Source organism: Klebsiella indica (assembly GCF_005860775.1).
GTDB lineage: Bacteria > Pseudomonadota > Gammaproteobacteria > Enterobacterales > Enterobacteriaceae > Klebsiella > Klebsiella indica.
This window is the reverse complement of sequence record NZ_VCHQ01000009.1, coordinates 57,672-173,014: the sequence shown is the minus strand read 5'-3', so window position 1 is coordinate 173,014 and position 115,343 is coordinate 57,672. Positions and strand designations below refer to the sequence as shown.

The window sequence follows — 115,343 nt, the reverse complement described above, 5'->3', positions numbered from 1 at the left end:
GGCGCACTGTCTTGGCGATCTGCTGATGAAAGCCAACTATGGCGGACTGGATGTAGAAATTGCTGCCGTTATCGGCAACCATGACACATTACGTCCGCTGGTGGAACGGTTTGATATCCCTTTCCAGTTGGTAAGCCATGAGGGATTAACCCGTGAAGAACACGATATGCAGATGGGTGACGCCATTGCCGCGTTTGAGCCGGATTATGTTGTGCTGGCGAAATATATGCGCGTCCTGACGCCGGAATTCGTTTCCCGCTTCCCGAATAAGATTATCAATATTCACCATTCGTTCCTGCCAGCATTTATCGGCGCGCGTCCTTACCATCAGGCTTATGAGCGCGGCGTGAAAATTATCGGTGCGACCGCGCACTACGTGAACGATAATCTGGACGAAGGCCCAATCATTATGCAGGACGTGATTCATGTTGATCACACCTACACGGCTGAGGATATGATGCGTGCAGGCCGTGATGTTGAAAAAAATGTGTTAAGCCGGGCATTGTATAAAGTACTGGCCCAGCGCGTATTTGTTTATGGGAATCGCACTATCATTCTGTAAGCATCAACGATATGAATTGATTAGCTTTACTTCGTTACGGATGAAAAGTACGCAAACGGTTCATTTTAAGTAAAGGAATACTTTACAGGGGCGCATCATTTGGTATGATGCGCCCCGCTTCCCAACAGGAAGCAGGCCAGTACAAAGCATTACCCCGTGGTGGGGTTCCCGAGCGGCCAAAGGGAGCAGACTGTAAATCTGCCGTCATCGACTTCGAAGGTTCGAATCCTTCCCCCACCACCATTTTTCACCACAGTGATGTGGTCACACCGATGAGCGTTAGCAAAGTTTGCACTCGTCGGGAAGGGTGAGAACCTTCGACCAGGGTTCGAGTCGAGCGCAAGCGAGACAACGTTGCCACAGGCAACGGCCCGAAGGGTGAGGAGCTTTAGCTCCGAATAATCCTTCCCTGCTATTGAATACTTGCAGCATATTGAATTACCCCTGGTGGGGTTCCCGAGCGGCCAAAGGGAGCAGACTGTAAATCTGCCGTCATCGACTTCGAAGGTTCGAATCCTTCCCCCACCACCATTATTTCCTGAAAGCACACAAACTACTTTTAATAACCTTGCCCCATATTCTGCCCTCACGGGGAAGGATGAGAAGCTTCGACTAAGGTTCGATTCGAGCGCAAGCGAGAAAGCGTTGCCGCAGGCAACGACCCGAAGGGCGAGGCGCAACGCGCTGAGTCATCCTTCCCCCACCACCATTACTTGTCTGTTGCACCCCAGCCAAATTAAATTCCTCTACTCCCATATTCTGCCCTCACGGGGAAGGATGAGAAACTTCGACTAAGGTTCGATTCGAGCGCAAGCGAGAAAGCGTTGCCGAAGGCAACGACCCGAGGGCGAGGCGCAACGCGCCGAGTCATCCTTCCCCCACCACCATTACTTGTCTGTTGCACCCCAGCCAAATTAAATTCCTCTACTCCCATATTCCGCCCTCACGGGGAAGGATGAGAAGCTTCGACTAAGGTTCGATTCGAGCGCAAGCGAGAAAGCGTTGCCGCAGGCAACGACCCGAAGGGCGAGGCGCAACGCGCTGAGTCGTCCTTCCCCCACCACCATTACTTGTCTGTTGCACCCCAGCCAAATTAAATTCCTGTGCTCTATGTTTTGCCCGGTGGCACTCGGTTTACCTGGCCTGGATGATCGCATAACCGCATGATGACGTCCGATCGTAGGCCGGATAAGGCGCAGCCGCCATCCGGCAGACAGGCATAAAAAAACCCTGCCGAAGCAGGGTTTAGCCGCACGCAAAGCCGTATCAGCGACGGGCGCGCACGACCTGGTATTTACGCGTCAGGTACTCGACCGGCGCGCTCCAGATGTGAACCAGGCGCGAGAACGGGAACAGCAGGAACAACGTCATCCCCAGCACCAGGTGCAGGCGGAAAATGAACGCTACGCCCTCTAAATGCTCAGACGCGCCGCCGTGGAAGGTCACTACTGACTGCGCCCATCCCACCAGTTTCATCATTTCGCTACCGTCCATATGTTGCGCAGAGAACGGAATAGTCAGCAGTCCCAGCGCGCACTGAATCACCAGCAGAGAAAGGATCAAAATATCCGCTCCCGTGGTCGTTGCGCGCACGCGTGGGCTGAACAGACGGCGTTTGAGCAGCAGTACGCCGCCGACCAGCGTCATCACGCCACAGGCGCCGCCTGCAATCATCGCCAATTTTTGCTTTACTTCAATCGGCAGAAACGCTTCGTACATCCAATGCGGTGTCAGCATCCCCAGGAAGTGACCCGCGAAGATCCCCAGAATACCTATGTGGAACAGGTTCGAAGCCAGGTTCATCCCTTTGCGATCCAGCATCTGGCTGGAAGCCGCACGCCAGGTGTACTGACCGTAGTCATAGCGCAGCCAGCTGCCAATCAGGAACACTGATCCGGCAATGTACGGGTAGATATCAAAGAAGAACATATTCAGGAAGTGCATTATTGCTGTCCTCCGGTGGTGATATTCAAATATTGCGGAGCGACAGCCCCGGCAAAACGACGCTGGTGAGCGGAAATCTCCGACTCGCCGCAACCCTGCTCAGCAAAGAATTTCACCTGTTCTTCTTCCCAGACGGCATCCAGTGCTTGCGGGGTATCGTCACGGACTTCATCCGCAATTTTCTCTGCCACTTTGTCGCTGTCGATAACGGTATTAGCCAGCTTCAGCAGCAGATCGAACAGCACCGCATAGCGACTTTCCCGCTGTTGCAGACGTGCGCCCAGCAACGCCAGAATCGGCGCGATGTCCTGCAAGCCGCCAAGCGCGTCGTTTTTCGGCAACTGCGCCAGATACTCCAGATACAGCGGCAGATGGTCAGGCAACTCACGACTGTCGAGTTGCAGGCCGTGCTGATCGTACTGCGCCATCAAATCGACCATTGCCTGGCCGCGATCGCGGGATTCGCCATGAACATGCTCAAACAGCAACAGCGACGTGGCGCGACCGCGATCAAACAGTTCGCTGTAGCTTGCCTGTACATCCAGCATCTCCTGCGCAGTGAGATCGCGCAGGAAAACCGCCAGACTCTGGGCATCTTCTTTATCCAGGTTTTCAGATGACGCGAGTGCATCGAAAAGTTCCTGTTGATGCTGCCATAAGGCAGCATCCGGGTACTCGAGCAGACGCGAAACAATGACGAGTTCAATCATTGGTGCGGCTCCGTTTTGCTGCTCACATCGATGGCATCAATGCGGCGGCTGTTGAACAGGTTGAATTTGGTATCTGAACCGTGGCAACCATCGCCGAACGTGAAACCGCAACCGCTTTTCTCCGGGAACGCCTCACGCGCCAGCTCACGATGGCTGCTCGGGATAACGAAACGATCTTCATAGTTCGCAATTGCCAGGTAACGGTACATTTCCTGCGCCTGCGCTTCGCTCAGACCCACCTCTTCCAGCGCGCGGGTATCCAGTTTACCGTCAACGGTTTCCGCACGTTTGTAGTGACGCATCGCTAGCATACGTTTCAGCGCCAGCAGTACCGGCTGGGTATCGCCTGCAGTCAGCAGGTTCGCCAGGTACTGAACCGGGATACGCAGGCTTTCCACGTCCGGCAGGATGCCATTGCTGCCCAGTTCGCCAGCGTCCGCCGCAGACTGAATCGGCGACAGCGGCGGCACGTACCAGACCATCGGCAGCGTACGGTATTCCGGGTGCAGCGGCAGCGCCAGCTTCCAGTCCATCGCCATTTTGTAAACCGGGGACTGCTGCGCCGCATCGATAACGCTTTGCGGAACGCCGTCTTTCAGCGCTTGTTCAATGACCGCCGGATCGTTCGGGTCGAGGAACACATCCAGTTGGCGCTGATACAGATCTTTCTCGTTCTCCGTGCTGGCTGCGCTTTCAATCGCATCGGCGTCATACAGCAGCACGCCAAGGTAACGGATACGACCCACGCAGGTTTCGGAGCATACGGTCGGTTGACCCGCTTCAATACGCGGATAACAGAAAATACACTTCTCGGACTTCCCACTCTTCCAGTTGAAGTAGATCTTCTTGTACGGACAACCGGTGATGCACATACGCCAGCCGCGGCATTTGTCCTGATCAATCAGGACGATGCCGTCCTCTTCACGCTTATAAATCGCGCCGCTCGGGCAGGTCGCCACGCACGCCGGGTTGAGGCAGTGCTCGCACAGGCGCGGCAGATACATCATGAAGGTGTTTTCGAACTGCCCGTACATCGCCTTCTGCATGTTTTCGAAGTTCTGGTCTTTGGCGCGTTTTTCAAATTCGCCGCCCAGAATTTCTTCCCAGTTCGGACCGCTGGTAATTTTGTTCATCCGCTGACCGGTGATCAGCGAGCGCGGGCGCGCAATCGGCTGATGCTTGCTTTCCGGCGCGGTATGCAGGTTCTGGTAGTCGTAATCAAACGGCTCGTAGTAATCATCAATGCCCGGCAGATGCGGGTTAGCGAAGATTTTACCCAGCAGCATCGCGCGGTTGCCCATGCGAGGTTGCAGTTTGCCGTTAATTTTACGGACCCAGCCGCCTTTCCATTTTTCCTGATTTTCCCAGTCGTTCGGGAAACCGACGCCTGGCTTACTTTCCACGTTATTGAACCAGGCGTATTCCATACCTTCACGGCTGGTCCAGACGTTTTTACAGGTCACTGAACAGGTGTGGCAGCCGATGCATTTATCGAGATTCAGCACCATGCCGACTTGTGAACGAATTTTCATTTTACGCTCTCCTGTACCTGGTCATTGCCTTCGCCATCCAACCAGTTAATGTTCTTCATCTTACGCACCACAACAAACTCATCGCGGTTTGAACCGACCGTACCGTAGTAGTTAAAGCCGTAGGCCAGCTGCGCATAGCCGCCGATCATGTGGGTCGGCTTCGGCGTGATACGGGTTACCGAGTTGTGAATACCGCCGCGCTGCTGGGTAATTTCTGAACCCGGCAGGTTAACGATACGTTCCTGCGCGTGGTACATCATGGTCATCCCGGCCGGAACACGCTGGCTTACCACCGCGCGTGCCGTCAGCGCACCGTTGCTGTTAAAGACCTCGATCCAGTCGTTATCTTCAATACCCAGATCTTTAGCATCGGTTTCGCTCATCCAGACAATCGGCCCACCGCGCGACAGCGTCAGCATCAGCAGGTTGTCGCTGTAGGTGGAGTGGATACCCCACTTCTGGTGCGGCGTCAGGAAGTTGAGCGCTTTTTCCGGGTTGCCGTTAGATTTCTCACCCATCACCGCTTTCACTGAACGCGTGTCGATTGGCGGACGGTAAACCAGCAGGCTTTCGCCAAAGTCACGCATCCATTGATGATCCTGATACAGAGACTGGCGACCAGACAGCGTACGCCACGGAATCAGCTCGTGAACGTTGGTATAACCGGCGTTGTAAGAGACGTGTTCATCTTCCAGGCCAGACCAGGTCGGGCTGGAGATAATCTTACGCGGCTGCGCCTGAATATCGCGGAAGCGAATTTTTTCTTCTTCTTTATTGGTCGCCAGATGCGTATGGTCGCGACCGGTGAACTCACTCAGCGCCGCCCAGGCTTTCACCGCTACGTGGCCGTTAGTTTCCGGCGCCAGCGTGAGGATCATCTCGGCGGCATCAATCGCGGTATTCAGCATCGGCTGGCCTTTTGCCGGGCCTTCAGCTTTGGTGTAATTGAGCTTGCGCAGCAAATCCATTTCGCTCTGAGTGTTCCAGGCGATGCCTTTGCCACCGTTGCCGATTTTCTCCATCAGCGGGCCGATAGAGGTAAAGCGCTCATACGTCGCCGGGTAGTCGCGTTCCACCGGAATGATGTGCGGCGCGGTTTTACCTGGGATCAGGTCGCATTCGCCTTTTTTCCAGTCTTTCACGTCCAGCGGCTGCGCCAGTTCGGCAGCGGAGTCGTGCTGAATCGGCAGCGTCACCACATCGGTTTCTTTGCCAAGGTGTCCCACGCAGACTTCAGAGAATTTCTTCGCGATGCCTTTATAGATTTCCCAGTCGCTTTTCGATTCCCAGGCCGGGTCAACGGCGGCAGACAACGGGTGAATAAACGGATGCATATCCGAAGTATTCATGTCGTCTTTTTCATACCAGGTGGCGGTCGGCAGTACGATGTCGGAGTACAGGCAGGTGCTCGACAGACGGAAATCCAGCGTCACCACCAGGTCCAGCTTGCCGTCAAGACCGTTATCCTGCCATTCCACTTCTTCCGGCTTCACGCCGCCCTGCATACCCAGATCTTTGCCCTGAATACCGTTTTCCGTACCCAGCAGGTACTTCAGCATGTACTCATGCCCTTTACCGGATGAACCCAGCAGGTTCGAGCGCCAGATAAACAGGTTACGCGGGTGGTTTTTCCCGTTTTCCGGCTGTTCCGCCGCAAAACGAATCGAGCCTTCTTTCAGCGATTTCACGGTGTAATCCACCGCCGTCATCCCGGCTTTTTCCGCTTCACGCGCGATGTACAGCGGGTTGGTGCCCAACTGCGGCGCAGACGGCAGCCAGCCCATGCGTTCAGCACGCACGTTGAAGTCGATAAGACTGCCGCTGTAGCGGGATTTATCCGCCATTGGCGACAGCAGTTCCTGCGCGGTAACCGTCTCGTAGCGCCACTGGCTGGAGTGGTTATAGAACCAGGAGGTGCTGTTCATGTGACGCGCCGGACGCTGCCAGTCAAGAGCAAACGCCAGTGGCTGCCAGCCGGTCTGCGGACGCAGTTTTTCCTGGCCGACATAGTGCGCCCAGCCGCCGCCGCTCTGACCGATACAGCCGCAGAACACCAGCATGTTGATAAGCCCGCGATAGTTCATATCGAGGTGATACCAGTGGTTCAGACCGGCGCCAACAATGATCATTGAACGGCCATGCGTCTTATCGGCGTTATCCGCAAATTCACGGGCGATACGGGTGATTTGCGCACGCGGTACGCCGGTTATCTGCTCTGCCCACGCCGGAGTATAGGCTTTAATGTCGTCGTAGCTGGTTGCGCAGTTTTCGTCGTTCAGACCGCGTTCCAGGCCATAGTTCGCCATCGTCAGATCGTAAACGGTAGTCACCAGTGCGGTGGTTCCGTCCGCCAGTTGCAGGCGTTTCACTGGCAGCTTGTGCAGCAGAACGTTTTGCAGCTCGACTTTGTTGAAGTGTTCAGTGCCTTCACCGCCAAAGTACGGGAAGCCCACTTCTGCGATATCGTCCAGGCTACCCAGCAGGCTGAGTTGCAGTTCGGTTTCCTCGCCTGACGTACCGTCACGCTGTTCGAGGTTCCATTTGCCTTTCTCGCCCCAGCGGAAGCCGATAGAACCGTTCGGCGCAACCATATCGCCGCGGGTGTTGATGGCAACGGTTTTCCATTCCGGGTTGTTTTCCTGACCCAGCGCGTCAATAAGATCGGCGGCACGCAGCATACGGCCAGCGGCATAGTAACCGTCGCGTTCTTCAAGCATCACCAGCATCGGCATGTCGGTATAGCGACGGACGTAATCGGTGAAATACTGGCTCGGGTTATCAAGGTGGAATTCACGCAGCATGACGTGGCCCATCGCCAGCGCCATCGCGGCGTCAGTCCCCTGCTTCGGCGCCAGCCACAGGTCGCACAGTTTGGCGATTTCAGCGTAGTCAGGCGTAACGGCAACCGTTTTGGTGCCTTTGTAACGCACTTCAGTAAAGAAGTGGGCATCCGGGGTACGGGTCTGCGGAACGTTAGAGCCCCAGGCGATGATGTAGCTGGAATTGTACCAGTCAGCGGATTCCGGTACGTCCGTCTGCTCGCCCCAGGTCTGCGGAGACGCAGGCGGCAGGTCGCAGTACCAGTCGTAGAAGCTCAGGCAAGTCCCGCCGATCAGAGACAGGTAACGCGCGCCGGATGCGTAAGAGACCATCGACATCGCCGGAATCGGCGAGAAGCCCGCTACGCGATCGGGACCGTAATTTTTGATGGTATAAACGTTGGATGCCGCAATCAGTTCGTTCACTTCCTGCCAGGAAGAACGAACGAAGCCACCACGACCACGCGCTTGTTTGAAGCTTTTTGCTTTATCGGCGTCTTCGATGATGGAAGCCCAGGCGTCTACCGGATCGCTGTGCAGTTTTTTCGCATCACGCCACATTTTCATCAGGCGCTTACGCATCAGCGGATATTTCAGGCGGTTTGCGCTGTAGAGATACCAGGAGTAGCTCGCGCCGCGCGGGCAGCCGCGAGGTTCATGGTTCGGCATATCCGGGCGGGTGCGCGGGTAGTCTGTCTGCTGGGTTTCCCAGGTGACCAGACCGTTTTTCACATAAATTTTCCAGCTGCAAGAGCCGGTACAGTTTACCCCGTGGGTTGAACGCACGACTTTGTCATGCTGCCAACGCTGGCGGTATCCATCCTCCCAGTCCCGGTTTGTTTCGAGAAGCTGGCCGTGCCCATTGGCAAAGGTTTCGCCCTTCTGTTTGAAGTAGCGAAACCGGTCCAGGAATTTACTCATCGGGTTTCTCCTGTGTGGAGCCTGATGGCTCTCTGATAAATCGACATTGCTGAATTAGCTGCGACGGTAACGCTATGAAGGCGGTTGGGAATTGATAACGATCAAGGCGGAATAGCTTATAAAGATGGTCAAAAATAACCATTACCACCAAAGTAGTATCTATTTATATTTTTTATCTATATGATTAATATAGCTTTTTATTTAAAAACATTGCTATCAATAGAGGTTTATTATTCCTCTGGGTATTAAGTGGTAGATGTCATAGTGGGTAATTTCTTTGTGATTTAAGTACGGTATAAAATAATTCAAAACAAATAGTATGTTGTAACTAATTAATACCTCAAAAAAAGAGCGCAAATATTTCTGCGCTCTTGAATGAACATAGGCAAAAAATTATTTCTGCTTCCGCCCATAAGCGGCCCAGGTAATCACCACGCAGGCAATATAGAACACCAGGAAGACTTTCATCGCTCCGGCCGGAGAACCGGTGAGATCCAGTGAAATACCAAACGCTTTCGGGATAAAGAAGCCGCCGATAGCGCCAATCGCCGAGATAAAGCCTAACGCTGCCGCCGTGTCGGTGGCCGCTTCACGCATCGCCTGCGCGTCGCTGCCGCCCTGCTCTTTCACGCGATCCATGGTCATTTTACGGAAGATAACCGAGATCATCTGGAAGGTAGAGGCGCTTCCCAGCCCGGCGGTCAGGAACAGCACCATAAATACCGCGAAGAAGGCAATAAAATTACCGCCCTCGCCGTGAGATGGCAGCGTCAGGAATAACAGGCCGCAGAAGATTGCCATCAACACAAAGTTCACCAGCGTCACGCGGGTTCCACCCAGACGGTCGGAGATCGCGCCGCCGCAGGAACGCGCCAGCGCACCAATAAACGGCCCAAAGAAGGCGTAATGAAGGATCTGAACATCAGGAAACTGGGTCTTCGACAACATCGCGAAGCCTGCGGAGAAGCCGATAAATGAACCGAAGGTCGCCAGATAGAGCAGTGCCATAATCCACAGATGCGCACGCTTCAGCACCGGGAGCTGTTCGCGAAGAGAAGCCTTCGACGCCGACAGATCGTTCATAAAGAACCATGCCGCGAGGGTGAAGATAATCAGAAACGGTACCCAAATCCACGCCGCGTTTTCCAGATACAGCGTTGATCCATCCGGTAATTCGCTGCCCCTCCCGCCAAAGATGGCGAAAATCGACAGAGATACCACCAGAGGAGCGACCAGTTGCATCACGCTGACCCCCATATTGCCGAGGCCGCCGTTGATACCCAACGCGCCGCCCTGCTTCTGTTTCGGAAAAAAGAAGCTGATATTGGCCATACTGGAAGCAAAGTTCGCCCCCGCAAAGCCACACAACAGGGAGATAATCACAAATACGCTAAAGGGTGTCGCGGTATCCTGTACCGCGAAGCCCAGCCATACGCAGGGGACGATCATGATCCCGGTACTAAATGCAGTCCAGCGACGGCCGCCGAACAGCGGGACCATAAAAGCATAGGGCACGCGCAGAAGCGCGCCGGACAACGCGGGTAGCGCGGTCAGCATAAATAACTGATCGGTTGAAAACTGAAAACCGACTTTATTCAGATTGACGGCGACGGCGCTGAACAACATCCAGACGCAGAATGCCAGTAAAAGACAGGGAACGGAGATCCACAGATTGCGGCTGGCGACACGATGACCACGCTGCTGCCAGAACTCAGGATCTTCAGGACGCCAGTCGCTAATGACTGGGCTGTTAGTCTTCTCCGGGATTGAAGAGTGACTCATAGACACCTCTGATGATTCATATTAACCCTGGCTACCTTATGGGTTACCGGCGGCGGTAAGTTGATATAAATCAAAGCAAAAGCGGGCGAGAAATTCGCTAAAAAAAGCACATCCTCCCTAATGAGTAGCTATTTCTGCGCAAAAAAGTGTGTTTTATCACACGGCTGCTGTCATTCCACAAATGCGTGCCACCAGGCTATCGAAGACTGACAATTAAGGAGTAATCCTTTTGGGGTATGGGTATACTCCAGAGGATGTCCGAGAATAAGCCACACGCCCGGATGACTGGCCGATCAGGAGCCATTTAGCCATGTTGAAACGTCTTTTTACGCCGCTAACGCTGGTGAATCAGCTCGCGTTGATCGTTTTATTGGTTGCGGTGATAGGTGTTGCCGGAATGGCGATTTCCTCTCGCCTGGTGCACGGCGTTCAGGGCAGCGCGCACGCCATTAATAAAGCCGGTTCGCTACGTATGCAGAGCTATCGCCTGCTGGCGGCGGTACCGTTGCACGCCGATGACCAAAAACTGCTGGATGAAATGACGGCGACGGTCTTCAGTCCGGAACTGCAGTACGCCGCGCGCCATGACGATCAGCAGCAACAGCTTCAGGCTTTACAGCGCTACTGGCAACTGGAGCTGGCGCCGGAAATGCGCCGTGCGCAGCATCAGGCGACGGTAGCGGCGAACGTTGCCGGTTTTGTCAACCGCATAGATCAGTTGGTCACCGCTTTCGATCACACCACCGAAGAGCGGATAAAGCAGGTTGTCTGGACCCAGCGTTTGATGGCTGTCGGCATGGCGCTGCTGCTGGCGTTCACTATCGTCTGGCTACGCGCCCGGTTGTTACGCCCCTGGAAACAGCTGCTGGCGATGGCCCGCGCGGTGAGCCAGCGCGATTTTACCCAGCGTGCGCAAATTGGCGGACGCAACGAAATGGCGACGCTGGGTATGGCGCTGAATAATATGTCGGAAGAACTGGCCGAGAGCTATTCGGTGCTTGAACGGCGGGTACAGGAAAAAACCGCCGGACTTGAACAAAAAAATGAGATCCTCGCATTCCTGTGGCAAGCCAACCGCCGTCTGCATTCGAACGCCCCACTCTGCGAACGTATCTCGCCCGTGCTTAACGGTTTGCAAGGGTTAACCCCGCTGCGCGATATTGAAGTCCGGGTTTACGATCTCGAAGATGAAGATAACCATCAGGAGTTTTCCTGCCACTCCGACATTCAGTGCGATGACCGAGGCTGCTATCTCTGCCCGCGCGACCTGCCGGCGTTGCCCAATGTCGGCACCACATTAAAATGGCGACTGTCGGATGCCCATAATCAATATGGTATTCTGCTGTCTACCCTCCCTACCGGTCTTCACCTGAGCCACGATCAGCAGCAACTGGTCGATACGTTAGTTGAGCAGATCGCCGGGACCCTGGCCCTCGATCGGCATCAGGAGCGCCAGCAGCAGCTTATCGTAATGGAGGAACGTGCGACTATCGCCCGCGAACTGCATGACTCCATCGCCCAATCGCTCTCCTGTATGAAAATGCAGGTCAGTTGCCTGCAGATGCAGGGTGACAGGCTACCGGAAGAGAGTCGCCAGCTTTTGGGGCAAATCCGTAATGAACTGAATACCTCATGGGCACAGCTGCGGGAACTGCTGACAACCTTCCGTCTGCAGTTAACCGACACCGGTCTGCGCCCGGCGCTGGAAGCCAGTTGTCAGGAGTACAGCGCCCATTTCGGCTTTACAGTGCGACTGGATTATCAACTACCGCCGCGTTTTGTGCCCTCGCACCAGGCTATCCACCTGCTGCAAATCGCCCGCGAGGCGCTAAGCAATGCCCTCAAGCATGCCAATGCCACAGAAGTCAGCGTTACGGTAACGCTAAAGGATAATCAGGTCCGACTGGTGGTGGCCGATAACGGCCGCGGGGTACCGGAGAATGCGGAACGCAGCAACCATTACGGCTTAATCATTATGCGCGATCGCGCTCAGAGCCTACGCGGAGACTGTCAGGTGCAGCGTCGGAAAACCGGCGGCACGGAAGTGGTGGTCACCTTTATCCCTGAAAAATCGTTTTCAATCCAATAAGGAGAACGCTATGAGTCAACAGGAACGAGCAACCATCCTTCTCATTGACGATCACCCGATGCTGCGTACCGGCGTCAAACAGCTTATCAGTATGGCACCGGATATTCAGGTGATTGGTGAAGCCAGTAACGGCGAACAGGGTATCGCGATGGCGGAGTCCCTGGACCCGGATTTGATTCTGCTGGATCTCAATATGCCGGGGATGAACGGCCTCGAAACTCTGGACAAGCTGCGCGAAAAAGCGCTTTCCGGTCGCGTGGTGGTATTTAGCGTTTCCAACCATGAAGAAGATGTCGTGACCGCGTTGAAACGCGGCGCCGACGGCTACCTGTTGAAAGATATGGAGCCGGAAGATCTGCTGAAAGCACTGCAACAGGCGGCGGCGGGCGAAATGGTGCTCAGCGAAGCATTAACGCCGGTGCTGGCAGCCAGCCTACGGGCTAATCGCGCCACCTCCGAGCGCGACATTAGCCAGTTAACACCGCGCGAGCGCGACATTCTTAAGCTGATTGCTCAGGGTCTGCCGAACAAAATGATCGCCCGCCGCCTGGATATCACCGAAAGCACCGTCAAGGTGCACGTCAAACATATGCTGAAGAAAATGAAATTAAAATCGCGGGTAGAAGCGGCGGTTTGGGTCCATCAGGAACGCGTGCTCTAGGGCGTCTGCTGCCACGAAACGCCATCTGCAGGTAAGCTCTCCAGTGGCTCCGTCAGCGCCAGGGTGATCTCATTGGATGAGACGCGCTGACCTTTTTTATCCTCTACCACCACGGAAAGATGCCAGAGATTGCCCGCGCCAGCGTCGCTGTTCCAGCGTGGCATAATCACGCTCCAGCCATCCGGACTACTGGCCTCTATCGGCGAAGTCAGACTTAACGCCTGGGTATCTCCCTGCCAGCTCAGAGACTTAATACCGTGCAGGCTACGAATTTGTAGCTTCAGTTGTACCGTCTCTCCCGGCCGAAGATCCCAGGGAGGCGTGGCCAGATAAACCGCCAGGGTTTTGCGCTGACGATACTCCATCACCGGCAGGTTATCCCGTTCCGGAGGATCGTAGCGGCTTCCGCGCAGCGCGCGTCTGACGGCGACTTCATCAGCCGCCAGTTGCTGTTTTAACGGGACGCCAAAGCGATAATTGAGTTTCAACCCCACATCGTTTTGACTGATACCGCTCTCACCTTGCTTATGTTTGGCGGTGACCGTGACCAGCGGAAAAGGCGTGTAATTCAGGCCGACCGACAACGCTATCGGATTATGATATCCGGTTCCCGAATCGAACAGATCGACGTTGTCGCCAAAATATTGTTCCACGCTAACGCTGGTATTAACGTACTGATAAAATGGCAGCCGCGCCTGAGCCGTCACATCGTAGCCACTCGCCATACGCTGCAGTTGAGTCAGGCGACTTCCCTGCTGCCAGCCACCAATCGGATGATAGTAATTAGCGGACAAACGCATCGACTCGCCCCAGGCTTCCGCGCCAATACTGCCGCGCGCCAGGTGGTCATCCAGCGCCTGATCGTAGAACGTGTTATAGCCCAACAGCCAGTTGCCCATTCTCCAGCGCTGACCGAGGCCAATATTCCCCACCAGTCCGCTGTCACGCTGTGTGACCGAGTATTGATTCCAGGTGAGAAAGTCACCGTTATCCTGTAAGGGGACAAACCAGCTTCCCTTGCTGCCGGTAAAATGCCCCTCTTTATCAATCAACAGATCGACACTGGTGTTGCCCCATGGCGAGAGCCAGTCCTCCAGTTGCTGACTGACCTCATCCCCCAGTTTGTCGATGGCGAATACCCGCGCCTGCTCGCCAGCGGTCATCTCTTTATCACTCATACTGGCTTCGCCAAATTTTTTTACCATCTCGGCAAAGTGCTTTGCGTCATCATCCACCTGCGGCGCCAGACCAAGGTCCGGCAACGTATCCGCTGCACTGACGTCCGGCTGGTTATTCTGCTGCGCGCGCGCGACGGTACCTGTCAGCAGCAGGAGAAATGACAAATATGGGGTTATGCGGAACAACAAAGCGATCAAATCGGTTACATCTACTCACGAAGGGTGACAACAAACCGGCAGTCTATCGTCTTTTGTCACCCTACGCAGCTTTCAGGATGATTTCAGGAATATGCTGAATCGCTGATTGCGGGCAGCCTGCGCATGCCGGTAGCCGCCCGACGGAACCGCGCCTCCCCCCAGAGGCTGGAGAGTCATCACGCTCATCTCACGTTCGCGCCAGATTTTCCGCCAGCAACGTCTTCAGCTCCGGAATACAGGAACCGCAATTGGTGCCACATTTCAGTTTGGCGCCCAGTCCGTTAAGCGTATGACAGCCGTCGGCGATAGCTTCATTTATCGTCCGTTCCCCGACGCTAAAACAGCTACAAATAATACGCCCGCGAGGCACGCTATCCCCGCCCTTTCTACCGCTCAATAACGCATGACGCTGGGCGGCATCTTGCGGCGGCGTGCGAAACGCGGCGCTAATCCATTCGGCGTCGATGGACGGTTCATGCCCATCGCTCCACCAGCCGAGCATCAGCTCGCCCTCTTGCCATGCCAGCAGATTCCAGACCTTGCCGCCTTCGGCGACCTGCATCTGCCATCCCTGCTGCCTGCACCAGGCGACAAGCCATTCACGGGCGTGGATATCCCCCGCCAGAGACAGATGCGTAATACCCGCTAAGGCACGTCGTCGCCAGTGTATTGATGCGGGCAGAGGAACCGGCTGGCGAGAAAAAAGCTCCCCTTTCCAGGCCGGGAGCCAGGGGGCTATCGCGACCGCGACCTGTTTGCTCTCCGGTTGGCCGGAATGCGGGTCGATAACCGCAAACTGCAGGTTATTCACCCGTCCCTGGCGAGCAAATTGATTATTCCAGTGCATCGGGACAAACAACGATCCGGGACGCTGCCCGTCGCTGATAATCACTTTGGCCACCATCACCCCATGCGGTGACCAGATCCGCGCCAGCTCGCCCTCCAGCAGGTGATAGCGCTGCGTATCCGGCGGCGCGACCTCCACCACCGGTTCAGCAATATGCTGCATCAGTCGCGGCACCGCGCCGGTACGGGTCATGGTGTGCCACTGGTCGCGTATCCGCCCGCTATTGAGGATCAGCGGATAAAATGCGTCGAGCGCCGCCCGGGTTGGCTGCGGGGCGACCGGCACCATCCGCAGTTTACCGTCGCGATGCCAGCCCGAATGCAGGCTCCACTGCGCCGGACTGCGGCTTACCGGCCAGCGCACCGGTGCCAGATCGTCCCACGCCTCGCGGCTCAAATCCGCCAGCCCGCCAATATCAAATGCCCGCTGGCCGTTATTTTCGAAACCTGAGAGCGCCGCATGTTCGCGGAACACCTCGTGAGGATGCCGCCAGGCAAAGGCTGCGCCAAAGCCCAACGCCTGCGCCACGCGGGCAATGATCCACCAGTCGGCTCTTGCCTCTCCCGGCGGTGACAGGAACGCGCGCTGGCGAGAGATCCGCCGCTCCGAGTTGGTCACCGTGCCGTTTTTCTCCCCCCACGCCAGCGCCGGAAAACGGATATGGGCAAACCGTCCGGTATCGGTACCGGCGACCACATCGGAGACGATCACCAGCGGACAGGCCGCCAGCGCTTCGCTGACCGCATGGCTGTCCGGCAGAGAGACCACCGGATTGGTGCCCATGATCCACACGGCTTTCACCTCGCCGCGGCCAATAGCGCTGAACAGCTCCACCGCCGTCAGCCCCGGCGTTTGCGCCAGCCTTTCGCTGCCCCAGAACCGTGCCAGACGCTGTAAATCGTCGGCTGTAAAATTCATATGCGCCGCCAGCATCGTCGCCATCCCGCCCACCTCACGTCCCCCCATCGCATTGGGTTGACCGGTCAGCGAAAATGGTCCGCAGCCCGGACGGCCATATTTCCCGCTTGCCAGGTGAACATTGATAATGGCATTGCATTTATCGCTGCCGCTGGCGGATTGATTAATGCCCATGGTGTAGAGCGTGATGGCGCGCGGCGCGGCGATAAATTCGCGATAAAAAGCGTCAATCTGCTGTCGCGGCAGACCGCAGAACTGCGCCACTTTTTCGCTATCCCACGCCTGCGCAATTTTCAGCGCCTGCCGCGCATCGCTGAAATCGCCGGCAATATCACCGCTGGCGGCAATGGCGTTAAGCAGGCCGACAAACAGCCCCCCGTCGCTGCCGGGCGCCAGCGCCAGATGAATATCAGCGATATCGCAGGTGGCGGTGCGCCGGGGGTCAATCACTACTACCCGCATCTGCGGATTATCGCGTTTAGCCTGTACCAGCCGCTGATAAAGTACCGGATGGGCCCAGGCCGCGTTCGAGCCCACCAGCACCACCAGATCGCTGTTTTCCACATCTTCATAACTGCACGGCACCACATCAGCGCCCAGCGCACGCTTATAACCGGTGACCGCCGAAGACATACACAGCCGCGAATTGGTATCGATGTTCGCCGCGCCGATGAATCCCTTCATCAGCTTATTCGCGGCGTAGTAGTCCTCGGTCAGTAGCTGACCGGAGGCATAGAACGCCACCGCCTGCGGGCCATACTGGTCGATTATCTCCCGCAGGCGCGAACCGGCCGCCGCCAGCGCCTGCGGCCAGGACACCCGTTCGCCGTCCACTTCAGGAGCCAGCAGCCTCCCCGCCAGGCCCACGGTTTCCCCCAGCGCTGCGCCCTTCACGCACAACCGGCCCAGGTTCGCCGGGTGCAGCTCATCGCCGCGCACGGTCACCTTGCCATCCTCATTCAGACTGGCGATAACCCCGCAGCCCACGCCACAGTAGGGGCACGTCGTCCGGGTTTCTGTCATCAGGACGCCTCCGCGCGAACCAGCAACTGCTGGTTGCCAACCCACACCTTACCGTTCTCCACTTTCACCGGCCAGGCGCGGACCGTCTGCTCGCTGCCGTCGCACTGGCGGCCATCGCGCAGACGAATACGCTGTTTATACAGCGGCGAAATGACAATCGGTTCACCGCCCGCATCGCCGAGAAGGCCGCGCGACAGCACGTTGGCCTGGCTACCAGGCTCCCGGTTATCAAGGGCGTAAACCTGATCGCCAAAACGGAACAGCGCAATCTGTCGCTCACCCAGCCGCGCGCCAATCCCCGCCTGCGGCGGAATGGCGTCAAGATCGCAAATGGCCTGCCAGGGACGAGACGGCAACGCCAGTTCGCCTTGTCCGGTCACAGGGGCTAACTGCGGCTGACCGCGCAGAGTTTGCCGCTGCACCGCTTCATCCGGCTCATCGCTATTGACGTAAGAACGGAACAGCGCCAGCCGTTGCGGGTCGTTAAGGGTGGTTTGCCATTCGCACTGGTAGCTCTCCACAACCCGCGCCATCTCCTGCTCCAGCTCTTCGCCGATACCGAGGCTGTCGTCGAGGATAACCTCGCGCAGATAGTCAACTCCGCCTTCAAGATTATCCATCCAGGTACTGGTGCGCTGTAAACGATCGGCAGTGCGAATATAAAACATCAGCAGGCGATCAATACTGCGGATAAGCGTCTGTTCATCAAGGTCGCTGGCGAACAGGTCGGCATGGCGCGGCTTCATCCCGCCATTACCGCAAACGTACAGGTTCCAGCCCTTTTCAGTGGCGATAACGCCGATGTCTTTCCCCTGGGCTTCCGCGCATTCTCGGGTGCAGCCGGAGACCGCCATTTTAATTTTGTGCGGCGCGCGCAGGCCCTTGTAGCGATGCTCAAGGGTTACCGCCAGACCGGTTGAATCCTGTACGCCATAGCGACACCAGGTCGAGCCGACGCAGGATTTCACCGTCCGCAGGGATTTACCATACGCGTGGCCGGTTTCAAAGCCCGCTTCCATCAGTTCACGCCAGATTGCCGGGAGTTGTTCCAGACGCGCGCCGAACAGATCGATACGCTGACCGCCGGTCACTTTACTGTAGAGCTGGTAGCGTTTGGCGATCTGCCCGATCGCAATCAACCCATCCGGCGTGACTTCCCCTGCCGCCATGCGCGGCACTACCGAATAGGTGCCATCTTTCTGGATATTGGCGAAGTAGCGATCGTTCGTATCCTGAAGCGGCAGATGCGCCGGTTTCAGCAGATATTCGTTCCAGCAGGAGGCCAGCACCGAGGCCACCAGCGGTTTACAAATTTCACAGCCGTACCCCTGACCATAGCGGGCAATCAGTTGGTCGAAAGTCCGGATATGGTTGACGCGCACCAGGTGGTAGATTTCCTGGCGTGACCATGGGAAGTGCTCGCAGATATCTTTTTTGACTTCCACACCCTGCTCCGCAAGCTGATACTCCATCACTTGTTTAACCAGCGCGCTACAGCCGCCGCAGCCGGTCGCCGCTTTGGTGCAGCGCTTTATCGCCGCCATATCGCCCGCGCCGTTGCTCACCGCCTGGCAGATATCGCCTTTGCTGACGTTGTGACAGGAACAAATCTGCGCGCTGTCCGGTAGCGCCGCCACGCCGAGCGCTTTTGCCGCGCTGCCCTCCAGCGCCGGAAGGATTAAGCTTTCCGGGCGTGCGGGCAATGCCATACCGTTAAGCATCATCTGTAGCAGCGTGGAATAGTCGCTGGCATCGCCGACCAGCACGCCGCCAAGCAGCGTTTTCCCCTCCTGGCTGACAACAATTTTTTTGTAGATCTGCTCCGGTCCGTGGGACCACTGGTAGCTCTGGCAGCCCGGTGTGCGCCCGTGGGCATCGCCAAAAGAAGCGACATCGACGCCCAGCAGCTTCAGTTTAGTGCTCATGTCAGCCCCGGTGAAGCTGGCCTCTTCACCTGCCAGCACTGCCGCCGCGGTACGTGCCATCTGATAGCCGGGGGCCACCAGGCCATAGATTTTGTTCTCCCACAGGGCACATTCGCCAATCGCCAGCACAGCCGGGTCGGAGGTGCGACACTGATTGTCGATGCAAATCCCGCCGCGCTCGCCCGTCTTCAGATCGCTGTTGCGGGCCAGCGCATCCTGCGGGCGAATACCGGCAGAGAACACCACCATATCGGTCACTAACGAGCCGCCATCGGCAAAGTTCAACTGCAACCCATGCTCATTCTCGACAATTTCCGTCGTCGCCTTGCTGGTATGTACCCCAACGCCCAGATCGCCAATCTTCTCGCGTAGCATCGCCGCGCCGCCGTTATCCAGTTGTACCGCCATCAGATTCGGGGCAAACTCGACAACATGGGTTTCCAGCCCCAGTTGCTTCAGCGCGTTGGCCGCTTCCAGCCCAAGCAGCCCCCCGCCGATGACCACCCCGCGGCGAGAATGCGCGGCGCGAGCGGCGATCTGGTCGAGATCGTCAAGCGTGCGGTAGACAAAGCAGCCAGCAAGATTATTACCCGGCACCGGCGGAACAAACGGATAAGAACCCGTCGCCAGCACCAGCTTATCCCAGTGCGTTTCGTGGCCAGACACATCGCGCACAACGTGCGCCTCGCGGTCAATACTGGCGACCGCCTCGCCCAGACGCAGCTCAATGCCGTGCCGGGTAAAAAAATCGCCTTCGACCAGCGACAGTGATTCCGCGCTGCGTCCGCAAAAGTATTCCGAGAGATGGACCCGGTCATAAGCGGCATAGCGCTCTTCGCAGAACACCACAATCCGGTATTGTTGATGAAGGTTACGGCTGACGCATTGCTCAAGAAAGTGGTGGCCGACCATGCCGTGTCCGACCAGCGCTAAAACAGGTTTTGTCATTGTCGTTTGTCCCGCAGCACTCGGCTGCATCGTTGAAGATGGATTAAATAGCCACTCTGCCGGCGCGGAAGAGTATTCCCCCAGCAGAGAGGTGAGCGGCGCGGCGCTGGCGCAATCGCCCAGCAACAGGACGCCGCGCAGCTTGCCGTCACGCAGCAACAGGCGACGGTAGTGGCGATCCAGCGGGTCCCAGCTGGTGCAAATTTCATCCTGTTCATCCGCCCGCAGATCGCCGGCGCTGAACAGCTCAATACCGGTGACTTTCAGCCGCGTGCCGCTATCCTGCCAGCTGAAATCCTCGCCGGGAGCGCCGCATAAACGTTCGGCGAGCACCTCGGCCTGACGCAGGCACGGCGCCACCAGTCCCCAGGTCTGACCGTCAATTTCGCAGCATTCGCCAATGGCGCTGATCCCCGGCAGGGCGGTAGCCAACTGACGGTTGACGATAATGCCGCGGCCACAGGCCAGGCCGCTGCGTTCGGCCAGTTGCTTATTCGGCTGGACGCCGGTTGCCAGCACCACCCGCGCAGCAGCAAACGCCCGGCCATCCTCCAGCAACACCTGATGTGCATTAATCGCCGCAATACGGCTTTCCATCACGCAGTGAATTCCGCGCTCCGCGAGCTGTATCTGCAATTGCTCACCGGCAAACGCATCCGTTTGCTGTTCCATCAGCCAGCGTCCGCGATGGAGTAAAGTGACATTGTCACCATGACGTCTCAGCGCCGCAGCGGCCTCCACGCCAAGCACGCCGCCGCCAATCACTACCGCCGGGCCATCGATAGCCAGAATGCCCTCGACGTCCGCCAGGGTACGGAAAGCAAAGACATGCGGGAGCTCAACACCCGGCAAGGGCGGAGTAAACGGCAGCGATCCCGTCGCGAACACCAGTTCATCCCAGAAAAGTTCACCACCGGTGGTTTGTAGCGAGCGGGCGTGAATATCGACCGCGATTACCGATTCGCCGTTACGTACCGTTACGCCATGCTGCCGATACCACTCATCAGGCAGCAGCCGAGTCTGGATAGCCATTTTCTCGCCGCCAAGCACCGGCGACAGCTGAATGCGGTTATAGGCCTGGCACGGCTCATCGCCAATAATGGTGATGCTAAACCGCTGCGCATCGCGCTCCGCCAGCGCCTGCGCCAGTCGGGTCGCCGCCATGCCGTTGCCGATAATCACCAGTCGCCGCGTCATTACCGTCCCCTTATGCCGCTTTCGGCTGTTTTTCATAGAGGAAATGCAGGATCTGCTGGCGCAGGTGGTGATAGCGGCTATCATCCGCCAGCTGAACACGATTACGCGGGCGCGGTAAATTGACGTCCAGGATCTCGCCCACCGTCGCCGCCGGACCATTAGTCATCATCAGCACCCGATCGGAAAGCAGCACCGCTTCGTCAACATCATGAGTAATCATCACGATGGTGGTATTGAGCGACTGTTGAATCTGCATGACCGCATCCTGCAAATGCGCCCGCGTCAGGGCATCGAGCGCGCCAAAGGGTTCATCCAGCAGCAATACCTTCGGTTTCATCGCCAGCGCGCGGGCGATGCCGACGCGCTGCTTCATCCCACCGGAGACTTCACCCGGCCGTTTGTGCAGCGCATGTCCCATCTGCACACGCTCAAGGTTGTGCGCAATCCACTCCCTGCGCTCGGCTTTGTTCATGCTGTGACGGAATACCTGGTCTACCGCCAGCGCGACATTGTCGAAACAGGTCAGCCACGGCAGCAACGAGTGGTTCTGGAACACCACCGCGCGTTCCGGCCCCGGTCCGGCAATTTCGCGGTTATCACATAACAAGCCGCCCTCCGTCGGGTGGGTAATACCGGCAATCAGATTCAGCAGGGTTGATTTACCGCAGCCGGAATGACCTATCAGGCTGATGGTCTCCCCTTCATAGATATCGAAAGAGACGTTTTGCAACGCCAGAAATTCGCCACTGGCGGTATTGAAACGCTGGCTGACGGCCTGGACCTGAATTAATGGTTTCATCTGCGACTCCTTATTTTTCCTGCCAGCTGAAACGCCGGGCGAGCAACATCAGCCCCTGCTCCAGCAGTAATCCGACCACGCCGATAATGATGATGGCGATGATGATGTTTTCTACGTTGAGGTTGTTCCATTCGTTCCAGATCCAGAAGCCGATTCCTAAGCCTCCGGTGAGCATTTCGGCGGCGACAATCACCAGCCAGGCGATCCCGATAGAGAGGCGAACGCCGGTCAGCACCGCGGGCAAAACCGCCGGAAAGAGGATCTTGCGCATCACCGTCCATTCGGAAAGCTGCAGTACTCTGGCCACGTTGAGATAATCCTCGGGAATACGCCGCACGCCCTCGGCGGTGTTAATCACCATCGGCCAGATGGAGCAGATAAAAATGGTCCAGCTGGAAGCCGGTTCCGCTTTCTGGAATAACAGCAGACCGATAGGCAGCCAGGCCAGCGGACTCACCGGACGCAACAGCGCAATCAACGGGTTAAACATGCGGGCGAAGAATAGTGAGCGACCAATCAGGAAGCCCAGCGGAATACCGGCCAGCGCGGCGAGACCAAATCCGACCGCCACGCGCTGCAGCGATGCCAGGACGTTCCAGCCGATGCCCATATCGTTCGGTCCGTCCCGATAAAAGGGGTCGGCGAAAATGGTCATCGCGGAATCGAGAGTGCTGAGCGGCGTGGGAAAACCTTTGCTGTTCATCGCCGCCAGTTGCCATCCCAACAGCAGTAATCCTAGCCCCAGCAGCGGCGGCAGCAGACGCTGGAAGATATCGCTCAGCCAGCGGCTCACCGGCGGCGTGGTTTTGCGAACCTGTACCGGCGGCATGGCGATCACTTCACCGGACGCTTTTTCAGCGCTGGCCTGCGGTTGCGTTTTGTATGCGTGTTTCATCTCATGCCCCCTTATATTGAATCGCGAAACTGCGGGCGTAGCCCTCAGGGTCAATCCCGTTCCAGACCTTACCGTCCAGTAACGTACTGCTACGCAGCAACTGCGTCGGCGTGCTAATACCGCCTACCGCCTGTGCCGCCTCTTTCCAGACGTCAATTCGGTTAATGCGCCGGGCCACCGCCTGATAATCCGGCGCTGATTTCAGCATTCCCCACCGGCGGAACTGGGTTAAAAACCACATACCGTCCGAGAGCCACGGGAAGCTCACCTCTCCCCCGGCGTAGAAGCGCATCGGGTGCGCATCCTGCCAGTGACGGCCAAGTCCGTTGTCGTATTCGCCGAGCATTCGTCCGGTGAGATACTGTTCTTTGGTATTCAGCCATGCGCGCCTGGCAAGAATGCGCGCCGTTTCACGGGTGTTATCCGCAGAGGCCGCGATCCAGCGCTGCGCCTCCATAAGTGCGGCCACCAGCGCGCGGGCACTATTCGGGTTACGTTCAACCCATTCGCTGCGGGTACCGAGAACTTTTTCCGGATGTTCAGGCCAGATATCCTGGGATGTGGCGGCGGTGAAACCGATGCGGTCATTAATGGCGCGCGCGTTCCACGGCTCGCCAACGCAGAAGCCGCTCATATTGCCGATGCGCATGTTCATCACCATTTGCGGCGGTGGCACCACAACGGTGCGTACATCTTCAAACGGATTAATTCCGCCGCTCGCCAGCCAGTAGTAGAGCCACATCGCGTGGGTGCCGGTGGGAAAGGTATGGGCAAAGGTGTAGGTGCCCGGCGCGCTCTGGCCGATCATTTTTTTCAGCCCGCTAAGGTCGGTTATTCCTTTCTCCTGTAACTCGCTGGAGAGGCTAATCCCCTGGCCGTTGCGGTTAAGGGTCATCAGATTCGCCATCGACTGCGGTTTACTGGCGATCCCCAGTTCAAGGCCGTAAAGCATGCCGTAGAGAATGTGCGCCGCATCAAGCTCGCCGGCGATCAGCTTGTCGCGCACCGCCGCCCAACTGGCCTCTTTACTCGGCACGAGCGTAATACCGTACTTTTTATCGAACCCTTTCAGGGAGGCAATGGCTATGGGGGCACAGTCGGTCAACGGAATAAACCCCACCCGCACGGTGGTCTGTTCCGGCTTATCCGAGCCTGCCGCCCATGCCGTCTGCATCATGCCGGGCAGCAGCATCGCACCGCCCAGCGCGGCACCAGCCTGTAATAAACGCCGCCGTGAAATCGTAAATTTTTCGCCCATACCTGCTCCAGAAACGCAAAAAAAAAGCGTCCGGCAGTGCTTACGCACTGCAGGACGCCTTTATCCATGGACATACGAACCGCCATTGGCTCGTTGCCCAAAACCTTTATTCACTCGTTTTGTATAATGCAAACCTGATGCCAGATCCGCACCGCGCTATTTTCCGCGGTTTTCACCGCCGCAATGGTCCGGCGGTCGCTAAAATTGCACCGTTGACTGGCAGCAAATGCCCACGGATTGTGCATCTACTCCTTTTGGGGTAACTGCCATAATGATTTCACCGTCAGCAGCGCGCGGGCGATCTCAACCATGCGTTGGTTCTTATCCATCGCCATTTTACGCAGTGCCTGCCAGGCCTGCTCTTCCTGCATCCCCTGGTGGGCCATCAGTACGCTTTTGGCTTTTTCAATCAGCTTGCGCTCTTCAAGCGCATCTTTCAGAGAGGCAAGCTGGGCGGAGAGCTGTTGCAGCTCATGGGCCTGCTGGCGCACCAGGGGTAAAAGCTGTTTATCCAGTCGATGAGCGTCGCCGATCTCACTATCCAGCCAGTCAGCGGGCGGGATCTGAATATCCTGTTCTTCGCCATTGAGCAGAGCATCGGTGGCGTTAAGCAAATCGACAATCAGCAGTTCTTCCACTCCACGCAACAGTTCCAGGCGCTGCGTCTGGGCGCTAAACCAGCGCAGCGCTGTTTCACCGTCATCCGCCGGAGGCTGACGGGTGCAGGCAATACGCCGTAGCTGCTCAATTTCCAGACTGGCCTGACACTGTTCAATAAACAGGGTGGTTTGCGGCGGATTGGCTAAAACCTGAAAACTGTCGAAACAGGGCTGCTGACCATCAATGCGATCCACCAGTTGCTGACGTAGATCATCGCTAAACTCTCCGCGAGCAAAGCCCAGCGCGCCCAGCGCGCGCTCCTGTCCGGTCAGTTCTTTGCCCTGCATAAAGCTGTAGAGCGCCACCATTCGCCCGGCAATTTGCGGATCGTCAATGCTCTCATTAAGCTGCGGGACGATATTCAGCAAATGGCGAATAATACGGCTGAACTGCTCTGTCGCCTCCTCGGCGGTCATCCCCCGCTCGCGCACGCGTTCGCGCAACGCCGTCAGCCGCGCGAGATGCCACACCGCGCCGGCGATACGCCAGCATAACGCGCTGCTGGCTGAGCGACGGGCCGGCGCCAGCGCCGCATAAAAGAGTATAAGTTGTTCATCAACCAGGGCGGCGCCCGCCCGGCATTCTGCGGCATAAAGTCGGCCATCGGAGCACAACCAGATATTTGACGCGCCGCGCTCGCACTGTAACATATGCACCAGAGCGCTTATCTGACTTGCCAGTGCCCCCTGTTCCGCCAACTGATGCAGTTGCTGTTTCTGTAGTCGACGCGCACGCACACACCAGTCGATCGCCTCCGGCGCATCACCAGCCGTATTATTCATACCCCCTCCCGGGTTAACGCTTTATACTTCAACCTAGCAATAACCGTGCCTTATAGAAGGAGTCCTTATGCAACGCATTGTGATTATCGCTAACGGTGCCGCCTACGGCAGCGAATCCCTGTTTAATAGCCTGCGCCTGGCCATTGCCCTGCGCGAACAGCAGTCCGACCTGGAGCTCAAGCTGTTTTTAATGTCAGATGCGGTCACGGCCGGGCTACGCGGTCAGAAGCCGACGGAAGGCTATAACATCCAGCAGATGCTGGAGATCCTTACCGCGCAAAACGTACCGGTGAAGCTATGCAAAACCTGCGCCGATGGCCGGGGAGTCAGCGCGCTACCGCTGATTGAGGGGGTGGAGATTGGTACGCTTGTGGAACTGGCGCAGTGGACGCTGGCGGCGGATAACGTCCTGACTTTCTAAAAAGTGGCCTTTAAACGGGATTTAATATCAGGCTGGCGGCGTTTATTAATCGAAAACAATGCCAGCTGAAAGCTTTCAGGCACAATGTCATTTTTGTTTAATCGTTACTCCATTTTTTGATCAAAATCAGCATCAGCCCGCCTTCCCTTTGGTGTTATGCATAGAACAAAGTGTGAACAATATCACGCGGGTTAATGGGCTGGCAGGACGCTGTAGACAGAAATGGGGTTGAGAGTAAATGGCAATGGTAAAAGCAAGTTTAACGTTGTTTGGCGGTGATACTTTGGTAGTGCGTTGCTCCGAGCGCTGCCATATTCATCTGATGAGCGCCAAAGTGCCTGGCGACAGTCATGCGGATATTCTGAGTGTGCAGGACAGAGATAGCGCGTATCTGACCGTGCCGTACAGCGGCACCTGGAACGTTCTCATCGACAGCCACAGCCAGTCGCTGGAGCACTCAATCAGCTACGTTCCCGCCTGATAACCTTCGCCCGGGGCAAACCGGGCGATTTATCCTCAAGCCAGCCCAGGCTGGCTGTTTTCCCCCAGCAAATGACGCACCTTCCCGACCAGATCGTCGAGGCACGCATCGTACATGCCGAGTTTACGCAGCTCCTGATCGAGCGCAAACAGATACTGCGCATTGGTGCCAAGCGGACCGCTGGCGCGCGCGATCAGCGGAGCGATCACCTGCGCGCTGGTATCCGCTTCAAACAGCGGGTGGCGCGGATCCATAATAAAGACTAATGCATTAACCTGGCGGCCATCATCAAGATCCAGTTTACACCAGGTCGGCAGATAGCAGCCGGTGATCATCTCTCGCTTCCACAGGAGCGTCAGTTCTTCTTCGAGGGTTTCATCGGGCAGGCGGTAAGCGACGCCGGTGGTGCGTCCGCCCTCTTTCAGCGCCAGCATGCGCCCCGGCTGATTCACGCTACCGCGTCCGGCGGTGAGCCGCAGACAAAACGCACGATGCCAGCCCGGCAATGTACCGGTACAGGATTCACGGTACTCCAGCGCCGGATTCCACATCAGCGAGCCATAGCCAAAGATCCACACCGAGCCATCATCTGGACGACAGGCCAGCGTTGCTGCCAAAGACGCAGCTCGTTGCTCTGCTGACCAGAGAAGCGATTCCTCAATAGCGCCAAACGCTGTTTTACAATCCGCATTGATCAAGAAATCACGAGTTAACACTTTCTACTACCTCCGCCACTGCCCGCTTCCCCGCGATTCTCCGATCCATCCGTGAAGTATTGCCGAATTATTATCCGGCTTTATTTGACAATAAGCAATGGAGGACCCGCGGGCAAGGGCCGGGACAGCAGATAACGTAGCCAAAGCGATTATTTTTTCTTATGCCACTTATCATCATCATCGCCTTTTTGATAAGCATTTTTAACCGCTGCCCAGGCGACTTTGTGCGCCGTTTCTTCACGACTGGCGTTATCTCGTCGCTCTTCTTTATGCTTATACTGTTCCCAGGCGCTGTTAAAAGCCTCTTTATACATCTCCTGGGCATGCGCAGGCAGGACGTGCCGGACGCTATCGGGTAATTCACGCTTGCTGCTATAGGGCATATTGACCTCCAGAATACGGCTGAACATACAGTCTGGAACAGGGTTTTATGTCTGGCAAGCGGATGGATAAATGCGAAAAACATTTTAGTAATTATCTGAATAATAAATATAAAAAATTACTAACCCCATTTTATGGCGATTTACGCTACTTATTGGGCAAGAGGGGTAAATTTAAGTAAAAAAGTAAATTATCTCCATCAATGTCTGTTATTTTATGCAGTTACGGTATCTATAATTCTAACACCTGCACACCTGGAGATGGTTCATGACCGATGCACATGAGGCGGTAAAAACCCGCCACAAGGAGACTTCCCTCGTTTTTCCGCTTATGGCGCTGGCAGTGCTGTTTTTCTGGGGAAGCAACCCGTCACTGCCAGTCGCCATTGCCATTAATATCCTGGCGCTGATCGGGATTTTGAGTAGCGCATTTAGCGTCGTGCGCCACGCCGACGTCCTGGCACACCGGCTGGGTGAACCCTATGGCTCATTAATTTTGAGCCTCTCCGTGGTCATTCTTGAGGTCAGCCTCATTTCTGCATTAATGGCCACCGGCGACACTGCGCCCACGCTGATGCGCGATACGCTTTATTCGATCATTATGATTGTCACCGGCGGTCTGGTCGGTTTTTCATTGTTGCTGGGCGGCAGTAAATTCGCTACCCAGTATATGAATCTGTTTGGCATCAAACAGTATTTGATCGCCCTCTTTCCGCTGGCGATTATCGTGCTGGTGTTCCCGATGGCGCTGCCCGGGGCCAACTTTACCACCGCACAGTCGCTGTTGGTCGCGCTGATTTCCGCCGCCATGTACGGCGTGTTCCTGCTGATTCAGACCAAAACGCACCAGAGTCTGTTTGTTTATGAACATGAGGATGACGGCGACGACGATGATCCGCACCACGGCAAACCCTCGGCACATAGCAGCCAGTGGCATACCGTCTGGCTGCTGATCCACCTGATTGCGGTCATTGCCGTTACCAAAATGAACGCAATTCCGCTGGAGACGCTGCTAACCAGCATGAATGCTCCCGTCGCCTTCACCGGTTTTCTGGTCGCTCTGCTGATTCTCTCCCCGGAAGGCCTGGGCGCGCTGAAAGCGGTACTTAACAATCAGGTACAGAGAGCGATGAATCTGTTTTTCGGTTCGGTGCTGGCGACCATTTCCCTGACGGTTCCGGTCGTGACGCTTATCGCCTTCCTCACCGGCAACGAATTGCGCTTTGGCCTGGGCGCGCCGGAAATGGTGGTGATGGTCGCTTCGCTGGTGCTGTGCAAAATCTCCTTCTCCACCGGACGCACCAATGTACTGAATGGCGCGGCGCATCTGGCGCTGTTCGCCGCTTATCTGATGACCATTTTTGCCTGAGTGTTCCCCGCCTGGCGGGGAATAAAAAAGCCTGCCGGTTTTGCAACGGGCAGGCTTTGGCATTTCAGAAGCAATTACTTGCTGGTGTCCAGCTCAGGGAAGCTTTTAACCAGATCGTCGATGGCTTTCATCTGCTTGAGGAAAGGCTCCAGTTTATCCAGAGGCAGCGCGGACGGGCCGTCGCATTTTGCGTGTTCAGGATCCGGATGCGCTTCAATAAACAGCCCGGCGATGCCAACCGCCATGCCCGCGCGCGCCAGTTCAGCCACCTGCGCGCGACGGCCGCCGGAAGCGGCGCCAAACGGATCACGGCATTGCAGAGAGTGAGTGACGTCAAAGATAACCGGTGAGTTGCTGGAGGCTTTTTTCATCACCCCAAATCCCAGCATATCGACAACCAGATTGTCGTAACCGAAGTTCGAACCACGATCGCAAAGAATCACTTTATCGTTGCCGCCTTCAATGAACTTATCAACGATATTCCCCATCTGACCCGGGCTGACAAACTGCGGCTTCTTCACGTTGATAACCGCGCCAGTTTTCGCCATCGCTTCCACCAGGTCAGTCTGGCGAGCAAGGAACGCGGGCAGCTGAATCACATCAACCACATCGGCAACCGGCTGCGCCTGACTGGCCTCATGAACGTCGGTGATAATTTTCACGCCGAAAGTTTGTTTCAGCTCCTGGAAAATCTTCATTCCTTCTTCCAGACCCGGCCCGCGATAGGAGTGAATGGAAGAACGGTTAGCTTTATCAAAAGAGGCTTTGAACACGTACGGAATACCCAGCTTCTGCGTGACGGTGACATAGTGTTCGCAGATACGCATCGCGAGATCGCGGGATTCCAGCACGTTCATCCCACCAAACAGGACGAATGGCAGGTCATTTGCTACGTTGATATCACCAATGCTAACCACTTTTTGTTTCATAAATTTGCCTTATCAGGGAGTAACCGGAATGGTTTCAGACTAATGCAATGTAATTTGTTTATGTGAAATGTTGTTGATCTGAGCACGGATCATTTCGCTGATCGGATCTTCCGGACACTGTTCAACGAAATAATTAAGATCCTGCAACGCCACATGATCGCAATCCAGTTGCGCGTATATAAGCCCGCGATCGCGAATTTCATACGGGTCTTCCGGGTTGAATTGCAGCAGGGTTTCGCTGGTCCGTAAAGCCAGTTCCATCTGCCGCTCTTCCATCAGCGCCGATTTCAGGGTATCGAGCAGCTTACGAATCACTTCTGCGTTGTCGGCCTCATCAAGGTCTTCGTTAAACAGCTCGGCGATCGGACTGATATTCCCCTTCAGCCACACTTCCAGCGTGTGCTCATCCAGCGTTTCGCCGTTAAACGGGTTAACCAGCCACATTTCCTGGCTCTCTTCAGGATCGGCGCGAAGCAGCATCTGCGTCGGAAAAATCACCGGCACCACCGGCAGCGACAGACGCTGGGCAATCCAGAGGAAAATGGCGCCTAACGATACCGCGCTCCCCTGGCGATTATTCAGCACTTTATCCAGCCACAGCGCATCGGACAGACGGTAAACGCCATGTGAGTCGCTGAATCCCCAGTCGTGATAGAAAAGCTCCAGCAACCGCGCTATCTGGCGCTCATGGTCCCATGAAGAGGCAATTTCTTCCTGCGCCAGGGCCAACAGCCGCTCCAGTTCATCCTGTACATAATGCGTCGGAAAATCGTCGCGGATTAATTCAGAAATGAGGACCATGCCATCACATAACGGCGCTTTATTAAATTCGAAATCAGCTAACGACCTCATGACTTACCCCAATAACGGTATTCTTGTGATGGCGAGTTGAATAATGATAAACAACACCACCAGAGCCAGCAGAAAGGCGATAAACCGGCTCTGCTGACTGCGCGGACGACGACGGCCCAGCGCGATAAAACCCAATGCGATATAAATGATAACGCCAAACAGCTTCTCAGTCAGCCATGTCCCGTCGTCGGTGAACGGCAGATAGTGCGTTATTGCCATTAACGCGGCGCCGCTGAGAAACAGCAGCGTATCGCTACAGTGCGGTGTAATGCGTACCCAGCGCTGGTGGCGCAGAGGGTTATCGCTCCAGCTCCACCAGTAGCGCAGGACGAACAGGCTGACCGATACCACCACGCAGGCGATATGCAGATACAGTACCGTGTTAAACAGATTCATATGTCCCCTGATATTGCCCGATCGTCAGGCGCTCGTTGTCGCCATAATCACGGCAGGTAGCAACATGACGATATCCCGCCTCGCGGAAAATGCCGCGCACCGCGTCCCCCTGCATCCAGCCATGTTCCAGCAGCATAACACCGTTGTGCTCAAGGAAACGGCGGCCTTCGCGGATGATATGCGCCAGATCGGCCAGACCTGAATCGGCGGCGACCAGCGCCGTTTTCGGTTCAAAACGCACATCACCCTGTTCAAGATGCGGATCGATTTCGTCGATATAAGGCGGATTGCCGACGATGATGTCGAACCGCTGGCCTTCGAGCGCGCTGAACCAGTTGCTCTGCAACACATTAACATTGGTAATCGCAAGATGAGCGGCATTGCGCGCGGCCAGGGCAACCGCGTCAGGTATAAAGTCAACGGCGGTGACGTCGCAATCCGGACGTTCGCTGGCCAGCGCCAGAGCGATAGCCCCGGTGCCGGTGCCTAAATCGAGGATTCGGCACGGCGTCGACGGTAGCCGCGCGAGCGCCTGTTCAACCAGGCATTCGGTATCCGGGCGCGGGATCAGCGTGGCGGGAGAAACAAACAGCGGTAACGACCAGAACTCGCGCTGCCCCACCAGGTGGGCTACCGGCTCGCCCTGCTCGCGACGGCTCAGCAGCGTTTCAAGTTCCGCCGCTTGTTGCCCTGTCAGAACCGTTTCTCCAAATGCGAGAATCCAGGTCCGCGCTTTGCCGGTCACGTGACCGAGCAAAATTTCGGCATCCCGGCGCGGACTTTCACTTTGGCCAAGACGAGCGATAGCCTGGATCAACCACTGCTGAAAAGTCATCATTCCTGCTCGGAAAGCGCGGCCAGCTGGTCGGCCTGATGTTCCTGGACGATCGGCTCAATCAGCATATCCAGTTTACCTTCCATCACTTCATCCAGACGGTAAAGCGTCAGGTTAATGCGGTGATCGGTGACACGGCCCTGGGGATAGTTATAGGTGCGGTTACGATCGCTGCGATCGCCACTGCCCAGCAGGTTACGCCGTTCAGAGGCTTCCGCCTGCTGACGTTTAGCCATTTCGGCGGCATGAATACGTGCCCCTAGTACCGATAGTGCTTTAGCTTTGTTTTTGTGCTGGGAGCGTTCATCCTGGCACTCAACGACAATACCGGTCGGCAAGTGGGTAATACGGATAGCCGAGTCGGTGGTGTTAACGTGCTGACCGCCTGCCCCGGAAGAGCGGAAGGTATCAATACGCAGATCCGCCGGGCTGATATCCGGCAGTTCCGCTTCCGGCAGCTCCGGCATCACCGCCACGGTACAGGCGGAAGTATGGATACGCCCCTGAGATTCGGTGGCCGGTACACGCTGCACGCGATGGCCGCCAGACTCGAACTTCAGGCGCCCATAGACGCCGTCGCCGCTGATCTTGGCGATCACTTCTTTAAAACCGCCATGTTCGCCTTCATTAGCGCTCATGATTTCGACGCGCCAGCGGCGAGATTCCGCATAGCGGCTGTACATGCGGAACAGATCGCCGGCGAACAACGCCGCTTCATCGCCGCCGGTTCCGGCGCGGACTTCCACAAATGCGTTACGTTCATCATCGGGATCTTTTGGCAACAGCAGCACCTGCAGTTGCTGTTCCATCTGCTCGCCTTTTTCTTTCGCTTCGCGTAGTTCTTCCTGCGCCATTTCGCGCATTTCCGGATCGTCAAGCATCAGCTGCGCGGCGTCAATATCATCCTGCAACTGACGCCAGTTGGTATAGCAGCGGGCGACGTCGCTGAGCTGTGCATATTCCCGCGACAGCGCGCGGAATTTATCCTGATCGGCAATGGTCGAGGCATCGCCGAGTAACGCCTGAACTTCCTCATGGCGTTCGTAAAGGGCTTCCAGTTTGGCAACAATAGAAGGCTTCATAGGCGTGAATTCACCCTGTCCTGAAAAAAGAGAGATAAGGTGCGCTATTCCAGCCCGAGGCTGTTGCGCAGAATATGCAGGCGTTCATCATCCCCGTCACGGGCAGCCTGCTGAAGAGATTTCGTTGGCGAGTGGATCAGGCGATTAGTCAACTTACGCGCCAGATCCTGCATGATTTCCTGCGCATCGCCGCCCTGACTCAGCGCCGCCAGCGCTTTTGCCGTCAGTTCTTCCCGGACCTGCTCGGCCTGGGCGCGATATTCACGAATCGTCTCGCTGGCGCTCTGAGCGCGCAGCCAGGCCATAAATTCGCTGGTTTCCTGCTCGACAATGGTTTCCGCCTGCACCGCCGCAGCCTGACGCTGGGCCAGGTTATGCTGAATGATATTTTGCAAATCATCCACGCTGTAGAGATAGGCGTTGGCCAGTTTACCGACTTCCGGTTCAACATCACGCGGCACGGCAATATCCACCAGCAACATCGGCTGATTGCGGCGCGCCTTCAGCGCCCGCTCCATCATCCCCTTGCCGATGATCGGCAGCGGGCTGGCGGTGGAACTAATGATGATATCGGCGTCTTTCAACCTTTCATCAATATCGCTTAATGCGATCACTTCGGCGCCGACTTCATCAGCCAGCGCCTGAGCACGCTCGCGAGTGCGGTTAGCAATCACCATTTTACGCACCTTATGCTCGCGCAAATGGCGGGCCACCAGTTCAATGGTTTCCCCGGCGCCAACCAGCAACACGGTAACACTTGTGAGTGATTCAAAGATTTGTCGCGCCAGGGTGCAGGCGGCAAACGCCACGGAGACTGCGCTGGCGCCAATATCGGTTTCGGTACGCACGCGTTTGGCCACCGAGAACGATTTCTGGAACATACGCTCCAGTTCGCTGACGTTCAGATGCCCACGGCTGGAATCAGCGAAGGCTTTTTTTACCTGCCCGAGGATCTGCGGTTCGCCCAGCACCAGCGAATCAAGACCGCTGGCGACACGCATCAGATGACTGACCGCATCGTTATCCTGATGCCAGTAGAGACTTTTGCGCAGATCGTCTTCGTTTAAGCCATGGTAATCGCACAGCCAGCGAATAAGCGCTTGCTGGAGGTTATCCTGCTCTTCAACGCTGAGATAGAGTTCCGTACGGTTACAGGTCGACAGCACCACCCCACCCTGCACCATGGGTTGAGCCAGTAAGCTCTCCAGCGCCTGATCGAGCGTATCCGGCGAAAACGTTACACGTTCTCGCAGCGCTACCGGGGCTGTTTTGTGATTAATACCAAGAGCTAAAAGGGTCATTGTGAGGGAGTAGTACCAGCGTTGCTAAGGTTAGTCTGCAGGCATCATACAGGATGCGCGTAATCAATAAAAGAGAGGCCCCCCTTTTGGAGTAATAGCCATTAACAGTAATTTTTTGATTTCAGACAACTTGAACGTAGACGCTACCGCCCGTCAACGCTAGCATTAAAGGCTATTATTGCAACCCGCTACACAAATCGGCCGCCTCTTTATTCCATTCGCCGCATTTCACTGTAGACATCAAGGATTTGTCATCATTATGAATCGACTGTTCCGTCTGTTGCCGCTGGCAAGCCTCGTTCTGACCGCCTGTACCATTAATGCGCCGCAGGGACCGGGCAAAAGTCCGGACTCTCCGCAGTGGCGTCAGCACCAGCAAGATGTCCGCAACCTCAGCCAGTTCCAGACGCGCGGAGCCTTTGCTTATCTTTCTGATGAGCAAAAGGTGTATGCCCGCTTCTTCTGGCAACAAACCGGCCAGGACCGCTATCGCCTGCTACTGACTAACCCGCTCGGCAGCACCGAGCTCTCGTTAACCGCACAGCCCGGTAGCGTACAAATTATTGATAATAAAGGCCAGACCTACACGGCGACCAATGCGGAAGAGATGCTCGCCCGCCTGACCGGCATGCCGATCCCGCTTAACAGCCTGCGCCAGTGGATTATTGGCCTGCCTGGCGCGGCCACTGATTACGCGCTGGATGACCAGTACCGCCTGCGCAAACTGAGCTACAGGCAAAACGGTAAAACCTGGCGCGTCACCTGGGACAGCTACTCCACCGACACGAAACCTTCGCTACCGACCAATATGGAACTCAACGATGGTCATCAGCGCCTCAAGCTGAAAATGGATAACTGGATTGTGAAATGATGACCCGCTGGCCTTCTCCCGCAAAATTGAACCTGTTTTTATATATTACCGGCCAGCGCGCCGATGGTTATCACAGGCTGCAGACGCTATTTCAGTTTCTTGACTATGGCGATACGCTGACTATTGAACCGCGTGACGATGGCAAACTGCAACTGCTGACGCCGGTTGACGGCGTGCCTGATGAAGAGAATCTGATTATCCGCGCGGCCAGGCTACTGATGCGAACGGCGAAACACGCCGGGAAGCTTCCGGCCGGTAGCGGCGCCGATATCCGTATCGACAAAATTCTGCCGATGGGCGGCGGTCTCGGCGGCGGTTCGTCCAACGCCGCGACCGTGCTGGTAGCGCTCAATCACTTATGGGGTTGCGGCCTGAGCGAAAATCAGTTGGCGGATTTAGGTTTGCAGTTGGGTGCCGATGTGCCGGTATTTGTCCACGGCCATGCGGCTTTTGCCGAAGGCGTCGGTGAAATTCTGACCCCCGCCGATCCCGAAGAGAAGTGGTATCTGGTGGCCCATCCCGGCATCAGTATCCCTACGCCGATCATATTTCGCGATCCTGAACTCCCCCGCAATACACCCCGGCGGTCACTTGAGACGTTATTAAAATGTAAATTCGGTAATGATTGCGAGGTTATCGCAAGAAAACGTTTTCGTGAGGTTGATGCGGCGCTTTCCTGGCTGCTAGAATATGCGCCGTCGCGCCTGACTGGCACCGGTGCCTGTGTGTTTGCTGAATTTAACACGGAATCCGCCGCTCGTCAGGTGCTTGAAAAAGCCCCGGCATGGCTGCATGGCTTTGTGGCGCGAGGTGTTAACATCTCTCCGCTCAAGCAAGCGCTGCTCCAGGCCTGCTGATTTCAGCAACGATGGAGAAAACGCCGGGGAAACTGAGTTACGGTGACAACGTCACCTTGTTCCAGACGTTGCATCGGGCTCTTTAAATACACCGCCTGGATGAAATCGTGCCCACCCGCACTTTTTTTTGGCTCATTTCATCCACCACTGGACGCATGCCTGAGGTTCTTCTCGTGCCTGATATGAAGCTTTTTGCTGGTAACGCCACCCCGGAACTAGCACAACGTATTGCCAACCGTCTGTACACTTCTCTTGGCGACGCCGCTGTAGGTCGTTTTAGCGACGGCGAAGTCAGCGTACAAATCAATGAAAACGTACGCGGTGGTGATATTTTCATCATCCAGTCCACTTGTGCTCCCACCAATGACAACCTGATGGAACTGGTTGTTATGGTCGATGCTCTGCGTCGTGCTTCGGCAGGTCGTATCACCGCCGTTATCCCTTACTTCGGTTACGCTCGTCAGGACCGTCGTGTTCGTTCTGCTCGTGTGCCTATCACCGCAAAAGTGGTTGCCGATTTCCTCTCCAGCGTTGGCGTCGACCGCGTGCTGACCGTTGACCTGCACGCCGAGCAAATTCAGGGCTTCTTTGACGTTCCGGTTGATAACGTATTCGGCAGCCCAATCCTGCTGGAGGATATGCTGCAGCTGAACCTGGATAACCCGATCGTGGTTTCTCCGGACATCGGTGGCGTTGTTCGCGCCCGCGCGATCGCCAAACTGCTGAACGATACCGACATGGCGATCATCGATAAACGTCGTCCGCGCGCTAACGTTTCTCAGGTGATGCACATCATTGGTGACGTTGCAGGCCGTGACTGCGTTATGGTCGATGATATGATTGATACCGGTGGTACGCTGTGTAAAGCGGCGGAAGCGCTGAAAGAGCGTGGTGCAAAACGGGTCTTCGCCTACGCGACGCACCCGATCTTCTCTGGCAACGCCATTCAGAACATCAAAAATTCGGTGATTGACGAATTTGTCGTCTGCGATACTATTCCGCTGACGCCAGAAATCAAAGCGCTGGATAAAGTTCGTACCCTGACGCTGTCTGGTATGTTGGCCGAAGCGATTCGTCGTATCAGCAACGAAGAATCTATTTCTGCTATGTTCGAACATTAATCGAGCCTGGCATAAAAACCCGCTGCGGCGGGTTTTTTTTGTCCCTGAACTTTTATTCCACAAAATCATTTCGGACACAGTAAGGCGGCAACGAAAATGACTGGCAACAGGTGGCTGACGCGCGGGGAGTCATGCGGCGCGTTACGGCCAGCAAGGTCCAGATCAGCCGGCGACCGCCGCCAGTACTGGCTTTCGGAATAATGACGTGGGAATGACTAATGCCTCCTTCACCTGCCATTCAGTTGACAGATGATGCGCTTATGGATCAAACATTATTGTGAACAGATTATTTTCCTCACATGTGATGCCTTTCCGCGCCCTCATCGACGCTTGCTGGAAAGAAAAATATACCGTTTCGCGGTTTACTCGCGATGTCATTGCCGGGATAACCGTTGGGATTATCGCTATTCCGCTGGCAATGGCGCTGGCTATTGGCAGTGGCGTGGCGCCTCAGTACGGTCTTTATACCTCGGCGGTGGCGGGGATCGTCATTGCGTTAACCGGCGGGTCGCGCTTTAGCGTTTCCGGTCCGACCGCCGCTTTCGTGGTCATTCTGTATCCCGTCTCGCAACAGTTCGGCCTTTCAGGGCTGCTGGTGGCGACATTACTTTCGGGGCTGTTCTTGATTTTTTTTGGTCTGGCGCGCTTTGGTCGCCTGATTGAATATATTCCGCTATCGGTCACGCTCGGCTTCACCTCAGGGATCGGTATTACCATTGGTACCATGCAAATTAAAGATTTTCTTGGTTTGCAGATGGCGCATGTACCTGAACATTATTTGCAGAAAGTCGCCGCACTGGTCATGGCGCTGCCGACCATTAATCTGGGTGATGCCGTCATTGGCATTGTCACACTGGGCACGCTGATTATCTGGCCTCGCCTTGGTATCCGGTTGCCAGGACACCTCCCGGCCTTGCTGGCGGGCTGTATGGTTATGGGCGTGGCTAACCTGCTTGGCGACAACGTCGCCACCATTGGCTCGCAGTTCCACTATATTCTCGCCGATGGTAGCCAGGGTAACGGTATTCCTCAGTTACTGCCGCAACTGGTACTGCCGTGGAATATGCCAGGTTCAGACTTCACGCTTAACTGGTCTTCATTACAGGCGCTGCTCCCCGCTGCGTTCTCAATGGCCATGCTCGGGGCGATTGAATCTCTACTCTGCGCCGTGGTGCTGGATGGTATGACAGGCACCAAGCATAAAGCCAACAGCGAACTGATTGGTCAGGGTCTGGGGAACATTGTCGCCCCCTTCTTCGGGGGAATTACTGCCACCGCAGCCATCGCCCGTTCCGCCGCTAACGTCCGTGCTGGCGCGACCTCGCCGATTTCCGCTGTGATCCACGCGCTGCTGGTGATCATGGCGCTGCTGGTCCTCGCGCCCCTGCTCTCCTGGCTACCGCTTTCCGCAATGGCGGCGTTGCTGCTGATGGTGGCATGGAATATGAGTGAAGCGCATAAGGTGATTAACCTGCTGCGCTACGCGCCAAAAGACGACATCATTGTGATGCTGTTGTGTATGTCGCTGACCGTGCTATTTGATATGGTCATCGCCATCAGCATCGGTATTGTGCTCGCCTCCCTGCTGTTTATGCGGCGGATTGCGCGTATGACCCGCCTTGCGCCAGTTAATGTCGAGGTTCCGGATGACGTGCTGGTGCTGCGCGTCATCGGGCCGCTGTTTTTCGCCGCCGCTGAGGGGCTGTTTACCGATCTGGAGACGCGAATCACGGGCAAACGCATCGTGGTGCTGAAATGGGATGCGGTGCCGGTGCTGGATGCCGGCGGGCTGGATGCCTTCCAGCGCTTCGTGAAAAAGCTGCCTGAAGGCTGCGAACTGCGCGTCTCCAACCTCGAATTCCAGCCGCTGCGTACGCTGGCCCGTGCCGGCGTCAAACCGATTCCGGGTCGCCTGAGCTTCTACCCGGACCGTAACGCCGCGCTGGCGGATCTTTAATTACCCGGCGGCAGGCCCCGCGCCTGCCGCACCATCTTGCCGGGCACCTGGCTCTCCTCCATATCTCCTTCGTCAATGCGGTTCCTGCTCTATGGCGTAACGAAGCGTCGGCTGATTTACGCATGGTATCTGTGTAGATTACGCACATCCGAATGCCCTGCATCACCGCGCATCTGGATGTCCGCCGATGCAGGCAATAGTGATCCAGGGAGTAAGACACCATGGGTAATCCGTTCAATAGCATCGCCACGAAAGTGCGCTCACAATATGATGACCAATACAGGGGACAATAAGTGGACTGCCTGAACAGGCTACATTAAAACGCACCAGCCGTTATCAACGGCTGGTGAAAGGAATTTACTTAACTGTGGCGATGCTGATCGCGACGGCAGCGTTTATCATAGTGGCGAACCCACCAGTATCTGTCGCTGACCTGCTCATGACCGCCGATACGTGCGCCCGCCAGCCACAGCACCGCGCCAACAAAAATACTCAGGATCGCGCCATGCGCGAAAATCTGCGGCAGGTCAAGCTGTGGAAGCTGGTTTAAAATAGAGTAGCCAACGCCGACAACCATGACGACCAACCCCATCCCCATCAGCACATTACCGAGTAACGAAGCGTTTCTGCGTTTCATATGTCACCTCCGGAACCTTGGGTTGCATGGGAATATCCCCAAATCCTATGGGTATAGTATAGACAATGACCAATCTGCTGATTGCGTGAGCGGTCACATAAGCACACCGCGCGCTAACAAAAATTTACAAATAAGCCCCTGAACAATATCAAATTCTAATTATTCAACCGGGTAATTATCCTTATCCGCCGCGCTTCGTTGGCAGAGTTTTGTCAACCGTGCGCGCAGACAGTACACTACGCCCCAGAGAACGATCCATGCAGGATAAAAAAGTGACGATAAAACTGATTGTCGGCCTGGCGAACCCCGGCGCTGAGTACGCGGCAACCCGCCATAACGCGGGTGCCTGGTATGTGGATTTACTGGCTGAGCGTCATCGTGCGCCGCTACGTGAAGAGAGCAAATTCTTCGGCTACACCTCGCGGATTACCCTTGCGGGTGAGGATATTCGTTTGCTGGTCCCGACGACCTTTATGAACCTTAGCGGTAAAGCCGTCGCCGCGATGGCGACCTTCTTTCGTATCAATCCGGATGAAATTCTGGTCGCCCACGATGAGCTCGACTTACCCCCCGGCGTTGCTAAGTTCAAACTTGGCGGCGGTCATGGGGGACATAATGGACTGAAGGATATCATCAGCAAGCTGGGTAATAACCCGAACTTTCACCGCTTACGCGTGGGAATCGGTCATCCAGGTGATAAAAATAAAGTCGTCGGTTTCGTCCTGGGCAAACCGCCAGCCGGTGAACAGAAGCTGATTGATGAAGCCGTTGACGAAGCGGCTCGCTGCACTGAAGTGTGGATGAAAGATGGGCTCACCAAAGCGACCAATCGTTTACACGCGTTTAAAGCGCAATAACCGGTCGACGTGCGGAATTTTTATCACGCACCGTGTATAATAGGCGTAGTTATTAACTTTTCTGCAATCTGTTCATCGTAACAGATTGATTATCCAAAGATTAAGGTGATTTAAATCATGGGATTCAAATGCGGTATCGTCGGTTTGCCCAACGTCGGCAAATCCACCCTGTTCAATGCGCTCACTAAAGCGGGTATTGAAGCGGCCAACTTCCCCTTCTGTACCATTGAGCCGAACACCGGTGTCGTGCCGATGCCCGATCCGCGTCTGGACAAACTGGCTGAAATCGTCAAACCGCAGCGTATTTTGCCCACGACGATGGAATTCGTTGATATCGCAGGTCTGGTAAAAGGGGCCTCTAAAGGTGAAGGTCTGGGTAACCAGTTTCTGACCAACATCCGCGAAACCGAAGCTATCGGCCATGTGGTGCGCTGCTTTGAAAACGACAACATCATCCACGTAAATAACAAAGTGGACCCGGCTAACGACATCGACGTGATCAACACTGAGCTGGCGCTGTCCGATCTGGACACCTGCGAGCGCGCTATCCACCGGGTGCAGAAAAAAGCGAAAGGCGGCGATAAAGACGCTAAAGCAGAACTGGCGGCGCTGGAAAAATGCCTCCCGCATCTGGAGAACGCCGGTATGCTGCGTGCCCTGAAAGACCTGACCGATGAAGACAAAGCCGCCATCAAATACCTGAGCTTCCTGACGCTGAAGCCAACTATGTATATCGCAAACGTCAACGAAGATGGCTTTGAGAACAATCCCTATCTCGACAAAGTTCGTGAAATTGCCGCCGCCGAAGGTTCCGTGGTGGTTGCGGTGTGTGCGGCCGTTGAGGCTGATATCGCTGAGCTGGACGATGCCGATCGCGATGAATTTATGGCTGAGATGGGTCTGGAAGAACCGGGCTTGAACCGGGTTATCCGTGCCGGTTACGAACTGCTGAACCTACAGACCTACTTCACCGCCGGCGTGAAAGAAGTTCGCGCATGGACTATCCCGGTTGGCGCAACCGCCCCTCAGGCAGCGGGTAAAATCCATACCGATTTCGAGAAAGGCTTTATCCGCGCGCAGACGATCGCCTTTGAAGACTTTATTACCTATAAAGGCGAACAAGGCGCGAAAGAAGCCGGGAAAATGCGTGCAGAAGGTAAAGATTATATCGTGAAGGATGGCGATATTATGAACTTCTTGTTTAACGTCTAATGAGAATGGCTCGTCTCATGAGGTTTTATCCAATCTCATGAAAACGCCAGAATCGGTAAAATCCACGCTATTGCGTGGATTTTTTATACATTTCCTTCCCTATTGCCGTATCTTCAGCAGCGGCTAGCCTTAAAATACCGCCGATAAATCATTACACCATCATATATCTGGCCGTATAACACCGTATTTTCTCTCTCCCGGATATCGACCGATCGGTTGCAGCCGCGTTTATCATCCGAAGTTCTAACTCCGCTCCGCGGTTATGAGAATTATTCGCCCGCCGGGGGCAAACGCCCGGACATAGCACTTCTGATGCAAACCCCTTCTCTTCCCCGCACAAAATGAATGCAGCAGGAACGAATTAATGTTCGGGAATATGTAAACCAGGATGACTCACTGGCTTGCACAGGTTTATATTACAATCGCCACATTAATTCGTAATGTCATGATTCGCTCCCCGAGAAAAATTAAAACTAATTCCCCCCATAAATATCAATAGCCATAATAATCACCACCGACACGTTATGCCGACATACCTCACTTAATAAGTGAATAACGACGACGCCTTAAAAATTCATTGAATGAATTGAGAGAAAAATGATTATTCAGCAAAATAAGCGGTCACAATGACTGATTAACAAAAAGCGCGTTATCCATTCATTGCAATTACTTATCAATACAGTTCATATCCTCACCAGCGAAATTTATTTCATATTTTCATTTTACGACAATAGGATTTTTCTTAATCTTATTATATATTAGTTCATGCCAGCCAGCACTCGCTCTGACATTAACGACACACGTATGAGGTATGAAATGGGAAACCTATTTTTCCTTGGGCTCGCTATTGTACTTTTAATCATTTCAATAGCATCTTTTATGTCATACATCAGAGACAGACGAAGAATCAAAAAAACATTTCAAAGCAGAAGAAGGTAAGACGGATGATTAACGATTCCCGTAAATAAATCAATCTGCATATGATTTACACACAGAACAGCAAAACAATCAAGATATGAATAAAATAAACGTCACTATTCATTCCTGTCATTATCGGATGATAGCAATCCAATATCATTATCACAAAATAAACCCAATTTCTACACCATCAGATGGTAAAAAGGCATTCAATTCAGAATTACGGTTATTATCGTGATACAGGGTGCAATAAATTTATTTCAGTCGGATAACTTTCGTCACGTACAACCGTAAATAACACTGGTGAAAGGTATAACATATCATGCCCGATATTAGTAAATCTGCACGCAGAATGTCTGCGTTACAGAAAAACATTCTCATTGTGCTTGCCGCTTTAGATCAACGTAAGCATATGCCAGTCGCAACTAAGGATATTGAACGCGTACTTGAACAAGGAGGAGAAAAGCCCGTATACGGTTCGAACTTAAGAGCCGCCTGTAGAAAACTCGAGGAAGCCGGATTTGTTTGCACATTAAGGGCCAGGAATTTACAACTTGCTGTCGAACTGACAGAGACAGGCAAAGCAACTGCATACCCCTTACTTGAGCAAGAAAAACGTGAAGAACAGGCAAAAGCGCGTACGCAGGAATGCCACGTTTTACCCGCGTCTATAGTGACCACTGATATTAACGAAACTGAGATCGAAATTAATGATAAATGTTATTCCGTATACCGTTGTGCTTATGTTATACGACTGAATAAAACAACCTGTTTACAGTTATGGCGGTCAAATGGAAAACCTGTCAAACTAGAAGGCGATGCATTGCAGATCGCTGAATGGTATAAAAAGTGTTATGATGCTGGAATTCAATGTCGAATACAAATAAATGAAGGTGATAAATTAAGTCCCAAAAGCATACAATTGCTCTCAACCAATCATTATCAACGCTGTGGTGATACATTTTAACAAAAACAGAGGTAATAGAATATCTCCTTATTGAAACCTGAAGAACAGGGATGTTTTTGAATGCATAATATATACTGTCAGCGATCCTCACCATTTAAATCATTTAGCATAAAAAAACACAAAAATACCACACTATAAATAAAAGAGACAACAGTTATTCATACAATTAAAAGATAAAGCCCAGGGAATTATATTTATATTTTAATTAATGCAACCTGCAGAATAAAACAACTCACAGATTGTCGGGAACAAATTAGAACGCCGCGCAGCGGCAGCCAATAAGGATGAGGCACCTGAATGGGTCAGGTAACACAGCCAATACATATACAACCTTTTGCATGATGGAAATATTGTACTATTACAAAATATGTACAATATATTTATTACAATAAAAACAGAAATATTTTATTAATCATTACTCAGCACATCGCCACCAGGAAACCTCTTTCGGCATCACGGACAATGACGCTGTCATTCACGAAACGGCGCTCAGTCAATCATGATTCTCGAACACAGCGCAATGGCACATGGCCTCCGCTCACATGCTAATAATATTATATTAGCGCCTCATTGGTGGTTCAATTTGCTGGCACTAAGGTGATTCTCTGGCCGATCCTGCTGATACAGGCGGAGGGTACGCCCGCAAACTTACCCGGCTGAATGTCGTGCAAACCACCAGCCGCAGCTGCTGGTAGCACGAACTGACGGTAAGGATTAAAGTGGAATATTCAGGCAACTCATCGACAAGACGCAGCGCTTTCAAATAAGCCAGCGCATTCTACAGTGAGCATATCTCTGCGCATGGCAATATTTTACACTCGCTCTGCGAACTTATTCTGTCGGACGTTCGTTATACGAATTGTGCTCTGCTTTACGCTGGTAGAAATAATAGCCAATACTCGACGTCAGGCATAGCACATAGCCAAACGATTCTGCCCCCTCTTCCACCATATTTTTAACTACCCGAACATATTGCTCTCTGAGCACTGTCTCCCACAATAAGTGCATACCAAATAATCGTGAAAAAACCAGTATACACAGTAGCCCGGAGATCATCATTCCATAATAAGGCATCAGTGGGTAACGAGCGAGATCATCGAGTGCCTGACGGTAATTCCTCGCGGTATACGCAATAATCGCCACAGAGGTGCTCAGCGCAAACCATACCCAGCTACCGTGAGAAATTAAATCAAACAAACCATCCAGTTCACGAATAAGCATCGCAAGGAAAAAACCACCAATCAGGAGATGGCACTCGCGCATGTGCGCGGAATCTTTCACTAATTTGAAATGGATAAACACGATCACTGCCAGTATCGATTCCTGAAGTATTTCTGTCACCGAGACTTCACCGAGCTTGTCCTGTAGCCAACAGACATCAAGCCACAAACCTAAAACGACAGTGCTTGCAAGTATCACAGCAAGGAAAAAGTAAATAATAGAACGAATCAGTAACATAATAATATAAATATGAAAAATGAAGTAAACGTGTCATTGAATAGCTAACATTAGCATGTTAACGAACAGAAAATTTCGCTCAAATGGCTGTTTATCTTTCATTTTGCCTGTCCCGGTAAACTGACGGACGACGGAACTCAGCAGCATTCACGGCAAAATTAGCGTGCCGTGTCGTCAGAAATTCTCCGCCTGTTCCTACAGAGGTCATCGAGGAGGCCAGTCCGGATGCGGATCGCCCGGCGGAGAAAGGGCCAGTGAACGCAAAGGGATAAGAGCATTATCGACGCGCTATGCTTCCTGGGAAGAGGGACGGGGACGCTTTTTCCTGTAGCAGACGGAAGGCCCATGCCGGTCGCGTCCCCGGCAGTTAAAATTGCATCCCGCCGCTTATCAGCATGCAGAGGTGATTACCCATAACGAAAAGTCAATCCCCTCCGGGCAGTCAATATAGGCCAGCACTGCGTTGTGTGGTTTAATGAGCAACTGCGTGACTGTCCTTAATACAGTGGCCGTTACACATTATCAGGAATCATCTCGCTACGCTTAATTATCGGTATAATCAATGGGCATAAAATATATGACTTTACGCATGTCAGGACTTCCTCGCACCTGCCCCCTGATCTGCATAAAATCGAGACCGTCTCTTTTAATCAATGGACATGCGGGCAAATAGTGGGTGTACAGGTATTCAGTTACCCTGTGTATCACCTCAGCGCTGACGCGCATATATAATACCGCATATCGTCCCTCATCCAGCACTTTGTAATTTATTCTCTCTTGCCCCTCTCTACTGTCAGGACGTAGCGCCTCCACCGGATGAATATACTGAGTTCCTCGTCGCTCAGAAGCCAACGAATTTATCTCAATAGCAAACCCGAGACTGTCCACATCAGCCTGCAGACGCTTCTGAAATCTCGTGACTTTTGACTGGATATAATGCCCGGAATGGTTAATAATGGCATTTTCGTCTGACATGGATATTTTTAAGCTGCGTATTTTCAATTCCGTATAAATAATCTTGTCCAGACAAAACTGATCGTTTGACTCCGGCCCGGGAAGCTGCTTTCTGAAGTCGGTAACCGGATCCCGCCTTGCCTGTAGAGGAGTACATCCGTACTGCAAGCGAAACGCCCGACAGAAGCTTTGTACCGTCCCGAACCCAAGACCAATCGCTATCTCTGAAACCGTGCGCGACGTAATTTTGAGTTCAGCGAAAGCCAGCGTCAGCCGCCTGCGTCGAATGTATTCGGCAACATTGATATCCATCACTTGACAGAAAACCCGATTAAAATACCATCGGGTATAGCCGGAGCGAGTCTCTATATCCCGCAGTTGAATATCCTCACGAATATTTTCCTCGATCCATACAAGCATACCGATTATTACTTCTCTCGCTGCCATAGACATACCATAAATTAATTAATATCAGTTTTTTCATTCTTCTTGTTTTCTGCAACAGCCCCTCAGCCAATAGCGGGTATGGGCCGGGGGCGATGATATTTACCAGCCGCCGCCGAGTACTTTATATAAAGTAATATCTTGCTGCAGACTGGCCAGTTTTACAGAAATCACATCTTCTTCCGATGAATAAAGTTCCCGTTGCGCCACCAGCACATTAAGATGGCTGTCGACGCCGGCCTGATAGCGTTGCAATGCAAGGCCATAATATCGTTTGTTGGCATCTAAATCCTTTATTCGTGCCGCCACTTCCTTGCTGTAGGTTTCTTTCCCGGCGAGCGCATCCGATACCTCCTCAAAAGCCTGTTGTATTGACTTTTCATAATTCGCAATTTCGATACGTTTTTCCAGTTTGGCCACATCAAGATTGGCCTCGTTTTTCCCACCCGTAAATATCGGGATATTAATTTCTGGCAGGAAACTCCAGCCCGCCGTTCCACCTTCCAGCAAATGGCCAAGACTGTCAGACAACGAGCCCCCCGATGCTGTCAGGCTGATGCTGGGAAAGAATGCCGCCCTTGCGGCGCCAATATTGGCATTTGCGGCTTTAAGAGTATGCTCTGCCGCAATAATGTCCGGCCTTCGGGTCAATAAATCAGAAGGCATACCCGCTTTCACGGAAGGGAAGCCAACGTAATTCTCCAGCGTCATGTTTTGCTTAACCGATGCCGGCAAGGGAACGCCGAGCAGCAGACTCAGGGCATTTTCATCCTGTTTCAGCTGACGGGTGTATTTTTCAACATCCGCTTCAGCCGATCTGACTGACATTTCTGCCTGCATAACATCCTGTTCTGAAACGACACCATTGCCGCCAAGATACTTCCTCTGTGTTAACAGCCAGGTGTTTTTCTGGCTATCGGCAGTCTCTGTCGCGAGGCGAAGCAGATCATGATCAGCCGCCAGAGACATATATCCGGTGGCAACGCTGGCTATCAGGCTAATCCGCGTTGCCTGTTCTGTGGCTGCCGTCGCCAGATACGTTTCCAGCGCATTATCGCGGAGACTGCGTATCCGGCCAAAGAAATCCAGCTCCCAGCTGGTTATTCCGGCCGACAGTTCATATTGCTGATAGGTTGCCGCCCCCGTGCTTCTTGTGGAATAAAGGTTCGCCGGCACACGCTCCGACGTTTTATTCATATTGGCTTCAATCGTCGGAAACAGCGCGGAGCGTTCAATTCTGAACTGGGCCTGCGCGCTTTCGACGTTCAACGCGGCAACCCGCAGATCGCGGTTATTTTCAAGCGCCAGCTGAATTAAATTCACCAGCCGCCGATCGCGGTAGAATTTTTTCCAGTCTGTTGACGAATCCGCATCCCCGGATTGCTGTCCTTCCTGCCACTGCGCCGGAACAGGCATCGCCGGACGATGATATGCCGGCTGTAATGAACAGCCAGACAAAAGAATCAGACTCCAGGCCAGCAGCGAAGGGGCAAACGATGGTTTGATTTTCATGATATCCCCGCTACTTTTGCGAATTAAAACGGCTGAAAAAACGGACCACAATGACATAAAAAAGTGGGACAAAATAAATCGCCAGGAATGTTGCCGACAACATACCGCCCACCACCGCGGTACCGATAGAGTGCTGACTGGCCGCACCTGCCCCGTGCGAGATCGTGAGCGGAAATACCCCCAGCACAAACGCCATTGATGTCATGATAATTGGCCGCAAACGCAAGCGGGCCGCTTCACGCGCCGCGTACACAATATCTTTCCCCTCTTTCTCATGAATATCTTTCGCAAACTCGACGATCAAGATGGCGTTTTTAGCCGCCAGCCCGACCGTCGTTAACAGGCCAACCTGGAAGAACACATCGTTTTCGAGCCCCCTTACCAGCACGCCAATAATTGTCCCCATTACCCCTAGCGGAACAACCAGTAACACTGAAAATGGAATCGACCAGCTTTCATACAATGCCGCCAGGCAGAGGAACACGATTAACACCGAGAAGAGATATAAGGAGACTGTCTGTGAACCGGCCAGTTGCTCTTCATAAGACAGGCCATGCCACATTATTTTGTATCCTCCGGGCAATTTTTTGAATATTTCCTGCACGGCTTTAACCGCATCACCGCTACTGTATCCCGCTGCCGGTGAGCCCATAATATTCACAGCTGAAATACCATTGAACCGTTCAAAGCGCGGAGAATCGAATACCCATTCACCTGAACCAAACGCTGAAAACGGCACCATTGTTCCGGATGAATTTCTGACATACCATTTATCCAGATCTTCCGGAACAACACGCGAACCGGCATTGCCCTGGATATACACCTGTTTAACACGTCCTTCATACATAAACTGGTTTACATAGCTTGAGCCCCAGGCCGCGGATAATGTGTCATTAATATCTTCAATACTGACGCCCAGTGCTCTTGCGCGTTCATCATCAATAATCAGTTTATATTGAGGCTCATCAGCCATGCCGTTATGCCGAACCATTGTCAGACGCTTATCCTTCTGCGCGAGACTGATAAACTCCTGCATGGTTTTCATCAGGGCATCATGACCTTTACCGTTCAGATCCTGGAGGTAGAAATCGAACCCGGTCGAGTTCCCCAGTTCCATTACCGCAGGTGGAATGAGCGCAATCGCCACCCCCTCCTTCATGGACGCAAAATGCGCCATAGTCCTGTTGGCCAGCGCCTGCAGGCTCTGCGAGTCTTTTTTACGTAAGCTCCAGTCTTTTAGACGGACGAATGCGTTTGCCGTATTTTGTCCACGTCCGGCAAAACTGAAGCCATTCGCCGCAAAAATCGAATCCACAACGTCTTTCTCCTGAGTCAGCAGATAATGCTCGACCTCATCAATCACCTGCTGGGTCCTTTCGGCAGAGGCATTCGAGGGTAATGTGATCTGCAGCATCATCAGAGCCTGATCTTCATCGGGTAAAAACGTCGTGGGTACCCGGGTAAATAGGTATCCCGTTGCCGCCACAAGTGCGAGATAGAAGGCCATGAACAGTGCGCGTTTGTTTAAGACCTTTTCAACGCCATGGGTATATCGCAGCGTCCCCCGGTCAAACATTTTGTTGAAGAAGCCAGAAAATCCCCGGGTTTTCGTTTCCGGATTTACCGGTTTCAGCATTGTTGCGCAGAGTGCCGGCGTAAAAATCAGCGCCACAAGTACCGAAAGGATCATGGCGGAGACAATGGCGACGGAGAATTGCCGATAAATTATCCCTGTTGAACCACTGAAGAACGCCATGGGTAAAAGCACGGCGGATAACACCATTGCGATACCGAACAGCGCGCCCTGAACCTGCTCCATTGATTTAATCGTGGCTTCTTTTGGTGGCAGTCCATCCTCATGCATGACACGCTCAACGTTTTCCACCACCACGATAGCGTCATCCACCAGTAACCCTATGGCGAGCACCATACCAAACATGGTCAGGATGTTAATGGAATAACCGAAAGCATAGAGCACGCCAAATGCGCCAAGCAAAACAACCGGCACCACAAGGGTGGTAATGATTGTTGCCCGCAGGTTTTGCAAGAAAAGCAGCATCACCAGGAAGACCAGAACAATAGCCTCGCAGAGGGTTTTCACCACTTCATGAATGGATGCGCTAACCACCGGAGACGTATCATATGGGAAAACAACATGAACGCCCGCCGGTAAGGAGGATTTGATACCGTCGATCGTTGCCTTCACCGCCCTGACCGTATCCAGTACGTTCGCGCCGCTGGCCAGACGCAGGGCTATCCCTGCAGACGGCTTACCATCATAGGTACCTGAAATGCTGTATGTTTTAGGTCCAAGCGCGACTTTCGCCACATCTTTCAGGCGAACCTGTGAACCGTCCGTGTTCACTTTGAGCAGGATATTCTCAAACTGCTTGACTGTCGTCAGGCGCGTTTTCCCGATAATCGTTGCGCTGAATTTGGCATTGGCAACGGTGGGTAATCCTCCCAGCTTACCAGATGAAACCTGGACGTTTTGTTCCTTGATCGCGGTAGAAACATCGCTCGGAACAAGTGAATACTTATAGAGTTTGGCCGGGTCCAGCCATATACGCATACCATATTCCGATCCCATCACCAGAAAGTCGCCGACGCCGTTGGTACGGGAAATCGGGTCCTGTAATTTCGAGACCAGAATATCACCGAGATCGCCATCGGTCAGTTTTCCATCATCAGAATAGAGTCCGACAACCAGCATATAGTTCATCTGGTATTTGGCGACATCAATACCCTGATCGACCACTTCATCCGGTAACTGAGATTCGGCCAGTGACACTTTATTCTGTACCTGAACCTGGGCAATATCTGGATTCGTTCCCTGATTAAAGGTCACAATAATTGTTGCACTGCCGTCACTGTTACTTTGTGATTCAATATAACGAAGATTATCAATACCACTGAGCTCCTGCTCGATCACCTGGACTACCGTTTTTTGCGTGGTGTCAGCATTTGCCCCCGGATATGTGACGGAAACAGAGATGGCCGGTGGCGCAATATTCGGATACTGATTGACAGGGAGATTCTTAATAGCAAGAGCGCCTGCAATCATAATAATGATTGCAATTACCCACGCAAATATTGGGCGTTCAATAAAGAATTTAGACATCACATTTTCTCATTTATTGAGCCGAAGGATCGGTCATAGACAATGTTTTACTTGCGGTATTATCCTGACGCGGCGTCATTTCAGTCGGAATGACTTTTGTTCCTTGCTTTATCATCTGAATACCCGCTGTCACTACCCGCTCACCGGGACGAACACCTGAGGAAACGATCCATTTATCGCCCTGTGTCCCCTCCGTTTTTATGTGACGTAATTCAATAATATTGTTCGGACCGACAATATAAACGTAGGGATCGCCTTTCGTATCATGTCCGACCGACTCCTGGGGAACCAGCGTACTTTCTTCGCGGATCCCTTGCTGCAGGACGGCATGCACAAACATGCCTGGCAATAGCATCCTGTCCGGATTGGGAAAGGTAGCCCGTAAGATGACAGAACCGGTACTTTCATCAACCCGCACTTCAGAAAAATCCAGGCGACCATCGAGCGGATAAGCCGAACCATCCTCCAGCACTAAACGGACATACGCTTCATGATCGTTAAGGGTTTTTATCTGCCCGCTCTTAATTCTTGCCCTTAGCTCCAGAAGGCTGCGTGACGATTCGCTAATATCAACATAGATTGGATCAAGCTGAGTTATGGTGGTCAGGTAATCTGATTGCCCGTTAGTCACCAGCGCGCCTTCGGTTACCAGCGAGCGGTCGATCCTGCCGGAGATGGGAGCCCGGACTTTCGTGTAATCCAGGTTTATCTGCGCGGTTTCAAGATCCGCTTTGGCCTGCGCAGCGCTGGATACCGCATCATCATAATCCTGTTTGCTGATAGCATTGGTTGCAACCAGCGCGCGATACCGGCGTTCCAGGGCGTCAGCGCTCGTCAGGGTTGCTTTCGCTTTATCATAGGCTGCCTTATACGTTGCAGGATCTATCTGATAAAGCTGCTCCCCGGCTTTGACTTCCGTCCCTTCTTCAAACATCCGCCGAAGAATAATACCGCTAACCTGAGGCCTGACTTCCGCCGTTCTGACGGCGGTCGTCCGCCCCGGCAGACGGGACGAAATCACCACGGGCTGAGTTTTAAGTGTAAAGACATCCACCTGGGGAACAGCCTGCTGAGATGCGGAATTTTTATTACCGCCATCGCAAGCAGTCATTAAAAAGATAACAGGAAAGATCACACCCAGAATTTTTCCGGCGGACTGGATAACAGGCATAGAAAACCACCACTGTTGTAGATGAAAAAGTCTGTCCTGGAGAAAATCTCCAGGGGGAAAAAGGCCGGCATGAATATTCGCCGGCAAACCTTCCCCCATTGGACGTGAGGAAGTAACAGGAAAGCAAAATGTGTGGTCAGACGATATCTTTCCAGTTGGTAATCCCTTTCTCCCATATGTAACTGTAATTACCGATGATTTCTTCCGCTGTTTTCGGATATGACGATGTCAGTTTATAAAAATCATCGGAGCGAATATCCATCAACCCTTCAGCAATACTGGCTTCATTAGTTACCATATCGTTACCACACCACGGAACTGGAGATAATGAGAAATCTTGATCGGTATCGCGAGGGATTCCCATTTCATCAAGATATTTATAAAATTCATCCTTACCAACAGGGCAATATTCAATGTTAATACCAGAAGCCTTGCTGACAATAGCGCAGAGATCGCGCTGCGAGACCGACTGACGCCCGGTAATATTATAAGCCTTATTATTTTCACCCGCACCCAGCAGCAGTGCGGTGGCGGCTTTTGCGCAGTCATCTTTTGCGATAAATGTTCCCTTGCCTTCGCCCGCGGTAGTATACCATTTATTTCCTGACATCAGCGCCAGCATCACGGATGTTGTCAGATAGTTTTCCATGTAAAGATTATTGCGCATTATATTATATTTAAATTCTTTTTTCTTACTCAGAAATTTAATATAAGCTTCGGTTGCGGTATGATCCGGTGTAACATAGACGTGCTGATAACGCGGATCGGAAGCACCAACAAAAGAGCAATATGTGATATGTTGAACACCGGCGCTTAACGCTGAGTCAATCACATTACAGTGTTGTTTGACGCGTTTTTCTCCGATCAATATTCCTGAAATCATAAACATCCGGTCGGCACCGGCAAAAGCGCTAAGCATCTGTTCCGGGTTGTCATAATTGGCAGCACGAATTTCAACCCCTTTCTTAACCCATTGAGCAACTTTATCTGCCGGAATTCGTTGTGGGTCTGGACAAGTAAATATCAGCTCTTGCGGGCTTACTCTACTCAACATATTCTCGGCGATACGTCCCCCAAGCTTCCCATCACAACCCGTTACAAGATATTTCATACCATCCTCACCACTTGAATTAATCTTGTTTTTACTTTACCTGATAGATTTTGAAGTGTTTAATGGAAACAATTAATAGGCTATGAAAGATTTTTATTACGGTGTAATGCTATGAAAATCATACAATTAAGATGTTTTGTCATCCTGTGTGAGACCCTCAGTTTTTCACAAACCGGCGAAATCCTGCATTTGACGCAACCCGCGATATCCCATCAAATCAAAAAACTTGAAAGCCTGTTACGCTTTCAGCTTTTCGTCAGAACTAACCATAAAGTTGAATTAACGAAAGCCGGTAAGCATTTTTACTATAACGCCAAAGAGTTCCTTTCGCGCTTACAAATCGGGATTAATGAGGCATCTTTAATCAACCGGGGAAAACACAGCGTCATAAAAATTGGTTATGAAGGACATAATGTTGAAGTAGATAATCTATCGCGAATCATTAACGGATTTACGGCATTAAATGCCGACGTCCAAATAATGGTATTAAAAACAAATCATAAAGAAAGAAAAAACGCATTACTCTCAGGCGCCTGTGACATAATAATGACGGTAAAAGATGATATTGAAAATACGGATGGTGTGATATATAAAGAGATAATGAATGAGGGTATCACCTGCCTGATTAACCGTAACAGCAAGTTGGCGTCAAAAACACTGATCGATTTCGAGGATATTCGTCAGGAAACCATCATACTTCTCGATTCTAATCATGGTCCTAAAGAGTGGAATGTTGTTCAGCAGCGTCTGATTTCAACGTTACCAGATAGTCAGTATATTTTCTCGGATTCAATCGTCTCCGGTGAAATTTACATTAAGTCCAATATGGGCGTGGCAATTATTCCGGCATTTTGTAATACCAATGAAGACGATCTTGTTTGCCTGCCATTCAATATTAATGAAACGTTCTCTTATGGCGTTGCTTATCTTAAAAGCAGCGTAAACCCTGCCATTATTGAACTTGCAAAATTTATCCATCAAAATTTCGTCTCATATTCCTCTTAGGACCGCACCATTACGAAAATTTCACGTAACAGTGAATGTGCAGACCTTTCCGCCGGGCGGCGGGTAACGCCTTACCCGGTCGGGAAAATCACAATGTTATCCCATTATGCATTTGCGGAAAGATCGCATACTCGACGCGCTGTCGGGCAATTCGGCAAGCGCGTACTTTGTCAACAATCGGAAACGGCCTGCAGGCCGTTTATTAAATAGCCACATGATGAACAGCGTTTACTCAGGCAAGCAAACCTCAACCCTGGCAAAACGGGTAACGTCAAAAAGCCCGGTGGACGTCAGTTTTAAGGCAGGAATAACCGGCAGAGTCATAAAAACCAGCGTCATAAGTGGCTGTATATCCTCATTGATGCCGAATGTTTTCTTAGCCAGACAGAGCATATGCTCCATCCGGGCGGCAACCTCTACCGCACTTTTCTCAGACATTAATCCGCCCACAGGAAGCGGCAAGTGCGCCAGAACCTTTCCCGCCTGACACAACGTAAACCCTCCGCCCATCTTTTTTATATCCTCAATCGCGGCCAGCATATCGGCATCATTATCGCCGACTACAACCAGGTTATGTGAGTCATGCGCGACTGTCGTGGCGATAGCGCCGTTTTTCAGGCCATAATTCGCCAGTATACCCAAACCGATATTGCCTGATGCATGATGGCGCTCAATCACGGCAAGCTTGTTCAGGCCCGGATTGAGTTTTGGATCGAAACATCCGTTGTCATCCGGCACCACGGTCAGCGTTAGTGAATCAGTCAGTACGCTCCCGGGCTTGACGCCAATCGCCCTCACCTGTTGACTGGTCAGAGGCAATGTCAGCTCATCCATGCCAATCGGCGCCAGGCGCACCGTATTGAGGACGGTCTCGGCAACATAATCCGGCAATTCAACTAACAGCTTACCGTTTTGCGCGATTTCCTCTCCCTCAATCAACACATGTCGGGCGGCGAATTCCGTCAGATTGTCCACGATCAGTAAATCGGCATCGTATCCCGGCGCAATAGCGCCCTTACCTGTCAGTCGATAACATTCGGCTGCATTCAACGTCGCTAATGTGACAGCCAGCAATGGATCAACCCCCGCTTTTACTGCCAGCCTCAAACTTTTATTAATATGTCCGGTCGCCAGGATATCCGCCGGCTCTCTGTCATCGGTACACAAAACGCAGCGTCTGGCGTTTGCCGGCGTCAGTCCGGGTACAAGCAAGAGCAGATCTTTGCAGGCAGAGCCTTCACGAATCAGAACATACATGCCCAGACGCAGCCTGTCCTGCATTTCCTCCAGTGAACTGCACTCATGGTCCGTCATCACGCCGCCCATTGCATAGGCAGTCAGTTCCCGCCCTTTCACTCCGGGGCTGTGACCATCAATAACACGATTATAGCGCTGCGCCATCGTCAGTTTATTGATGACCTTTTCTGCATTATTAATTACCCCCGGATAATCCATCACTTCTCCCAGACCGTGAACGCCGGGGTCAGTGATTAATATCTCCAGATCATGCGCCAACAATTCAGCGCCGGATTCCTCAAACGGCGTGGCGGGAACGCAGGAGGGCAACATCATCCTGACATTCAAAGGCAGGTTTCGTGAGGCATCCAGCATGTAACGGATACCCTCTAATCCGCAGACATTAGCGATCTCGTGCGGATCAGCAATAATCGTGGTTGTACCATGAGGCAAGATACAGCGGGCGAACTGTGAAGGGATCAACGACGAAGACTCAATATGCACATGTCCGTCTATCAGACCTGGCAGAATATACCCCCCTTTTGCATCCAGTGTTTTTCGGGCGTGATATTCGCCAATGCCGATTATCTTGCCCATACCAATCGCCAGCGGACCATCGCACAGGCTTTGGGTAAAAACATCGACTATCTTACAATTGATAATGAGTAAATCTACCGGCGCTCGTCCCGCAGCCATATCAATCAATGCGGCTAAATCATTCTGCTTACCCATTTATTATCCCCTTTAAGAATAATTGCGACATACTGCACCGGATGAAAGGTGCAGTATTGTGTCAAGCTTATTCGGCAGCCTCGAGTATCGGATCAAAGGGTTTCAGTGTTGCATAATCAATCGCGCCAACATCAGTCATGGCGTAATCCGGAATAGAGGTGATTTGCAGGCAGGACATATAAAATATGGGATCGGGCAAATCGCAACCTAACTCGCGGGCGATATTCAGCAGTCGGGCTTCTTCATCGGCCATTGCCTGCGGATCCAAATCTGAAACGATGCCGCAGATCGGCAAGGGCAGGAAACCCAGTATTTGCCCGTCGCGAACAATGACCTGACCTCCCCCCTGTTCTGCAAGGTGGTTGATAGCCAATGCCATATCGTCAGAATTGGTCCCGATGCAGACCACGTTGTTATCATCCGGCGCACACGAACTCGCCATCGCACCGGCTTTCAGTTTCCAGCCGGATACCAACGCTATGGGTCTGTTCTGCGTTTTACCAAAACGTTCTACAACTGCGGCGTACAAAACATCCTGCTGCAAATCGGGTAAGACAACGCCAGCATCAACATTCAGAATGACATCCCGACGCGTCCGGACAAAAGGCACGTCAAACGCGACTTCCATAGAAAGGGCTTTAACCTTGTCCGCTTGCAGTGAGGTATACAGCTTCATCTCTTCCGCACTAACAGCCGGCAATTTTATGCTTTGCAAAAGCGTTGCACTGCGTTTCGGCGGGGACAAATCCCATACCATCTTACCGTTAACCACCGTCAGCTTGCCTTTAGCAATCACGGTCTCAATGTCAAACAATCGCAAATCATTGACGAGCAGAATATCGGCAATACGTCCTGGAGAAATAGAACCAACCAGATGATCGATACGATACGCCTCAGCACTGTTAATCGACCCCATCTGTATTGCTGTCAAGGGGTCAACCCCAGCGGCAATGGCCATTCGAACCAGTTTATCCATATGACCATTCGCCAGAATGTCAGAGGCCGTCACATCATCGGTACAGAAACTGATACGACGCGCCAGACGCGGATTCAGGTGCGTCACCACTTTCATGTTTTCATGAAGAAAATGCGAGATCGAGGATTCGCGAATCAGCATGTACATCCCTTTTCGGATCTTTTCCAGCGCCTCTTCATGTGTGTAACTCTCGTGGTCCAGCCTCAGACCTGCGCTCAGAATAGCATTCAGGCGCTTACCGCGACACATCGGCGCGCAGCCAAAGACAGGCAACCGGTTTTCACCGGCCAGTTCAATGGCCTTAAGAACATCAGGATCCTGATTTTCAACAAATTCAGAGACCGTTTCCCAGACGCCATACACTTCTGGCCATTTTTGGACTTCCGCGTGCGTTTCTCCGGTAATGTTAAAACCGACATTGGACTTTGGCAGCGTGTAAGGCATTGTGTACGGCAGCCCCCAGAAGACCTTTAAAGGCCCCTGCTGGATTTCATTCAGCACTTCGCGCACACCATCCAGCCCCGCGGTAATCAGGTACTGATCCAGCCCGGATACAATACTGGTCGTGCCATGAGGAATAACGGCTTTAGCAAAGCTGGTCATTGACAGTTTGCTGCACTCAATATGTAAATGACCATCGATCAGGCCGGGAACCAGATACTTATTTGTGGCATCAATTCGCTGAGTATTCGGCCCAATATAGTCCCCGACATCGCCAGTTGCGACAATACGAGATCGATATATCGCCACATCAGCAGGATAAATTTCTGATGAGGTGACATTCACAAGCAAACCGCCACAGATTACGATATCCGCCGGAATTTTACCTGCGCCGGCGTCAATCAAGTCAGCTAAATTTTCTTTAATCATAACAACGTCTCCATTTACAGAAAGACATAACGGACAAGGAACAGCACGGTCATAATCGCAGTACATAACGAGATTTCACGCCAACGGCCTGCTCCCAGCTTCATTGCCGCATAAGCAATAAACCCCGTCGCAATGCCCTCGGTAATCGTGAATGAAAAAGGCATCATCACCGTTGCAACAAATGCCGGCACGGCTTCAGTAAGATCCTCCCACTGCACGCGCACCAGTTCCGCCACCATTAACACCCCGACGTAAATGAGTGCGCCGGCGGTGGCATATGCCGGTACCATTTTTGCCAACGGGGAAAAAAACATTGCCAGCAAAAATAATACCCCGACACCAACGGCCATCAGCCCGCTTCGCCCCCCCACGGCAACACCGGACGCGCTTTCAATGTAAGCGGTGACCGCGGACGTTCCCATAAAGGCCCCGCCCATGGAACAGACACTGTCGATATAGAGTGATTTTTGTTGATTTGGATACCGCCCTTGCCGATCGGCCAGACCCGCTTTATCGGTAACGGCAATTAGCGTTCCGGATGACTCAAAAAGGTTGATAAGCATGACTGAAATGATGATACCCACTAACGAAATATCGAGCGCGCCAGCCAAATCAAGCTGGCCAAAAACCGGGGAAATATCAGGCGGTAAACTGGCGATCCCCTGATACGTTACATCACCAAGCAACCAACCGATGAGAGTGATTACGACGAAAGAGATAAGGATGGCGGCATGAAGTCCACGGTATGCGAATATGCATATCAGGAGAAAACCCAGTGCGCTCAGTGCGAAAGGAATAGATTTAACATCGCCAATGGTCACCATTGTATCCGGATTGGCAACAATAATACCGGCGTTATGCAAGCCTATCAGTGCAATGAGTAATCCGCAGCCACTACCGATGCCAATACGTAGTGAAAGAGGTATATTGGCAACCATCCAGTAACGAACGCGAAATAGCGATAAAAGAAAAAAACCGCTGGCGCCAAGAAAAATAATAGCCATTCCTGTTTGCCATGAAAGCCCCATGCCTCCGGCGAGCACAAACGCGAAATAAGCGTTGATCCCCATCCCCGGCGCAAGCGCTATCGGTAACTTCGCAATTAGCCCCATCAAAATGCAACCAATAGCCGTAATCATACAGGTTGTGACAAATACCGCCTGCTCGTTCATCCCGGCATGTGACAAAATTTGCGGGTTCACGAAAATCACATAAACCATCGTTAGAAACGTTGTGAAACTGGCTATCAGTTCGGTTTTAACACAGGTACCTTTTTCTTTAAGGGAAAACCAGCGATCCAGAAAAGAACGTGGATCCGATCTCTTAGTGGCTGTTTCGGACATATTATTTACTCCGTATAACGAGCAAACTAAAGCTGATGGACAAGAGCGCCAAAGGCTCACAGATGGATACTGTGTGGCTGGTTACACACCTACCGTTGAAGTTAACATCGCGTGATAACAGTAGGCCGACCACTTTTAGCACCCTTACCTTTCGGAATATTTTGATTTTAATCAAAAGTTAGTTAGTCTAACTATTATTAATAGTAAAAATGATAGAACAGGCCGCATTTTCACGCCCCTACTTCGTGGATCGGACGATCTCAGTTTTACGTACCGTCATAGTTTGACTCTCGGTTTATTTTTCCCTGTCACGCTGTGTCCCCTCTGAATAATTATCGACAACGTCGAAAAGTTGCATTTATCTTATTGAATTATTTTATAAAATAATCCTGGCGGTATGCTGAAAGGATTTGCGTGGATTCCCCAGTGACGACGAGCGGCGTTCAGGCGCCCTCGCCAGGGCATCCGTAATCTGAACGATGAGGGAGATAGCCTGAGCGTCCTCACAACGCCTTGTCATCGACAACTTACCCGTTCCTGAATGGGATTTATTTTTTGTGCGACTTTTTTTATTTTTTAATTTGAGTACCACCGCCCACATGGTAGGATAAAACGCTATATATTATGGATATTACTTTAATCTGTTGCTAATGGCCTTATAAAATGACGAAGCATGCAATAAGATGAAAAAAATGACTGAATTAAAACCTGATGCACCGGAATCAATCGACTTCATAAAAACAGAGCAGGCGTTGTTACGGCTAAGCCGGTCGTTACTTGACTTCTGGCGTCGTTATGATCAACAAACCCCGATAGGAAATATTAGCTGGAATGAATATTACTATATTAATGCGCTGCGCGATGGGCCATTGAGTTTAAAAGAACTGGCACAAAAAGTTTCGGTAAAAACATCCTCGGCCAGTGCCATGGTCAGTAAACTGGAACAACGTAACATGATTTGCCGTTTTAAAAGCCAGCAAGATCGGCGAATAATTCATTTGCAACTGACGACTGAAGCAAAAGCGCAATTAGCGCTGGAATGGAATGTTTACCAGGAATTCCTTTGCAATTTGCAACAACGCATGCCAGAGGATGAATTTACGGCTCTCTGCAATTTACTGATAAAAAACGCCAGATACTTCTAATTCATATGGCCTGTTTTCTGCGCGCCGTCGGCGCTCGCGGCGCACAGGCAAACACTTTGCGTGGTGAACGCCCTTCAGGGCGATTCATAAGCAGCGCCAGCCAATTATCCCCACATATTACATGTCCACTCTGATGTTTTATATTGCGCCCTCCAGGCTGGTCATACCCTTTACGCCTGATGGAATAACGGATTAAGCTGACAATACCAGGCGTAACACGGTGGACATTTTATTCTCCTCAGAGTCTGGCCCGCAGAGTTACTTACAACATGCATAATGATGGACTGGGCATTCGGGTCAGACAACACTCAGACACTAAAAAGGATGACGCGAATAACCACATAAACGGCGTGAAAAAAACGTCGCCTGATGACAGGCTGGCATGGACGCATTCCCTCACCGCTCCCTTCTCCAGGATGTCTCAAAAATCGAACAAAAATTAAAATAAATACAACAATGGAATATAAATTTCATAATGGAGTACATTCTCAAATGTGACACGTATCATAATTTTAACATTTCGTTTAACTATTGCGGAATTTTAGAGTTGGCTGAAATGAAAAAAATCACTTTGCATATCAATTAATTATAAAAAAACCCCTTTTGGCAGGATAAAGATAACATATTCTTTGTGCGGCAAAATCGAAATGAAATTTTCAAAATGTGATCTATTTGCATTTACATTTCATTAATAGTGGCAATAATATCCCTGATTACATGCACGCTGGGCACCTTACTGGTGAAGCAGAAATCCTTACCCCCCGGAGGATGTGATGAAGAAAGTGAGCGCAGGCGTTATAGGTACAACGGATACGGTTTTTTGTTATCCCCACATCTGTTGGTATCAGGAATCTGCCGGGGATAGTGTAAACACCAACCCACCGGAGAACATCGCACATACTGATGATTTATTATTGATCAATACAAAACCTCTTTGACCGGTTTTATTTAGCGTCTTGCCGTAAGCGCTAAATAGTAGCACCAGGAACAAAAAATCGTTTCATAACAGTCATACGCAACGTGACTGGGATGACGCATTTTTATCTCGCGCCGTTAATCAAAACAAAAGGTATAAAAATGTCTCTTATTATGAATCTGAACCTACAACAGAGAAAGCGACTACACCAAATAACCTTAGTGGCAACATTTGGTGGCCTTCTATTCGGTTATGACACTGGCGTCATTAATGGTGCATTTTCCTCACTGAAGCAATATATGGCATTAACCCCGACGACTGAAGGTCTGGTAATGAGCGTGTTGCTGATCGGTGCCGCATTAGGCAGCGTTTTCGGAGGGAAATTCGCAGATTTCTTTGGCAGAAGAAAGTACTTACTCTTTTTATCACTGTTTTTTTTCATCGGCGCGCTGATGTCCGCCTTTGCGCCCGATATTACCGTGCTCCTTATTTCTCGCTTTATTCTTGGTTACGCTGTTGGCGGCGCCTCGGTAACCGCCCCAACATTTATCTCCGAAGTCGCGCCAACAGAGATGCGCGGTAGACTGACCGGGTTAAATGAAGTCGCAATTGTTGTCGGTCAACTCGCCGCCTTTGCCATAAACGCCATTATAGGCGTCGTCTGGGGGCATCTCCCTGATGTCTGGCGATATATGTTAATGGTCCAGGCCATTCCGGCTATCTGTCTCTTTGTTGGCATGTTGCGTTCACCGGAAAGCCCTCGTTGGTTAATCAGCAAAAAACGCGAGGAAGAAGCGCTGGAAATACTGAAACAAATTCGTCCCCTTGAACGTGCGGTGAAGGAATTCAATGATATCAAAGCATTAATAAAGGCTGAGGAAGACAACAAGCTGACTTCGCAAAACGCCTTTGTGACCATCATTCATACGCCATGGATTTTTAAACTTCTGCTGATCGGCGTGGTGTGGTCTGCCATACAGCAGACTACCGGGGTCAACGTCATTATGTACTATGGTACAGAGATCCTGAGCACCGCAGGATTCTCAGAAAGAACCTCATTAATCTGCAACGTGCTTAATGGCGTGTTCTCCGTGGGGGGAATGTTATTTGGCGTGCTATTTCTCGTTGACCGGTTTAAGCGTAAAACCATTATTATTTATGGTTTTGCTATCATGGCCACGCTGCACCTTATCATTGCCGGCGTCGACTACACCCTTGTTGGCGATATCAAAGCGACGGCCATCTGGCTGCTTGGCGCACTGTTTGTTGGTGTAATGCAGGGCACCCTCGGATTTATCACCTGGGTGGTATTAGCTGAACTGTTCCCGCTCAGATTTCGCGGGCTGTCAATGGGCATTTCGGTATTTTTCATGTGGGTTATGAATGCCATCGTCAGCTACCTGTTCCCATTGTTACAAGCCAAACTTGGTTTAGGGCCGGTATTCCTGATTTTTGCCGCGATTAACTACCTGGCCATTATCTTTGTAGTAACAGCTCTGCCCGAAACATCAAATAAATCGCTCGAGCAACTCGAAGAAGAGCTGTCCACCAATAAATACGATGCACAAATCAACACTGCGACGAAGGAAAGCGGGTTATGATCGATAATATTACGCAAGATAATCTACATCTGTCGTGCCAGGCGAAAAACAAAGCGGAAGTGCTGGCAATGATCGGTGCTGATTTCAAGGCCAAAGGTTACGTCAGTGATGATTGCGTGGCTTTTCTTGGTGAAAGAGAGCGTCAGGTCTCCACCTTTTTAGGTAATGGCATTACGCTACCGCATCTGCCTAAATCAGCAACCAACATCATTGTTAAAACCGGCATCGAAATCTATCAGTTTCCGGATGGCGTGATCTGGGACAGAAATAACGTAATGTTTATTGCGATTGGCGTTATCGCCAAAGAGAGTGAACATATTGATGTTTTGAGAGATATTGCCTCGATCTTTAGTGATGAGATCATCGCAAAGGCGCTCTCCTTGATATCGAATAAGCAGGACTTCCTGAAAATTCTGCAGCAGCACTGATCGCTCGGGGCAGGAATGGCCACAGATCCTGCCCCTGTTACCGCGTCTATTTTGCCGACGCACGCCGACACCGCCCTCGCAGACGGGCAAAATGGTGTGATAACGGTTTTTTATTAAGAAAAACCCGGACGCTGTCCGGGTGACGCTCTGACGCTTCCGACGATAATATTAATTACGCCGCAACGACTGATTTTGCAGGCGTCGGGCCCGCTAACGCTAACCGAGCTCCGGCTTCGGTATCCGTATATTGTTTAAAGTTGTCAATAAACAACTGTGCCAGACTCTCCGCTTTCTCCTGCCACTTATCGGCAGATGACCAACCGCTACGCGGATCAAGCAGCGCGCTATCCACGCCCGCAATGGCCTGAGGAATAGACAAGTCAAATACCGGCACGGTCTCTGCGCGCATCTCTCCGGTGGTGCCGTTTAAAATTGCGCTGATGATATTGCGTGTATCACGCAAGGAAAGACGTTTGCCTTCACCGTTCCAGCCCGTGTTAACCAGCCAGGCTTCAGCGCCCACCTCTGCCATTTTCGCCGCCAGGACGCTGGCATACTGTGTCGGATGCAGCAGCAGAAACGCGGCGCCATAACAGGCTGAAAACGTTGGCGTCGGTTGTGTAATACCGCGTTCAGTCCCGGCCAGTTTAGAGGTAAATCCTGACAGGAAGTGGTACTGCATCTGTTCCGTCGTCAGGCGAGAAACCGGCGGCAGTACGCCAAACGCATCGGCGGCAAGGAAAATCACCTTCGACGGATGGCCTGCACGCGATACCGGCTTAACGATGTTCTCAATATGCGATAAAGGATAAGAGACGCGTGTGTTTTCGGTTTTGCTGCCATCGGCGTAATCGACGCTGCCGTCCGCTCTGACTACCACATTTTCCAGCAGCGCATTGCGGCGAATCGCGCGATAGATCTCCGGCTCGGCCTGCGGCTCAAGATTAATGGTCTTGGCATAGCAACCGCCTTCAAAGTTGAACACGCCCTCATCGTCCCAGCCATGCTCATCATCGCCGATAAGCTGTCGCTGCGGGTCGGTGGAAAGCGTGGTCTTGCCGGTCCCGGAAAGGCCGAAGAACAGCGCGACATCGCCCGCTTCACCGCGGTTCGCCGAGCAGTGCATCGACGCGATCCCCTGCTGCGGCAACAGATAGTTCATCACCGAAAACAGCCCTTTCTTCATTTCGCCGCCGTACCAGGTGCCGCCAATCAACTGAATATTTTCACTCAAATTGAAAGCCACAAAGTTCTCGGAGTTAAGCCCTTGTTCCTGCCATTTATCGTTGGTACAGCCCGCACCGTTGAGAACAACGAAATCCGGTGTAAATTCAGCCAGTTCCTCAGCGTTCGGCGCAATAAACATATTTTTAACGAAGTGCGCCTGCCACGCCACCTCGGTCACGAAACGCACCCCCAGGCGAGTCGCCGGACTGGCGCCGCACCAGGCATCAACAATATACAATTTTTTGCCGCTAAGCTGTCCGGCAACCCGTGCCTTGAGATCGGTCCAAATCTCAGTCGTTAACGGTTTATTATCATTCCGCCCCAGACCGGCATCAGACCACCACACGGTGTCACGCGTCACGTCATCTCTGACAATATATTTGTCACGCGGCGAACGCCCGGTAAAAATGCCGGTATCAACCGCGACCGCGCCGCACCCGGTCATCACGCCGCGCGCCTCACCGGTTAACTCCGCGCTGGTTTCATGCGCAATCAGCAAGTCGTAATCCGGGTTATAAAACAGCTCGCTGCTATTCTGAATGCCAAGCTCAAGAAGAGCCGCTTTTACTGATTCAATATGTGACATGGAACTCCTGACAAACAATTGGCTGGATAAGATGCATTTGCTTATTCAACCTGTTATTTACCACCGCCAGACTATTTTTAATAAACAATCCGCATTGCATTAAATAAACAGGCCAAACAGGGCCGGCGATTTAAAATCGTGCTCGCGTAGGGGGTCGCCTGTACTTAAGAAATATCGTTTAAAGAATAAGTCATAAGCTAAACTCCGGTAAAAATGTTAACACCTGTAGTTATTGATGTTAATTGCATAGTTTCTATGCGTTATGCTAAAATTGCATAGCCTTAAATGATATGTTGAGGAATAGCGGTGCTGGCGAATCTTGAAGTAAAATGGCTTTACGATGTGATTGCCCTGGAAGAGTCCAGAAGCTTTACCCTGGCGGCAAAAAGTCGAAATATTTCACAATCTTCCTTCAGTCGGCGCATTCAGGCGCTGGAAGCCTCGCTGGGCTTTAGTATCTTTGACCGCTCGGCAAACCCGTTACAGTTGACCAACCGCGGCAAAATTTTTGTCGGCTATGCGCGAAATATGCTTGATGATATGGATTTTCAAATCAGCCGTATTAAGGGATTAAGCAACACAACCCAAAAAATAAGAATCGATGCAGCACCTTCGCTTTCTGTTTTATTACTCCCCGAGATTATCGCCGGTTATACCGACAGAAAGAATAAAACATTTCATGTTGAATCGATTAACGTCAACGATGCGGTGTTCAATCTTAAAGAAGGGAAAAGCGATTTTATTCTGTCGTTTTATAACGAAGAGTTGATGAACTATCCGTTTATCAACCACAAAATTTTCGACTCCGCGCTGCATCTCGTTTCGCCCTGCGATAAAAATGGCCGGCCGCTTTTTTATTTACACCGCGGCGTGCTGCCGCTGATGAAATACGCCAACGACAGCTACATGGGACGGCAGGTTAACCAGGTTATTGACCGCAAACCTGAGATCACCTTTTCTCTGACTTTCGTTTCATCCATGAGCGAGCTGTTAAAACGCATGATCCTTAACGGAGACGGGGTTGGCTGGCTCCCGCAATACTCCATAAAGCGCGAACTTGAAGAAGGCCGCCTGGCGATTATGGATAAGAGCCTGTCGTTGCCGATCGGCGCCTATATCTATCGTTCCGGTTCACGACTCAACCAGTCCGCCGAACGCTTCTGGCACCATATAAAGTCCCGCAGCACTGCCACCGCGTAATTCATCCGCATTCAGCAAAAGCGCGAACCCTCAGGCAAAGCGAACGCGGGCCTGACACGCATCTGGCGGAAGCCGGCCAAGGCATATCAGTCACCGCCCGGCGTGAACGGCGGCAGTTTCTGAAACGTACCCAGCAGCCCCTCGGACCAGGCTTTACGAATAGTATTGAAATAAGGATCGCTGTCCGTTATTCGATGCTGTCCGGCGCTGCTCAGGCTGCCGCTACGGTATAGCAGCGTATCCAGCGGCAGCCCAACCGAAAGATTACTGCGCAATGTTGAATCGATTGAAATCAGCGCGCAGCACATCGCCTGCTCCAGCGGCGTATCCATCGTCAGTACCCGGTCAATAATCGGCTTGCCGTATTTACTCTCGCCAATCTGGAAATAGGGCGTATCGCGCGTCGCCTCGATAAAGTTACCTTCCGGATAGATATGAAAAAGACGGTGCGTTTCCCCGGCAATCTGTCCACCGAGCAGCAGATTGCAGTTGAAATTGGTATTGCCGCAGTTTTGCTGATTGCTGCTGTCACGCTGAATCACCTCCTGTAACGTTTTGCCGATTAACATCGCCGCATCGTATAACGAAGTGACCTGCATCAGGTTCGGCTCCTGCTGAGTGCGAATGCGCGCATTGAGCAGGCTAATCACGCTCTGGGTGGTGGCCAGGTTGCCCGCAGATTGCAGCACCATGACGCGCTCGCCATCCTGATGGAAAACGTGCAGTTTTTTAAATGTTGCAATATGGTCCACTCCCGCATTAGTGCGGGAGTCTGAGGCAAATACCAGTCCATCTGACAAACACATGGCCACACAGTAGGTCATCGTTCTTTGTTCCTGCCGTTATTGCTGCTGCGCCTGTTGCGAATGCTCGCGCACTTCAGCGTTAGTTAACATCACTTCTCCCCCGCCCCCAAGACGGGTACCGCGTACCGGACACGCATCAAGATAATCCAGCCCGGTCGCCAACCGCAAATGTTGATTCATATTGCGGGTATTATTGGTGATATCAAAAGAGTGCCAGCGATCGTTCAACCACACTTCCGCCCAGGCATGCATGGCGACGTGCCTGGCGTTGTCGCTATAGACATAGCCGCTCACATAGCGCGCCGGGATCTCCAGCGCGCGACAGCAGGCGAGGAATACATGGGTGTGATCCTGACAAACCCCTTTCGCCCGCGCAAACGCATCGGCAGCGGAATCCTGGACCTGTGTCGCCCCTGGCGAATAAGGCATTCTAAGCAGCAGTTCCGTCATTAAGCGGTTAAGACTCTCTTCCTGAGCATCCGGCAGGAACCAGCGGCGGGCAAATTCGCGAATCTGGTCATCAGCACGGGTGAGCGGCGTACTGCGTAAAAAGACCAGCGGCGACAGCAGCTCCTGTTGTTCGGCGCCCATCTCCTCGCCCTCTTCCGCGATATCTACGATCCCGCTGGCGCGAATAACAATCTCTTTATGCGGATTATCCAGCGTCAGCACATGCAGGATGTTGCCCCACGCATCGGTGGTGGCAACCGTGGAGCCGTCCGGCAGCGTTAATGTCCAGGAGGTGATCTTTTGCCGCCCGTTACTGCGCGGCGTCAGGCGCAGATACTGGGTCGAAAACTTCACTTCTTCATCGTAGCCGTAGCGGGTCAGGTGATCGATAACCAGTTTCATAACGCCTCCAGATAAGTTTGTCTGATGCTGTCAGAAAGCGCGTTAATCCGCGCCAGCAGCCCATTGAGCGTAACCTGTAAATCGGCCTGCGCCAGATCGTCGCGAGTGCTGAAGCGCAAATCGACGTTGAGTTTATGCGCCAGGCGCAGCGGCAGGTATGAACGATCGTTGGCAATCTGTTCCAGTTGCCCGACCAGGTCGGAAATACTGGCTCTCAGCGATCTCGGCACATCATTACGTAAAATCAGCAGTTCCATCACCGTCTCACGGGTTAGCGGCTGACGGTAAATACTGTTGTAGGCCTCGCGGGCGCTGACCGCGTTGAGCAGGGTATCCAGCCGGTAATACTCACGCACCGGGTCCGGGTCGCTGTTCAGCTGCTGATCCTTAATCAACAGGAGTTGTGCGGTGGCGGACGCCCGCTCAATCAGCGTACCGATACCGATAAAGCTTAATGCGTCGTTACGCAGCAGGGTGCCGAGGATCGCCCCGCGAAACAGATGTACCCGCTCTTTTACCCATTCGAAAAAAGCGTCGTTACCCAGTTCGCCGATCCCCTGCTGGCGCAGTTTGCGCAGCTCAATACGCGTGGCGTTGATACTTTCCCACACTTCCGCCGACAGACTACCGCGCACCGCATGGGCATTATTCCACGCCATTTCGACGCAGCTAAAAATGCTGTACGGATTGTTCCCGTCAAGGGCGAAAAAATTAAGCAGATTGCTCATGGTGAAACGCGCGTGTCGCGCCTGAAATAACTCGTGGGTCAGCGACAAGTTTAGCGGTAAGGCCAAATCCCGCGACTGCTGGCTATGGCGGGGGATCATCGACAGCTTCCAGGTCACATCCAGTACCCGGGCATAGCTTTCCGCGCGCTCAAGATAACGCGCCATCCAGAAGAGTTCACTCGCTGTGCGGCTTAGCATGATGCATCATCCTCCATTACCCAGGTATCCTTAGTACCGCCGCCCTGCGACGAGTTCACTACCAGCGAACCTTCGGTTAGCGCCACGCGCGTGAGTCCGCCAGGCACCAGGCGGATCTCCTGGCCGGAGAGAACAAAAGGACGTAAATCAATGTGGCGTGGCGCCAGACCATCCTCGATAAACGTTGGACAAGTCGACAACGCCAGGGTGTCCTGGCCAATATAGTTGGCCGGGTTCGCCAGCAGACGCTGGCGAAACACTTCGCGCTCCTCTTTGGTTGAACGCGGGCCGACCAGCATGCCATAGCCCCCGGCGCCGTGAACCTCCTTCACCACCATCCGTTCAAGGTTGCTCAGCACGTAGCGAAGATCGTCCTCTTTGCGGCACTGCCAGGTGGGAATGTTACTCAGGATCGGCTGTTCGCCCAGATAGAAGCGGATCATCTCCGGCACGTAGGGATAGATCGATTTATCATCGGCGACGCCGGTTCCGATGGCGTTGGCCAGCACCACGCCCCCGGCGCGATACACCGACAACAGCCCGGGAACGCCTAACATGGAATCGGCGCGAAAGGCCAGCGGATCGAGATACGCATCGTCAATACGCCGGTAAATCACATCCACGCGCCGCGGTCCCTCGGTGGTACGCATATACACCGCCCCGGTTTTAATAAACAGATCGGCGCTTTCCACCAGCTCGACGCCCATCTGCTGAGCCAGAAAACTGTGCTCAAAATAGGCGCTGTTAAAGCGTCCCGGCGTCATCACCACCACGCACGGATCATCCACCGGCGAACTTTCGCGCAGGGTCTGCAGCAAATAGCTGGGATAACGCTCTACCGGCGCAATATGATGCTGTTCGAACATTTCGGGATACAGCCGCATCATCATCTTGCGGTTTTCCAGCATATAGGAGACGCCGGAAGGCGTTCGCAAATTGTCCTCCAGCACGTAATACTGGCCGTCGCTGTTGCGTACCATATCCACCCCGGTGATATGGGCATAGGTGTTATTGGGTAAATTAATCCCCTGCATACAGGGCTGATACTGTTCGTTGGCCAGCACCTGTTCCGCCGGAATCAGCCCCGCGCGCAGGATATTCTGGTCGTGATAGATATCGTAAAGGAAAGCATTCAGGGCTTTCACCCGCTGGCGAATGCCAAGGTCGATCCGCTGCCACTCGGTGGCGGGAATAATGCGCGGCACGCTGTCAAAAGGGATCAGTCGTTCAGTGCCCTCATCCTCACCGTAGACGTTAAAAGTGATGCCGATTCGGTGAAAGAGTAGCTCAGCCTGCTCTTTTTTCTGCCGGATAGAGAATTGATCGGTGTTGCGAAACCATTGCCACCAGGCGTTATAGTGCTGGCGCTGCTCTCCCTGTGCGGTAAGCATCTCATCATAATAATGCCCGTCTGGAAGCGTTATTTTTATCATGACCGTCTCCTCCGGTTATACTCATTTTGAGGTAATTCCGCTAAGAGATAAGCATTAATTATGCCAGGTAACGCAGCGTATCGCCGCGGCGCAATGCCGTTACACCTTTTTGCATATTTGAATAAATAATAACCAGACGCTTTGCTTATTTATGGCATGTTCCTTGCCTGAAATGCACCACAATAGTGCAAACTGACTCGCGCGATGCTAACCCCGCGGGGTAGCGGACGATCCCCCCAACGCCGCGAATGCCGGGACGCCCCCGGAAAAGGGCGTTATCCCGACAATACCCGCCGCCAGCACTTGCGGGATAACCTATTTCGCCGCCAGTTCCGACACCGCGAGGAAATAAGCCTCGATCGCCAGCGCCACATCGTCGACGGTAACTGACTCGGCAGGATGATGGCTGACGCCACCTTTGCAGCGAACAAACAGCATTGCCGACGGCCAGCGTTCGGCAATGGCGATGGCATCATGCCCGGCGCCGCTCGGCAGCGTCAGCGACCGCCCCTGAACCCTGCGCACCGCCGCGCTTAATACCTGCTGTAATCCGCTATCGCAGGCGGTCGCGGCAATACGGTAAAACTCTTCCGCGCGGAATCGCAACTGACGACGGGCGGCGATCTCCTCCCCCCGCATCAGCAGCGTGGTCAGGAGCGCATCCAGCGGCCGATCGTTCGGCCCGCGAATATCGAGGGTCAGCGTCACTTCGCCGGGAATAACGTTGACCGCGCCAGGCGCACAGCGCAGCGTACCCACCGTGGCAACAAGGTTCTCCCCGTACTCGCGGGTCATGGTCTCTGTCAGCACCATCCACTCTGCCGCCGCCGCCAGCGCATCTTTACGGTGGTTCATCGGCACCGTCCCCGCGTGCCCCGCCTCGCCGGTAAAGCAGCAGTTCAGGCGACGCGCGCCGTTGATCGCCTCCACCACGCCCAGCGCCAGCCCCTCCTGCTCCAGACACGGGCCCTGTTCGATATGCAGTTCCAGATAGGCGGCAATCTCCTCCACGCTGCGGGCGGCAAGATGAATGCGCGACGGATCCAGCCCGGCCAGCACCATTGCCTGCCCCACGCTGACGCCGTCGGCATCGGTCTGCGCCAGCCAGCCATCTGGCCAGGTACCGGTCAGCCCGCGACTGCCGAGCAGCGTGATACCAAAACGCGTCCCCTCTTCATCGCCAAAACCGACAATTTCTATCGCCTTCGTCAGACGCCGTCCCTGCTGATGCAGGCGATGCACCACTTCAATCGCCGTCAGCACGCCGAGCATCCCGTCGTAACGACCGGCATTGCGCACGGTGTCAAGATGCGATCCCAGCAAAATGGCGGGGGCGCCTTCCCGCTCTCCCTCGTAGCGCCCGCAAATATTGCCGACGCTGTCCTGCCAGACGATCATACCGGCCTGGGCCATCCACAACCCCACCTGCTGATTAGCCTGTAGATGCTGCGGCGACAGATATACCCGGGTCAGGGCGTCCGCTGTTTCGCTGATCGCGGCCAGCTCATCGGCGCGGGCCATCACCCGCGCAGCGGCCTGCTGCATCTCCGCCTGCTGGCGTGTTGTTTGACTCATTGCGCGCTCTCGGTGCGATAGTGATCCCATGCCGCCTGCATCGCCGCACCCTGGACGGTCGGAAATTTAAGATAGTTCAGCACTGACTCCAGCGCGCTAAGCGTGGTCATCACGCAGTCTTTACGCGCGTTGTAGCCCATGGTGCCGATACGCCACACCTTGCCGTGCAGCGGGCCAAACGAGGTGCCGATTTCAATGCCGAAATCTTCCAGCATCAGTTTTCGCGCCTGGTCGCCGTTAATCCCCGGCGGGATCACCACGCCAAGCACGTTGTTCATCTTATGTTTCAGGTCACCGAACGTCTCCAGCCCCATCGCCTGAATACCTTTTACCAGCGCATCCCCGTGCAGCTTATGGCGGGCAATGCCGTTATCCAGCCCTTCCTGGAGGATCAGCCGCGCGCATTCACGGGCGGCAAACAGCGCCGAGGTGGCTTCAGTATGGTGATTGAGACGCTCCGGCCCCCAGTAATCCATAATCATGCCGAGGTCGAAGTAGTTGGAGTAGACCATCTCATCGACGCCATCGAGGTGAGCATCGGTACGGATCCCCTCTTCAACGCACTTGCGGCGGCGAATCGCCTCTTCCATCCGCGCGCTAAGGGTAATGGGCGAAGTTCCGGACGGGCCGCCGAGGCATTTTTGCATGCCCGCCGACACCGCATCCAGTTGCCAGGCGTCGGTTTCCAGCGGGTTGCCGCCCAGCGAAGCGGTCGCATCGGTATAAAACAGCACATCGTAGCGGCGACAGATTTCCCCCAGTTCCGCCAGCGGTTGCAGCATGGTAGTAGAAGTATCGCCCTGCACCGTCAGCAGCAGCCGCGGGCGCACGCTTTTGATGGCGTCTTCAATCCGGTCCGGGGTAAAGACTTCTCCCCACGGCACTTCAATGGTGTGTACCTCCGCCCGGCAGCGGCGGGCGATTTCGCACAGCAGATGACCGAAGCGGCCAAAGACCGGCACCAGCACTTTGTCCCCTGGCCTAATCGCCGAAAGCAGAATCGCTTCAATCCCCGCCCGCGAGGTACCGTCGACCAGCATCGTCCAGCGGTTTTCCGTACGGAAGACACCGCGATACAGCGCCATCACCTCATTCATGTAATGGGTCATCGCCGGGTCATACTGGCCAATAAGCTGGCTCGACATGGCGCGCAGCACGCGGGGATCGGCGTTGATCGGGCCCGGTCCCATTAGCAGCCGCGACGGAGGGTTGATTTGCGAAAACTGAGTGATATCCATCGGAAAATCCTTTAATTAGTTGAGACCGCGCACGGATGAAATAAACTGCTTCAGTTCACTGGTCTGCGGATTGGCGAACAGCGTTTTACTGTCACCCTGCTCCCAGACGCGCCCCTGATGCATAAACACCACGCGGTCGCCCACTTCGCGGGCAAAATTCATTTCATGGGTCACGAGGATCAGCGTCATACCTTCCGCCGCCAGTTGCTCCAGCACTTTGAGCACTTCGCCAACCAGTTCCGGGTCCAGCGCCGAGGTGATCTCGTCGCAGAGTAAAACTTTTGGCGACATCGCCAGCGCGCGGGCAATCGCCACGCGCTGCTGCTGGCCGCCGGAAAGATTGGCCGGATAGTAATCAATCCGGTCGCCAAGCCCCACTTTTTCCAGCATCTGCCGGGCCAGTTCGCGGCACTCGGCGGCGCTCTTTTTCAGCACCCGGCGCGGGGCCAGCATCACGTTTTCCAGCGCCGTCATATGCGGGAATAGATTAAAGCTCTGGAACACCATGCCGATAGAGCGGCTGATTTCCCGCGCCTGGGAATCGCGATCGGTAATGGTCATCCCGCCGAGCTTAATGCTGCCTTCCTGATAGCCTTCAAGGCCGTTAATACAGCGCAGCAGCGTACTCTTACCTGACCCGCTGCGGCCGATAATCGAGATAACTTCACCCATATCGATATCCAGATCGACACCCTTGAGCACATGGTTATCGCCGTAATACTTCTGCATTTGATTAATGGTGATGAGAGGCATTGAACTTGTTCTCCAGATAACGACTGTAGCGGGACAGCGGATAACACAGAATGAAGTAACCCAGCGCCACCAGCGCAAAGACTTTAAACGGCTGGTAGGTCACGTTGGTCAGCATGGTGCCCGCTTTCGTGAGTTCGACGAAGCCGATAATCGACGCCAGCGCCGTACCCTTGATAACCTGAACGGCAAACCCTACCGTCGGGGCGATGGCGATACGCAGCGCCTGCGGCGCGACCACCCGGTACAACGTCTGAGCAAAGCTCAGCCCCAGACAGCGCGACGCTTCCCACTGCCCTTTTGGCAGCGCGCGAATACTGCCGTGCCAGATATCGAGCAAAAAGGCGCTGGTATACAGCGTCAGCGCCAGCGACGCCGCGGTCCACGCTGACACATCAATACCAAACAGCGCCACGCCGAAAAAGGCGAGAAACAGCTGCATCAGCAGCGGTGTACCCTGAAACAGTTCGATATAGCCGCGAATCAGGCGTTGCACCTGCCGCCCGCCGGTCAGGCGCAGCAGCAATAGCGGCAACGTCACCAGCGCGCCGCCGACAAAGGCCACCAGCGACAGCAGTACCGTCCAGCGCCCGGCAAGCAGCAGATTGCGGACAATGTCCCAATCGGTAAAGGTGGTCATCATGCCTGCACCCCCAGCCATTTACGCCCTGCCGCCATCAGTAACTGACGCATCGATATCGACAACACTAAATAGATCCCCGTGGTCACCAGATAGACCTCAAAGCTGAGAAAAGTGCGCGACTGAATCAGGTTGGCGGCAAAGGTCAGTTCCTCATAAGAGACCTGCGACACCACCGATGATCCGAGCATCACGATAATGCACTGGCTCACCAGCGCCGGATAAATGCGCTGTAACGCAGGCGGCAAAATCACCTGCATAAAGGTCTGCGTCCGGGTGAGTCCCAGTACCCGACCGGCTTCCCACTGCCCTTTCGGCGTCACCTGAATACCGGCGCGCACGATCTCAGTGCTGTAGGCGCCGAGATTCACCACCATCGCCAGCAGCGCGGCCTCGCCCGCCGTCATCTTTAGCCCCAGATTCGGTAAACCGAAGACGATAAAAAACAGCTGTACCACAAACGGCGTATTGCGGATCAGTTCAACATACCCGCCCCACATCCGACTAAACCAACTGGCGCGCCCGCTTCGAATGGCGGCGCCGAAGATGCCCAGCGTCAGGCCGCCGATCGTCGCCAGAACCGTGAGTTGAATGGTCACCCACAGCCCCGCCAATAGCTCCGGCCAGTGCGGCCAGAGCGCAGAGAAATGAAGTTGCTCCGTCATGCCCGGCCCTTATGCGCCGAGGCTGGCGGGCAGCGGCGCTTTCATCCACTTCTCGGACAGACCATTCAGCGTGCCGTCTTTAATACCCTGTTCAATCAGCGTATTCACCTTCGCCTTCAGCGCCGGTTCATTCTTTTTCAGGCCGATAAAGCACGGCGAATCCTTCAGCATAAAGCTCACGACCGGCGCTTTAGTGGGATTCTGGCGGGAAATGGCCGCCACCACCAGGTTGCCGGTCGCCACATACTGTACCTGGCCGGAAAGCCAGGCTGACAGCGTGGTATTGTTATCTTCGTAGCGTTTAATCTGCGCATCTTTCGGTGCCACGCTGGTCAGTACCATGTCCTCCACCGCGCCGCGGGTCACGCCAACGCTTTTACCGCTCAGCGCCGCCGGATCCTTCAGCTCCTCGCCTTTCGGGCCAAACACACCAAGGAAAAACGGCGCATAGGCGCGGCTGAAATCGATCACCTTCTCCCGTTCCGCATTTTTGCCGAGACTGGAAATCACCAGATCAACCTTATCGGTTTGCAGATACGGCACGCGGTTGGCGCTGGTGACCGGCACCAGTTGCAGCTTGAGCTTCATCTCTTTGGCGAGATAGCGCGCCATATCAATGTCATAGCCCTGCGGCTGAAGGTCGGTGCCTACCGAGCCAAACGGCGGGAAATCCTGCGGCACCGCAATGCGGATAACGCCGCGCTTTTCAATATCCTGTAGCTGGTCAGCCCGCGCGGCTGACAGATTGGTTAACAGACAGGCGACCCCGGCCAGTGCGATCAACAGTTTTTTCATCGTATTTACCCGTTACGTTAGCATGAAACAAAAGATTCTTTAAATTAACTTTTGCAACTAATGTGCCAGGTAAATATCACGATAATGCAATCAGCCACTTCACAGTTAAAAGACGATAAAACAAGAAAAAAATCGACATAAAGTGGAAACAATACTGCGTTTCCTCTTTATGTCGATTGCACCAAAATAATGCAAAGCACCACGCTGGCGCCCCATTATCGCTGTTCGAGCTCATCCAGGTGCTGGTAAAGGTTGGCGATCTCGTGAATACGCGGACGGCCTTTATCGAGGATTTCGTGCAGGAAAGCATTCGCCAGCAGATTGATCAGGCTATTTACCGAGGCGTAGCTATCATAGGCCGAGACGCTATCCAGCGGCGCGCAAAGCTGCCACCGCGCCAGCGGAAACAGGCCATGCGCCTGCGGTTCGCACATTAACAATACCGGAATGCCGCGGCTCTGAAGCTGCTGCAACAGCGGACGAATAATGCGCGGACGGCGGCGAAACGCCATCACCACCACCAGGTCTTCAGCGGTTAAATCCACCAGCTCTTCGCTTAAACTTTGCCCTGGCTGCGGCAACACCTGAATCTGTCCGCGGGCCTGTAAAAGCTGCTGACGAAGATGCAGCGCCGCCGGCCAGGAGTTGCGCATACCGACGATAAAAATGCGTCGCGCGGCGACCAGCGCCTGAATCGCCCCGGCGAATTGCTGAACATCCAGGGCATTGACCCATTGCGTCAGGTTCGCCATCTCCTGTTTATAGTGGCGCGCCAGCAGCGTGTTACCCTGTACCGCATCGCGATTATCGGTGAGCGGCATTCCGCTCTGGCGCAAGGTACGCAGCTCATCGCGCATATCTTTATATTTCTCATAGCCCAGGCGCTTGAACAACCGGCTGACGGTCGCTTTCGATACGCAGCTCAGGCGCGCCAGTTCCGCGCTGTTGTAACTAATCAGATCATCGAAATGGTCGAAAATAAAATCCGCCACCCGCTGTTCCTGCGGCGATAAAGACGCGTACTGCGCTTTCAGTCGTTCATCAAGCTGTTGCATAAGACCTCTGTAACTTTCGTTTCACCGCACTATAGCGTTAACCGCTTTCATAATGCATGCCAGTTCCGCAAAAAATACGCATCGCAGACCACGGTTGAAACGTTATGTTCAGACATGGAACAGCTTTTGCAACCCCCATACGGACAATCCGCTTATTTGAGGACAACTCATGCAAAGTCATGTTGCCGCCCACGGGATGGCGGTCGCCCCCCATCATCTAGCCAGCCAGAGCGCGCTGGCGGTGCTGCGCGAAGGCGGGAGCGCGATAGAAGCCATGGTCGCCGCCGCCGCCACGATCGCCGTGGTGTACCCACATATGAATGGCCTCGGCGGCGATGGTTTCTGGCTTATCGTCCCGCCCGATGGCGACCCCATTGCCATTGATGCCAGCGGCGCTGCAGGTTCGCTGGCGACGCCCCAGGCCTATGCCGGGCTGACGCAGATCCCCCACCGCGGCCCAAAGGCGGCGCTGACCGTAGCGGGCACCGTCAGCGGCTGGGATGAAGCGCTGAAAATTTCCCGTGATTTAACCGGTAAAGAACTGCCGCTGACGCGCCTGCTGGAAGATGCTATCGGCTACGCGGCGGACGGTATCCCGGTCACCGTCTCACAGGCCAGCGCCACAGCCGACAAACTCCACGAGCTACGTGAACAACCCGGTTTTGCCGAAACCTGGCTGGTGAATGGCCAGCCGCCGCAAGCCGGTAGCCGCTTTTTGCAACCGGCGCTGGCCAACACCTTGCGCCGGTTGACGGAGGAAGGCTTAGACAGTTTCTATCGCGGACCGCTGGCGGAGCATCTGGCGCGCGGTATGGAAAAGTACGGAATGCCCGTCACCTTAAGCGACCTGCGACACCATCGCGCACGGCGCGTGCAACCGCTCAGGCTTGAACATCAGCACGGCGAACTGTGGAATCTCGCGCCGCCCACTCAGGGACTGGTTTCACTGGCGATCCTCGGCATAACCGATCGGCTGGCCATGACCGACGCCGACGAGGCCATGACCGTCCACCGCCTTGTTGAAGCCACCAAGCTGGCTTTTGGCCTGCGCGATGCGCATATCACCGACCCGCGCCATCTGAATGTCGATATCCAGAGTCTGCTGAAACCCTCAGAGCTTCAGCCGCTGGCTGACACCATCAACGACCAGCAGGCCGCACCATGGGGGACGGGTAAAGGTCCGGGCGATACGGTGTGGATGGGGGTAATCGATAAAAGCGGCCTTGCGGTCTCCTTTATCCAGAGTCTCTATCACGAGTTCGGCAGCGGCGTGGTGCTACCGGAAAGCGGCATTGTCTGGCAGAACCGCGGGGCGTCGTTCAGCCTCGATCCGGCTCACCTGCTGGCTCTCGCGCCCGGTAAACAGCCGTTTCACACGCTCAATCCCGCCGCCGCACGGCTTAACGATGGCCGGGTGATGGTTTACGGCTCAATGGGCGGCGACGGCCAGCCGCAGACCCAGGCCGCTATCTTCACCCGCTACGTGATGCAAAATGCGCCGCTACAGGAGAGCATCAGCCGACCGCGCTGGCTACTGGGGCGAACCTGGGGGCAGACCTCCGACTCACTCAAGCTGGAAGGCCGCTTCAGTGCCGAAAGTATCGCCCGTCTGCGTGAACTGGGGCACGACGTTGAAATACTGACCGATTTTAGTGAAGTCATGGGCCACGCAGGGGCCATTGTTCGCCATCCCAATGGCCTGATTGAAGGAGCCAGCGATCCGCGTAGCAACGGCTCCGCCGCCGGATATTAGGAGTCAATAATGAATATACCGCAAGCCGAATGGGACGTTTATCTTGCACAAATGGAACAATTGCTGGCGCTGGAGCTGGACGAGACCCGACGCGCTGAACTCAGATTGCAGTTTAGCCGCATTGCCGCCATGGCCGGTCCGCTGCTGGCCTTTCCCCTCGACGAACGCGTCGAAATCGCCGGAGTGTATAAAGCATGAAGCTACATGAATTAACTATCCACGACATACAGCGCGCACTGGCAAGCGGCGATCTCAGCGCCAGAGAGATTGCCCGCCATACTCTGGAGAGCATTGCGCGCGTTAACCCGCGGATCAACGCCTGGACCCACGTCAGCGAAAAGCGCATGTTCGCCGAGGCGGAGAATATTGACACCCTGCGACGGGAAAAAAAGCCCCTGCCCGCGCTGGCAGGCATTCCCTATGCGGTGAAAAATCTGTTCGATGTCGCCGGTCACACCACCCTTGCCGGCGCCCGGCTGTTTAGCGACCGATCTCCGGCCGTCGCCGATAGCTGGGCGGTGCGTCAGTTGCACAGCGCTGGCGCGCTGCTGTCCGGGATGCTGAATATGGACGCCTACGCTTACGGGTTTACGACGGAAAACAGCCATTATGGCGCAACGCATAACCCGCACGATCTTGCCAAAATCGCCGGGGGATCGTCCGGGGGATCGGCGGCGGCAGTAGCCGCGGGGCTGGTGCATTTCACGCTGGGCAGCGATACCAACGGTTCCATTCGCGTCCCGGCTTCGTTATGCGGGATCTTTGGTCTGAAACCGACATTTGGCCGTTTGTCGCGCTCCGGTAGCCATCCCTTCGTCGCCAGCCTCGACCATATTGGCCCGTTTGCCCGCTGCGTTGGCGATCTCTCCGCGGTTTATGACGCGCTACAGGGGCGCGATCCTGCCGATGGTTTTCAGGCGGACAAAGCCAGCGAACGTACCGCTAATCTTTTAACTCGCGGCATGGAGGGGTTACGCTGCGCCACGCTCGGCGGTTATTTTTCGACCTGGTGCGATAACGATGCGCGCGCGGCGGTCGCCCGCGTCGCTCAGGCGCTTGCAGCGCATGATGAGCTGAACTTCCCGGAGGCCGAACTGGCCCGTTCGGCGGCATTTATTATCAGCGCTTCAGAAGGCGGTAATCAGTATCTGCCCGAACTCCGCCGCCAGCCCGAACGTTTTGAGCCGAACTCCCGCGAACGCCTGCTGGCCGGGGCGATGATCCCGTCGGCATGGTATATTCAGGCCCAGCGCTTTCGCCGCCATGCGCAGCAGGCGTTTAAAACCCTGTTTACCCACGCCGATGTGCTGATCGCGCCAGCTACGCCATGCTGCGCCACCCCCATTGGCGCCCAATTGATGGAAATAAACGGCCAGGCGTTACCGATCCGCGCCAGTATGGGGATACTCACTCAGCCCGTCTCCTTCCTCGGACTGCCGGTGGTCACGGTGCCGCTACGCACCCCGAACGGGCAGCCGATCGGCGTGCAGTTAATTGCCGCCCCGTTTAATGAACAAGCCTGCCTGCGCGTGGCGCGGGTACTGGAAGAGATGGGCATCACCGATGCCCGCCCTGCGGAGATTGCAGCATGATGACACAAGACCATATTAACCGGCCGCTGATTCTCGCCGAGGTCACCGCGGCGTTTTACCGCTATGAGGAGGCGCTGGTAAGCAATGATGTCGAGGTGCTGGACGAGCTGTTCTGGCACGATAAACGCACGGTGCGTCTGGGAGCCGGAGAGAATCTGTACGGCATCGACGAAATCCGCGCTTTTCGCGCCGCCCGGCCTGCCGCCGGGTTGCAGCGCGAGCTGCGCCACACCACCATCACCACCTTCGGCGAAGATTACGCGGTATGCAGCACCGAATTCACCCGTGAGGGGAGCGAACGCATTGGTCGCCAGCAGCAAACCTGGGTACGTTTCCCCTTTGGCTGGCGCATCGTCGCCGCCCATGTCAGTCTGATGAGCTAGGTCTTTTGTCCCTCCGGTGACGCAGCCGGACCGGCTAAACGCCCGCCTCCGGGAGTCGCCCTCTCGTGCCAGCCCTCTCCCGAAAAGAGAGAGGGTCTCCAGCGTAGCCAGAGTTTATCTGTGGACTTTCCGGGCAGGAGGACACACGCATCCGCAGGCCATTACGCACCGAACGGATGCACCTCGCGCCAGTGATCGGCAATCTGCTGACGGGTACAGACCCATACCCGTTCATGCTGCTGAATATAGTCGAGAAAACGCTGCAATGCGCGGAAACGGCCCGGACGCCCCAGCAGGCGGCAATGCATGCCAACGGACATCATTTTCGGCGCCTGTTCTCCCTCTGCATACAGCACATCGAAGCTATCTTTCAGATAAGTGTAAAACTGCTCGGCGGTATTAAACCCCTGGGCGGTGGCGAAGCGCATGTCATTGGCATCAAGGGTATATGGCACAATCAGATGGGGTTTACGCGTGCCGTCGCTGCACGTCACCTCGCTCCAGAACGGCAGATCATCACCATAATAGTCGCTGTCATAATCAAAGCCACCATGCTCAACCACCAGTTGCCGGGTGTTCGGGCTATCGCGCCCGGTATACCAGCCGGTGGGGGGCTTGCCGAACAGCGCGGTTAATACCTGAACCGCCTTGTTCAGGTGCGCCCGTTCCTGCTCAATGGACATATTCTGATAGTGAATCCAGCGCCAGCCGTGGCTGACCACGTCATAGTTCGCCGCCTTAATCGCCGAAACCACATCGGGATGACGCGCCAGCGCCATAGCGACGCCAAATACGGTCAGGGGCAATCCGCGCTTGCTGAACTCCCGATGAATGCGCCAGAAACCGGCGCGGCTGCCATATTCATATAACGAGTCCATCGACATGTGGCGATCGGGGTAACTGGCGGCGCCAATAATATCGGACAGGAATTGTTCGGAACCGGCATCGCCATGCAGCACGTGGTTTTCCGACCCCTCTTCATAGTTCAGCACAAACTGCACGGCTATCCGCGCGTTTTGCGGCCACCGCGCATGCGGCGGATGCTCGCCGTAGCCGCGCAGGTCGCGAGGATAATCATCTGCCAAAAATACCATCGCCTACTCCTTCAATTTAAAATGGGTTTAGCGCCTGAAATTTGCCGCTTAACGCCTTGGGTTCCGGAAATGCCAGATCGCCCTGTTTGCTGGTGGACAGCCCTAACGCCACCAGCGACTCAACCATTTTGACCGCCGCGCTGACGCCATCGATGACCGGCACCCGCAGCTCATGGGTCAGTTCCTGCGCCAGCGTCGCCATTCCGCCGCAGCCCAGTACGATAGCCCCGCAACCATCTTCTTTCAGCGCCTGGATACAGCGCGCGCGCACCTTCTCCTGCGCCATGCCACTGCCGTCTTCCAGCGCCAGCACCGGTAAATCAATGGCGTGCAGAGCGGTGCAGTGGTGCTGAAAGCCATATTGATGCAACAAATGGCGCGCAATAATTAAGGTTCGCGGTAGCGTGGTCACGATAGAAAACCGGGTGGCGACCAGCGTTGCCATATGCATCGCCGCTTCCGCAATCCCCACCACCGGCCCTTGCGCCAGTTCACGCGCCGCCAGCAGGCCGGGATCGCCAAAACAGGCAATCACATGGCCATCCACGCCCTGGCGACGGCCAACGGCAATCTGCTCCAGCACGCCGACGGCGGCAATGGCTTCGTCAAAGTGTCCCTCTATTGACGGCACGCCCTCGCGAGGACAGACCGCCAGAATCTCGGTTCCCGGTGCGGCGACCGCTCTGGCTGCGGCGCCAATGGTTTCTGTCATCCCGGGACTGGTATTGGGATTAATAACTTGTATACAAACAGGCGGCATTATTGTTCCTTATAGGCGGCGAACAGCCGGGCAAAATCAGGTAAGGTGACACCAGATCGCTCAAAGCAAAGGCTGGCGACGATATGCTCAAAATGGTGCGTTAACGCGTCGCTCAGAGGCTGTAGCGCTTTGTCGCGCAGCAGTTGAATAAGCTGTTCATGATCGTCACAGCGACAGCCCTGACGCCACGGCGATCCCCATGCCGCAATCACTAATGAAGAGCGCTGGCTCAGACGGGTCACCATCTCAGTGAGCACCTGATTGCCGGAAATCGCCTGCATCTGAATATGGAACTCTGCGGAGTAGCGGATCGCCGCCGGGCCATCATAATTTTCGTGCGCCCGCTGCTCCTGACGGGTAATCGCTTCCAGCGCGGCGAGGTGCGGCGGCTGGCAGCGGGCCAGCACATCCGGCAAATTGGCCACTTCCAGCAGCGCCCGGGTACGAAAAATCTCCTGCGCCTCTTCAACAGTCGGACTGGCCACCTGTGCACCACGTTTGGGCGTTAACGTGACCATTTGCACAGTCGCGAGTCGTTGCAGCACCTTTCTGATCCCGGTGCGGCTCACGCCAAACACCTCTGCCAGCGCCTCTTCGGGCAGTTTGCTTCCCGGCGGCAACTGATGTTCGACAATCGCGGTCATCAACGCCTGATAGATTGATTCGTCTTTGTCATGCAGAGCTGGCGCGGTCTGCAGACGATGTTGATTACTCATTAACCACTCCGGTTTTAATCATTCGAACGCCAAATCGTATACATATAACGAAATTATTGCATACAAGATTATCTTTTTTGGTCTGATTCCTGCAACCGCCTCAGCGATCCATCTAACAGGGTTTTCATTGACAGGAGCAGGTTTCATGCCAAACACACACAATACCCATCAGGTTAAGGCCGCTGATCCCCACGCCGGCTACAGCCCACGCCTTAGCAATGAGGATCTGGCGCCGACGCGCGACCAGAACTGGAGCTGGTACAACATTTTCTCTTTCTGGATGTCCGATGTGCACAGCATGGGCGGATACGTGGTCGCCGCAAGCTTCTTTACTCTCGGACTGGCGAGCTGGCAGGTGCTACTGTGCCTGCTGGTGGGGATTTGTATTGTCCAGTTATGCGCGAATCTGGTGGCGAAGCCCAGCCAGATGGCCGGCGTCCCCTACGCCGTTATCTGTCGTCAGGCATTTGGCGTCTTCGGGGCCAATATTCCGGCGGTGATCCGCGGCCTGATCGCTTTTGCGTGGTACGGCATTCAGACTTACCTCGCCGCTAACGCGCTGATGCTGGTACTGCTGAAATTCTGGCCGTCGCTGTCGACGCTGACCGAAGCCAGTTTCCTTGGCCTGTCGCATCTGGGCTGGCTCTGCTTCGCCACCATGTGGCTACTGCAGGCGATGGTGTTCTGGCATGGGATGAACGCCATTAAGCGCTTTATTGATATTGCCGGTCCGGCGGTATACGTGGTGATGCTGGCGTTAGCAGGCTGGATTGTATACAAAACCGGTTTAGACGGGATCTCCTTTACCCTTGCCAGTAAATCGCTGAGCGCCGGGGAACAAACCTGGCAGATGATCACCGCCACCGCGCTGGTGGTCTCCTACTTCTCCGGTCCGCTGCTCAACTTTGGCGATTTCGCGCGCTACGGTAAAAGCATGGGCGAGATTCGCCGCGGCAACCGCTGGGGCCTGCCATTTAACTTCCTGCTGTTCTCTGTGGTTACCGTGGTGATTGTCTCCGGTACCCAGTCGCTGTTTGGCCGCATGATTACCGACCCGATTGAGACGGTAAGCCGCGTCGGCAACGATCTGGCGGTGGCGATTGGCCTGCTGACCATGATCACCGCCACCATTGGTATCAATATCGTGGCGAACTTTGTCTCCCCGGCATTCGATTTTTCTAACTGCTCGCCGCAGAAAATCAGCTTCCGCACCGGGGGAATGATCGCCGCCGTCGGTTCAATCCTGCTGACGCCGTGGAACCTGTTTAACTCGCCGGAGCTTATCCACTACACCCTTGATGTGCTGGGCGCCTTTATCGGCCCGCTGTTCGGCATCCTGATTGTTGACTTCTATTTAATTAAACGCGGGCAGGTGTCGGTCAACGATTTGTTCGACGACACGCCAAAAGGCCAATACTGGTACCGCAACGGCGTTAACCCGAAAGCCATCGCCGCGCTGGTGCCCTCCGTCGCCATCGGCCTGATCATCAGTTTTATTCCGGCCCTGCATGAGGTAGCGAACTTTAGCTGGTTTATCGGCGTACTGCTGAGCGGCGCGGCCTATCGCTGGATTGCCCGCGACGAACGCGTCGGCGCCGCAGCCAGATTCAGCGCCATTGCCCAGAAAGAGTGATGACTCTCCACCGCCGCGGCCCCTGTCGCGGCGATTCGCCGCCCACGCAAACTGGCATCAATTTTGCCTGACTCATCTATCCTTTTGCTAACCCACAAGGCAGCTATGATGATTAACTACGAGACCGCAATTCGCGGCGCATTTTTTGATATCGCCGCGGTTGCCGATAGCGCCGATGATATTGCCCGCCATGCGCGCTATCTGGAAGACGGGATATTGTTTCTTCGGGATGGGCGCATTGAGGCGCTGCTGCCGTGGCAGGCGGGTGAACAGCACCTGCGGCCGCAGGAAGGCTACCGCGATCTGCGCGGTAAACTGTTGCTACCCGGCTTTGTCGATGCGCACGTACACTACCCGCAAACCGAGATGATTGGCGCGTTTGGCGAACAGTTGCTGGAGTGGCTCACCACTTATACCTTTCCGGTGGAGAGCCAGTTTGCCAATGCCGACTATGCCGCGGAGATCGCCCAATTTTTCGTTAACCAGCTGCTGAGCCACGGCACCACCACCGCGCTGGTATTTTGCACCGTGCATCCTGAATCGGTGGATGCGCTGTTTAACGAAGCGCTGCGGCTGAATATGCGCCTGCTCGCCGGGAAAGTGATGATGGACCGCCACGCGCCGGACTATCTTAGCGAAAGCGCGGAGCAAAGTTACCAACAAACCCGAGAGCTTATTGCGCGCTGGCACCGGAGGGGCCGCCTCGGCTACGCTATTACGCCACGCTTCGCGCCGACCTCGACGCCTGAGCTGCTGGCGGCGGTGCAACAATTGCGGGAAGAGTTTCCTGATACCTGGCTGCATACGCATCTGAGCGAAAACCTCAATGAAGTGGCATGGGTAAAAAGCCTGTGGCCAGAGCATGAGCATTATCTTGATGTCTATCACCACTATCGTCTCACCGGCGAACGCAGCGTGTTTGCCCACGGTATTCATCTTGCGGATGCCGAGTGGCAATGTCTGCACGAAACCGGTTCAGCGCTAGCCTTTTGCCCGACGTCAAACCTGTTTCTCGGCAGCGGGCTGTTTCGTTTACCGACCTGCTGGCAGAAAAAGGTACGTATGGGCATTGGCAGCGATGTCGGGGCTGGCACAACGTTCAGTATGCTGCGTACTCTGGGCGAGGCTTACAAAGTTGGCCAGTTGCAAAGCTATCGTCTGCGCGCCAGCGAAGCGTTTTACCATGCCACCCTCGGCGGCGCGCATGCTCTGCGTCTTGATGAGAAAATTGGTAATTTTCAGCCGGGCAAAGAGGCCGATTTTGTGGTTATTGACCGGGCGGTCACGCCGCTGCAGCGCTTACGCAGCGAACGGTGCAACGATATCTACGAGCAGTTGTTCGTCCTGATGACCCTGGGAGATGAACGAAATATCAGCGAGACATGGGTGAACGGCGAACGCGTATGGGGAGATGCGGCTGCGGAGTAACACTTTTTCCGGGAGCATCGCGGTGCTCTGACGGTGCAGTGTCCGGCTGGCTGAGCGGTTCTGTTAATCGGTGGTTCTGGCGAAAATGGCGCATTTTTCATTTTCGCCCATTCAGATTCCGTGGCCTGTTCCGTTCACTATAAATACGCGGATATTCGTTATATCCACAGCGTGTGAACGGGCAGGGGGACGTTTCGCCCGTCCCCCTGCACCCCCGGCATTGCGCTGAAAACCTGCCGCTCCGCGGTCCGCTCCACTCCGGCTTCATCTGGCGGACCGGGCGGGACTCGACGCTACTCGTCCCATCCCTGGGACTCGCCCTTCCAGGGCCAGCGCAAGCGCTGTTCAAAATTGCTCCCGGCAATTTTGTCCCTGTCTCGACCCGCCCTCTGGCCGCCGTCCTGGCGGCCAGTCCTGGATGCGCGCCTGCGTTCTCGCCAGGTTTCCTTGATGCGCCCAACCCCCATGCGGTGAGTCCGTTATTCGTCAGGGGCTTTTCAGAGGCTGAAAATCATAAAAAAGTTATATCCTTTATATTTCAGCCCGTATCAGCTCAGTAACCGAATCAGATTTTCGTTTAAACCACCGATAATGCGATTGCCACAGGCAAATAAAACAGAAAACAACACCGATGATTTGCTTAAGTGCACGGCATTACTGGGGGACTGAAATCAGCTGCCGCGATAGGTTGACCAACCGCCAGGAGCAATTAAAAACGGCAAATGATAGTGATCGCCTGCCGCCTCACGAATAGCAAAATCAATCTGCGCATTCAGATATAGCGTATCGCGCCCGCTGGCGGCAAACCACTCGCCAATCTCCGCCGTCAGCCGGTAGCGCCCTGTCGCCAGCGACCCACCGCTCAGTTCACCAATACGACCATTATCATCAGTAATACCGCTGGCTATCCGCGCCCCTTCCCGTTCCAGCACAACTTTCACCCCCTGTGCCGGCAGGCCCGTGGAGATATCCAGAATATGGGTGCTTAACGTACTCATTCGCCAATGACTCCTTGCAGTCTTAATAAGGTGATTTCGCGCAACTGCGCTAACGCTTCCTGTACCTCTTCGCTATCACTGTTATGCAAACGCCGCGACAGCGCCTGTAAAATCGCCTCCCCGCTGCGCCCTTTCGCGCGAATCAAAAATACCCGCCCGAATCGGGCTTCATAGCGGGCGTTACCCGCCAGAAGCGCCTGCGTCAGGCGGGCGTCGCGGTCATCAACGTCCCCCTGCTCCTGACGCGATAACGCCGCGTGCGCCTGTTGCCCGACGGGTTTCTCGCCGATACGCGGATGCGCGCTCAGCGCCTGAGTTAACTCCGCTTCGCCCCACTCAGCCATCAGCTGCCGCGCGGCGGTGAGCAACTCGTGGCGGTTACGCCAGGGACGGCCGTCAACCAGCGCCGCCGTCCAGCCGGGAACGGCAACGCAGGGCGCCAGCAGTGAGGCCGCTTCTTCCCCGCTAAGCTGGTTAAAGTGATTCAGCGCGATCATCGTTGCTCCTTGTTGTCGCCCCCACGGCCTGTTTCTCTTGCGGAATAATCAGGTTCAGCACAATGGCCACCAGACCGCCGCTGGTCGCCGCGGAACCGAACAGGTTACCCACAATCGACGGAAAATGGGACAGCGACGCGGGAACGGCCTCAATCCCCAGACCAAACCCAAAGGCCAGGCCGACAATCAGCATATCGCGGCGGGTCAATGGATTCTGGGTAATGATGCGGATCCCCGCCGCGACGACGCAGCCAAACATCACCATCGTCGCGCCGCCGAGCACCGGGGCCGGGATCTGGCGCAGAACATCGCCAAACGGCGGAAACAGGCCGAGCAGAATCAAAATTACGCCGATATAACGTCCGACATAGCGGCTGGCGACACCAGTCATCTGAATCACGCCGTTATTTTGCGCAAAAGTAGTATTAGGGAACGCGCACAGCATCGCTGCCACCATACAGCTGATCCCGTCGGCAAGAATACCGCCTTTCAGTCGCGAACGAAAAGCGCCGTCATCAATAGACTGCTTAGAGATAAGGCAGTTGGCAGTTAAGTCGCCGACTGCTTCAAGAATGCAGACCAGCGACACCAGCGCAACGGGTAAAAAGATGGCGCTGTTAAACTGAAAACCAAACGGAAACAGTTGCGGCATACGGAACCAGACATCGCCAATACCTTTAAGCTGAAATGTGCCGCTAAGCGCCGCCGCCAGGCAGCCCACGGCGATCCCCACCACCACCGAAGAGAGACGCAGCCAGCGGTTTTTCGCGCAACTCAGCAAAACAATCGTCCCCAGCGTGGCCGCTCCGAGGGCGATATTGCCCATACTGGCGAACGCTTTTGTCTGTTCACCGCCGCACCAGTTAATCACGCTGACTTTAATCAGGCTCATACCGATCAGCGCAATCACGCTGCCGGTAATAATTGGCGTAAAAATCCGCTTCAGCGGCTCAATAAAGCGGCTGACAACGCAGGGAACCAACGCGGCAACGAAATTCACGCCAAACAGCATAGCCATAATATCCTGCGGCGTTCCCCCCTGCCCCTTGACCCACATCCCCCCCGCAATCGCCACACCGAGAAACGCGAAGCTGGTGCCCTGCATACAGATCATCCCGGCGCCGATTCCCCAGACCCGGTTAGATTGTAAAAAGGTGCCAATACCGGATGCCAGCAGAGACATACTGATTAACCAGGGCAGCCACTCCCCCAGCCCCAGAGAGGTGCCGATAATCAACGGCGGCGTGATGATACCCACCAGCCCGGCCAGCACGTGCTGTAAGGCGCTAAAAAATGCCGGAAGCGGCAGAATCCGCTGATCCAGGCCATACAGTAAGCCACCGTTCTTTTCATCTGACATGGTCGTTCCACCCTGTTACCAATAAGCGTACTGTGTCGGGTGCACAAAACAGGCCAAAATCGCTCACATCTGAGCAACATTTGCTTCTTTTTTATATTTTTCAACCAAATAGAATGTTTCCGCGCCGCCCCATCGTCCACCAGGCGGCCATAACGCCAGTGAAACATTAGATTCTTAATGGCCAGTAAAGAAATTATTGATTCATAAAAAGGCAATAAAAACGCTTTTATGCACCAATTTAAAGCATCCGCACCGTTACCGAAAGCACCAGCCCGTGAAATGCGCGCCTGTGACATTGTGGTACGCAAATTGCTCAAGCCTGTAACGACGTATGTAAAGGAGAAGTAAATGAAAGCATTAGTTATCGGCGGCGGAATTGGCGGCCTGAGCGCGGCGGTTGCATTGAAAAACGCAGGTATCGACTGCGACGTTTTTGAGGCAGTAAAAGAAATTAAGCCGGTCGGCGCGGCGATCTCCATCTGGCCTAATGGCGTTAAGTGTATGAAACATTTAGGCATGGGCGATATTATTGAGAGCTACGGCGGCCCGATGCATTTTCTGGCTTACAAGGATTATCAGCGAGGGGAGATCCTTACTCAATTCAGCCTCTCCCCTCTGGTGGCGCGAACCGGGGGCCGCCCCTGCCCGGTTTCCCGCGCCGAATTACAACGTGAAATGCTCAATTTCTGGGGACGCGATAGCGTGCAGTTTGGTAAACGCGTCACCCGCTGCGAAGAAAATGCTGACGGCGTTCGCGTCTGGTTTACCGATGGTTCAACGGCGCAGGGGGATTTTCTGATTGCCGCCGACGGTAGCCATTCGGCGCTGCGTCCGTATGTGCTCGGCTATACCCCCGAGCGCCGCTATGCAGGCTACGTGAACTGGAACGGTCTGGTGGAAATTGATGAAGCGATTGCCCCCGGCAATCAATGGACCACCTTTGTCGGTGAGGGGAAACGCGTCTCGCTGATGCCGGTTTCCAGTGGACGATTTTACTTTTTCTTTGATGTTCCGCTACCGGCGGGGCTTGCCGAGGATCGCAGCACCCTGCGGGCGGATCTTAGCCGTTACTTCAGCGGTTGGGCGCCCCAGGTGCAGAAACTGATTGCCTCCCTTGACCCGCAAACCACCAACCGGATTGAAATCCATGATATCGAGCCGTTTGATAAGCTGGTGCGCGGCAAGGTGGCGCTGCTGGGCGACGCCGGGCACAGCACCACGCCGGATATCGGCCAGGGCGGCTGCGCGGCGATGGAAGATGCGGTGGTACTGGGAGATCTGTTCCGCCAGAGCCACGACATTGCCAATGTGTTGCAGCAGTACAACGTACTGCGCTGTGACCGGGTTCGCGATCTGGTGCTGAAGGCACGTAAACGTTGTGATGTAACGCACGGTAAGGATATGGCGCTGACCGAAGCCTGGTATCAGGAGCTGAAAACCGAGACCGGGGAGCGAATTATCAACGGCCTGTGCGAAACCATTCAGGGCGGTCCGCTGGGGTAAGCGTTGTAAGTCCGCCGGTTAAGTACGAGTACGGTGTTACTCGCTCTCCCTCGCAGCGAGAGTCGGGGCGAAGGCATCACGCCTGAAAACGGTGTTACGATCGCTCCATCGCCCCGGCCTGCATCTCCTCAATAACCACCGTCAGTTTCTGGATGGCCATTTGCGCCGGGCGGGAAAGCTGACGCGAGGGGGCGGTGCATAAGGCCAGGGTCAACGGCCGCAGCAGCGTATTACGCAGCGGGACAAACGCCAGTTGCCCGCTTTTTACCTCATCGAAAACGTCCAGGCGACTGAGGATCGTCACGCCACTGCCTTTAAGCACCAGCGATTTTATCAGCCGGATATCGTTGCAGTTGATGCTGTTCGCCGGAGAAAAATCGTAGTGGCGATAGAGCATCGCCACGCGTTCGTGCACAATCAGCGGCGCGCCGGGGACGATATGTCGTGCTTCACTCAACTCCCCCAATGACAGCCTCGCGCTCTGTGCCAGAGGATGGGCAGGCGACATGATCACGCCCATCGCCAGTTCAGCAAAAGCCAGCACGCTCAGCCCCGCCTGGCCTTCCGGATCAAGAATCAAACCAAAATCGAGATCCGCCTGGCGCACCTTCTGGCTGACCGTGTGACTATCCGCCACCTGCAGATTCAGCTCCAGCCACGGCCAGTGGGCAATAATATCCGCCAGCGCGGTGGCAAAGCATCCCTCCGCCAGCGCCTGAACCATCCCGACGCTGACGGTGCCCCGCTTAAGCCCCTGAAGCTCATCAAACTTTTGTCGCGTCAGACGGAACTCCTTTTGCCAGCGCAACAGATTATCGTATAGCAGTTCCCCGGCGGTCGTCATACGCAACCCTTCCGGCAGGCGCTCAAACAGCGCGGTGCCAAATGCGTCTTCCGCCTGCAAAATTTGCCGGTTAATGGCCGAAGCGGAAATGTGCAGTTTTTCCGCCGCTCGCCGCAGACTCCCGCAGCGGGCCACTTCGGCAAAGTAGATAGCAAAACGCGAAAATGGGCTCATCTTTTACCTGTTCTCTTTTTTGCAACGGATTGCTGAATTAATGCTGATGGATGTCAACACCCTAATATGGCAACAATAAACTCACAACAATTAAACAAATGTTTTTGTGAGCAGGAAGAGAAGCCATGAACAGACAGCACCCCACGCCCCCCGCCCATTGCACTTTTGATCCTGAGGACTGGCTACGGCTGGCAAAATGCTGGCACCCGGTGGCCCGCGCCTGCGATGTCGGGCCTGCGCCAGTGAAGGCCACGCTGCTTGATGAGCAGTTGGTTATTTATCGCATTAAAGATCAGGTGGTTGTCGCTCGCGATGTTTGCCCTCATCGTGGCGTGCCGCTGACGCTGGGATTTCACGATGAAGAAGGGATCGTCTGTCCCTATCACGGTCTGCGCTTCGGCGAAGGAGGCCGCTGTAATCGCATCCCTTCCAGCCCCAATCAGCCAGTGCCGGCAAAGCTCAATCTCACCAGTTTTGCGGTGGAAGAGCGTTATGGCCTGATCTGGACCTGCCTGGCGTTCGACCCGGACAATCCAATGCCGCTGCCGGTGATGCCGCACTGGCACGACGATGGCTTTCAGCAAATCAACTGTCCGGCATTTGACGTCAACGGTTTTGCCGGTCGCCAGGTCGAGGGATTCCTCGATGTCGCCCATTTTGCATGGATCCATACCGATACCTTCGCCGACCCGGATAACCAGGTCGTACCGGACTACAATCCGCAGGAGACCGAATTTGGTTTTATTGCCGATTACTGGAGTTCCGTCGGCAACTATCCTGCCAGTGCCGGATTTCGTGCGCCTGAGGGCTTTCAGTGGCTGCGCCATTTCGAAATGCATCTGCCGTTTACCGCCACCCTGACGATTCATTTTCCCGGTGACGCCAGGCTGGTGCTTATGAACGCCGCCTCGCCGGTTTCATCGCGGGTAACCCGGATGTTCGCGCCTATCGCGCGCAATTTCGACCTCCACGTACCGGTGGAAGAGGTTCACGCGTTTAATCTGCGCGTTTTTGAGGAAGATCGCCTGATGGTGGAGACTCAGCGTCCGGAAAGATTACCGCTGGATTTAACACTCGAAGCGCATATTCCCGCCGATCGCAGCTCCATCGCCTATCGACGCGGGCTGAAGAAAATGGGCTTCGGCGACTTTTTCCTCGTGTAAGTGGAGAAAATAATGAGTGATGTAATCGAGGTTATCGTTGACGGCCTCTGGCGCCAGGGGAGCCAGAGCCTCGCCGTCCGGCTGGTGGCGCAGAGCGGCCAGCCGCTTCCGGCGTGGCAGCCCGGCGCGCACATTGATGTTCACCTGCCCTGCGGGATGATTCGCCAGTATTCGCTCACCGGTCCTGAGACTGTTGACGATGGCTACCTGATTTGCGTGGCGCTGGAGAACGCCTCTCGCGGCGGCTCTCGTTACATTCACCAGCAGTTACGTCCCGGCCAGACGCTGCTGATTTCTCGCCCGCGAAATCTGTTTCCTTTATGCCCTGCGCAACGGGTGACGCTGCTGGCCGCCGGGATCGGTATTACGCCGCTGTATGCGATGGCGCTCAAACTGGACGCGCAAGGGGTGCCTTTTACGCTGCACTATTATCTGAAAAGCCGCGCACAGGGGGCCTTTGTGCGCGAACTGCAGCAACGTTTCAGCGCCGACAGGGTAATCATTCACTGCTCCAGCGACGGGGACAGCGCACGGCATAATCTGGCCCCGGCGCTGATTGATGCGGATAGCGGACAGGCTCTTTATCTCTGCGGGCCGACGGGATTTATGGCCACCGCGCGCCAGGTCGCGCTGGATAAAGGTTGGCCAGAAAGCCAAATCCATAGTGAAGCATTTCAGCCCACCGCCACGGCGTCCACGGCGCAGGAGGGGGACGCCTTTATCGTGACCCTTGCTTCGTCGGGCGAACAGTGGCCAGTGCCTGCAGACAAAACCATTGCTCAGGTACTACAGGAGAATGGCGTCGCGGTTCCGCTCTCCTGCGAAATGGGGATTTGCGGTGCCTGCCTGACGCCGGTCATCGAAGGGATTGTCGACCATCGCGATACCGTGCAGTCAGAGGCGGAAAAATCCGCCAGCGCGCAGCAGATTGCCCTGTGTTGTTCCCGCAGTCGATCGGCGACTTTATGCATTGATTTATGACGACGGCCTTAGCCAACGAAAAGTCATGCCTCGCCCGTAACGTCGATATCCTTCGCTCCGCTCTCCGGTCAGACGGGCTGGCGACATTGACGTTCCGCCGTTCTCGCCGACGGGCGATCGCCAGGGTTACGTTGACAAACTACCGGTAAAATCCGCGGCGCTGAGGAGCAGAGCGTCTTGCGTTATCGGGCGCCGGGCATGATATGCCGCCCGGTTTGCCGCATGCCCTACCGCAGCGCGGCCCGGAACGGGCCGCATCATTGTGTCATTGCCAGTAGGCATCGTCCGCCTTTGGCCTATCCTGGCGCTGGCAGATTTCTATCAGTTGCTCCGCCATCCAGCGGTGACATTTTTCCTGTCCCGCCGTTTCATGCCATGAGAGGTAACAGGTTCGATTGTTCATGTCTAAAGGCAGCGGCAGCAGTTCCAGCGCAAATTGCCCGGCAAATTCTTTGGCCAGCCACTCCGGGGCGATAGCCACCATGTCGGTTCGCGAGACAATATTCAGCACGCTCACCATGGCGTTACCGTGAAAAGCGATGCAGGCCTGTTGTTCCGCGGAGCTATACCAGGGATAGCTAAAAGAAGCATAGCGATCCAGTGCCACCGCGGCATGCTGCTCTTGATAAATACCCTGTTCAGTCAACGGCGCTGCGATGCGCGGATGCTTGCGCCGGGCAACTAATACCATCTCATCGTTAAACAACGGAACGCTGGTAAATTCCGGGTGATTAAATTTGTTGTAGTCGATAACAAACTCAACTTCCTGGTAGCGCAACTGGTTGATAACCTGCTGACTCAGTGAAGATTTAAATGTTAATTTGACCCGCGGCGCTGTCTGGCTAATTTTATTGAATATCAACGGGGTCAAAGCGTTATCCAGAGGGCTACAAACGCAAAGATTATAAATATGCTCATAGTCCTGCGGATCAAAAAGCGTATCCGGCAACTCGTTTTGCACCAGCTGTAGCGCGCGACGAACCGAACTGCAAAGCTGAAAAGCGCGATCTGTGGGTTTGATCCCTCGGCCATTGCGGACAAACAGCTCATCCTTAAACAACTTTTTCAGGCGGGAAACCGCGCTGCTGACCGCGGGTTGCGACATTCCCAGCACATGCGCAGCTTTGGTTAAGCTTTGTTCCCGCATCACAATATCAAAGATAGTCAGAAGATTAAGATCCACTTTCCGCAATACGGGTTGCAGATCTTTCGGTTCTGCGGTTGGTTTAAATATTATATTGTCGTTCATGTTGGCAACTCCACCAGCACATTAATCAGCGATTCTGCTTCGTAACACTGAGACCTTTTGCCAAAGAAAAAAGATGGGCAGATAAATCACCATCGGCAACAGTAGCCATGTGTTATCTGTTTCCAGCAGCACGCTTAAATGTATGAAACTTATTAGCAAAATAGAAAAAAGCAAAACAATATGCAGTGTATTGTGTTTCCTGGAAAAAATGGCGTAACGATACAGCATTATATTTCCCTTCGTTCACTCCTGGAACGAGTTATAATACCACACAAAAAACAATGAAATTTCTGAAAAACACGCGAATTAATCCTAATAAGTAAATTCTTACTGCAATATCAAGGAAGGCGACAGCAACCTGGATTATGGCAAGTACAAATCCATCGCCAACAATATACAGGCGATGATATAAATAAGAGGCGCACCAACCGCAGTCAGCCCGCCGATATAAACAAAACGTTGCCAGAAGATAACCAAAAGTACGCTTTATCTTACCGCCAATCCACGGACGTCTTGCCAGACCTGTTTTTACCTCGTATTTTGGCACTTCCTTTGCCCATCAGGGCGTTCATCGCTTGCGTTAACGAGGAATAATGGAACGCTTATTTGTCTACGGTACGCTCCGCCCGGGCCAGTGTAATGCTCATATTCTGGAAGATATAGGTGGAGAATGGTTGCCAGGTTATGTGACCGGCACGTTTTATGAACGCGGCTGGGGGGCGGCGGCGGATTTTCCGGGAGTCGTTCTTGATAAAAACGGCGCGCGTATTTCGGGTTATCTGTTCCTGTCCGCGCACCTTACCGCGCACTGGCCCATGCTGGATGAATTTGAAGATGGCTACGATCGCGTTGCCACTGAAGTGACCCTCGATGAGGGTCAGCAGGTGACCGCGTGGATCTATCAGCTACAGCCGAAAAATAATCCGTAAATATGTCTACCCCGCATCACGTAAAGCTGCGGGGCGTTATCCATTTCACAGTTACTCGTCGCGCCAGCCCATTGCCGGTGCGACATGTTGCAGAATGGACTCAATCACATGGATATTATAATCCACCCCCAACTGATTCGGTACGGTGAGCAATAACGTATCCGCTTCGGCAATCGCTTCATCCTGTTTCAACTGTGCGATCAGCTTATCCGGCTCTGCGGCATAGCTGCGCCCAAAAATCGCTCTTGTATTTTGATCAAGGAAACCAACCGAATCGCTACTCTCGCCGCCTGAGCCGAAATACATGCGATCGCGATCGTCCATCAGGGCAAAAATGCTGCGGCTGACCGAAACGCGAGGCGTACGCGTGTGTCCAGCCGCCGCCCAGGCCTCGCGATAAGCCCGGATCTGTTTTGCCTGCTGAATATGAAAAGGCTCGCCGGTTTCATCATCTTTCAGCGTCGAACTTTGCAGATTCATCCCCAGTCTCGCCGCCCATATTGCCGTGGCGTTCGAACCGGCTCCCCACCAGATACGCTCGCGCAAACCTTCTGAATAGGGTTCGGGGCGCAACAGGCCCGGCGGGTTAGGGAACATCGGCTGCGGATTAGGCTTCGCAAAACCCTTCCCTCGCAGGGCGTCAAGCAGGACTTCAGTATGGCGGCGCGCCATATCAGACGCGTTTTCCCCTTCCGCGGGGACGTAACCAAAATAGCGCCAGCCATCCACCACCTGCTCCGGCGAGCCACGGCTGATCCCCAACTGTAAACGCCCGCCGGAGATTAAATCCGCCGCGCCCGCATCTTCGACCATATACAGCGGATTTTCATAGCGCATATCAATAACGCCCGTACCCATTTCAATACGCCGTGTTTTCGCCCCTATCGCGGCCAGCAAAGGAAATGGAGAACTGAGCTGACGGGCAAAATGATGCACCCGAAAATAAGCGCCATCCGCGCCCAATTCTTCAGCGGCGACGGCCAGATCGATGGATTGCAATAGCGCATCCGCGGCGGAACGCGTTGCGGAGTGCGGCGACGGTGTCCAGTGGCCAAATGACAAAAAACCGATTTTTTTCATAACGTAGGTATACTCTAAATAATTAGAGTTGCAGGAAGGCGGCAAGAGAGCAAATCCCCAGGAACATAGATAGCTATGTGACTGGGGTGAGCGAGCGCAGCCAACACACATGCAACTTGAAGTATGACGAGTATATCCTGATTTTCAGGGGAAAGCCGGGGAACAACACCGCACCCAGGCCTTTTATATACAGCGGGTATAACGAATTCCACCGTATTTATCGTGAGCGGAACAGACCACTGACAAAAACACACATACGCTTTTTCGCCAGCCGGAAGCAGAGCGCCATATGGGCAAACACCCCGCGTAACAATCTCAACACGCTGCTTAACTGATCCTCATTCTATTTTTGTCGGATTATTCGCTTACTCTACGCATTATCTGCGGAGAATAAATACGGTTTGTTTAACCGAATAGATCAAATATATTGTTGAAGTCAGTGATTAACGCGTAAATAATCCCCGCATTATCCTGGTGGAAAAAGGGATACGCTATCAATTACGCAGTAAGCCGCTTTTTTCTGCTATCCTAAACGGCGCTACCGGACAGAATGAAAAGGGAGTTTTTAGTATGATCAGCGCGCTATATGCGGTTTTAGGTGCGTTATTGCTCATTAAGTTTTCTTATGATGTCGTGCGCTTGCGAATGCAATATCACGTCAGCTACGGCGATGGCGGTTTCAGCGAACTGCAGGTGGCTATCCGTGTACACGGGAACGCGGTTGAATATGTCCCCATCGGTCTGGTTCTGCTGCTGTTTATGGAAATGAACGGCGCACAGACCTGGATGATTCATCTCTGCGGTATTTTACTGATCGCCGGGCGTCTGATGCACGCTTATGGATTTCATCATCGTCTTTATCGCTGGCGTCGCTCCGGTATGAGCGCGACCTGGTGTTCGTTATTGCTGATGGTCATCGCGAATATCTGGTATATGCCCTGGGAGTTGGTTTTCTCCGTCCGTTAGCGCACAATACGCCGTTTTCGATTTTTCGGGTTTAAGGTTATGTCTCATCGCGATACGCTCTTTTCCGCGCCGATTGCCAGTCTCGGCGACTGGACCTTTGATGAACGGGTTGCTGAAGTCTTCCCGGATATGATTCAGCGCTCTGTTCCCGGCTATTCCAATATTATTTCGATGATCGGCATGCTGGCTGAGCGTTTCGTTCAGCCGGATACCCAGGTCTACGATCTTGGCTGTTCGCTTGGCGCGGCGACGCTGTCCATCCGCCGCAATATTGCGCATTCCGGGTGCAAAATTATCGCCATTGATAACTCTCCGGCGATGATTGAACGCTGCCGTCTCCATATTGACGCCTATAAAGCGCCGACGCCGGTCGAGGTGATCGAAGGCGATATTCGTCACGTCGCCATAACAAACGCCTCACTGGTGGTACTCAATTTCACGATTCAATTTCTTGAGCCGGGCGAACGCCAGGCCATTCTTGATAAAGTTTATCAGGGGCTGAACCCTGGCGGCGCGCTGGTGCTGTCGGAAAAATTCAGTTTTGAAGATGATAACGTCGGCGAACTGCTCTTCAACATGCATCATGATTTCAAACGCGCCAACGGCTACAGCGAACTGGAAATCAGCCAGAAACGCAGCATGCTGGAAAACGTGATGCTGACCGACTCCGTGGAAACCCATAAAGCGCGTCTGCGCAAAGCCGGTTTCGAACATGCCGAACTCTGGTTCCAGTGCTTTAACTTCGGATCGTTAATTGCCGTCAAATCCGGAGAACAGGGATGATTGACTTCAGTAATTTTTATCAATTGATTGCCAAAGGTCCCCTCTCGCACTGGCTGGAGACCCTTCCCGCGCAGGTAGCCGCCTGGCAACGTGACGCGCTGCACGGGAAATATCGTGAATGGGAACGCGCCGTCGAATTTTTGCCTGAATTTGCGCCCTGGCGTCTGGATTTATTGCACAGCGTTACCGCCGAGAGCGAAACGCCGCTCGGCGACGGCCAGCGTCTGCGCATTGAAAATCTGCTGAAAAATCTGATGCCCTGGCGTAAAGGGCCCTATTCCCTCTACGGCGTGCATATTGATACCGAGTGGCGTTCTGACTGGAAGTGGGAGCGCGTGCTACCGCATCTTTCCGATCTTACCGGGCGTACCATCCTTGACGTCGGTTGCGGCAGCGGATATCACATGTGGCGAATGATCGGCGCTGGCGCCCGGCTGGCGGTCGGTATCGACCCGACGCAACTGTTCCTCTGCCAGTTTGAAGCGGTGCGTAAGCTGCTGGGCAACGACCCGCGCGCACATCTGTTGCCGCTGGGGATTGAGCAACTTCCGGCGCTGAATGCCTTTGATACCGTGTTTTCGATGGGGGTGCTGTACCATCGCCGTTCCCCGCTCGATCATCTGTGGCAGCTAAAAGATCAGCTGGTTCCCGGCGGCGAGCTGGTGTTGGAGACGCTGGTGGTGGAAGGCGACGAAAATCGCGTTCTGGTGCCGGGCGACCGCTATGCGCAAATGCGTAACGTCTACTTTATTCCTTCTGCGAACGCCTTAAAACAGTGGCTGGAGAAGTGCGGGTTTATTGACGTGCGAATTGTTGATGCGTGCATAACCACCACTGATGAACAGCGCCGCACCCCGTGGATGACTACCGAATCGCTGGCCGACTTCCTTGACCCGAACGATAGCAGCAAAACCCTTGAAGGTTATCCCGCCCCGCTGCGGGCCGTGCTCATTGCAACAAAGCCGGAAACCCAGCAATCTTTAGCGGCGAAAAAAGCAGGACGATAATCTTCCGCCTGGACAAGCCCCATATTGTGCACAAAAAAAGGCCCCTGTTTAATGGGCAGGGGCCTGGTACGGGCAATCATCATATTGGGCGACATGATGTGCAGTAAAAACGGGCTAATCTCTCCGCGCGAGAATCGTATTCTTCATTTTCGCTACCGCTTCGCCGTTCACGGCGTAACGTAAATATTCTGCGGCGTCAGTGCCGGTTGACATCGATAATCCAGGATGGCGAAAACGCATCGGGGACGGTAACCACTGACCTGCCGAACTGTGCACTTCTTTTACCCCTGCCTGGATAAACAGCGGTAAGTTGGCGGCACGCACGCCTGCCCCTGCCATAATGATTGGAGTACGGGTTAGGGTAATAAGTTCCCTGATAAGTGAAATTCCTTTTTCAGCCGTCGCCTGCTGGCCCGATGTCAGGATTCGCTTAACGCCGAGTTCGAATAGTTCAGCACAGGCCTGGCGCGGGTTTGCACACATATCAAATGCCCGGTGAAAGGTCACGGCCAGCGGGCCTGCCGCCGTCATAATTTTTTCCATTCGTGCGCGATCGACCTGGCCGTCAGCATCCAGAATACCGATCGCCAGTCCGGGAAAACCCAGTTCCTTCACGGCGGCGATATCGTCAAGCATGGCGGCGAACTCGCCAGCGCTATAACAAAAATCACCGCCGCGCGGACGAATAATGGGATGCACGGGGATCGTCACCCTTTCACGCACCGATTTCAGTACGCCCAGCGACGGCGTCAGCCCTCCCTCCTGCGGCGCGGCGCACAGCTCAATGCGATCGGCGCCGCGATGCTGGGCCTCCAGCGCGCACGCCATGCTGTAACAACAGACTTCCAGTAAAGTCATTCTTTTCTCCGTTGACATAACAGACGCCATAGCGTGTCACGATTTATTCGCGCCGACGCCGCATGACTTCACACTGTCACCCTTCAGCCTGCTCACTGGCGACAATTTGTTCAATCGACCACGGATGAAATTTAATCGTCACGTTGCCATCCGTGACCGCCAGAGTCGGGTTGGGTAAGCGCTCGCGTTCCCCTTTTGGCGAGCTGGTTTTGACAAAAATACCCGGCTGGCTAAGACCTTCATCGGAAAGCAGCGTCAGCGCCCGGGCGTTCAGCGTGTCAGGCTCACCTGGCAGGACGATTTCAATATGTTCCCAGCCCTCATGGGGATAACGCTTTTCACCCGGCCACGGCAGTTCCACAATATGCAGGCGCCAGTGTGCGACGCAAATCGGCTCATCCAGTTTGAATAAGCAGATAGGGCGACCATTAATAATATTTTCCGACAGCAGCGTGCCGCATTGTTCAAACCCGCTACGCCAGCGCTCCGCCGTGGTATTCTGATGGCAGCGCAGAGAAATATGGTCAGCATCATGCAGCGCCATATCCAGACCAAGCCGACTGGCAAGCGCATTTAACGCCTCGGTGAAATGCACCAGGTCCGCGGAAATATCGTTCAGTTTATCAATCTGCTGCCAGTTCGCCATTGTAAGCCTCGGTTCGTACCAAAAAGCGCTAATTTATCGCGTTTCGCCAGGCAGACCAACCGGCAATCTGCAGTCATCATCAGTGAACGGTTATTCGTTAAGCATGCCCGGTGTAAGGTAAGCTTACCTTGTATTGACACGCAAAATGGCGGCGAAAATAAAAATAAAGTCTTCGTCAACGCCCGCGCGCAATGCTGACGCACAGGCGTAAATACAGTATACTTCCGCCCTTATTTGTCCACATTCCAGCGCCGCCCCGTCAGGGCGATAGCGTGTAAACGTAAGGTATTTCGGTGAATATTCAGGCTCTTCTCTCAGAAAAAGTCAGCCAGGCCCTGATCGCAGCAGGTGCGCCTGCCGATTGCGAACCTCAGGTCCGCCAGTCAGCAAAAGTCCAGTTCGGTGACTATCAGGCCAACGGCGTGATGGCCATTGCTAAAAAACTGGGCATGGCGCCGCGACAACTTGCAGAGCAGGTTCTGTCTCATCTCGACCTGAACGGGATTGCCAGCAAAGTTGAAATCGCCGGTCCGGGCTTTATCAATATTTTCCTCGACCCGGCATTCCTGGCGGAAAACGTCAGCAGCGCGCTGAAATCTGAGCGCCTGGGCGTTTCTCAGCCGCAGCCGCAGACGGTGGTCATTGACTACTCCGCGCCAAACGTCGCAAAAGAGATGCACGTCGGGCATCTGCGTTCCACCATCATCGGCGATGCCGCCGTGCGAACGCTGGAGTTTCTTGGCCATAACGTCATCCGTGCTAACCACGTGGGCGACTGGGGTACCCAGTTCGGCATGCTCATCGCCTACCTGGAAAAACAACAGCAGGAAAATGCCGGTGACATGGCGCTGGCGGATCTCGAAGGTTTCTATCGCGAAGCGAAAAAACACTACGATGAAGATGAAGCTTTCGCCGAGCGCGCACGCAGCTATGTAGTTAAGCTGCAGAGCGGTGACGACTATTTCCGCGACATGTGGCGCAAGCTGGTGGACATTACCATGTCGCAAAACCAGCTCACCTATAACCGCCTGAACGTCACTCTCACCCGTGACGATGTGATGGGTGAAAGCCTGTATAACCCGATGCTGCCGGAGATCGTTGCCGATCTGAAAGCCAAAGGTCTGGCCGTTGAAAGCGAAGGCGCTACCGTTGTTTTCCTTGATGAGTATAAAAACAAGGAAGGCGAACCGATGGGCGTCATCATCCAGAAAAAAGATGGCGGCTATCTCTACACCACCACCGATATCGCTTGTGCGAAATACCGTTACGAAAAACTGCATGCCGATCGGGTGCTGTACTATATCGACTCTCGCCAGCATCAGCACCTGATGCAGGCATGGACCATCGTCCGTAAAGCGGGTTACGTACCAGATTCCGTCCCGCTGGAACACCATATGTTCGGTATGATGCTCGGCAAAGACGGCAAACCGTTTAAAACCCGCGCGGGCGGTACCGTGAAGCTTGCCGATCTGCTGGACGAAGCGCTGGAACGCGCCCGTCGCCTGGTTGCCGAGAAAAATCCGGATATGCCTGCCGACGAGCTGGAAAAACTGGCTAACGCCGTCGGGATTGGCGCAGTAAAATACGCTGACTTGTCCAAAAACCGCACCACCGACTACATCTTCGACTGGGATAATATGCTGGCATTTGAGGGCAACACCGCGCCTTATATGCAATATGCCTATACCCGGGTGCTTTCCGTATTCCGCAAAGCGGAAATCGATGAAAGCGCGCTGGCGGCTGCGCCGGTCCTCATTACCGAAGATCGTGAAGCCCAGTTGGCTGCGCGCCTGCTGCAATTTGAAGAAACCCTGTCAGTTGTCGCGCGTGAAGGAACGCCGCACGTCATGTGTTCTTATCTGTACGATCTGGCGGGCCTGTTCTCCGGCTTCTACGAGCACTGCCCGATCCTGAGCGCTGAAAGCGAAGAGACGCGCAACAGCCGCCTGAAGCTGGCTCTGCTGACCGCGAAAACCCTCAAACTGGGGCTCGATACGCTGGGTATTGAAACCGTAGAACGGATGTAATTCTCGACAAAATAGCGCTAAATGCCGATGATTTAACCCGATCATCGGCATTTTTATCGTCTCGTGTTTGCCGGTTAGTCTCCTCTTGCATCCGTCCCTGATTCCGGATGCGCACCAGGAACGCCGTTAAAAACAAAATCGTTATCCCGCCATACGTTTCCCCCCTATTTTCAGTCGCGAATACCCCTTGCGAAAACAGAGTAATCGGAGTAAAGACAATAAAAAGGGTTATTTGCGTATCTCAGGGAGGTTCAATGCCCTACTCACATCTGCTGGTCGCCGTTGCCCCAACCCCGGAAAGCCGGATGCTTCTTCAGAAAGCGGTTTCCATCGCCCGTCCCGTCAATGCAAAAGTCAGCCTGATTACGCTGGCGACGGACCCGGAACTGTATAATCAATTCGCGGCGCCAATGATGGAAAACTTACGCGAATTGATGCAGGAGGAAACGCGCGGATTTCTGGCGGAGCTCGCCCGCCACGCTGATTATCCAATTGCGAATATGACCATCGCCAGCGGCGAACTTGGCCATCATGTGAAAGATTTCTGCCAGCAGTATCACGTTGATCTGGTTATTTGCGGTAACCACAACCAGAGTCTGTTTTCTCGTGCGACCTGCTCGGCGAAGAGTATTGTCGGCTGTAGTGGCGTTGATGTGCTGCTGGTGTGTCTCGAAAAACGTTAGCGCCAGCGCGGCGCTAACGTTTTCGTCTCAGGCAAGTTTAGGGAAAGTCGCGACCTTACGTTCTAAATGGCTTTTCTCACTCCCCGGCTCAACCGCCTTTAGATCGGTAATAAACCTCTCCTGCCAGCGCTGAATATCATTATCCTTGATGACCGCCAGCATTGCCGAATGGCGAGCAATACGCTCAGCCAGCGGCATGGTTAGCGCCCGATCCAGCGCCGCCGCCACCTCATCACGATCGTAAGGGTTGACGATCAATGCCGTTGGTAGCTCATTCGCCGCGCCGGCAAACTGCGACAGAACCAGCACGCCCGGATTTTGCGGATCCTGCGCGGCAACATACTCTTTTGCCACCAGATTCATCCCATCGCGCAGCGGTGTGACCAGGCCGACATCCGAGTAGCGGAAGATTTTCATCAGCAGCTTGCGTTCAAAATGTTGGTTCAGGTAGTAAAGCGGCGTCCAGCCCAGTTGGCCGTATCGACCGTTGATGCGGCCAGCCGCGTTTTCCAGCTGGTGACGAATATCCTGATACGCCTGAACATCGCCACGCGAGGTCGGCGCAATCTGGGTATAGCGGATCTTACCGTGATGCTGCGGATAGTTTTCCAGCAGCGCTTCATAGGCGAGAAAACGTTCAGGCAAACCTTTTGAGTAATCCAGTCGTTCAACGGAAAAAATATTCTGTACGCTCTTAAGTTCGCTTTTCAACTGCGCCAGTTTTGGCGGTAACGGCCCTTTTGCGTTACGCGCGATTTCGTCGGGATCGATACCTATCGGGTAAACTTCGCTGCGGAAGGGTTTACCCCAGGCAACGTGATTTTTCCCGCTGCGCGTGGTCACCCGGGTCTGCGTTGATACGCAGTCGAGAAACGCCAGCCGGTCGTTCTCGGTCTGAAACCCCAACAGATCGTAATCACAGAGCTGTTCAAGTAGTTCCGCATTTGGGGGTAAGGCATTGAAAATTTCCGGCGTCGGGAACGGGATATGCAAAAAGAAGCCGATGCGATTGTTCACGCCGCGTTGACGCAACTCAGCAGCCAGCGGCAGCAGGTGGTAATCGTGGACCCATACGATGTCATCAGGTTCAATCAGCGGCAGCAGCTTGTCTGCCAGGCTGGCATTCACGCGTTGGTACCCTTCCCAGGCATCACGCTGAAAATCCACCAGATCGAGGCGGTAATGGAATGCGGGCCACAACACGGCGTTAGAAAAGCGATTGTAGTATTCATCATGGTCTTGCTCGCTGAGGTTGAATGACGCCCAGGTAATATTCCCCCGCGTCACTTTTTTCAACGGCTGCTGGTCATCGCCAATTTCCCCGCTCCAGCCAAACCATAATCCTCCGGCTGCTTTTAACGCCCCCATAATCCCTACCGCCAGACCTCCGGCGCTGGCCTTTTTATCATCTGGAGGGGCAATACGATTAGATACTACGACTAAGCGACCCATGATCATTTCTCCTGTCGGTTAGCGCATCTGGTTGTTGCCCATGATTCGCGATATCACTTATCCAAAGATGTACTGCGGTCACATCCGGCAAGTGCCAACGCGCCTGCGTTTCGCCGCTGCCGACTTTGACCGATACACCACCCAATCGATTGACGACGGCAAAGCCTGCTTCATCGGTTAAGTCATCACCGACAAAAACCGGCTTGCGCCCTTTGAAGGGCGTTTCCTGCATAAACGCGGCGATCGCCTCCCCTTTATCCACGCCATGCGGTTTGATCTCTATCACGCATTTACCTGGCTGTAACGCCAGAATCGGATAGCGTTGCACCACCTCTTGCGCCAACGCCAGCACCGCCTGCTGCTGCTGTGGCGCCTGCCGGTAATGCACCGCAAAAGCCATTCCTTTGCATTCCAGTTCGCAGCCGGGCAGCGCCGCCACTGCCGCGGTCAGCTGCGCAGAGAGCCTGTCGAGAAGCGCATCAGGTAAGGCGACAATATGCGTTTTACCATTGATATCACGGCGCTCAGCCCCGTGGACACCGGCAAGCGGCAGCCGGTAAGGACGGGTAAGTGCATCCAGCTCAACCATTGAGCGCCCTGAAATCAATGCCACCGCGCCGTTGTGCTGCTGCGTAAGCCGTTGCAGCGTCTGAAGAACGTCAGCAGGAATAACGACCTGATCGGGATGGGGTTTGATACCGGCAAGGGTACCGTCGAGGTCAAAGAAATACGCGTAGTTTCCGGTTAACGCAGGCGGTACAGAAATCTGGTCATCCACCCTGTGTCCTCCTTATCATGGTCAGCGACATGCTGAGTAGTAACGAAAGTTAGCCATGTAAGTATAGACAGTGTGACGAGCCTCGCCATTTTTGCTTATCATCGCCGGCGCAGCGGGCGCCAGCGATGATTCAGGATTACACTAAAAGATTGGGAATAATCAAGCGATACGCTTCGCTTTCTGTTTGTAGCGGTCGAAGATGACTGCCGCCAGCAAAATCAACCCGCGTACCACATACTGCGAGAATGGCGAAATATTCAGCAAATTCATCGCATTCTCTACCGTGCCCAGGATCAGAATCCCGGCAACCACATAGGAGATTTTACCGATCCCGCCTTTCAGCGATACGCCCCCCAGCACGCAGGCCGAAATCACAATCATCTCATAGCCAATCGACGTCATCGGCTGACCGCTGGTCATGCGCGATGCCAGAATGATGCCCGCAGCAGCCGAAACCAGCCCAGAGAGGACAAAAATAATAATCTTGGTGCGAACAACCGGGACTCCCGCCAGGCGCGCCGCTTCTTCGTTACCGCCAATCGCCAGCGTATTGCGGCCGAAGGTGGTTTTATTCAGCAGCAGGCCAAAAATAATCAGGCAGGCAACGGTCAGCCAGATAGGCGCAGGCAAACCAAACCAGTTGGCATAACCAAGGGCAAAGAAGCGCTCGTCTTCAATCCCAACGGCTTTACCGTCAGAAATAATATAGGCCAGACCGCGAACGATCTGCATCGTGGCCAGAGTGGTGATCAGCGCGTTAATCTTTAAACGGGCAATGACAAAACCATTTATCAGACCGCACAACGCGCCCAGCAGCAGGCCGGCGGCAATACCAATCCACATGCTTTCGGTGAGGTTAATCACCACCGCCGTGGTCACCCCGGCACAGGCGATAACCGAGGCTATCGACAGGTCAAAATCACCGGATGACAGGCAAAACAGCATTCCACAGGCCACCATCCCGGACATAGAAATGGCCAGTCCCAGGCCTTTCATATTAATAAATGAGGCAAAATTAGGCACAAAAATCACGCAGGCGATAAACAGCACCGCAAAAACGACCAGCATGCCGAACTGATCCCAGACGCGGGAAAAACTGAAAGCCGTGCGGCCGGAACCTGAAGTGGTAATTGATGACATCATAAACTCCTTACTCAGGCGACGGCCTGGCTCACTTTTGGCATTGCAAGGCTTAATGCCTGCTGTTCGTTGGCATGTTCATGCAGCAGCTCTCCGGCGATTTCACCTTCGCGCATCACGACGATACGGTCTGCCACGCCAAGGACTTCAGGTAAGTCGCTGGACGCAAATACCACCGCGACGCCAGAGTCTGCTAATGAATAGATGACGTTGTAAATCTCATGCTTAGCGCCCACATCAATACCCCGGGTCGGCTCATCAAGCAGGATGACTTTCATCTCCTCCGATAACCAACGTCCGAGAATCGCCTTCTGCTGGTTGCCGCCGGAGAGGTTCATAATCAGTTGTTCCGGACCTGGCGTTTTAATATTGAGCGACTTGATATGCTGATCGGCGTTTTCCGCTTCCCAGGCCGTATTGATGATGCAGCCCGCGAGAATATGCTTACGCCTGGCGCTGATATTGATATTCTCGCGTACCGAGTGGACCGGAATAATCCCTTCCGCTTTGCGGTCTTCCGGGCACAGCATCATACCGGCCTGAATCGCCTGCGCAGGTTTGCGAATATCAATGGCCTGGCCGTCGATATACACCTGACCGCCGGTAATTCTGCTGCCACCAAATATGCCTTTCATCAGCTCACTGCGCCCGGCCCCCACCAGACCAAACAGGCCGACGATTTCGCCGCTGCGGACCGACAGACTGACTGGCTGTCGTACTCCCGGCGCTTTCACCTGCTCCAGACGCAAACGCTCTTGACCATATTCACGCGGCCGCCAACCGTAAATATCCCCCAAATCACGCCCGACCATCGCCTGAACCAGAGCGTCGTGGTTAACTTCCTGCATATTGTCGAAGGTGCGCACGTAGCGGCCATCTTTGAATACCGTAATGGCATCGCTTAGCGCGAAAATCTCAGCTATACGGTGGGAGACGTAAATAATAACCCGCCCTTCCTGACGCAGTTCGCGAATCACCCGGAACAGGTTTTCGATTTCCCGGGCTGAAAGCGAACTCGTCGGTTCGTCAAAGGCGATGATTTTGGCGTTACGCGCCAGCGCCTTGGCAATCTCCACCATTTGCCACTGGCCAATGGAGAGATATTTCAGCGGCGTTTCCGGGTCGATATCGAGTCCCAGATGCTCAAGTTGCAAACGCGCCTCATAGTTGAGCAGCGAACGGTTGACGATCCCGCCTTTGTGCGGAAGCTGTCCGAGGTAGATATTTTCCGCCACGGTCATTTCCGGGATCAGATGCAGTTCCTGATAGATAATCGCCACGCCGGCGTTCAATGCCTCGGTGGTATTATTAAATACCATCTGCTGGCCTCTGATTTGCAGACTGCCGGCAGTCGGTATGTAGTTACCGCTGAGAATTTTCAGCAGCGTGGATTTCCCGGCGCCGTTTTCTCCCATCAAAGCGTGAATCTGTCCGGCATAGCAGTCAAAGCTAATATCGGACAGCGCTTTAACGCCCGGGAAGGTCATGGTAATGCCGTGAAATGAGAGATAAGGGGTTGACTGTTGCATAACGACTCCGCTTTTCTGGACTGGGCCTCCCGTTGATGACGAGGGGCCCGATCAATCAGGCCTTATAGCCCCTTTTTCGCCAGCTCTTCTTTATAGTTGTCGCGGGTAATCAACACCACGTCGGTCACGGCTGTGAATTTCGGCGGTTCAACGCCTTTCGTCACCCAGTTGTAAAGCATCTCGCTGGTTTTATAGCCGTGGATATCCGGGCTCGGCAACAGAGAGCCATAGAAACCGGTTGCCTGCGCCTTAGACAACTCATTCACCGCATCCACCCCGTTAATGCCGATACCAATGACGTCAGATGCTTTAAAACCCTGGCCTTCGGTGGCGCGCACGCCGCCCAGCACGGTATTGTCATTCATGCCGACAATCAGCCAGTGTTTTACTTCAGGATGTTGAACCAGCATGGAGTTACCGGCATCAAAAGCGCCGGGGATATCGTTAGATTTGGTTGGCACACGATAGATCTGCTTTTCCGGGAAACCGGCGGCTTTCAGCGCATCCATTGAGCCGGTGGTACGACGGCGGGCGGTATCGAGTTCATCAGCCGTGATCGCCATCACCGCCGTATCCTTCACATCCCAACCCCGTTTCTGCATCTCTTTATACAGCTCCTGTCCCTGACGTGCGCCAATTTCGCTGGCGGCCATCATTACCAGTGGCACGCTGTCCATCGGTTTACCCTTAGCATTGACAAACTGGTCATCGACGGTAATGACTTTCATATCATAGCCGCGTGCCTTAGCGACAATCGCAGGCCCAAGTTTCGGGTCCGGCGTACAGATCACGAAACCTTTCGCTCCGCTGGCCGCCAGACTATCAATGGCGTTCAGGGTTTTCTCGCCGTCGGGTACGGCAATCTTAATCACATCGAAACCTAAATCTTTACCGGCCTTATCGGCAAATTTCCACTCGGTTTGAAACCATGGCTCTTCGGGTTGTTTCACCAGAAAACCCAGCTTAAGCGTCTCAGCCATAGCTGATTGTGACATAACTGCGGCGAGACCAATCGCCGCCAGGGCTTTAGTAAATATGTGCATGGTAAACTCCAGCTTTTATTCGCTCTTATGTAGGGAAAAATCGGAATTAATTTTTAAATCAGACGAAAAACAAGGCATTAGAAAAATCTCGATCATGACTGCCATTGTTAAAACAGTATTAACCGGAAATTATTTCTCCATACGAGAGCGCAATCACATCGCGGAATTACAGTAATTGCGTACATAAAAACAGCGAAAAAAGCCATAAAAAAAGCGCCAATTATCATACAATTGACGCTCATAATAGCAGTATCATCTATATCACCAGCAGGCTTATCCTTGTGGGTACATTGAGTATGTCCCGTATGACTGAGTATGCGAGGCACCTTCCCCAGCAAACAGACTGCACGGTACGCACAAATTCAGACGGAAGGCGAATCAATTTAGTTCGCTGAATACCGCGCGCAGCCAGTGCCGCACCTGCATATTCTGTGTCGACGCTTTAGCGTAAAACAGACGCATTATCACCATCACTATCGTTACTCATCGCCATCGTTTTAAAACATTTTTCGCTAATAACCCGCTTTTAAATTCAAAAAATGAATTAAAAATTTTTAAACAGATCACATTAATGCGCAACAGACAGGTTATGAAAACTATTGGTGATCTCGATCACATTTAAAACCATAATCTAATAATATAAAAACAGTGTTTCAAAAATTAAAAACTCGGAGTTTATTTTAATGGCAAGATACACGGCTTCAGCCTCTGAAGGGCTGCAGGGAAGACCGATTTTGTTACGCCATCAGTTAGCCTACGGCGGCGGAAATTTACTGGGAAGCGGCGCACTGGCGATCAGCGGCGCGTGGCTACTCTATTTTTATACAACATTTTGTGGGCTGACGCTGATCGAAGCCTCTTTTATTTTCTCCGTCGCCAGCATTATCGACGCAATCAGTAACCCGCTAATGGGGTATCTCACCGATAACTTTGGCAAAACGCGCCTCGGTAAACGCTTTGGCCGTCGTCGTTTCTTTTTATTAATCGGTATCCCGCTGATGATGTTTTATCCACTGTTATGGATAGACGGACTCGGCTTTTGGTACTACCTGTGCACCTACGTGGCCTTTGAAATTATATACACGTCAATTATGGTCCCATACGAAACGCTGGCGACCGAGATGACCGACGATTTCTCGTTGCGGTCGAAACTCACAGGTTACAAAGCGATTTTCGGTAAACTGGCTAACTTTCTGGCGGCATTTATTCCCGGTCAGTACATCCTGCTTTACGGCAAAGAATCCGCTACGCCGTTCTTCCTGACCGGCCTGACCTACGGCGTCATTCTCATTATCGCGATCTCCTGCTTATGGTATTGCAGTTGGGAGCGACCGCGCGAAGAGGAAAACCGCCGCGAAGAGAGAAAAGGATTACTCAATACTCTTCTTATGCTGGCGAAAGATATGCGCTCGACATTTTATCTGCGCGTATTCCGTAAACACCTCGGTATGTATCTGTGTGGGTTTGGCGCCGAATGGCTGTTTGCCTCTATCTTTACCTACTTTGTTATTTTCGTTCTGCAACACGATCCGGCCATGGTCGCCGGTCTTAACAGCCTGAACTCTATTCTGCAATTGATCTCTACCGCGCTGTTTATCGGCCTGTGCGTGAAAAAAGGGTTCAGTAAACCCTACATTCTGGCATTGGGCGTGGTTATCTTTTCCGTGATGCTTTATACGTCGTTATGGTTCTTCCATTTGCCTGCTCACCTGGCCACCATCCTGATGTTTGGTATCACCGTACTGTTCGGCCTGGGTACCGGTGGCGTGTATTACATTCCGTGGACCGTATACACTTTTTTAGCCGATGTTGATGAGATCTATACCGGCCGCCGTCGTGAAGGTATTTATGCAGGGGCAATGACCTTTTCTGGCAAAATTTTACGCTCAATTATCGTCTTCACCATGGGCGCTATACTCAGCTTTTATGGCTTCCAGTCAAAAGCGCATACGCAACCGGAAAGCGCAGTAACCGCTATTGCGGTGGTGTTCTGTGTGGGAGTGATTCTGCTGGCTCTGGCGGCAATTGTCTTTAGTAAGCAGATGAAGCTCGATCGTAAAGCACATATGTTGGTTCTGCAGGAGGTTGCGCGCATTAAAGCGGGGGGAAAAATTGCTGATATCGCACCGGATGTTCGCCTTGTTGTTGAAGATTTAGTTGGCCATCGCTATGAAGAGTGCTGGGGTAACAACAAACTGTTCAGAAATACCGGGGAGACGCCGACCCGCGCCGCGGTTTCCCACTAACCCAATGATATTGCTCCCGCTATCCTGACGATAGCGGGACGACAGACGGTTAGTGCGCGTCTTCCTGCGGGGTAAACTTCAGTTCAATCAGGGCAATGGCTTTTTGCACTGCCCGCAGCGTCACCGGATCGGCAGAGGCGGGATGACTGGCAAAATCGATAGCTTTTAACTGGGTGGTCATTTTTTCACGCACCTCAACAGGGGCAATAATATCAATGACATCAAGAATTTGTTTGATAACTAACTGGCAGGCGACCACGTCGGAAACCAGTTCGTCATGTTCGGTGAGCGGTTGAGACATTTTTTACTCCTTTTTTCAGGAGCATAATAGTAACCTAAATCTTGAGAGATAAAAAAACCTGCCGCAGCAGGTTTTTTATCAGAACATACCGCCAGGAGGTACGTCTTTGAAGGTATTGCAGTAGTTTCTGAAAATGTTTTTCAGGATTTTGCGCAGTTTCATGAGTGACTCCACTTTTTGTTATGCCGATGTTAATCTCTATGTGGTTATAATATGATCTGCATCACATTAAATCAATAGAAATGTGCGCTAAATCACACTTTACCATCAAAATAAATTTAAGAATTAAAAAAAACAAACAAAATCGGATAGTTATAGCAACCGCGCCCTGTCGTGGTTCACCCCTTTCTCTTGCAGTGACACAACAATGAGCGCAGATATTTCCTCCAGCGACGACCGTTCCTTTTCCGCCCCGGCATTATTGGTGGCTGGCGCATTTTTTATGGAATACCTGGACGGTACGGTTATCGCTACCGCCCTGCCTGACATGGCGAAAGATTTTGGTGTTGCTGCGGTCGACCTGAACATCGGCATCAGCGCGTATCTTATCACTCTCGCCGTCCTGATACCCGCCAGCGGCTGGATAGCGGACCGCTTTGGCGCGCGCAAAGTCTTTACCCTTGCGCTGGCAATCTTCACCCTGTCGTCCGTTTTTTGCGGGTTGTCAACCAATGTCGATACCTTCGTGGCAATGCGAATTCTTCAGGGAACAGGCGGTGCGCTGATGGTCCCTGTTGGCCGACTGGCCGTTCTGCGTAGCACGCCCAAGCATCAGCTGATTAAAGCCATTGCCACCCTGACCTGGCCCGCGCTGGTCGCCCCCATTATTGGCCCGGCACTGGGCGGATTCATCACGAATTACACCAGTTGGCACTGGATCTTCTTTATTAATGTGCCGATCGGACTCATCGCTATCGCCCTGTCGTTACGCATCATCCCAAATATTCGCGATGAGGAAAGGCGCCCCTTCGATCTTCCAGGCTTCGTTGCTACTGCCGTCGCTATGGTGTGCCTGGTCGCCGCGATGGAGGTTCTCGGCGATCGCCAGCCATTGAGCTGGCAACTGCTGGCGCTGTTGCTACCAGGGTTTGGCTGTATGCTCTTCTCCTTGCGGCATTTTCGCCGGGCAGAGTGCCCAATGGTGCGCCTTGATGCGCTGCAAATTCCCACCTTCCGGGTCACCATGTACGGCGGCTCCCTGTTCAGGGCCTCAATTAGCGCGGTCCCCTTTCTGTTACCCCTGCTGTTTCAGGTCGGATTTGGCATGGACCCGTTCCACTCCGGGCTGCTGGTGCTGGCAGTATTCGTCGGCAACTTAACCATCAAACCGGCGACGACACCACTGATTCGCAGACTCGGTTTTCGGCGCCTGCTGCTAATCAATGGTGCATTAAACGTACTCTCGTTACTTGCGTGCGCCTTTTTAACCCCACAAACGCCGGTTTGGCTGATCTTTATGATTCTCTATCTCGGGGGCGTCTTTCGCTCAATCCAGTTTACCGGTGTCAGCACGCTCGCTTTTGCCGATGTGCCGTCAGCCCAGATGAGCTATGCCAATACCCTGTTCAGCACGGCTTCACAGCTGGCTGCCGGGCTCGGAATTACCCTCGGAGCAATCGGTATTCGTATTGGGGAAAAATTCAGTGAATGGTTCAGTCTTGCAAATCAGCCGGGGATCAGCTTTCGCCTGTCATTTATCTTTATTGCGCTGATTTGCCTGTTGGGAATGATCGATAGTTTGCATTTGACAAGAGAGGCGGGCAGCAGTGTGTCGAACAAAAAAAAATGAACGGGCCAGCCACGCTGGCCCATGTTAAGTTGACTGAAGATCAGCCGACAATCTGACGAACAAACGCTTCGATCTCTTTATCCTGGCAGTTTTCAAAGAAGCACTGCTGGAAGCGCGGACCGGAAACAGCGGTTTTCACCAGTTCGGGATCGATCGCACGCAGTGTATCCAGATAGTTATCTTTCACAACAGCGGCTTTAACGGTGTTCAGTATTCCGGCATTGCGAACCTGCGGTTCTTTACGTTCAGGCGGATAACCTTCACCTTTACGGCCAGTAAACGCTTTCTCAAAGATAAAGCGAACGTTCAATTCGGCTCCCCAGCCAAAACCTTTTGCAAACGGCAGAGAAAGCGCATTCCCGTTGTTGATCTGCGCAAAA

At 53.8% G+C, this 115,343-nt stretch carries 96 protein-coding genes, 2 tRNA genes, 4 other RNA genes and 2 pseudogenes (2 of these 104 cut by a window edge); 42 read left to right on the top strand and 62 right to left on the bottom strand.

All coding sequences use genetic code 11. From position 1 onward, the window contains the following. The 7 genes from purU to FE839_RS08255 all read left to right on the top strand — a co-directional run. On the top strand, positions 1-562 hold the 3' portion of the coding sequence (gene purU, locus FE839_RS08285; RefSeq protein ID WP_138360348.1) for a formyltetrahydrofolate deformylase. 281 nt of this gene lie to the left of the window's left edge; only the last 562 of its 843 coding nucleotides appear in the window; the start codon falls outside the window, past its left edge; it ends in the stop codon at positions 560-562. Positions 563-720: 158 nt separating this feature from the next. Then, positions 721-805, top strand: a tRNA-Tyr gene (locus FE839_RS08280). A gap of 43 nt (positions 806-848) precedes the next feature. Continuing rightward, a non-coding RNA gene (locus FE839_RS08275) (RtT sRNA) lies at positions 849-981 on the top strand. A 27-nt stretch (positions 982-1,008) separates the two neighbouring features. Then, a tRNA-Tyr gene (locus FE839_RS08270) sits at positions 1,009-1,093 on the top strand. A 46-nt stretch (positions 1,094-1,139) separates the two neighbouring features. Next, positions 1,140-1,271: non-coding RNA, RtT sRNA (locus FE839_RS08265), on the top strand. A 47-nt stretch (positions 1,272-1,318) separates the two neighbouring features. Next, positions 1,319-1,449, top strand: a non-coding RNA gene (locus tag FE839_RS08260) — RtT sRNA. Positions 1,450-1,496: 47 nt separating this feature from the next. After that, positions 1,497-1,628: non-coding RNA, RtT sRNA (locus tag FE839_RS08255), on the top strand. Positions 1,629-1,828: 200 nt separating this feature from the next. Here FE839_RS08255 and narI read toward each other — a convergent pair. The 5 genes from narI to FE839_RS08230 all read right to left on the bottom strand — a co-directional run bounded on the left by narI (position 1,829) and on the right by FE839_RS08230 (position 10,270). Then, positions 1,829-2,506, bottom strand: coding sequence for a respiratory nitrate reductase subunit gamma (gene narI / locus FE839_RS08250; protein WP_138360347.1), 678 nt, complete (start codon positions 2,504-2,506; stop codon positions 1,829-1,831). Next, a complete protein-coding gene (gene narJ / locus FE839_RS08245) occupies positions 2,506-3,216 on the bottom strand; it encodes a nitrate reductase molybdenum cofactor assembly chaperone (RefSeq protein ID WP_138360346.1) in 711 nt (236 codons plus the stop codon). Before narJ ends, narI begins: the two co-directional genes overlap by 1 nt. Continuing rightward, complete coding sequence (narH, locus tag FE839_RS08240) at positions 3,213-4,748, bottom strand: nitrate reductase subunit beta (protein WP_012132185.1); 1,536 nt, start codon at positions 4,746-4,748, stop codon at positions 3,213-3,215. Before narH ends, narJ begins: the two co-directional genes overlap by 4 nt. Further along, positions 4,745-8,488 (bottom strand): nitrate reductase subunit alpha, encoded by a 3,744-nt coding sequence (locus FE839_RS08235; protein WP_138360345.1) that lies wholly within the window; start codon positions 8,486-8,488, stop codon positions 4,745-4,747. The genes narH and FE839_RS08235 overlap by 4 nt, the downstream gene beginning before the upstream one ends. A gap of 393 nt (positions 8,489-8,881) precedes the next feature. Continuing rightward, on the bottom strand, positions 8,882-10,270 hold the full coding sequence (locus FE839_RS08230) for a NarK family nitrate/nitrite MFS transporter (RefSeq protein ID WP_138360344.1): 1,389 nt from the start codon (positions 10,268-10,270) through the stop codon (positions 8,882-8,884). 310 nt (positions 10,271-10,580) lie between these two features. On the opposite strand from FE839_RS08230, the gene narX reads away from it, so the two are divergent. After that, positions 10,581-12,359 carry a nitrate/nitrite two-component system sensor histidine kinase NarX gene (gene narX / locus FE839_RS08225; RefSeq protein ID WP_138360343.1) on the top strand — a complete coding sequence of 593 codons (1,779 nt, stop codon included), beginning with the start codon at positions 10,581-10,583 and terminating at the stop codon, positions 12,357-12,359. Positions 12,360-12,369: 10 nt separating this feature from the next. After that, positions 12,370-13,020, top strand: coding sequence for a two-component system response regulator NarL (gene narL, locus FE839_RS08220; protein WP_138360342.1), 651 nt, complete (start codon positions 12,370-12,372; stop codon positions 13,018-13,020). On the opposite strand, the gene FE839_RS08215 is transcribed toward narL, so the two are convergent. The 7 genes from FE839_RS08215 to nasR all read right to left on the bottom strand — a co-directional run bounded on the left by FE839_RS08215 (position 13,017) and on the right by nasR (position 25,648). Next, positions 13,017-14,396 carry a YchO/YchP family invasin gene (locus FE839_RS08215; protein ID WP_171034844.1) on the bottom strand — a complete coding sequence of 460 codons (1,380 nt, stop codon included), beginning with the start codon at positions 14,394-14,396 and terminating at the stop codon, positions 13,017-13,019. The two genes, narL and FE839_RS08215, sit on opposite strands and share 4 nt — an antisense overlap. A gap of 187 nt (positions 14,397-14,583) precedes the next feature. After that, positions 14,584-17,184: a nitrate reductase gene (locus tag FE839_RS08210; RefSeq protein ID WP_138360341.1), complete on the bottom strand. Its 2,601-nt coding sequence runs from the start codon at positions 17,182-17,184 to the stop codon at positions 14,584-14,586. Further along, positions 17,184-21,254, bottom strand: a complete 4,071-nt coding sequence (gene nirB / locus FE839_RS08205; RefSeq protein WP_138360340.1) for a nitrite reductase large subunit NirB — start codon at positions 21,252-21,254, stop codon at positions 17,184-17,186. Before nirB ends, FE839_RS08210 begins: the two co-directional genes overlap by 1 nt. Before the next feature lie 10 nt (positions 21,255-21,264). Next, positions 21,265-22,053 carry an ABC transporter ATP-binding protein gene (locus FE839_RS08200; RefSeq protein WP_138360339.1) on the bottom strand — a complete coding sequence of 263 codons (789 nt, stop codon included), beginning with the start codon at positions 22,051-22,053 and terminating at the stop codon, positions 21,265-21,267. A 10-nt stretch (positions 22,054-22,063) separates the two neighbouring features. Then, the gene (gene ntrB, locus FE839_RS08195) at positions 22,064-22,948 is read right to left on the bottom strand and encodes a nitrate ABC transporter permease (protein ID WP_138360338.1); all 885 of its coding nucleotides are present in this window, start codon (positions 22,946-22,948) and stop codon (positions 22,064-22,066) included. Between the two features lies 1 nt (position 22,949). After that, positions 22,950-24,206, bottom strand: a complete 1,257-nt coding sequence (locus tag FE839_RS08190; RefSeq protein ID WP_138360337.1) for a CmpA/NrtA family ABC transporter substrate-binding protein — start codon at positions 24,204-24,206, stop codon at positions 22,950-22,952. 245 nt (positions 24,207-24,451) lie between these two features. Next, positions 24,452-25,648, bottom strand: coding sequence for a nitrate regulatory protein NasR (gene nasR, locus FE839_RS08185; protein ID WP_138360336.1), 1,197 nt, complete (start codon positions 25,646-25,648; stop codon positions 24,452-24,454). Positions 25,649-25,715: 67 nt separating this feature from the next. Here nasR and FE839_RS08180 point away from each other — a divergent pair, with 67 nt between their 5' ends. Together FE839_RS08180 and FE839_RS08175 are read left to right on the top strand one after the other, a co-directional pair. Next, on the top strand, positions 25,716-26,069 hold the full coding sequence (locus FE839_RS08180; protein WP_138360335.1) for a DsrE/DsrF/TusD sulfur relay family protein: 354 nt from the start codon (positions 25,716-25,718) through the stop codon (positions 26,067-26,069). A 238-nt stretch (positions 26,070-26,307) separates the two neighbouring features. Beyond that, entirely contained in the window at positions 26,308-26,550 is a 243-nt protein-coding gene (locus FE839_RS08175) for a DUF1883 domain-containing protein (RefSeq protein WP_002910387.1), read from the top strand. A 35-nt stretch (positions 26,551-26,585) separates the two neighbouring features. Here FE839_RS08175 and FE839_RS08170 read toward each other — a convergent pair whose 3' ends face one another. After that, positions 26,586-27,266, bottom strand: coding sequence for a gamma-glutamylcyclotransferase (locus FE839_RS08170; RefSeq protein ID WP_138360334.1), 681 nt, complete (start codon positions 27,264-27,266; stop codon positions 26,586-26,588). 149 nt (positions 27,267-27,415) lie between these two features. Beyond that, positions 27,416-27,649 carry a putative cation transport regulator ChaB gene (gene chaB / locus FE839_RS08165; protein ID WP_138360333.1) on the bottom strand — a complete coding sequence of 78 codons (234 nt, stop codon included), beginning with the start codon at positions 27,647-27,649 and terminating at the stop codon, positions 27,416-27,418. Positions 27,650-27,914: 265 nt separating this feature from the next. On the opposite strand from chaB, the gene chaA reads away from it, so the two are divergent. After that, a complete protein-coding gene (chaA, locus tag FE839_RS08160; RefSeq protein WP_138360332.1) occupies positions 27,915-29,015 on the top strand; it encodes a sodium-potassium/proton antiporter ChaA in 1,101 nt (366 codons plus the stop codon). A gap of 74 nt (positions 29,016-29,089) precedes the next feature. Here chaA and kdsA read toward each other — a convergent pair whose 3' ends face one another. From kdsA to hemA, 6 genes are read right to left on the bottom strand one after another with little or no spacing between them, the layout of a single operon-like run. Further along, entirely contained in the window at positions 29,090-29,944 is an 855-nt protein-coding gene (kdsA, locus tag FE839_RS08155) for a 3-deoxy-8-phosphooctulonate synthase (RefSeq protein WP_138360331.1), read from the bottom strand. 39 nt (positions 29,945-29,983) lie between these two features. Beyond that, positions 29,984-30,796 (bottom strand): invasion regulator SirB1, encoded by an 813-nt coding sequence (gene sirB1 / locus FE839_RS08150; RefSeq protein WP_138360330.1) that lies wholly within the window; start codon positions 30,794-30,796, stop codon positions 29,984-29,986. Between the two features lie 3 nt (positions 30,797-30,799). After that, on the bottom strand, positions 30,800-31,192 hold the full coding sequence (sirB2, locus tag FE839_RS08145) for an invasion regulator SirB2 (RefSeq protein WP_138360329.1): 393 nt from the start codon (positions 31,190-31,192) through the stop codon (positions 30,800-30,802). Then, entirely contained in the window at positions 31,179-32,027 is an 849-nt protein-coding gene (gene prmC / locus FE839_RS08140) for a peptide chain release factor N(5)-glutamine methyltransferase (RefSeq protein WP_138360400.1), read from the bottom strand. Before prmC ends, sirB2 begins: the two co-directional genes overlap by 14 nt. Continuing rightward, positions 32,027-33,109 carry a peptide chain release factor 1 gene (prfA, locus tag FE839_RS08135; protein ID WP_138360328.1) on the bottom strand — a complete coding sequence of 361 codons (1,083 nt, stop codon included), beginning with the start codon at positions 33,107-33,109 and terminating at the stop codon, positions 32,027-32,029. The genes prmC and prfA overlap by 1 nt, the downstream gene beginning before the upstream one ends. A 44-nt stretch (positions 33,110-33,153) precedes the next feature. After that, positions 33,154-34,410 carry a glutamyl-tRNA reductase gene (gene hemA / locus FE839_RS08130; protein WP_138360327.1) on the bottom strand — a complete coding sequence of 419 codons (1,257 nt, stop codon included), beginning with the start codon at positions 34,408-34,410 and terminating at the stop codon, positions 33,154-33,156. A 259-nt stretch (positions 34,411-34,669) separates the two neighbouring features. Here hemA and lolB point away from each other — a divergent pair, with 259 nt between their 5' ends. The 4 genes from lolB (at position 34,670) to dauA (ending at position 39,216) form a co-directional block, all read left to right on the top strand. After that, on the top strand, positions 34,670-35,281 hold the full coding sequence (gene lolB / locus FE839_RS08125; protein WP_138360326.1) for a lipoprotein insertase outer membrane protein LolB: 612 nt from the start codon (positions 34,670-34,672) through the stop codon (positions 35,279-35,281). After that, positions 35,281-36,138 carry a 4-(cytidine 5'-diphospho)-2-C-methyl-D-erythritol kinase gene (gene ispE / locus FE839_RS08120; protein WP_171034850.1) on the top strand — a complete coding sequence of 286 codons (858 nt, stop codon included), beginning with the start codon at positions 35,281-35,283 and terminating at the stop codon, positions 36,136-36,138. The genes lolB and ispE overlap by 1 nt, the downstream gene beginning before the upstream one ends. A 173-nt stretch (positions 36,139-36,311) precedes the next feature. Then, entirely contained in the window at positions 36,312-37,259 is a 948-nt protein-coding gene (prs, locus tag FE839_RS08115) for a ribose-phosphate diphosphokinase (protein ID WP_015367113.1), read from the top strand. A gap of 277 nt (positions 37,260-37,536) precedes the next feature. Then, positions 37,537-39,216: a C4-dicarboxylic acid transporter DauA gene (dauA, locus tag FE839_RS08110; protein WP_138360324.1), complete on the top strand. Its 1,680-nt coding sequence runs from the start codon at positions 37,537-37,539 to the stop codon at positions 39,214-39,216. Positions 39,217-39,577: 361 nt separating this feature from the next. Here dauA and ychH read toward each other — a convergent pair whose 3' ends face one another. Then, positions 39,578-39,853, bottom strand: coding sequence for a stress-induced protein YchH (gene ychH, locus FE839_RS08105; RefSeq protein WP_138360323.1), 276 nt, complete (start codon positions 39,851-39,853; stop codon positions 39,578-39,580). A 272-nt stretch (positions 39,854-40,125) separates the two neighbouring features. On the opposite strand from ychH, the gene pth reads away from it, so the two are divergent. The 4 genes from pth (at position 40,126) to FE839_RS08085 (ending at position 43,807) form a co-directional block, all read left to right on the top strand. Continuing rightward, positions 40,126-40,710 carry an aminoacyl-tRNA hydrolase gene (gene pth / locus FE839_RS08100; RefSeq protein ID WP_138360322.1) on the top strand — a complete coding sequence of 195 codons (585 nt, stop codon included), beginning with the start codon at positions 40,126-40,128 and terminating at the stop codon, positions 40,708-40,710. Positions 40,711-40,827: 117 nt separating this feature from the next. Then, positions 40,828-41,922 carry a redox-regulated ATPase YchF gene (gene ychF / locus FE839_RS08095; RefSeq protein WP_138360321.1) on the top strand — a complete coding sequence of 365 codons (1,095 nt, stop codon included), beginning with the start codon at positions 40,828-40,830 and terminating at the stop codon, positions 41,920-41,922. Positions 41,923-42,687: 765 nt separating this feature from the next. Further along, the gene (locus tag FE839_RS08090) at positions 42,688-42,861 is read left to right on the top strand and encodes a small membrane protein (RefSeq protein WP_338324963.1); all 174 of its coding nucleotides are present in this window, start codon (positions 42,688-42,690) and stop codon (positions 42,859-42,861) included. A 301-nt stretch (positions 42,862-43,162) separates the two neighbouring features. Beyond that, positions 43,163-43,807, top strand: coding sequence for a hypothetical protein (locus FE839_RS08085; RefSeq protein ID WP_138360320.1), 645 nt, complete (start codon positions 43,163-43,165; stop codon positions 43,805-43,807). An 831-nt stretch (positions 43,808-44,638) separates the two neighbouring features. Here the strand turns inward: FE839_RS08085 and FE839_RS08080 are convergent. The 6 genes from FE839_RS08080 to FE839_RS08055 form a co-directional block, all read right to left on the bottom strand. After that, positions 44,639-45,265, bottom strand: coding sequence for a transporter (locus FE839_RS08080; protein ID WP_138360319.1), 627 nt, complete (start codon positions 45,263-45,265; stop codon positions 44,639-44,641). A 543-nt stretch (positions 45,266-45,808) separates the two neighbouring features. Further along, positions 45,809-46,666: a helix-turn-helix domain-containing protein gene (locus FE839_RS08075; RefSeq protein ID WP_171034843.1), complete on the bottom strand. Its 858-nt coding sequence runs from the start codon at positions 46,664-46,666 to the stop codon at positions 45,809-45,811. Between the two features lie 99 nt (positions 46,667-46,765). Further along, positions 46,766-48,175: an efflux transporter outer membrane subunit gene (locus FE839_RS08070; protein ID WP_138360317.1), complete on the bottom strand. Its 1,410-nt coding sequence runs from the start codon at positions 48,173-48,175 to the stop codon at positions 46,766-46,768. A gap of 10 nt (positions 48,176-48,185) precedes the next feature. Beyond that, entirely contained in the window at positions 48,186-51,296 is a 3,111-nt protein-coding gene (locus FE839_RS08065; RefSeq protein ID WP_138360316.1) for an efflux RND transporter permease subunit, read from the bottom strand. A 13-nt stretch (positions 51,297-51,309) separates the two neighbouring features. Continuing rightward, positions 51,310-52,467 carry an efflux RND transporter periplasmic adaptor subunit gene (locus FE839_RS08060; protein ID WP_138360315.1) on the bottom strand — a complete coding sequence of 386 codons (1,158 nt, stop codon included), beginning with the start codon at positions 52,465-52,467 and terminating at the stop codon, positions 51,310-51,312. Positions 52,468-52,603: 136 nt separating this feature from the next. Continuing rightward, positions 52,604-53,578 (bottom strand): NmrA family NAD(P)-binding protein, encoded by a 975-nt coding sequence (locus FE839_RS08055; RefSeq protein ID WP_138360314.1) that lies wholly within the window; start codon positions 53,576-53,578, stop codon positions 52,604-52,606. Between the two features lie 111 nt (positions 53,579-53,689). On the opposite strand from FE839_RS08055, the gene FE839_RS08050 reads away from it, so the two are divergent. Then, positions 53,690-54,583 (top strand): LysR family transcriptional regulator, encoded by an 894-nt coding sequence (locus FE839_RS08050; protein ID WP_138360313.1) that lies wholly within the window; start codon positions 53,690-53,692, stop codon positions 54,581-54,583. A 228-nt stretch (positions 54,584-54,811) separates the two neighbouring features. Here the strand turns inward: FE839_RS08050 and ade are convergent, their stop codons facing one another. From ade to FE839_RS08035, 3 genes are all read right to left on the bottom strand, one after another. Beyond that, positions 54,812-56,551 carry an adenine deaminase gene (gene ade, locus FE839_RS08045; RefSeq protein ID WP_138360312.1) on the bottom strand — a complete coding sequence of 580 codons (1,740 nt, stop codon included), beginning with the start codon at positions 56,549-56,551 and terminating at the stop codon, positions 54,812-54,814. A 67-nt stretch (positions 56,552-56,618) separates the two neighbouring features. Further along, positions 56,619-58,397, bottom strand: coding sequence for an adenine deaminase (locus FE839_RS08040; RefSeq protein WP_138360311.1), 1,779 nt, complete (start codon positions 58,395-58,397; stop codon positions 56,619-56,621). 14 nt (positions 58,398-58,411) lie between these two features. Further along, positions 58,412-59,740: an NCS2 family permease gene (locus FE839_RS08035; RefSeq protein ID WP_138360398.1), complete on the bottom strand. Its 1,329-nt coding sequence runs from the start codon at positions 59,738-59,740 to the stop codon at positions 58,412-58,414. 692 nt (positions 59,741-60,432) lie between these two features. Between FE839_RS08035 and FE839_RS08030 the strand changes: the two genes are divergently transcribed. The 3 genes and pseudogenes from FE839_RS08030 (at position 60,433) to FE839_RS08020 (ending at position 63,830) form a co-directional block, all read left to right on the top strand. Beyond that, on the top strand, positions 60,433-60,885 hold the full coding sequence (locus FE839_RS08030) for a MarR family winged helix-turn-helix transcriptional regulator (protein ID WP_171034842.1): 453 nt from the start codon (positions 60,433-60,435) through the stop codon (positions 60,883-60,885). 1,077 nt (positions 60,886-61,962) lie between these two features. Continuing rightward, a pseudogene (locus FE839_RS08025) lies at positions 61,963-63,409 on the top strand (sugar porter family MFS transporter). Then, complete coding sequence (locus tag FE839_RS08020; protein WP_138360309.1) at positions 63,399-63,830, top strand: PTS mannitol transporter subunit IIA; 432 nt, start codon at positions 63,399-63,401, stop codon at positions 63,828-63,830. Before FE839_RS08025 ends, FE839_RS08020 begins: the two are co-directional and overlap by 11 nt. A gap of 172 nt (positions 63,831-64,002) precedes the next feature. Here FE839_RS08020 and pckA read toward each other — a convergent pair whose 3' ends face one another. Beyond that, complete coding sequence (pckA, locus tag FE839_RS08015) at positions 64,003-65,643, bottom strand: phosphoenolpyruvate carboxykinase (ATP) (protein ID WP_138360308.1); 1,641 nt, start codon at positions 65,641-65,643, stop codon at positions 64,003-64,005. Positions 65,644-65,949: 306 nt separating this feature from the next. On the opposite strand from pckA, the gene FE839_RS08010 reads away from it, so the two are divergent. Next, positions 65,950-66,843, top strand: a complete 894-nt coding sequence (locus FE839_RS08010; RefSeq protein WP_138360307.1) for a LysR substrate-binding domain-containing protein — start codon at positions 65,950-65,952, stop codon at positions 66,841-66,843. 86 nt (positions 66,844-66,929) lie between these two features. On the opposite strand, the gene FE839_RS08005 is transcribed toward FE839_RS08010, so the two are convergent. The 11 genes from FE839_RS08005 to hpxU form a co-directional block, all read right to left on the bottom strand. Further along, positions 66,930-67,667 carry a proteasome-type protease gene (locus FE839_RS08005; RefSeq protein ID WP_138360306.1) on the bottom strand — a complete coding sequence of 246 codons (738 nt, stop codon included), beginning with the start codon at positions 67,665-67,667 and terminating at the stop codon, positions 66,930-66,932. 18 nt (positions 67,668-67,685) lie between these two features. Continuing rightward, positions 67,686-68,501 (bottom strand): transglutaminase family protein, encoded by an 816-nt coding sequence (locus FE839_RS08000; RefSeq protein ID WP_138360305.1) that lies wholly within the window; start codon positions 68,499-68,501, stop codon positions 67,686-67,688. Further along, a complete protein-coding gene (locus FE839_RS07995) occupies positions 68,498-69,427 on the bottom strand; it encodes an alpha-E domain-containing protein (protein ID WP_138360304.1) in 930 nt (309 codons plus the stop codon). Before FE839_RS07995 ends, FE839_RS08000 begins: the two co-directional genes overlap by 4 nt. Continuing rightward, positions 69,421-70,860 carry a circularly permuted type 2 ATP-grasp protein gene (locus FE839_RS07990; protein ID WP_138360303.1) on the bottom strand — a complete coding sequence of 480 codons (1,440 nt, stop codon included), beginning with the start codon at positions 70,858-70,860 and terminating at the stop codon, positions 69,421-69,423. The genes FE839_RS07995 and FE839_RS07990 overlap by 7 nt, the downstream gene beginning before the upstream one ends. 315 nt (positions 70,861-71,175) lie before the next feature. Then, a complete protein-coding gene (gene hpxK / locus FE839_RS07985; protein WP_138360302.1) occupies positions 71,176-72,435 on the bottom strand; it encodes an allantoate amidohydrolase in 1,260 nt (419 codons plus the stop codon). Further along, positions 72,432-73,673, bottom strand: coding sequence for a pyridoxal-phosphate-dependent aminotransferase family protein (locus tag FE839_RS07980; protein WP_138360301.1), 1,242 nt, complete (start codon positions 73,671-73,673; stop codon positions 72,432-72,434). The genes hpxK and FE839_RS07980 overlap by 4 nt, the downstream gene beginning before the upstream one ends. A gap of 15 nt (positions 73,674-73,688) precedes the next feature. Then, the gene (locus tag FE839_RS07975) at positions 73,689-74,426 is read right to left on the bottom strand and encodes an amino acid ABC transporter ATP-binding protein (protein WP_138360300.1); all 738 of its coding nucleotides are present in this window, start codon (positions 74,424-74,426) and stop codon (positions 73,689-73,691) included. Further along, entirely contained in the window at positions 74,407-75,063 is a 657-nt protein-coding gene (locus FE839_RS07970; RefSeq protein ID WP_171034849.1) for an amino acid ABC transporter permease, read from the bottom strand. Before FE839_RS07970 ends, FE839_RS07975 begins: the two co-directional genes overlap by 20 nt. Next, on the bottom strand, positions 75,063-75,728 hold the full coding sequence (locus FE839_RS07965) for an amino acid ABC transporter permease (RefSeq protein ID WP_138360298.1): 666 nt from the start codon (positions 75,726-75,728) through the stop codon (positions 75,063-75,065). The genes FE839_RS07970 and FE839_RS07965 overlap by 1 nt, the downstream gene beginning before the upstream one ends. Before the next feature lie 9 nt (positions 75,729-75,737). Continuing rightward, complete coding sequence (locus FE839_RS07960) at positions 75,738-76,523, bottom strand: transporter substrate-binding domain-containing protein (protein ID WP_138360297.1); 786 nt, start codon at positions 76,521-76,523, stop codon at positions 75,738-75,740. Positions 76,524-76,738: 215 nt separating this feature from the next. Beyond that, positions 76,739-77,578, bottom strand: a complete 840-nt coding sequence (gene hpxU, locus FE839_RS07955; protein WP_138360296.1) for a MurR/RpiR family transcriptional regulator HpxU — start codon at positions 77,576-77,578, stop codon at positions 76,739-76,741. Positions 77,579-77,747: 169 nt separating this feature from the next. On the opposite strand from hpxU, the gene hpxW reads away from it, so the two are divergent. From hpxW to hpxZ, 4 genes are read left to right on the top strand one after another with little or no spacing between them, the layout of a single operon-like run. Next, on the top strand, positions 77,748-79,331 hold the full coding sequence (gene hpxW / locus FE839_RS07950) for an oxamate amidohydrolase (RefSeq protein WP_138360295.1): 1,584 nt from the start codon (positions 77,748-77,750) through the stop codon (positions 79,329-79,331). Between the two features lie 9 nt (positions 79,332-79,340). Further along, positions 79,341-79,529 carry an oxalurate catabolism protein HpxX gene (gene hpxX, locus FE839_RS07945; RefSeq protein WP_138360294.1) on the top strand — a complete coding sequence of 63 codons (189 nt, stop codon included), beginning with the start codon at positions 79,341-79,343 and terminating at the stop codon, positions 79,527-79,529. Further along, a complete protein-coding gene (locus FE839_RS07940) occupies positions 79,526-80,923 on the top strand; it encodes an AtzE family amidohydrolase (RefSeq protein ID WP_138360293.1) in 1,398 nt (465 codons plus the stop codon). The genes hpxX and FE839_RS07940 overlap by 4 nt, the downstream gene beginning before the upstream one ends. Next, positions 80,920-81,306 carry an oxalurate catabolism protein HpxZ gene (gene hpxZ / locus FE839_RS07935; RefSeq protein ID WP_171034841.1) on the top strand — a complete coding sequence of 129 codons (387 nt, stop codon included), beginning with the start codon at positions 80,920-80,922 and terminating at the stop codon, positions 81,304-81,306. The genes FE839_RS07940 and hpxZ overlap by 4 nt, the downstream gene beginning before the upstream one ends. A 161-nt stretch (positions 81,307-81,467) precedes the next feature. Here hpxZ and puuE read toward each other — a convergent pair whose 3' ends face one another. The 3 genes and pseudogenes from puuE to FE839_RS07920 all read right to left on the bottom strand — a co-directional run bounded on the left by puuE (position 81,468) and on the right by FE839_RS07920 (position 83,876). Continuing rightward, positions 81,468-82,367 (bottom strand): allantoinase PuuE, encoded by a 900-nt coding sequence (gene puuE, locus FE839_RS07930; protein ID WP_241675621.1) that lies wholly within the window; start codon positions 82,365-82,367, stop codon positions 81,468-81,470. Beyond that, positions 82,285-83,160, bottom strand: a pseudogene (hpxA, locus tag FE839_RS07925) (allantoin racemase). Before hpxA ends, puuE begins: the two are co-directional and overlap by 83 nt. Beyond that, positions 83,160-83,876: a GntR family transcriptional regulator gene (locus FE839_RS07920; protein WP_138360290.1), complete on the bottom strand. Its 717-nt coding sequence runs from the start codon at positions 83,874-83,876 to the stop codon at positions 83,160-83,162. Before FE839_RS07920 ends, hpxA begins: the two are co-directional and overlap by 1 nt. 145 nt (positions 83,877-84,021) lie before the next feature. Between FE839_RS07920 and FE839_RS07915 the strand changes: the two genes are divergently transcribed. After that, on the top strand, positions 84,022-85,509 hold the full coding sequence (locus FE839_RS07915) for an NCS1 family nucleobase:cation symporter-1 (RefSeq protein WP_138360289.1): 1,488 nt from the start codon (positions 84,022-84,024) through the stop codon (positions 85,507-85,509). A gap of 108 nt (positions 85,510-85,617) precedes the next feature. Beyond that, positions 85,618-86,937: a guanine deaminase gene (gene guaD, locus FE839_RS07910; RefSeq protein WP_138360395.1), complete on the top strand. Its 1,320-nt coding sequence runs from the start codon at positions 85,618-85,620 to the stop codon at positions 86,935-86,937. Positions 86,938-87,608: 671 nt separating this feature from the next. Here guaD and uraH read toward each other — a convergent pair. From uraH to FE839_RS07890, 3 genes are read right to left on the bottom strand one after another with little or no spacing between them, the layout of a single operon-like run. Next, on the bottom strand, positions 87,609-87,935 hold the full coding sequence (gene uraH, locus FE839_RS07900) for a hydroxyisourate hydrolase (protein WP_138360287.1): 327 nt from the start codon (positions 87,933-87,935) through the stop codon (positions 87,609-87,611). Next, a complete protein-coding gene (gene uraD, locus FE839_RS07895; RefSeq protein WP_138360286.1) occupies positions 87,932-88,432 on the bottom strand; it encodes a 2-oxo-4-hydroxy-4-carboxy-5-ureidoimidazoline decarboxylase in 501 nt (166 codons plus the stop codon). Before uraD ends, uraH begins: the two co-directional genes overlap by 4 nt. After that, complete coding sequence (locus FE839_RS07890; RefSeq protein ID WP_138360285.1) at positions 88,410-89,792, bottom strand: nucleobase:cation symporter-2 family protein; 1,383 nt, start codon at positions 89,790-89,792, stop codon at positions 88,410-88,412. Before FE839_RS07890 ends, uraD begins: the two co-directional genes overlap by 23 nt. A gap of 348 nt (positions 89,793-90,140) precedes the next feature. Here FE839_RS07890 and hpxO point away from each other — a divergent pair, with 348 nt between their 5' ends. Then, entirely contained in the window at positions 90,141-91,295 is a 1,155-nt protein-coding gene (gene hpxO, locus FE839_RS07885; protein WP_138360284.1) for an FAD-dependent urate hydroxylase HpxO, read from the top strand. 94 nt (positions 91,296-91,389) lie between these two features. Here the strand turns inward: hpxO and hpxR are convergent, their stop codons facing one another. Beyond that, positions 91,390-92,313, bottom strand: coding sequence for a LysR family hpxDE operon transcriptional regulator HpxR (hpxR, locus tag FE839_RS07880; protein WP_138360283.1), 924 nt, complete (start codon positions 92,311-92,313; stop codon positions 91,390-91,392). 125 nt (positions 92,314-92,438) lie between these two features. Here hpxR and hpxD point away from each other — a divergent pair, with 125 nt between their 5' ends. Together hpxD and FE839_RS07870 are read left to right on the top strand one after the other, a co-directional pair. After that, entirely contained in the window at positions 92,439-93,476 is a 1,038-nt protein-coding gene (gene hpxD / locus FE839_RS07875; protein ID WP_138360282.1) for a molybdenum cofactor-independent xanthine hydroxylase subunit HpxD, read from the top strand. Between the two features lie 12 nt (positions 93,477-93,488). Further along, positions 93,489-94,457 (top strand): PDR/VanB family oxidoreductase, encoded by a 969-nt coding sequence (locus FE839_RS07870; protein WP_138360281.1) that lies wholly within the window; start codon positions 93,489-93,491, stop codon positions 94,455-94,457. Between the two features lie 265 nt (positions 94,458-94,722). On the opposite strand, the gene leuO is transcribed toward FE839_RS07870, so the two are convergent. Together leuO and FE839_RS07855 are read right to left on the bottom strand one after the other, a co-directional pair. Continuing rightward, a complete protein-coding gene (gene leuO, locus FE839_RS07865; protein WP_138360280.1) occupies positions 94,723-95,706 on the bottom strand; it encodes a transcriptional regulator LeuO in 984 nt (327 codons plus the stop codon). A 259-nt stretch (positions 95,707-95,965) separates the two neighbouring features. Then, the gene (locus tag FE839_RS07855; protein WP_138360278.1) at positions 95,966-96,253 is read right to left on the bottom strand and encodes a hypothetical protein; all 288 of its coding nucleotides are present in this window, start codon (positions 96,251-96,253) and stop codon (positions 95,966-95,968) included. Between the two features lie 46 nt (positions 96,254-96,299). Here FE839_RS07855 and FE839_RS07850 point away from each other — a divergent pair, with 46 nt between their 5' ends. Beyond that, entirely contained in the window at positions 96,300-96,635 is a 336-nt protein-coding gene (locus FE839_RS07850; protein ID WP_138360277.1) for a gamma-glutamylcyclotransferase family protein, read from the top strand. A 51-nt stretch (positions 96,636-96,686) separates the two neighbouring features. Here FE839_RS07850 and FE839_RS07845 read toward each other — a convergent pair whose 3' ends face one another. Further along, entirely contained in the window at positions 96,687-97,715 is a 1,029-nt protein-coding gene (locus tag FE839_RS07845; RefSeq protein WP_138360276.1) for an LLM class flavin-dependent oxidoreductase, read from the bottom strand. 570 nt (positions 97,716-98,285) lie between these two features. On the opposite strand from FE839_RS07845, the gene FE839_RS07840 reads away from it, so the two are divergent. From FE839_RS07840 to cmoB, 3 genes are read left to right on the top strand one after another with little or no spacing between them, the layout of a single operon-like run. Continuing rightward, a complete protein-coding gene (locus FE839_RS07840) occupies positions 98,286-98,681 on the top strand; it encodes an MAPEG family protein (protein WP_138360275.1) in 396 nt (131 codons plus the stop codon). 39 nt (positions 98,682-98,720) lie between these two features. Next, positions 98,721-99,464: a carboxy-S-adenosyl-L-methionine synthase CmoA gene (cmoA, locus tag FE839_RS07835; RefSeq protein ID WP_138360274.1), complete on the top strand. Its 744-nt coding sequence runs from the start codon at positions 98,721-98,723 to the stop codon at positions 99,462-99,464. Beyond that, the gene (cmoB, locus tag FE839_RS07830) at positions 99,461-100,471 is read left to right on the top strand and encodes a tRNA 5-methoxyuridine(34)/uridine 5-oxyacetic acid(34) synthase CmoB (protein ID WP_138360273.1); all 1,011 of its coding nucleotides are present in this window, start codon (positions 99,461-99,463) and stop codon (positions 100,469-100,471) included. The genes cmoA and cmoB overlap by 4 nt, the downstream gene beginning before the upstream one ends. 114 nt (positions 100,472-100,585) lie before the next feature. On the opposite strand, the gene cutC is transcribed toward cmoB, so the two are convergent. Both cutC and FE839_RS07820 read right to left on the bottom strand, forming a co-directional pair. Beyond that, a complete protein-coding gene (gene cutC, locus FE839_RS07825) occupies positions 100,586-101,329 on the bottom strand; it encodes a copper homeostasis protein CutC (RefSeq protein WP_138360272.1) in 744 nt (247 codons plus the stop codon). 76 nt (positions 101,330-101,405) lie between these two features. Further along, positions 101,406-101,975: a VOC family protein gene (locus FE839_RS07820; protein ID WP_138360271.1), complete on the bottom strand. Its 570-nt coding sequence runs from the start codon at positions 101,973-101,975 to the stop codon at positions 101,406-101,408. A gap of 293 nt (positions 101,976-102,268) precedes the next feature. Here FE839_RS07820 and argS point away from each other — a divergent pair, with 293 nt between their 5' ends. Continuing rightward, positions 102,269-104,002, top strand: coding sequence for an arginine--tRNA ligase (gene argS / locus FE839_RS07815; RefSeq protein WP_138360270.1), 1,734 nt, complete (start codon positions 102,269-102,271; stop codon positions 104,000-104,002). Between the two features lie 254 nt (positions 104,003-104,256). Beyond that, positions 104,257-104,685, top strand: coding sequence for a universal stress protein UspC (uspC, locus tag FE839_RS07810; RefSeq protein WP_138360269.1), 429 nt, complete (start codon positions 104,257-104,259; stop codon positions 104,683-104,685). A gap of 27 nt (positions 104,686-104,712) precedes the next feature. Here the strand turns inward: uspC and otsA are convergent, their stop codons facing one another. From otsA to FE839_RS07785, 5 genes are all read right to left on the bottom strand, one after another. After that, entirely contained in the window at positions 104,713-106,137 is a 1,425-nt protein-coding gene (gene otsA / locus FE839_RS07805) for an alpha,alpha-trehalose-phosphate synthase (RefSeq protein ID WP_138360268.1), read from the bottom strand. Further along, a complete protein-coding gene (otsB, locus tag FE839_RS07800; RefSeq protein ID WP_138360267.1) occupies positions 106,112-106,915 on the bottom strand; it encodes a trehalose-phosphatase in 804 nt (267 codons plus the stop codon). The genes otsA and otsB overlap by 26 nt, the downstream gene beginning before the upstream one ends. A gap of 159 nt (positions 106,916-107,074) precedes the next feature. After that, complete coding sequence (gene araH / locus FE839_RS07795) at positions 107,075-108,055, bottom strand: L-arabinose ABC transporter permease AraH (RefSeq protein ID WP_138360394.1); 981 nt, start codon at positions 108,053-108,055, stop codon at positions 107,075-107,077. Positions 108,056-108,069: 14 nt separating this feature from the next. Beyond that, complete coding sequence (araG, locus tag FE839_RS07790; protein ID WP_138360266.1) at positions 108,070-109,584, bottom strand: L-arabinose ABC transporter ATP-binding protein AraG; 1,515 nt, start codon at positions 109,582-109,584, stop codon at positions 108,070-108,072. 62 nt (positions 109,585-109,646) lie between these two features. Then, the gene (locus tag FE839_RS07785) at positions 109,647-110,627 is read right to left on the bottom strand and encodes an arabinose ABC transporter substrate-binding protein (protein ID WP_138360265.1); all 981 of its coding nucleotides are present in this window, start codon (positions 110,625-110,627) and stop codon (positions 109,647-109,649) included. A 734-nt stretch (positions 110,628-111,361) separates the two neighbouring features. Between FE839_RS07785 and FE839_RS07780 the strand changes: the two genes are divergently transcribed. Further along, the gene (locus FE839_RS07780; RefSeq protein ID WP_171034848.1) at positions 111,362-112,873 is read left to right on the top strand and encodes an MFS transporter; all 1,512 of its coding nucleotides are present in this window, start codon (positions 111,362-111,364) and stop codon (positions 112,871-112,873) included. Between the two features lie 49 nt (positions 112,874-112,922). Here FE839_RS07780 and FE839_RS07775 read toward each other — a convergent pair whose 3' ends face one another. Then, the gene (locus tag FE839_RS07775; protein WP_138360263.1) at positions 112,923-113,174 is read right to left on the bottom strand and encodes a DUF2766 family protein; all 252 of its coding nucleotides are present in this window, start codon (positions 113,172-113,174) and stop codon (positions 112,923-112,925) included. Between the two features lie 78 nt (positions 113,175-113,252). Further along, positions 113,253-113,336, bottom strand: coding sequence for a stress response protein AzuC (gene azuC / locus FE839_RS07770; RefSeq protein ID WP_138360393.1), 84 nt, complete (start codon positions 113,334-113,336; stop codon positions 113,253-113,255). 205 nt (positions 113,337-113,541) lie between these two features. Here azuC and FE839_RS07765 point away from each other — a divergent pair, with 205 nt between their 5' ends. Continuing rightward, the gene (locus FE839_RS07765) at positions 113,542-114,963 is read left to right on the top strand and encodes an MFS transporter (RefSeq protein ID WP_138360262.1); all 1,422 of its coding nucleotides are present in this window, start codon (positions 113,542-113,544) and stop codon (positions 114,961-114,963) included. Between the two features lie 40 nt (positions 114,964-115,003). Here FE839_RS07765 and FE839_RS07760 read toward each other — a convergent pair whose 3' ends face one another. Continuing rightward, on the bottom strand, positions 115,004-115,343 hold the 3' portion of the coding sequence (locus FE839_RS07760; RefSeq protein ID WP_138360261.1) for an RpiB/LacA/LacB family sugar-phosphate isomerase. The gene runs 299 nt beyond the window's last position; only the last 340 of its 639 coding nucleotides appear in the window; its start codon lies off the right edge, out of view — the gene reads right to left on this strand; its stop codon occupies positions 115,004-115,006.

Excerpts from the sequence above, each read along its gene's own strand:
- narI (WP_138360347.1), bottom strand. The coding sequence starts at position 2,506 with ATGCACTTCCTGAATATGTTCTTCTTTGATATCTACCCGTACATTGCC.
- narJ (WP_138360346.1), bottom strand. The coding sequence starts at position 3,216 with ATGATTGAACTCGTCATTGTTTCGCGTCTGCTCGAGTACCCGGATGCT.
- narH (WP_012132185.1), bottom strand. The coding sequence starts at position 4,748 with ATGAAAATTCGTTCACAAGTCGGCATGGTGCTGAATCTCGATAAATGC.
- FE839_RS08235 (WP_138360345.1), bottom strand. The coding sequence starts at position 8,488 with ATGAGTAAATTCCTGGACCGGTTTCGCTACTTCAAACAGAAGGGCGAA.
- FE839_RS08230 (WP_138360344.1), bottom strand. The coding sequence starts at position 10,270 with ATGAGTCACTCTTCAATCCCGGAGAAGACTAACAGCCCAGTCATTAGC.
- narX (WP_138360343.1), top strand. The coding sequence starts at position 10,581 with ATGTTGAAACGTCTTTTTACGCCGCTAACGCTGGTGAATCAGCTCGCG.
- narL (WP_138360342.1), top strand. The coding sequence starts at position 12,370 with ATGAGTCAACAGGAACGAGCAACCATCCTTCTCATTGACGATCACCCG.
- FE839_RS08210 (WP_138360341.1), bottom strand. The coding sequence starts at position 17,184 with ATGACAGAAACCCGGACGACGTGCCCCTACTGTGGCGTGGGCTGCGGG.
- nirB (WP_138360340.1), bottom strand. The coding sequence starts at position 21,254 with ATGACGCGGCGACTGGTGATTATCGGCAACGGCATGGCGGCGACCCGA.
- FE839_RS08200 (WP_138360339.1), bottom strand. The coding sequence starts at position 22,053 with ATGAAACCATTAATTCAGGTCCAGGCCGTCAGCCAGCGTTTCAATACC.
- ntrB (WP_138360338.1), bottom strand. The coding sequence starts at position 22,948 with ATGAAACACGCATACAAAACGCAACCGCAGGCCAGCGCTGAAAAAGCG.
- FE839_RS08190 (WP_138360337.1), bottom strand. The coding sequence starts at position 24,206 with ATGGGCGAAAAATTTACGATTTCACGGCGGCGTTTATTACAGGCTGGT.
- nasR (WP_138360336.1), bottom strand. The coding sequence starts at position 25,648 with ATGAATAATACGGCTGGTGATGCGCCGGAGGCGATCGACTGGTGTGTG.
- FE839_RS08180 (WP_138360335.1), top strand. The coding sequence starts at position 25,716 with ATGCAACGCATTGTGATTATCGCTAACGGTGCCGCCTACGGCAGCGAA.
- FE839_RS08175 (WP_002910387.1), top strand. The coding sequence starts at position 26,308 with ATGGCAATGGTAAAAGCAAGTTTAACGTTGTTTGGCGGTGATACTTTG.
- chaB (WP_138360333.1), bottom strand. The coding sequence starts at position 27,649 with ATGCCCTATAGCAGCAAGCGTGAATTACCCGATAGCGTCCGGCACGTC.
- chaA (WP_138360332.1), top strand. The coding sequence starts at position 27,915 with ATGACCGATGCACATGAGGCGGTAAAAACCCGCCACAAGGAGACTTCC.
- kdsA (WP_138360331.1), bottom strand. The coding sequence starts at position 29,944 with ATGAAACAAAAAGTGGTTAGCATTGGTGATATCAACGTAGCAAATGAC.
- sirB1 (WP_138360330.1), bottom strand. The coding sequence starts at position 30,796 with ATGAGGTCGTTAGCTGATTTCGAATTTAATAAAGCGCCGTTATGTGAT.
- sirB2 (WP_138360329.1), bottom strand. The coding sequence starts at position 31,192 with ATGAATCTGTTTAACACGGTACTGTATCTGCATATCGCCTGCGTGGTG.
- prmC (WP_138360400.1), bottom strand. The coding sequence starts at position 32,027 with ATGACTTTTCAGCAGTGGTTGATCCAGGCTATCGCTCGTCTTGGCCAA.
- prfA (WP_138360328.1), bottom strand. The coding sequence starts at position 33,109 with ATGAAGCCTTCTATTGTTGCCAAACTGGAAGCCCTTTACGAACGCCAT.
- hemA (WP_138360327.1), bottom strand. The coding sequence starts at position 34,410 with ATGACCCTTTTAGCTCTTGGTATTAATCACAAAACAGCCCCGGTAGCG.
- lolB (WP_138360326.1), top strand. The coding sequence starts at position 34,670 with ATGAATCGACTGTTCCGTCTGTTGCCGCTGGCAAGCCTCGTTCTGACC.
- ispE (WP_171034850.1), top strand. The coding sequence starts at position 35,281 with ATGACCCGCTGGCCTTCTCCCGCAAAATTGAACCTGTTTTTATATATT.
- ychH (WP_138360323.1), bottom strand. The coding sequence starts at position 39,853 with ATGAAACGCAGAAACGCTTCGTTACTCGGTAATGTGCTGATGGGGATG.
- ychF (WP_138360321.1), top strand. The coding sequence starts at position 40,828 with ATGGGATTCAAATGCGGTATCGTCGGTTTGCCCAACGTCGGCAAATCC.
- FE839_RS08090 (WP_338324963.1), top strand. The coding sequence starts at position 42,688 with ATGCCAGCCAGCACTCGCTCTGACATTAACGACACACGTATGAGGTAT.
- FE839_RS08085 (WP_138360320.1), top strand. The coding sequence starts at position 43,163 with ATGCCCGATATTAGTAAATCTGCACGCAGAATGTCTGCGTTACAGAAA.
- FE839_RS08080 (WP_138360319.1), bottom strand. The coding sequence starts at position 45,265 with ATGTTACTGATTCGTTCTATTATTTACTTTTTCCTTGCTGTGATACTT.
- FE839_RS08075 (WP_171034843.1), bottom strand. The coding sequence starts at position 46,666 with ATGGCAGCGAGAGAAGTAATAATCGGTATGCTTGTATGGATCGAGGAA.
- FE839_RS08070 (WP_138360317.1), bottom strand. The coding sequence starts at position 48,175 with ATGAAAATCAAACCATCGTTTGCCCCTTCGCTGCTGGCCTGGAGTCTG.
- FE839_RS08065 (WP_138360316.1), bottom strand. The coding sequence starts at position 51,296 with ATGTCTAAATTCTTTATTGAACGCCCAATATTTGCGTGGGTAATTGCA.
- FE839_RS08060 (WP_138360315.1), bottom strand. The coding sequence starts at position 52,467 with ATGCCTGTTATCCAGTCCGCCGGAAAAATTCTGGGTGTGATCTTTCCT.
- FE839_RS08055 (WP_138360314.1), bottom strand. The coding sequence starts at position 53,578 with ATGAAATATCTTGTAACGGGTTGTGATGGGAAGCTTGGGGGACGTATC.
- FE839_RS08050 (WP_138360313.1), top strand. The coding sequence starts at position 53,690 with ATGAAAATCATACAATTAAGATGTTTTGTCATCCTGTGTGAGACCCTC.
- ade (WP_138360312.1), bottom strand. The coding sequence starts at position 56,551 with ATGGGTAAGCAGAATGATTTAGCCGCATTGATTGATATGGCTGCGGGA.
- FE839_RS08040 (WP_138360311.1), bottom strand. The coding sequence starts at position 58,397 with ATGATTAAAGAAAATTTAGCTGACTTGATTGACGCCGGCGCAGGTAAA.
- FE839_RS08035 (WP_138360398.1), bottom strand. The coding sequence starts at position 59,740 with ATGTCCGAAACAGCCACTAAGAGATCGGATCCACGTTCTTTTCTGGAT.
- FE839_RS08030 (WP_171034842.1), top strand. The coding sequence starts at position 60,433 with ATGACTGAATTAAAACCTGATGCACCGGAATCAATCGACTTCATAAAA.
- FE839_RS08020 (WP_138360309.1), top strand. The coding sequence starts at position 63,399 with ATGATCGATAATATTACGCAAGATAATCTACATCTGTCGTGCCAGGCG.
- pckA (WP_138360308.1), bottom strand. The coding sequence starts at position 65,643 with ATGTCACATATTGAATCAGTAAAAGCGGCTCTTCTTGAGCTTGGCATT.
- FE839_RS08005 (WP_138360306.1), bottom strand. The coding sequence starts at position 67,667 with ATGACCTACTGTGTGGCCATGTGTTTGTCAGATGGACTGGTATTTGCC.
- FE839_RS08000 (WP_138360305.1), bottom strand. The coding sequence starts at position 68,501 with ATGAAACTGGTTATCGATCACCTGACCCGCTACGGCTACGATGAAGAA.
- FE839_RS07995 (WP_138360304.1), bottom strand. The coding sequence starts at position 69,427 with ATGCTAAGCCGCACAGCGAGTGAACTCTTCTGGATGGCGCGTTATCTT.
- FE839_RS07990 (WP_138360303.1), bottom strand. The coding sequence starts at position 70,860 with ATGATAAAAATAACGCTTCCAGACGGGCATTATTATGATGAGATGCTT.
- hpxK (WP_138360302.1), bottom strand. The coding sequence starts at position 72,435 with ATGAGTCAAACAACACGCCAGCAGGCGGAGATGCAGCAGGCCGCTGCG.
- FE839_RS07980 (WP_138360301.1), bottom strand. The coding sequence starts at position 73,673 with ATGGATATCACTCAGTTTTCGCAAATCAACCCTCCGTCGCGGCTGCTA.
- FE839_RS07975 (WP_138360300.1), bottom strand. The coding sequence starts at position 74,426 with ATGCCTCTCATCACCATTAATCAAATGCAGAAGTATTACGGCGATAAC.
- FE839_RS07970 (WP_171034849.1), bottom strand. The coding sequence starts at position 75,063 with ATGACCACCTTTACCGATTGGGACATTGTCCGCAATCTGCTGCTTGCC.
- FE839_RS07965 (WP_138360298.1), bottom strand. The coding sequence starts at position 75,728 with ATGACGGAGCAACTTCATTTCTCTGCGCTCTGGCCGCACTGGCCGGAG.
- FE839_RS07960 (WP_138360297.1), bottom strand. The coding sequence starts at position 76,523 with ATGAAAAAACTGTTGATCGCACTGGCCGGGGTCGCCTGTCTGTTAACC.
- hpxU (WP_138360296.1), bottom strand. The coding sequence starts at position 77,578 with ATGCAACAGCTTGATGAACGACTGAAAGCGCAGTACGCGTCTTTATCG.
- hpxW (WP_138360295.1), top strand. The coding sequence starts at position 77,748 with ATGCAAAGTCATGTTGCCGCCCACGGGATGGCGGTCGCCCCCCATCAT.
- hpxX (WP_138360294.1), top strand. The coding sequence starts at position 79,341 with ATGAATATACCGCAAGCCGAATGGGACGTTTATCTTGCACAAATGGAA.
- FE839_RS07940 (WP_138360293.1), top strand. The coding sequence starts at position 79,526 with ATGAAGCTACATGAATTAACTATCCACGACATACAGCGCGCACTGGCA.
- hpxZ (WP_171034841.1), top strand. The coding sequence starts at position 80,920 with ATGATGACACAAGACCATATTAACCGGCCGCTGATTCTCGCCGAGGTC.
- FE839_RS07920 (WP_138360290.1), bottom strand. The coding sequence starts at position 83,876 with ATGAGTAATCAACATCGTCTGCAGACCGCGCCAGCTCTGCATGACAAA.
- FE839_RS07915 (WP_138360289.1), top strand. The coding sequence starts at position 84,022 with ATGCCAAACACACACAATACCCATCAGGTTAAGGCCGCTGATCCCCAC.
- guaD (WP_138360395.1), top strand. The coding sequence starts at position 85,618 with ATGATTAACTACGAGACCGCAATTCGCGGCGCATTTTTTGATATCGCC.
- uraH (WP_138360287.1), bottom strand. The coding sequence starts at position 87,935 with ATGAGTACGTTAAGCACCCATATTCTGGATATCTCCACGGGCCTGCCG.
- uraD (WP_138360286.1), bottom strand. The coding sequence starts at position 88,432 with ATGATCGCGCTGAATCACTTTAACCAGCTTAGCGGGGAAGAAGCGGCC.
- FE839_RS07890 (WP_138360285.1), bottom strand. The coding sequence starts at position 89,792 with ATGTCAGATGAAAAGAACGGTGGCTTACTGTATGGCCTGGATCAGCGG.
- hpxO (WP_138360284.1), top strand. The coding sequence starts at position 90,141 with ATGAAAGCATTAGTTATCGGCGGCGGAATTGGCGGCCTGAGCGCGGCG.
- hpxR (WP_138360283.1), bottom strand. The coding sequence starts at position 92,313 with ATGAGCCCATTTTCGCGTTTTGCTATCTACTTTGCCGAAGTGGCCCGC.
- hpxD (WP_138360282.1), top strand. The coding sequence starts at position 92,439 with ATGAACAGACAGCACCCCACGCCCCCCGCCCATTGCACTTTTGATCCT.
- FE839_RS07870 (WP_138360281.1), top strand. The coding sequence starts at position 93,489 with ATGAGTGATGTAATCGAGGTTATCGTTGACGGCCTCTGGCGCCAGGGG.
- leuO (WP_138360280.1), bottom strand. The coding sequence starts at position 95,706 with ATGAACGACAATATAATATTTAAACCAACCGCAGAACCGAAAGATCTG.
- FE839_RS07850 (WP_138360277.1), top strand. The coding sequence starts at position 96,300 with ATGGAACGCTTATTTGTCTACGGTACGCTCCGCCCGGGCCAGTGTAAT.
- FE839_RS07845 (WP_138360276.1), bottom strand. The coding sequence starts at position 97,715 with ATGAAAAAAATCGGTTTTTTGTCATTTGGCCACTGGACACCGTCGCCG.
- FE839_RS07840 (WP_138360275.1), top strand. The coding sequence starts at position 98,286 with ATGATCAGCGCGCTATATGCGGTTTTAGGTGCGTTATTGCTCATTAAG.
- cmoA (WP_138360274.1), top strand. The coding sequence starts at position 98,721 with ATGTCTCATCGCGATACGCTCTTTTCCGCGCCGATTGCCAGTCTCGGC.
- cmoB (WP_138360273.1), top strand. The coding sequence starts at position 99,461 with ATGATTGACTTCAGTAATTTTTATCAATTGATTGCCAAAGGTCCCCTC.
- cutC (WP_138360272.1), bottom strand. The coding sequence starts at position 101,329 with ATGACTTTACTGGAAGTCTGTTGTTACAGCATGGCGTGCGCGCTGGAG.
- FE839_RS07820 (WP_138360271.1), bottom strand. The coding sequence starts at position 101,975 with ATGGCGAACTGGCAGCAGATTGATAAACTGAACGATATTTCCGCGGAC.
- uspC (WP_138360269.1), top strand. The coding sequence starts at position 104,257 with ATGCCCTACTCACATCTGCTGGTCGCCGTTGCCCCAACCCCGGAAAGC.
- otsA (WP_138360268.1), bottom strand. The coding sequence starts at position 106,137 with ATGGGTCGCTTAGTCGTAGTATCTAATCGTATTGCCCCTCCAGATGAT.
- araH (WP_138360394.1), bottom strand. The coding sequence starts at position 108,055 with ATGTCATCAATTACCACTTCAGGTTCCGGCCGCACGGCTTTCAGTTTT.
- araG (WP_138360266.1), bottom strand. The coding sequence starts at position 109,584 with ATGCAACAGTCAACCCCTTATCTCTCATTTCACGGCATTACCATGACC.
- FE839_RS07785 (WP_138360265.1), bottom strand. The coding sequence starts at position 110,627 with ATGCACATATTTACTAAAGCCCTGGCGGCGATTGGTCTCGCCGCAGTT.
- FE839_RS07775 (WP_138360263.1), bottom strand. The coding sequence starts at position 113,174 with ATGTCTCAACCGCTCACCGAACATGACGAACTGGTTTCCGACGTGGTC.
- azuC (WP_138360393.1), bottom strand. The coding sequence starts at position 113,336 with ATGAAACTGCGCAAAATCCTGAAAAACATTTTCAGAAACTACTGCAAT.
- FE839_RS07765 (WP_138360262.1), top strand. The coding sequence starts at position 113,542 with ATGAGCGCAGATATTTCCTCCAGCGACGACCGTTCCTTTTCCGCCCCG.